This is a genomic window from Peribacillus sp. FSL M8-0224, assembly GCF_038003055.1.
GTDB classification, from domain to species: Bacteria; Bacillota; Bacilli; order Bacillales; family DSM-1321; genus Peribacillus; species Peribacillus frigoritolerans.
Genome location: NZ_JBBOOJ010000001.1, coordinates 5,132,764 through 5,248,106, shown reverse-complemented (window position 1 = coordinate 5,248,106; position 115,343 = coordinate 5,132,764). Strand labels below are relative to the sequence as shown.

Here is a 115,343-nt window from a genome sequence, read left to right as displayed (position 1 = left end):
GGACATTTGTTAATGTATCGAATAAGGATAAACACCACGTCAAGCTGCCGATGAGCATTTTAAATACGCTAGTATACCGTGGATTGCCAGCTGAACGCACGGTCATTGCCCCAAAAATCACAACGTATATAAAGAATATTTATGAAAATGATTCATTCTTGAAAGAACGATGCAAAGTAGTGCTTCCTGGTGAAGTGGCCAGTTTAAATGTTGATCACCCGTATTATTCCAAGCTAGAGAATGTACCGTATCAATATTTGGAGATGCTGGGGGGGATTTGGAGAGAAAGCATTTACAGTTATATGGAAGAAGGAGAAAAGCCCATTACGCTTGCGTCCCTTTTACATGCCGACAGCAAAGGTAAACCATATGTGGAAAGTCTTATTGAAAAATCGGGATTGACTGCAGAAGACTGGACAGCTCAATTATTTGACGTCATCCTATCACCATTACTGCATTTCATCTATCAATATGGATTGGTCTTCTCGCCGCATGGTCAAAATACCATTTTAGTTTTGAAGGATTACAAACCTCACCGTTTGGCCATCAAGGATTTTGTAGATGATGTAAACGTAAGTGATCAGCCGCTTCCTGAATTAAGCAGCCTTCCTGATGATTTAAGGAAAGTACTAAGAAGTGAGACTCCGGAGGGGCTGGTCCAATTCATTTTCACGGGACTATTCATCTGTCATTTCCGATACTTGTCAACACTTCTGATGAAGAGGTCCCTTTTGGATGAGAATGCTTTTTGGGAAGGCGTCGCTCGAACAATCCTTACACATCAGAAAAAATTCCCTATGTTACGGGATCGTTTCGATACGTTCAATTTCTTTGCGCCAAAATTAACAAAGCTCTGCCTGAATAGAAATCGGATGCTTCAATATGGGTATAGCGATGGTGAAGACCGTCCGCATGCATCTGAGTTTGGGCATGTGAATAATGCCCTTTATGAAAAGTTACCTGCAAAAACGCTATAAAGTTAAACTGGCTCAGACTTTTGAGCCAGTTTTCTTATGGTTTTACAATTTGACCGTTGATTTCCGCTTCAGGCACTCGCTTTCCGCGGGCGGTCAGCCCTCGGCTTGCTCCTTATGGGGTCTCCCCTAGACACGCTTTTCCCGCAGGAGTCTCGTACCTTCCACTCCAATCAACTTTGTTATTAAATTTAGATAGAAACCATATCTAAGGAGTTAAAGATGTTAATATGTGATCCGACCACCTTTCCACAGTATTTTTATGGTTTTTACAATTTGACCGTTGATTTCCGCTCCAATCAACTTAGTTTTAACGGTAAGGTAGAACTGATGTTGTCTACAGTCTTTTATGATTTAAATAGATTAAATCTGAGGTAATGTGGGTGTTAAACCTATAAAAGGGAAAATCAAAGAGACGAAATGTACGCATAAAAAACGGATTGTGTTATCCTCTTTGGGTCAAATTCACTAAAAATTATCTTTGAGATAGGGCTTGCCGTTCATTTAAATTGGTGATAAGCTATGTGTAAACGGTTACACAAAAGCGTAGAGGGTGATATTTTGGCAACTATTCGGGATGTGGCAAAGGAAGCTGGAGTTTCTGTGGCAACGGTTTCCAGAGTTATGAATGGCAGTGGTTATGCACATGAGGACACAAAAAAGGTGGTCATGGCAGCTGTTGAAAAATTGAATTATAAACCGAATGAAGTGGCAAGATCCCTCTACAATCGTAAATCCAAATTGGTTGGTTTGATTTTGCCGGACATTACGAATCCCTTCTTCCCAGAAATGGCAAGAGGTGTCGAGGATTATCTGCAGCAGTTTGGTTATCGGTTGATTTTTGGAAATAGTGATGAAAAGCGAGATAAAGAAATAGAATATATTGACACTTTCCTGCAAAACAATGTAGTGGGCATGATTGCTTCAACTAGTGAAGAAGCCAATGAGAATTTCGATAATCTGGATATTCCAGTTGTCCTTCTCGACCGTACAGCAGAGAAATTACCAGCTGTTTATTCCGATCAAAGGACAGGCGGTAAGCTGGCAGCACGCGTATTGCTGGATAGAGGCAGTACGAATATCGTCCTCATTAGGGGGCCAGTGGAAATAAAGCCTGTATATGAACGGTATATGGCAGCATTGGAAGAATTGAAACAAGCAAAAGTGAACGTGCAAGTCATGGATTCATCCCTGACTCTTCAGGGCGGCCAAACATGCGTCAAGCAGCTTTTCGAGCAATATCCGGAAACGGATGGAATCATTGCTTGTAATGATATTGTTGCAGCCGCAGCACTTCAAGAGATTTTAAAACGGGGAATACGGATACCGGAAGACATACAATTGATCGGCTATGATGATATCTCCTTCACAGCGTTATTGCACCCACCGTTATCGACCATTCGGCAGCCAGCCTATGAGATGGGGGCACATGCGGCGGAAATGCTAATTAAAAGGATCAATCAAGAAAAAATGGAAGTAACACATAAAAAGCTCCCTGTTTCTTTTGTGGAGAGACAAACAACGAGAAGGAAGGCGGAGAAGACATGATTAGAATTGCAGTAGTGGGAAGCTCGTCAATGGACTTAGTGGTGACATCAGCTAAACGGCCAATGGCGGGGGAAACGGTTTTAGGAGAGTCCTTTATCACGGTTCCTGGAGGAAAGGGAGCCAATCAGGCTGTTGCAGCGGCACGTCTTGGTGCAGAAGTGTCAATGGTTGGATGTGTGGGAGATGATGTCTATGGAGAGATCATCTTAGAAAATCTGAAAAAGAATCATGTAAACACGCAGTATGTGGAACCGGTTACAGGTTCTGCTTCCGGGACAGCACACATTACCCTTTCGGAAGGTGATAACAGCATTATAGTCGTAAAAGGTGCAAATGATTTCATTACTCCTGAATATGTAGAAAAGGCGAAAAAGGTGATAGAGGAATCGGATATCGTGATGGTTCAGCAGGAAATACCTGAGGAAACTGTGGAGTATCTGGCTGACTTGTGCAACATGCTTCAAAAGAGATTACTATTGAATCCAGCTCCCGCCCGCAAGCTAAGCGAGGCTGTCATTCAACAGGCATCATTCCTTACTCCGAATGAACATGAATTCGAGATACTATTCGATGGGAGAGATAGAACGGAAGTCTTGACTGAGTATCCAAATAAATTATTCATTACCGAAGGAAAAAATGGCGTCCGTTACTTTGATGGACATGAAGAAAAGATTGTTCCAAGCTTTGAAGTGGAAGCGGTGGATACAACAGGTGCAGGGGATACATTCAATGCTGCCTTTGCGGTGGCTGTTGCAGAAGGAAAAAGTTTTGGCGAAAGTTTGTTGTTCGCGAACCGGGCAGCTTCCATTTCCGTAACGAAATTAGGCGCTCAAGGCGGCATGCCGCAAAGGGTAGAGGTCGAGAGGGGCTTTGAAGCATGAAACGTCAAGGAATCATCAATAGTTCAATAGCCAAGGTCCTGGTTGACCTTGGTCATACCGATTATATTGTCGTAGGTGATGCCGGGCTGCCGGTGCCGCCCGGAGTTTGCAAGATAGATTTGGCATTGAGGCCTGGGACGCCATCATTTCAAGATGTCGTCCGGGCGGTTCACGAAGATATGGTTGTTGAAAAAGTTATCGCTGCCACAGAAGTGAAGGTTAAAAACCCGGAACAGCATCAATACATGGAGCACCAATTCGGAGCAGCGATTGAATATGTTTCCCATGAGGATTTTAAAAGGCTGACAAGTAACGCGAAAGCCATTATCCGGACCGGGGAGACGACGCCATATTCAAATTGCATATTGCAGTCTGGAGTATTCTTTTAAAGAAATGAGATGATGAGCATGCAAATCGAAATGCACAATATTTATAAAGCATTTGGTCAAAACAAGGTATTGGAAGGTGTTCATTTTTCTTTAGAGGCTGGGGAAGTGCATGCACTAATGGGGGAAAATGGAGCGGGGAAATCAACCTTGATGAACATTTTGACCGGGCTGCATAAACAAGATCAAGGAACGATCGAGATTAACGGTAAAGAAACCTCCTTCAAGGATTCAAAGGAAGCCGAAGAGGCGGGAATGGCCTTTATCCGTCAGGAATTGAATATTTGGCCCGAAATGACCGTGCTGGAGAATCTATTTATCGGCAGGGAAATGGTGAATGGCTTCGGTGTCCTGAAGACGAAACAAATGAAAGCGCGTGCAAAGGAGATTTTTAAAACACTTAATATTTCCCTTCCTTTTGATAAGGAAGCCGGATCCTGTTCTGTCGGTGAACAGCAAATGATTGAAATTGCCAAGGCGCTCATGACGGATGCCGAAGTCATCATCATGGACGAGCCAACGGCCGCTTTGACTGATAGGGAAATAGAGAAGCTCTTTGAAGTGATGAGGGGGCTTACCAAAAAGGGTGTATCGCTTGTTTATATTTCTCACCGAATGGAAGAAATATTCGCCATTTGTGACAGGATCACCGTAATGCGTGACGGAAAGACAGTCGATACGAAAAGAATTGCAGAAACAAATTTCGATGAAGTCGTTCAAAAAATGGTCGGGCGGGAGCTGGAGGACCGTTTTCCTCATCGTGAAGCGAATCCTGGCGACATAGTCCTTGATGTGAAAGGTTTAACCAGAAAGGGGATTTTTGAAGATATCCATTTCGCGGTTCGGCAAGGTGAGATTGTCGGTGTAGCCGGATTAATGGGAGCAGGCAGAACGGAAATAATGCGCGCCCTTTTTGGTGTCGACCAAATAGACAGCGGTGAAATCACCATTGAAGGCAAGAAAGTTTCCATACGAAAACCAACGGATGCAGTTCGACAAGGCCTGGCTTTCATTACGGAAAATCGTAAAGAAGAGGGATTGATCCTCGACTTTTCTGTAAGGGAAAATATCGGCTTGCCGAATCTCAAGAGTTTTGCTCCTAGCGGTATCGTGAAAACGGAAGATGAGATGAACTTTGCCGAAATGATGATTAAGCGCCTTCACGTGAAGACATCTTCTGTTGAAACGATCATCGGCAACCTATCCGGAGGAAATCAACAGAAGGTGGTAATCGCCAAATGGATCGGCACTTCCCCTAAAGTTTTAATTATGGATGAACCGACCCGGGGCATAGATGTTGGTGCAAAACGTGAAATTTACGAATTGATGAATGAATTGACGGAACGAGGCATCGCCATCATCATGGTTTCCTCGGAACTTCCGGAAATCATTGGAATGAGCGATAGAATCCTTGTGGTTCACGAAGGTGGGATTGCTGGGGAATTGTTAAAGCAGGAAGCGACGCAAGAAAAAATTATGGCATTGGCGACAGGAGGGAACTAGGATGAAACTTGAGGCTACAGGGAAAAGCGGGATTTGGCAAAAATTTGGTCCGTTACTCGCCCTGGTACTTTTATTTATCGTAATAACCGTTTTAAATCCATCATTCATGGAACCGAATAATATTTTGAATTTATTGCGTCAAACCTCCATCAATGCACTTATTGCATTTGGAATGACCTTTATCATATTGACAGGCGGCATTGACTTATCCGTCGGTTCCATTTTAGCTCTATCCAGCGCACTCATGGCTGGTATGATGGTCTCGGGATTAGATCCGATCTTGGCCATATTGGTGGGCATTCTACTAGGTGCAATAATGGGTGTAATCAATGGGATTCTCGTTTCAAAGGGTAAGATGGCCCCTTTCATCGTGACACTGGCCACCATGACGATTTTCCGGGGATTAACGCTTGTGTACACGGATGGAAAGCCGATTACTGGAATTGGCGATTCCGTTATGTTTCAGATGCTTGGGAGAGGTTACTTCCTGGGAGTGCCGGTACCGGCCGTTGTGATGATCATCGCTTTCATGATCCTATGGTTCCTGCTTCATAAAACATCCTTTGGCCGTAAAACATATGCCATCGGCGGAAATGAAAGGGCTTCCCGGATTTCGGGGATTAAAGTTGACCGGGTCAAGGTGGCCATATATGGTCTGGCTGGTACGATGGCGGCAATCGCCGGTGCCATTTTAACATCGCGTCTGAATTCGGCACAGCCGACGGCAGGACAATCCTATGAAATGGATGCCATCGCAGCCGTGGTGCTGGGCGGAACGAGCCTTTCAGGCGGTAAAGGGCGGTTGTTCGGTACGCTGGTGGGTGTCCTGATCATCGGTACCTTGAATAACGGCATGAACTTACTTGGTGTATCCTCCTTCTACCAGCAAGTGGTAAAAGGTGCAGTTATATTAATCGCGGTCTTACTTGACCGTAAAAAATCATAAGAAGAGGTGTAATCAATGAAAAAAATAGTAACGATCATCATGGTTCTTTCTTTAATGGTCTTGGCTGCCTGTTCAATGGATTCTGGTCTAACAGATGATAAAAAGGAAAAGAAAGACTCGATGAAAGACGTGAAAGTCGGGGTCAGCATCTCTACTTTAAACAACCCATTCTTCGTTTCCTTAAAAGATGGTATTGAAAAAGAGGCAAAAGAAAAGGGCATGAAAGTCACAGTTGTTGACGCCCAGGATGATACGGCAAAGCAAATCAGCGGAATTGAAGATTTAACCCTTCAAAAGGTTGATGTCCTTCTTGTGAATCCAACTGACTCTGCGGCAATATCTTCAGCCGTTAAAGATGCAAATGATGCGGGCATTCCCGTCATCACGATTGACCGCTCTTCAGACGAAGGCGACATTGAAACGTTCATCGCTTCCGATAATGTGGCTGGCGGGGAAATGGCTGCAGAATATCTAGTTAAAGAGCTTGGCGAAAAAGCGAAAGTAGTGGAACTTGAAGGGGTATCCGGAGCATCTGCAACTCGTGAACGCGGGAAAGGTTTCCATAATATTGCGGACAAGCAGTTAGAGGTCCTGACAAGTCAAACGGCGGAATTCGACCGGACAAAAGGGCTTAACGTAATGGAAAATATCCTGCAAGGCAATAAAGACATCCAAGCGGTATTCGCCCATAATGATGAAATGGCACTAGGAGCCATTGAAGCAATCAAGGCGGCAGGCAAAGACATCATCGTCGTTGGCTTTGACGGAAATGATGATGCATTGAAAGCAGTTGAAAACGGTGAACTAAAAGCTACAATCGCCCAACAACCGGCACTTATCGGTGAAGAAGCGGTTAATGCGGCTGAAAAGATCTTAAAAGGCGACAAAGTGGATGACACAATATCCGTTCCATTGAAATTGGTCACCAAAGAGTGATTGTCTCCCAAACAAAAAGAGTGCCGGAAATCTTCCGGCACTCTTTTTGTAGTGTTTTGATCTCATTGATGTGATTTTAGTGTGGATATTCAGCTTGAAATGATATCAATAAGAGGGAGATAGAAAAGTGAGTTCATTTTTTTAGGCGGCCCCGTGTCGGAACCGCCCATTACATCTATTGATTGCTAGAGTACACCTTGAGTCAGCATCGCATCCGCCACTTTAAGAAATCCGGCAATATTGGCCCCGACAACTAAATTGCCAGGCGCACCATATGCTTCGGCGGCCTCTATGCTATTTTTATAGATATTTTTCATGATCTCATGCAGCTTGGCATCGACTTCTTCGAAAGTCCAAGGCATCCTGGCACTGTTTTGGGCCATTTCGAGTGCAGACACGGCTACGCCGCCTGCATTGGCTGCCTTTGCTGGTCCAAAAAGGATGCCGTTATTAAGGAATACATCAATGGCCTCAAGGGTTGAAGGCATATTAGCGCCCTCACCGACTGCCTTCACATTATTTTTGACCAGTAATTTTGCTGCTTCTTCATCGATTTCATTTTGTGTGGCACAAGGCAGTGCGATGTCGCATGGTACAGACCAGATGCCGTAGCTTCCTTCATGGTATACAGCCTCCGGGTGCGCATCGACATACTCGCTTAAACGTTTTCGTTCCACTTCTTTTAGACGTCTAACTGTATCAAGATTCAGTCCATTTTCATCATATATGTAGCCATTGGAGTCGCTGCATGCAACAACTTTAGCGCCTAGCTGTGTAGCTTTTTCAATGGCATAAATGGATACATTGCCCGACCCTGAGATAACGACAGTGCTGCCATGGAATTGTAACCCTTTGTCTTTTAGCATTTCTTCGACAAAGTAAACCGTTCCATATCCAGTCGCCTCTGTACGGGCCAAGCTTCCGCCGTAACTTATGCCTTTACCGGTTAAAACACCGGCATGGTAGCTGCCTTGCATCTTTTTATACTGACCGAACAAGTAACCGATCTCCCTTGCACCGACTCCGATATCACCAGCCGGTACGTCTGTATCAGGGCCGATATAACGAGATAGTTCCGACATGAAGCTTTGGCAAAAACGCATGATTTCCGCATCCGATTTTCCTTTTGGATCGAAGTCCGACCCGCCTTTACCCCCACCGATCGGCTGGCCAGTAAGCGAGTTTTTAAAGATTTGCTCGAAACCAAGAAATTTTATGATGCTGGAATTGACAGTGGGGTGGAAACGGAGTCCGCCTTTGAATGGTCCGATTGCACTGTTGAATTGCACACGAAAACCACGGTTGACTTGAACATTACCCAGGTCATCAACCCAAGAGACACGGAAGGTGATCATTCTTTCGGGTTCTACCAGCCTCTCCAATATCCCGCTTTTCATATATTCTGGATGTTTTGCAAAAACCGGGACCAATGAAAGGAATATCTCCTTTACTGCTTGATGGAATTCACTTTCGTGAGGATTACGTTCCTTTACCTGTGCGTATACTTGACTTACGAACTCTCTGGCAACCTGCAATTCCTCATGTTCGACTTCCTGTGAAGTGGTCATTGTTTTCTCTCCTTTAGTTAAAGTCATAAAATATTAAATAGGGTAAGTCTATCGGTTTTTATATGATACTTTCATGATATAATTTAAAAATGAAACGAACAATCTGAATATTAGATAAATAACATGCTGTTTTGATATGAAAGAGGGAGCTTAGATTGGAATTAAGGCAAATTGAATATTTCATTGAAGTGGCAAAGCGTGAACATATGACGGAAGCAGCAGTGGATTTGCATGTTGCCCAGTCTGCTGTCAGTCGCCAAATATACAATTTAGAAGAAGAGCTGGGTGTGCCCTTATTTATCAGGGAAGGCCGAAAGATTAGATTGACGCCTATAGGCCATACATTTTTATCTCATATGGAACAAGCTATGGATATAATCAATCGTGCCAAGCGTGAGATGGCCGAAAGTCTGGATCCGGAAAAAGGGACAATCCGCATTGGCTTTCCCAGCAGTTTGGCTTCTTATGTATTGCCAAGGGTCATTTCCGACTTCAGGGAAAGTTACCCCCAGGCGAAATTCACATTGAAACAAGGTTCCTATCGCTACCTGATAGATTCTGTGATTAAAGGAAACATTAACATGGCCTTGATTGGCCCCCTGCCGGTGAATGAAAAGAAAATCAAAGGGGAAACGCTGTTTATTGAGAACTTAGTTGCCCTTCTGCCAGAAAGCCATCCTTTGGCCCTGAAGAAATCACTATCCTTGAATGAGCTTCAAGGAAATCCGTTCATCTTATCTCCAAAGGGTTATGTTTTAAGGGATCTCGTTATGAAAGCTTGCAAATTGCATGGTTTTGAACCGGAGGTGGCATTTGAAGGGAAAGATACTGATGCCATAAAAGGCCTGGTGGCGGCAGGTCTGGGTATAACTTTGATACCTGAGATTTCCTTGATTGATAGCTTGCCGCGTTTTACGGTTAAACTGCCGCTGGAGAATCCATCTGTAACCAGGGCTGTAGGGGTCATCGTTCCGACTGATAGGGAACTGATGCCAACGGAGAAATTGTTTTACCAATACTTGAAGGACACTTTTGCCAAATTGGAAGGATTTCAAAAATAGGATGATAGCTATTAGAAAAGGCATAAATACAATGAGAGAATCCTTAATCGGGTTCTTTTTTTTGTCGCAAATGTACCTAAGTATTCCATGTAGGCATCCTTAAAAGGGGATAACTTATTTTGAAATAATGAGTTATTGATTTTTATTGAACAGTAATGTGTTAAACCTTTATTTTTGAAAGCGCTTTTATTTTTTTAGAATAAAAATATCACTTACATTATCAGAAAATTCATGTTATTATACGAACAGACATTAACAGACATTCAGGTAGTGGTACGATATACTTAATAGGCTTTTTAAATGAAGACCTTTATTTTTTTTTCGATTTTACTAAATTGAATATTCTGATAATTAACAAGGAGTGGAGATAAAGTGAGCAGGAAAGAATACATCAGCGATCGAATGTACAAGGCATCAACAGGGATAGCCAACGCTGTTTTGGTTACATTAGGGATCGGGTTATTGTTTGAATCCATAGGGGGATATTTAGGTTGGGAGGTCTTTCTGGCAATAGGCGGGGCCGCGAAGGTCTTACTGGCACCAGCTTTAGGAGCAGGAATCGCCTATCAGCTAGGAGGAAATTCATTAATTATCTTTAGCGCCATGGCTTCAAGTGCTGTTGGAGGTGCTGCCATTCACAAAACGGCTGAGGGTGCCTTCACGATTGTTACGGGCCAGCCGCTAAGTGCTATCTTGGCAGCGGTGATTGCAACATATATAGGTAAGCGCATAATCGGCAAAACGAAGTTGGACATCATGGCCATCCCAATGGGTGCCGTTCTTGTCGGTGGAGTTTCGGGATATGGCCTGGCTCTTGTCACCACTCCGCTCCTAACATGGATAAGCAGTCAAACTACCGCTGCGGTCGAGGGTTCCCCATTAATCGGTTCCATGGTCATAGCCTTGGTATGGAGCATTTTATTGATGACACCGGCGTCTTCCGCCGCATTGGCGATCGCCCTGCAATTAGATCCCGTTTCCAGTGCTGCGGCCCTAATCGGATGTACGGTTCAGTTTGTCGGGTTCACTGTCATGTCTTATAAAGATAATGATATGGGCGGGTTCCTGGCACAGATGGTCGTTACGCCAAAAGTTCAATTTCCTAACCTGATCAAAAAACCATTATATGTAGTTCCGCCTTTTGTGGCGGCAATCATCTGTGCGCCTATCGCTACCTTGGCATTCGATTTTCAAGTGCCGTATGAGCTTGGAGGCATGGGGTTAAGTTCAATGATTGCCCCGATTGCGATCATAACCGGTCAGGGGCTATACACGTTCTTGGTTTATGTGGCAGTGGGGATGGTATTGCCAGCTGTGATCACGCTTGCCTTACATCGCGTATTGAAGATGATGGGTAAAGTTAAGCCAGGCGATCTTCATTTGGAAGTTTCATAATCAAAGTTTTCTTGGAAACCAGCCAGGTTAAGGAACCGGGCTGGTTTTTATTTATAAGGGGATTAGGGTAAAATGGGGAGGAAAGCATTTGCAAAGATAGGATGATATAGATGGGAAAAGAAATCGATATAAAAGTGAAAGCTAAGTTCGTGAGTAAAATCAGCAAGGGTTTTCCCTTGATTGTTAGAGAGTCGATAGCCAATCTTAATGACCTTCAGGAAGAGGGATCCTTGGTGCGCTTGGTGGATGAGAACAACCGCTTTCTGGCAAAAGGATATTATGGCATACAGAATAAGGGCTATGGCTGGATATTGACCCGGAGAGAGAATGAAAAGATTGATCAATCCTTCTTTAACGGAAAAATCCAGGCTGCATATGAATTCCGAAAGTCTTTTTTTGAAGATGGGGAGACTACAGCTTTCCGCTTGTTTAATGGGGAAGGTGATGGAATTGGCGGTTTAATCATTGATCATTATGATGGTCACTATGTCATTAGCTGGTATAGCAAAGGAATATATTTCTTTAAGGACTACATCCTTAAGGCTTTGCAGGAAACGGTCGAGGTCAAATCGATTTATCAGAAGAAACGCTTTGATACAAAGGGGCAGTACGTGGAAGAAGACGATTTTGTCATGGGCGAACAGCCGGAATTTCCGCTTCTTGTAAAGGAAAATGGAGTCCATTTTGCTGTTTATCTGAATGATGGGGCAATGGTCGGTGTCTTCCTTGATCAACGCGATGTCAGAAGGAAAATCCGCGATGAATACGCAAAAGGGAAAACGGTGTTGAATATGTTCTCCTATACGGGGGCATTCTCCGTGTTTGCCGCTTTAGGCGGTGCTGTTAAAACAACGAGTGTCGACCTGGCGAATAGAAGTTTACCAAAGACGACCGAGCAGTTCAGTGTGAATGGCATTGATCCTGAAGATCACAATATCGTGGTGATGGATGTTTTCAAGTATTTTAAATATGCGGTGAAGAAAGCCTTGAAATTTGAAATGGTCATCCTTGATCCGCCTAGCTTTGCCAAATCGAAGAAGTTTACTTTCAGTGCCGGAAAAGACTATACGAATCTACTGAAGGATACTATTTCCATTACGGAAGACAATGGGGTCATTATCGCCTCAACTAATTGCAGTACGTTCGACATGAAAAAATTCAAGAACTTCATTGATGTTGCTTTCAAGGAAATGAATGGAAAGTATGAAATCATGGAACAATTCTCATTGCCGGCTGATTTTAAAACAATTCCTGATTATAAGGAAGGGAATTATTTAAAAGTAGTCTTCATTAAGAAAATTAAAGGATAAGAAAAGGCGTCCACAGTTCAAGCAGAACTGTGAATGCCTTTTTTATAATGAAAATGTTTCATGTGGAACGATTGGACATTAGATTCACTGGATAGGCCGTTCACTTTTCAAACCTTTCGATACATGAAAGGAAGGTTTCCTGAGAATGCTGTTAGCCATGCAAAACTGGGCTGCATAGTAGGTAAGCATGATCAGTGGACCTGAAAAGGCAACATCATCGATAAACTTGTTCCAAGATAAAATGGAGTCTGAGATCATGAAGAGGACCCCGCCGATGATTGCGGCGGCATTTCCGGTCATAAATGCCGCCCAGCCCATAAGGGAGATGACCGTTACATAGCAGATCACAGGGATGATGAGGTTATGTTCCCCTTTTTCGATTAATGAATGTACAATTTCACGGCTAATCCAAGTGGAGTAAATGCTAATCGGAAGAATCGTCGCAAATCGGAGCCATGAAAAGTTCCATCGTCCAAAGAATGCCGAAATATAGAAAAGGTGGCCGGTCAAGAAGGCGGAAAGCCCGATGACGAACCAAATCAACAAACCATCTCCAAGCATGCAAAAGAATAAACCAAGAAGGATTAAGGATTGGTAACGACCCCGTCTTCCCACAGTAGTGCGGGCGTAGAGCAGTATCAATAACATGGGGAGTACCTTGAACAGTATTTTGATGATCAAAGGCTCTTCCGGTATAAGAAAAATATAGGATAGTCCCGTGATAAGGATTGCCCCAGGTAAGCATTTCATTAACATTCCATTCCCTCCTTCAATCTTTAATTCTATGCAAGGGGATGGAACCCCTTGTCAATGAAAGAACTGTTTGAAAGAAAGTCGTGAAAATGAAAAAACTGACCCCTGTTTAACCAGGAGCCAGTCAGTCATAAGAATCATACGGCTGAGTTTTCTTTAACGAAAGCTTGTTTTAACCAGTTTTTCCCCTCAACAAGCCTTGTGACAAGCATGGCACAAACCGTGTTTCCTGTTGAGTTAAGCAATGTAGCGGGAGCATCGATGATCGTGGATATAACGGCAATGATAGGCAGGACTTCCACAGGGAAGCCGAATACGCTAAGAATCAACATTTCCCCAATCATGCCGCCCCCAGGAATGGCACCCATAACAGCTCCAACCAAAAAGGCAACAGCAAGTATACTTAAAATGCTTGAAATGCTTGTCATATCCTTTCCAAATAAGCTGAATAGGAAAACGATTTTCAATACACCGCCGAAAACCGAACCATCTTTATGAGTGTTGGCTCCGAGTGGGATGACAGTCTCCGCTATATCCTTAGGCACGCCCATTTTCTTGACTGATTCCAGGTTGACTGGAATGGACGCGGCACTTGAACAAGTCGCGATGGCTGTAATGGAAGGTGTAAGGGCATTTTTCCAAAATAGTTTAACGCCATCTTTCCCGCCTGCGATAAAGGCATACAAAGTGAAGAAGCCGAAATAATAAATCAAGGCCAAGACTAGATAGAGAATGAAAGTACGAGCATATCCTTCTAAAATCTGCGGCCCAAGCTGCCCGATAATCGCCGCAAAATAAGCACCAAGTCCAATTGGCGCATAGTACATGACGATTTTGACGACCTTCATCATGACAGCTGTACCTGCTGTCAAAAACTCAGTAATCGGTCTTGCTTTCTCACCGACCAGTGCAGTGGAAAGTCCGATTAATACGGAGAAAACGATAAGCTGAAGCATATTGCTTCTGGAGAACAGTTCTGGAAAGTCGGAAACGGTTACAGTGCTGACCAGTTGACTGAAGAAGGAAACTTCTTCGATGGTCTCTTCAGGGGAACTGTTTTCCATAAGTTCTTTAATGGCTGTCGTATCTGTACCCTCCAACGGATTGACGATGGTTGTCCCAATAAATCCAATGACGGCAGCTAAAGCAGCCGTTGTCAGGAAAACGAGAACGATACTTCCCATAATTTTTCCGAGACGCTTCATTCCGCTCATATTGGCAATCGCTGAAGCAATGCTGAAAAATACCAATGGCACGATGATCGTGAACATCAGATTTAAGAATAAGTCCCCTAGCGGCTGTATGATCGAGGTTTTCTCCCCGAAAACCACGCCCGCTATCCCACCGATAATGATGGCAGTGAGCAGTATTAAAGAGGATCGATAGTTTTTGATAAAGCTCTTCATTTAAATTCAGTCCTTTCAGGATGAAGATATCAATAAAAATATACTTCATTATCAACTCTAAAATCGGGTTTGACAATATTTTTTTATAGGAAGGAATGTTAAAGGAATAAATGCAATAAATAATAATGGGGAATGGATGGTGAAAATATCGAGAAGGAGGGATAGAATGGCATTTGTTGAGGTGGAAGAAGGCGTTCGGTTGTTTTATGAGGAAAAGGGCCAGGGGAGACCGATTATCTTTATCCATGGTGTGTGGATGAGCAGCCGGTTCTTTAAAAGGCAGCTGCCGTACTTTTCAGAAAAATATAGAACGATATTGCTTGATTTAAGAAGTCATGGCCAGTCAAATCATGTACATTATGGAAATACGGTCTCCGTTTATGCAAAAGATCTTCATGCGTTCATAGGTGAACTGGGATTAAAGGATGTTATACTTGTAGGCTGGTCGATGGGGGCATTTGTCGTTTGGGATTATCTTAAGCAATTCGGTGAGGGAAATATTCATTCAACTGTGATCGTGGATGAATTGGCCTCTGATTTTAAGTGGCCCGATTTTCATATCGGTGCATTTGATATGGAAACGTTGATCGCCTTCATGACAGAAATTCAAACGAATCGTACCCCATTTTTGCAAAAATTCCTTACTTCCATGTTCAACAATGAATTATCTGCAGAGGATGCAGGCTGGATGCTTGGGGAAGTGACCAAAATGCCGGAATCCATTGCTGGCAGCATTCTATTTGACCAATCGATTGTGGACTATCGTTCCTTCTTGCCGGCAATCAATGTACCCACACTTCTCTGTTTTGGAAGACATGAAAAAGTCATTCCTGTAGCAGCTGGGGAACATTTGCATGAAAACATTCCGAATTCCAAACTAGTAATCTTTGAAGATAGTTGCCATTGTCCGTTCTTGGAAGAAAGCGAGTTGTTTAATGAAACCGTGAATGGCTTCATTCAAAAGGGTGTATAGTCGTACAGGATCGGGAAAAGGGATGCAGTGCCTGCATTCCTTTTAATTATGAATATAATTGAATTTTCTTTTAACTAAACGGTTTTGGCAGGAAATAAAGGGAATACTGGTACTAAGAAAGATAGTAGTGAAGGTTAATGGAATTGATAAATTAAATAGGTAATATTTTTATATCCTTTTCACAGGAATTGGGCTATTATGAGGTGGATTTAAATTGGTGTGATCGTTTATCTGTTATTGAGAGAAACTCATGCAGGAAGTGATGGTGAGGATAAAATGGATGATCGTTTACCATACAATGAAATTATAGATGTATGTTTACTCGCGGGAAAAATCATGCTTCAGAACGGAGCGGAAACATCAAGGGTGGAAGATACGATGGTTAGGATCGCTGCAGCGTTTGGGTGCGGTGAATCACACAGTTTTTCGACCCCTACTGGAATTATTTTTTCGCTGGATGGCATGCACCCAGCTTCAAAATTGATCCGGGTTTCCCAACGATCTACAGATTTACATAAGGTGACTCTGGTTAATAGTATATCCCGAAGCATTTCCAGCAAGGAAATGACACCGGAGGAAGCATATTTACGGTTAAAACAAATCGAAAAGGCCGGGATGGGGTATCCCATGTGGGTGCAGGTCTTTGCTGCATTTATAGCGAGCGGCTGCTTTTTAATCATGTTCCAAGGACAGTGGAGTGATTTCATCTGGTCCTGTATAGCTGGAGCAATGGGATTCTCATGCCTGCTTTATTTGCACTGGTTATTGGAAGTCCGTTTTTTTGCTGAATTCATCGCCTCTTTAGTCGTAGGATTAGTAGCTTTGTTCTTTGTCCAGATTGGAGTTGGAAGTCATTTGGACACGATAATCATCGGAGCGGTGATGCCGCTTGTGCCAGGGCTGTTAATTACGAATGCAGCCAGGGATTTAATTGCAGGGCATTTGGTTTCGGGTCTATCCAAGGGTGCGGATGCAGGTTTGACTGCTTTAGCCATAGGGGCAGGAATATCGGCCGCGTTTGTTTTCTTATGATTTTAGGGGAGGAAGAATGATGATTGCACAGCTTATTACAAGTTTCATTGCCTCAGCCGCCTTTGGAGTCATCTTCAATGTACCAAAAAATTCATTGTTTCAATGTGGTTTCGTAGGGATGTTGGGGTGGATTTTATACTTTGCTCTGGTTGAAAATGAGATAAATAGCATCATTGCAACATTAGCGTCTGCATTTATCGTTGCGGTCATCAGCCAGTATTTTGCTAAAAGGTATAAAACGCCGATCACGATTTTCAATGTATCGGGAATCATCCCTCTCGTGCCTGGAGGTTTGTCGTATGATGCGATGAAGCATTTTGTCGGAAATGATTTTTATGTCGCCGTTCAGCTGGCAGCCAAGGTTTTCATGCTGGCTGGTGCCATTGCGATGGGGCTGATCTTTGCCGAAGTCATGAACCAGTTAGTAACTAAGTACAATAGAAGGAAGGTAAGATTGAGAAGTTAGCGGGAATCTTCCTGATGGATATGTTCTGAAAAAAGAGAAAGAAGAGCAGGCCGATGCCTGCTCTCCTTTCTCTTTTTAATATTTTAAAATAATAATGAATCTAGTTTATATAGGATCTTTCATCCCAGTGTTGGCAGTAACCAAAATTTCGTCGAATTTTTTGGCATCTGCTTTCTTGCTTGACAGAAGTGTTCCGGCGATGGCTGCGATAAAACCAATCGGGATGGAGATGATGCCTGGGTTGGCAAGTGGGAATAATGGTTCCCCAACGAATATTGCCGCTCCCTCCACCGGTGACCAGACATTGGGACTTAGGAATACAAGCAATAAAGAACTGACCAGACCAACTAACATGCCCGTGACAGCACCAGTCGTGTTAAAACGCTTCCAGAATACCGTGAAGACAATGATGGGCAGATTGGCACTGGCAGCGACGGCAAAGGCGAGTGAAACAAGGAAGGCGACATTCATGTTTTGGGCAAATAAGGCCAGGATGATGGAAAGGATGGATACTCCGATGGATGCCCAACGGGCAGCAACGACTTGTTCTTTGTCGGTGGCTTGACCTTTCCGGATGATGTGGCCATAGAAGTCATGGGCAAAAGCAGATGCTGCCGATAGAACGAGACCTGCGACAACCGCTAAAATGGTAGCGAAAGCAACTGCAGAGACAAAGGCGAACAGGAAGTCACCCCCAATGGCTTCGGCAAGCAGCGGAGCAGCCATATTGCCGGCCGCATTCGCGGCTATTATTTTGTCGTAACCGACAAAGGCTGCCGCTCCAAAACCGAGGAAAATGGTCATTATATAAAAGATGCCAATGATCCAAGTGGCATATACTACTGACTTTCGGGCTGTGATGGCGTCTTTCACCGTAAAGAAACGGATAAGAATGTGAGGTAGTCCAGCCGTACCGAGTACAAGCGCTAAATTAAGGGATAAAGTATCCAAAGGATCCTTGAATTTGTTACCGGGGTTAAGGAAATCCCCGCCCAAAGGAGTGGCTGTTTTCATCTGCCTGAACATCTCGATCACGCTAAAGTCGAATTTCGCCAACACGACGATGGAGATGATGAATGTTCCTGCCATCAATAAAACGGCTTTAACGATTTGGACCCAACTGGTGGCCGTCATACCGCCGAAAACGACGTATACGGTCATTAAAATACCTACAATGATGACGGAGTAAAGATAATCAATTCCTAGTAAGAGCTTTATAAGGGCACCTGCACCGACTAATTGGGCGATCATATAAAAGGTTGAAATCGAAATGGTGTTAAGGGCAGCAACCCCGCGTACTTTCTTTTCATTGAAACGGGCAGCGATCATATCCGCCAATGTATACTTGCCAAGGTTACGGAGCGGTTCGGCCACAATATAAAGAACGACCAGATACGCAACCAGAAAACCTATGCTATAGAAAAAACCGTCAAATCCAGAGAGTGCGACCATGCCGGCTATTCCCAAAAATGAGGCGGCGGACATATAATCTCCCGCAATGGCCCAGCCATTCTGCCAGCCAGTGAGGCTGCTGTCAGCCGTATAAAAGTCCGCGGTCGTTTTGGTGCGCCGTGAAGCAAAATAGGTAATGACCAATGTTAGTCCGACAATGATAAGAAATAATATAAAAGCAAGAATATTCATTGTGAATTCACCTTTTATCCTTTCGCTTCTTTAACGATTTTTTCTACTAATTTGTCAAATGTCGCCGCTTTTCTGGAATAGAGGATGCATAATGTCCAGGTCATGATAAATTGGGCGAAGGCAAAAATCCAGGCCCAGCTGATTGCCCCGAAAGCATAGGAGTTAAGAACTTTAGAATAGGAAGTTAGTATGGGTAGGGTGAAATAAAAGACCATGAAAAAGATGGATAGCGGGACGATGAAGTTGCGTTTTTTCCTTAAGAGTTCTTGAAAAGATTGTGATTGGACGATCTTGGTGTAGTCCGTGGAAGCGCTTACCTCGGTTTCCTTAGCGATTGAATCGTTTGATGCCAAGTTGGTTCCCCCTTCATCATTATTGATTTGGTTTTCATTACCATTTTCCGATAACAGTATCAGTATATATTTTTCAGAATATATTGTAAATTCAAATGCTGGAATTAAAGTTTTTTTCGTTCGACATAGTTTTTTCTTTTTACGCACAAGCAAAACCATTAAGGAAAAGTTAAGCTTCTTTCACGATACTGGTTTCAACGAAGGAAACCTGAAAGGAGAAAAGTGATGAAAAAGTTGATAACGATAGGTACGGTTTTAGTGCTGGCGATTGGGGGAAGCGTTTGGTTTTTCATGAAGGACAATGCTGAGCCTGTTATTGCGAAATCGGTGACGGCTACAGTAGAAAAGGGAAATCTTGAAGTTCAAATAAGCGGTTCCGGATCGGTCGCCGCAATAAATAGTGAGGATATTACATCTTCCATATCGGGTGAAGTGGACGAAGTTCTGGTAGAGAAGAATGAATTGGTTGAGAAAGGTGATGAACTTATTACCTTCACGGATGGAAGTGACCCGATAACGGCCCCATTCGATGGTACCGTTACAACAATGGATGTTGAAGAAGGGGATCGTGTATCAAGCAGTGAAGTGTTGGCACATGTTACGGATTATAAAAAATTGAAAACCACGATCAGTGTTGATGAATTGGATGTTCCAAGTGTTAAAAAAGGACAAACGGTTGAAATTAAAGCCAGTGCTTTTGAAGATGAAACGTTTACGGGGGAAGTGACCAGTGTAGCAAGGGAAGGTACATATGAGAATGGAGTTTCTTCATTCGATGTCACTATCAAAATTGACAAACCCGGCGATATAAAAATTGGGATGTCGACTGAGGTGAGCATTTTGACGAATAGTGTAAAAGATGCCTTATATGTTCCGATTGAAGCAGTCCAAATCGACGGGGAAGAGAAATATGTGAATATACAACAATCCGGTACAACTGAAGGAGCTGTCAGTACAAAGAAAGTGGTTGAGACTGGAATCAGTAACGATAGATATATTGAAATAACTTCGGGGCTTGAAGAGGGACAGTTTGTTTCCTTGCCTATCACCATCAATGAAAGCTCCACTGGCAGCGGCGGCGAAGGAATGAGGGGAGGCCAAGGAGGCGAGATAAGAATGCAGAGCGGCAGCGGAATGCCAAGCGGCGGGATGCCAAACGGTGGCGGAATGCCGAGTGGAAAGGGAGGTCAGTAAAATGGCGAAACCCATCATAAAAATTAAGAACATGTCCAAGTCTTATGAATTAGGCGGTGAAACGGTCAAGGCACTTCAGGATGTCTGTCTTACAATCGATAAAGGCGATTTCATTTCGATCATCGGTCCTTCTGGGTCAGGGAAATCGACGTTCATGAATATGATTGGCTGCCTTGACAAGCCTGACATAGGTGAATACCTTCTTGATGGTAAAGAAGTGGAGAAGATGAAGGATAATGAGTTAGCTGCCATCCGTAATATTAAAATAGGATTCATCTTTCAAAATTTCAACCTGTTGGCAAAACTGACAGCATTGGAGAACGTCGAACTTCCCCTGGTTTATAGAGGGGCAAGCGTGAGGGAAAGAAGAGAAGTGGCCAATGCGTGCCTTGATATGGTGGGCCTTGGTGACCGGAAGAATCATCTGCCTACCCAACTGTCGGGTGGACAGCAGCAAAGAGTTGCGATTGCAAGGGCACTTGCCGGTAATCCTCCCGTTTTATTGGCGGATGAGCCGACGGGGGCGCTTGATAGTAAAACGAGTAAAGAAGTGCTGCAGATGCTGAAAGAATTGAACGGAAAGGGACAAACAATCATTCTTATAACCCATGACTTGGAAGTGGCTAAAGAAGCGACTCGTGTCGTCCGGATACAGGATGGTCAGCTATTTGAAAACGGAGGTGATTGGATTGAACCTGAGCGAATCAATGAAGATGGCTATACGCAGTATCAAAACCAATAAAGTCAGAGCATTTTTAACCATGCTTGGGATCATAATTGGAGTTGCCTCCGTAATCGTCCTGGTTTCGATTGGGCAGGGTTCCTCACAGTCCGTTCAGGATGAGATCAATAGCCTGGGAACGAACCTGATAACGGTAAGTGTCACGGATACCGACTCCGTGGAGCTGACGGATGATACAATTGAACAGTTTAAAGAGCTGAGCGGGATATCGGAAGTGGCGCCTGTGGTCACTGGACGAGTTTATGCCAAGAACGGAGAAGCTACGGCGCAGGTTTCAATGACCGGTGCAACTTCATCCTACTTATCAGTTAGGGATCTAGAGCTCAGTCAAGGCCGGTTTTTGACGGATATGGAAACGGAATTACGCTCCAAGGTCGTTGTCCTGGGGTCGGATACAGCCACCACGCTTTTTGAAAATCAAAAAGCCGTGGACCAGAACGTGCTTATCGGCGGTGTTTCCTATCGCGTGATCGGTGTCCTGAAATCGGTAGGCACCTCAATGGGATCAAGCGGGGATGATGTCATCATTGCACCTATCACCACTGCCGAAAGGGCTACAGGCAGCACGACAATCGGAACCGTCTATTTAAAAGCGGAGAACGAGAATATCATGGATAGGGCAATGTACCAGGTACAAGGTGCGATGACCACATCATTCCCAGAACAGAGTGGTAACTACTCGGTGTCCAATCAAGAAGATCTGATGGATACAATGAGCTCTGTATCGGACACGTTCACACTCATGCTTGGCGGTATTGCCAGTATTTCGTTACTGGTAGGCGGAATCGGGATCATGAATATCATGTTGGTTTCCGTCTCGGAGAGGACAAAGGAAATCGGGATTAGAAAAGCAATTGGGGCAAATCGGAAATCGATTCTTCTTCAGTTTTTAATTGAAGCGATGGTCCTGAGCTGCTTCGGGGGACTGTTGGGAGTTGGAATTGGCTTGGGAATCACAAAATTGATTTCAGCTTTTTCAAGTTTAACGATTAGTTATTCATGGACGGTGACATTGTTTGCCTTTTTATTCTCCATTTTAATCGGGATAATGTTTGGTGTATTTCCTGCCAATAAGGCATCCAAATTAAATCCAATCCAGGCACTGCGTCACGAATGAACATACCATTTTGAAAGAAAGCAGGCATTAAAAGCCCGCTTTCTTTTGCATATGAAAAAGGATAAAATCAACATATATCACAATTGAGGCGGTTGGGAGGTACCCTGCATGAAGGTTTTGGTGGTAGAAGATAATGTTTCATTATTAGAGTCGATCCGACAGATTTTGACGGATGAATATGAAGTCGATACAGCGGATAATGGGGAAGATGGGCTATTCATGGCTCAACAAAGTATTTACGATATCATCATTTTGGATGTAATGCTTCCGGGAATCGATGGATTTGAAATCGTACGGAAAATCAGGGAAGCAAAAATAGATACAAGTGTCTTGTTTTTGACGGCAAAAGATGCACTTGAGGATCGTGTCAGAGGGTTGGAAATGGGTGGCGATGATTATTTGGTCAAGCCGTTTCAGGCACCGGAACTTAAGGCCAGGATTCGTGCCCTGCTTCGAAGGAGTGGCATTATTTCGCTAGAACAGCATGTGAAATACCGTAATATTGAACTGTTGGAAAAAGAAAAGGATATTTTGGTTGATGGAAAGGTCATTAAAATGACCTTGAAACAGTTTGAATTACTGGAATACCTGATTCAAAATAATGGGAAAATATTGACCCGTGAGCAGATTTTCGACCGCATTTGGGGGTTTGATTCAGATACGACGATTGCCATTGTGGAAGTGTTCATCCATCACCTTAGAAAAAAATTGGAACCTTTCAATTATCATAAAGATATTCAAACCGTTCGGGGTATTGGTTATATGCTAAAACAACCATAAGGGGATCATTATGTTCCAAAAAACAAGGCTTCAACTAACAATATTGAATTCTATCGTCTTTATTGTCTTAATAGCCATATTAAGCAGAACGATTTATTTCTATACGGAAGACCAGATCTATAAGGATGTCAATGATTCACTTATAAAGGATTACCGGGATTTCAATAATGGCGGCATGCCAGGCGGACGTCCGCAAGGTGAGTTTCTCTTAGGACCGGGGCCAAGCGTCATCGTTTGGGGACCGGATGATACGATCATTGAGCCAAGACTGAGTGTAGATAATTTTTTTAAGGTCAATGAACAAAAATTTTTCCCTAAAACTTTTGATGACATTGAAGAAATATCAGTGAATGGATACACGTATCGGGCCCTTTCCACCCAGGTCGATACGGGGTATGGACAGATGGCCGTACAATTCATCAGGAATGTGGATACAGAAAAGGAAATGCTCGATCGCTTGCTGCTCATATTGTTTGTTGGTGGAGGAATTGGAAGTCTCGTGGCGGTGGGCGCTGGCTATCTTCTGGCAGGACGGGCCTTGATCCCGGTCAAGAAATCCTGGGATCAGCAGCAGCAGTTTGTCTCGGATGCTTCGCATGAAATTCGAACGCCGCTTGCTGTCATTCAATCGCGGGCTGATTTGCTATTTCAATCACCTAACGCGACAATCGAGGAAAAAGCCGTTGATATATCCATCATTTCGAAAGAAGTCCGCCGATTGAATAAGCTTGTTAACGGACTTTTAACCTTGACCAGAACCGATTCGAATCAAATGGAGGTTAAGAAATCGAACTTTTTCCTTGATGACCTACTTATGGATATCGTGGAACAGTATACGGATATAGCATCTTTTCAAGAGAAATCAATCATTAGCCATGCTCCCGAACAGGTAGTGTTTCATGGGGATAAAGAGAGAATTCATCAGCTATTGGTGATCTTGGTGGATAATGCCATGAAATTCACCGAGGAAGGCGGGGAAATTTCCCTGTCCTGCATCAAGAATGCTTCATCCATCATTCTTACTGTAGAAGATAATGGAATAGGCATTCCACAGGAAGAACTCCCCTTGATTTTTAACCGTTTTTACCAAGTGGAGCAATCCCGTTCGGCAAATGAAGGCTCTGGCTTAGGACTATCCATAGCCAAATGGATTGTAAACACACATCAAGGGAACATCAAGGTTACAAGTGAGCAGAATGAACGGACCCGTTTTGAAATCACTTTTCCGAGAAATCAAAGGAAAAACTAGCTGCCAGCCAATATGAAAAAGACCCTTACTTTCTTCCTTGCTGCTTAAGGAAAAATTAAGGGTCTTTTTAGATAATCATCTTATAAATACATTTATTTTCGGAGGAGAATCATTGATGAAAAGACTTGGTAGGTTACACTTTTTGGTTGGAATATTGGTTTCGGTCCTCTTAATGGTCCAAGCAGTCATCGGGATCATGATGTATGTGGATGGCAGCGGCAATGAGCCAATGAATCGACAGGCGGTGATGGGTCAGCCTGCCGACCGCAGCAATACAACAGATTCGGATGATACGGAAAAATCGGCTAATAGCAGTACGGCGACAGATGATTCATCGACGGAAACGGCAACTAATGATACGCAGGGCACTCCACAAGGGGGGCCTAATTATGGTTCCGGGACTCCAGGAGAAATGCCAAGCGGCGGCGGTTTCCAAGGCAGAGACTCTTTTGCTGGGAAATTCATCGACTTTTATCAAGGGGCAGGTGGCTTGGCCGCATCCATCATCATCTTTGTAATTGGAGGGGCAGGATTAGCGACAACGGTGATTACAAGAAAAACAGCTGCCTGAATAGTCGATATTATTTGTGGCAAGAGAAGGTTCCTTTCGAAGGGGAGCCTTCTTTTTTTATTCACGAAACCCATTATTGTCACTAATTGTTATTTTAAAAAGGGAAATAATAATTGCACTAAAAAAAATATTAGTTTAATATAGACTTCTGGAGAGGTACGTACATGTATTTTGGATGAAAGAGAAAACGTTTGCATAAATTATTTGAGGGTATCCTACTATTAATGCACGAACATTAAATTCACCCTTAGTGGAGGCAGAATATATGAAATTTCTGATTGCAATTTTAGGACTGCTTATCGTTTTTGGACTAGCTATCTTAGTCAGCAGTGACCGGAAGAAAGTTAAAATTAAACCGATCATCCTCATGGTGGTCATTCAGCTTGTTTTAACTTATTTATTATTAAACACGAAGTTTGGCTTAGTGATCATCAATTCAATTGCCGATGGTTTCGGAAAACTTTTGGAATGGGCAAATGAAGGGATCACCTTTGTATTTGGCGGGATTGTAAACGAAGGAGCATCGCCCTTCTTTTTAAATGTCCTTCTTCCTATCGTATTCATCTCCGCATTAATCGGGATTTTACAGCACTTCAAGATCCTTCCGTTCATCATGAAGTGGATTGGATTCGTTCTAAGTAAGGTGAATGGGATGGGTAAATTGGAATCTTACAATGCGGTTGCATCAGCAATAGTAGGCCAATCCGAGGTTTTCATAACCTTGAAAAAACAACTCGGTGCCATTCCGCCATCTCGGATGTATACGCTTTGTGCATCAGCCATGTCAACTGTATCGATGTCGATTGTCGGTGCTTATATGACGATGATTGAACCAAAGTACGTTGTGACGGCCATTGTTATTAACATGTTTGGTGGATTTATCATCGCATCCATTATCAACCCTTATACAGTAACGGATGCAGAGGATATTCTCCCTGTTGAAGAAGGGGCAGAGAAGCAGTCTTTCTTCGAAATGCTTGGGGAATATATCATGGATGGGTTCAAGGTTGCTATCACTGTAGCGGCGATGTTAATTGGTTTCGTTGCTTTAATCGCCGGGATCAACAGCATATTCGACATGATTTTCGGCATCAGCTTCCAAGACATCATGGGGTATATCTTTGCACCGTTTGCGTTTATCATGGGTATACCGATTTCAGAAACCGTGACTGCTGGCGGAATCATGGCGACGAAACTGGTAACCAATGAATTCGTTGCCATGCTGAGCTTAGGGGAAGCATCAGCTGCCTTGAGCGAAAGGACGATAGGGATCGTTTCGGTTTTCTTGGTTTCATTCGCCAATTTCTCATCAATTGGTATCATTGCCGGTGCAGTCAAAGGACTTCATGAAAAACAGGGAAATGTTGTAGCCCGTTTCGGCTTGAAGCTGCTATACGGTGCGACTCTTGTCAGCATCCTATCAGCGATCATTGTAAGTGTGATACTTTAAATAACGGATCTAACACAAAAGGGCACTTGGGTTCACTCCTAAGTGCCTCTTTTATATTGGTTACGCAAAGGTAGAATCTTTGAATTTGAAGGTGCTTGGCTTGCTGGTATATAATACATAAAATGACAGGCGTGAAAGGGGAGTTTTAGGATGACGATGGATGGAAAAGAAACAGCTATCTTTGCAGGAGGCTGCTTTTGGTGCATGGTTGCTCCCTTTGATGAAATGGATGGTATCATTTCAGTGACATCAGGTTATACAGGCGGTAAATTTGCCGCTCCAAGTTATAAACAAGTGATTACCGGTGCGACTGATCATGTTGAAGCGGTTCAAGTGATGTTCGATCCATCAATCATTTCCTATAAAACGTTATTAGAGATATTCTGGCAGCAAATCGATCCAACAGATGATAATGGACAGTTCTCGGATAGGGGAAAGCAATACAAGGCAGCCATTTTCTATCTTAATGAACGTCAGAAACGGGAGGCAGAACAATCGAGGGAAGATTTAATGATGAGCGGGCGGTTTAAGAAACCTATTGTTACGGGTATTCTACCCTCGGGGGAATTTTACGCCGCTGAGGAATATCATCAAGAATTCTATCGGAAAAACCAATTTCGCTACGCATTGTACCGTAAAGGCTCAGGACGGGATGCTTTCATTAAAGAAAATTGGCCTAAGGATCATGCACACCTTAGAAAGACCTTAACGGAGAGTCAGTTTCATGTCACCCAGGAAAATGGCACGGAGCCGCCTTTCGATAATGCTTATTGGGATCACTTTGAAGAAGGCATTTATGTGGATGTCGTTTCTGGTGAGCCCCTATTCAGTTCGCGGGATAAATATGATAGCGGTTGTGGGTGGCCAAGCTTCACGAAGCCCATCATGTCGGCAAGTGTCAATGAAAAAATGGATCTCAGCCACCGAATGACCCGGACCGAGGTGCGCAGCAGGGATGCCGATTCACACCTTGGACATGTTTTTCCCGATGGTCCAAGTCCTAAAGGCACGAGATATTGTATAAACTCTGCGGCCCTTCGATTCATCCCCAGAAACGAAATGGAGAAAGCGGGATATGGAGATTTATTAATACTATTCAAAATGAAATAACTAGGGAGATAGGGGAACACAAATGGATAAAATAGATGAAAATTTATATCGATATATCCTTGATAACTCGTCGAAGATTACGGAAAACTGGCTGGCTTTAAGGGAAAAGCAAACTGGGTCGATCTATTCAATAGATTCTAATGAGGAAATCGAAAAGCTGCTTAGGGAACAAAACACATGGACCATCAAGACAGTGACAAGTGCTTTACTTGAAGATGAAACTGCTTTTATTGAAACGATGGAGCAGTGGGCCACACTTGTCGCGAAGAGCAGGGTTGAATCGGACACCCCCATTTACGAAGTGTTGGAAGCGCTTAATAAGGTACGTGAAACATATTGGGCATTCATCACTGATTATATGCTCATGGATACGAAGATAACGAAAGAAATAATCATCCGGTGGAGCCGGCTTATTAATCGTGCCTTCGATCAATTGAACCGTGAGTTCACCGAGCAGTATTACCTTTTGACAAAAGAACGTTTGTCAGCTCAACAGGAGCTGATTAATGAACTGGGCGCACCTGTCATTCCCATTGTTGATGCCATTGCTGTATTGCCGTTAATCGGTGAAATCGATACCTATCGGGCAAAGGAAATTTTGAATGGGACTCCTAGCAAATGCATTAGCAAAAATATCACCCACTTATTCATCGATTTATCGGGAGTCTCCCTTTTGGATACGATGGTTGCCCAACAAATCTATCAATTGATAAGTACCCTGAACCTGTTAGGCATTCAATCGACCATTTCCGGGATTCGCCCTGAAGTGGCCCAGACATCGATTCAGTTAGGCCTTGATTTTAGTCAGGTTTCGACACATAGTACTCTTAAACAAGCCCTTTCCAAGCAAGGGATCAAGCTATACGAGAAAAAATGATATAAGGGTGCAGTAAATGAAAAAAACCAGATCCGCTAGGAATCTGGTTCTTTTTCGTGATTCTATAACTTGAATGAACTTTTCAAACCGACGATTTGGTTGAAGACCAAGTGATCGGCCGCAGTAAGTTTTGAATCAACATTATAATAGCCATGCCTGAAGAATTGGAATTTATCCTGAGGTTTAGCATCTTTCATGTTAGGCTCGACAAATCCTTGTAGAATTTCGATAGAATCAGGGTTTACCCGGTCCAGGAATGATTTTTCTTCCTCTTCATCATTTTCCTTATCCAAGATTAACGGCTGAAAGTTGCGGAATTCTGCTGAAACCGCTTGTGAAGCTTCGACCCAGTGCAATGTACCTTTTACTTTACGGCCAGTGAAGCCCGATCCGCTTTTCGTTTCAATATCGTATGTGCAGCGAAGTTCAATGACATTACCGGCGTCGTCCTTTATCACTTCTTCACATTTAATGAAATAAGCATGTTTCAAACGGACTTCATTGCCCGGGAAAAGTCGGAAATACTTTTTCGGCGGGTTTTCCATGAAATCGTCCTGTTCGATATATATTTCACGTGAAAACGGGATTTGGCGTGTACCCATTTCCGGTACTTCCGGATTGACCTCAGCATCCAGCCACTCTATCTCGCCTTCCGGATAGTTGGTGATGACCACTTTAAGCGGGTTCAGGATGGCCATAGTCCGTGGAGCCTTCAGCTTTAAGTCTTCCCGCACGAAATGATCAAGCATTTGAGAGTCTACGATACCGCTTGTTTTGGCGACACCTATCTCTTGGCAGAATGCACGAATCGCTTCGGGTGTATACCCGCGTCTCCGCAAGCCTGAAACGGTAGGCATCCGAGGGTCGTCCCAGCCGTCCACGAAGCCCTCATCGACAAGCTGCTTGAGTTTTCGCTTGCTCATTACTGTATTGGTCAGGTTAAGACGGCCAAATTCATATTGCTTTGGTTTGCTTTCCATTTCACAATTCTCAACGACCCAGTCATAAAGAGGGCGTTGATCTTCGAACTCAAGCGTACAAATGGAGTGTGTGACTCCCTCGATGGCATCTTCAATCGGGTGGGCAAAGGCATACATTGGGTAGATGCACCATTTGTTGCCGGTATTATGGTGTTCAGTATGGGAGATACGGTATATGACGGGATCACGCAAATTAATGTTGGGTGAGCTCATATCGATTTTTGCACGCAATACTTTTGCGCCGTTTTCGAATTCGCCGCTGCGCATCTTTTCAAATAGTTCAAGATTTTCCTCAACGGTTCTATTGCGGTAGGGGCTGTCTTTCCCTGGTTCTGTCAGCGTTCCGCGATATTCACGGATTTGGTCGGCATTAAGGTCGTCCACATATGCCAGTCCTTTGTTGATGAGCAGCACAGCTCTTTTATACATTTCATCAAAATAGTCGGAAGCGAAGAAAAGGTTATCCCAGTCGTAGCCGAGCCATTTTACATCTTCCTTAATGGAGTTTACAAACTCAATATCCTCTTTCAATGGATTCGTATCATCGAAACGAAGGTTGGTTTTCCCATTGAAATCATCAGCCACCCCAAAATTCAAAATGATTGATTTGGCATGCCCGATATGTAAATATCCGTTCGGCTCAGGAGGGAAGCGGGTGATGACATGATCATGTTTTCCGGACTCTAGGTCATCTTTTATAATATTTTTAATAAAATTCGAAGAGTTATTTTCCAACTGAATTCGACCTCTTTCATTTATATACTTCTTTTAATTTTACCTGTATATATACCATAAATACAGATATTTTTCCATGTTCGAGCCGGAATCACGGTTTATCTGAAACAATTCATCAAGTATTTAGTTTGTACAATCCGAGCGGAAATATCCCTGAAACTTTAATCATGTAATTTAGGGAACGACCTAACTGGATATTAAGGAAACCAATAAATCCTTTTTCATTCAAAAAAAGCAATACAGGAATTCACGCCTGTATTGCTTATAATCGCGCTAGCAGACAGGACTTAGAATTAAAATTAAAAGACTGTCGTTTGCAAAAATTCTTTTGTACGTTCTTCTTTTGGATTGGTGAAGAATTCTTTTGGCGGTCCGCTTTCGACGACCCTCCCATTATGCATGAAGACAATCCAATCCCCGACCTCACGTGCAAAGCTCATTTCATGTGTAACGACTACCATTGTCATCCCTTCCAAGGCAAGCTCCTTCATCGTGGCAAGAACTTCACCGACAAGTTCGGGATCCAGAGCCGAGGTGGGCTCATCAAAGAGCAGGATATCAGGTTTCATGGCAAGGGCGCGGGCGATGGCAACACGCTGTTTCTGTCCGCCTGAGAGCTTGCTTGGATAGACATCCGCTTTATCTGATAAACCGACTTTGGCAAGCAATGCCTTTGCTTCTTCAATCGCTTGGGCCTTAGGGACTTTTTTGACGTGTGTCGGTGCTTCGATCACATTTTCCAGTACGGTCATATGAGGAAAGAGGTAGAAATGCTGAAATACCATTCCGACTTTCTCGCGGATTTTATTAATATCATGGGTACCAGGATTGATTTCCGTTCCTTCAATGAGGATTTGGCCGCTGTCTTTCTTCTCTAAATAATTCAAACAGCGGAGGAGGGTGCTTTTTCCGGAACCGCTTGGTCCGATCAGACAGACAACATCGCTATCGAGTACCTTCATATCGATATCTTTAAGTACATGCAGGTTTCCATACGATTTATTTAAATTCCTAATGCGAATCATTTCTTTTTGTTCCATTTCAATTCCCCCTATCGATCACTAATGGACAGTTTCTTTTCGAATAAATTGACGATAATGGTCAGGAAAGCCACTAGAATCAAGTAGTAGACGGCTACAATCAATAAATAAGTCATTTCATCGAAATTATTCGAGCCCAACGTAGTGGCTACATTAAACAGCTCATTCATGGATATGAAGGCCGCCAGTGATGAATCCTTCAGTCCGATGATGAATTGGTTGCCAAGCGGCGGCAATGCGCGGCGGAAGGCTTGAGGCAAGATGATTCTCCTTAAGGTGAGCGAATTGCTCATGCCAAGGGAGCGTCCGGCCTCCATTTGGCCTTTGTCGATGGATTGAATCGTACCACGTAAAATCTCTGAGATATAAGCTCCATTATGGAAAGCCAGGGCAAGTGACGCCGCCCAGAAGTCCGGCAGTAAGAAGAGATTGCTGATACCGAAATAGAGTATGAATATCTGTACGATTAAAGGCGTTCCCCGTACCAGGAATACATATGTATCTGAAATCCATGCAAGAATTTTTATATTGGATATTTTTAAAAGTGCAAATAGCAAACCGATGACGATACCCACCAATATGGAGACTACCGTCAGTTCCAATGTGAGGAGCATGGCCCGGATGAATACGTCCGAGGAGCTAAATAATGTATCAAAAAAATGTGAAAAACTTGGCAATGTAATGACTCCCTTTCTATCAATCTTTATTCAGGCTTAGTTGTGATGTCTTCACCAAAGTACTTTTTGCTGATTTCAGCAAGCGTTCCATCTTCACGGAGGTTTTCAAGAGCTTCGTTGATGCGTGCAAGCAGCTGAGGGTTGTCGTCAGGCAGTACAATGGCCTGCTCGCTTCGTTCGATCAATTGCCTTCCTTCGATGTCGAAACCTTCCTTGGTTGCTTCCTTACCGGTTACGAAGTCGGTGATGACGGCATCATGACGTCCTCCGCTCAATGCCTTCAGGGCGGTGATATCACTGTCATAGGTTTTTACATTGGTTGTATATTTTTCTGCTGTCGTTGCGTACGTAGAGCCTTTAGAAGCCGCAACTTCCTTACCCTTTAAATCTTCAACCGTTTTAATATCACTATCCGGGCGGACGAAAATTTGTGGACCTGAATAGTAATAAGGGGTCGAGAAGGCAACATGTTTACTTCGTTCTTCATTGATTGTATGACTGGCAACCGCAGCATCTGCCCGACCGGTTTTAACACCTTCCACGATACCTTTGAACTTTATCCGTTTAGGCACTGGCTCTAGGTCGAGTTCCTTTGCAATTGCATCGCCAACTTCAATATCGAACCCGGTTACGGTCATGTCATCATTGACATAACTGAATGGCTTGAATTCACCTGAGGCAGCGAAAACAAACTGGTCCTCATTGATCAGCTTACTCCCGTCCTCCAGCTGGTCCTTTTCAGCACAGCCGGACAGAAGACCAAGAACAGCCAGAATGGATACAATGAATGTAACGGATGATTTCATGATAATTTCATTTCCCCCTTTGAAAAAAACTAATAGAATGGTCTATACCCTTATAAGGCAGTGAATAACCTTATTAACTAGGGAAAATAAACCTGAAATAAAAATGGTTGTCCAGATCATGCCGACATTTCATCCAAGAATCCCCCTTCACTATGCATTTCATAAAGGTTCTCGGCGTTTGCCTTCATTTCCTTTAAATCCACCAGTTATTTATTGGAAGAATGATAATCTGCATATTAATAGAGGATGAGAACGAATGGTATCTTTTCAATTCCATATAGATAACTTCTATTTCAATATAAAAAAGTCGACCGTGATCAGGCCGACTTTTCCGTGATTAAAACCTACGAAATATGAATAGAGGATAGCTTTAAAAAAAGGCATTTGATTTTGCAAGTATTACTAAAGTAGAACTAGTGACTCATGAAATAAAAGACCCTCATTCATATCATCACTTTTCTCCTTACCCAAAAATGAAACCCATTGTTCCAAAGTAGGAATGTATAACAAGTTCCTTTTATATACGATTAAATTATTACAATTCGGGCTGAATTAAAAGCTGATGCTTCATTTAAATCCCATGTATCAAGTTCAAAAGAAGGAAGATTAAAGATCAATTTGCAATAAAGTAAATCCATTAACTAGGGGGCGGAGTCTCAAGTTCAGCGACTAATACAATAGCAAATGCTATTTATGGTTTGAACTTATGGCTTGGAACTATGACAAAAACAAAGGGGAAAGTAGAAAATGAAAAAGTATTTCTTGCTTAAATTACTCGGACTTATGGTTTTGTTAGTTCCTATACTTTTAAATCTTTGAATATAATAGAGAGTATAAATGCTACTATAATTGTAATTACTATTTTACTAGGCATAGCGATACTAATTTTAGCGGCTTATCCCAATTTGTCACATTTAAAACTTTGTCTTATCTTTTGAATTTTCTTGCAATTTTAATAAGAAGAAAGCCTATTAAAGTTATTATAACTATTGCTATTAAAGCTCCTATTGGACTAAAGGTTTTCATATTATTTCTCCTTAAAATGCATATAAGTTGAAGGACCCACTAGTTGTTTTAACTTCTACATAAGCATCAGTGTATGTGTATACTACAGCAATTGCACTATATTTTACAGTCTTATCCATTGCCCATGAAGTTTTTTTTGTGGTTGTGCTACTTTGTGCGGAACCACTATAAACTATGCCTACGTAAGTTCCGCTTTTTCCTAGTACGCCATAAGCAACATTTGTTACAGCAGTTTTTATTCCTTTAACTTTTGAACTTCCGGCAGGAATCGTAGCTTTAAGGTTTCCTCGATAACTATGATTTAATACATTTATATTTGTATAAACTTTTCCAGTGAATTTAACAGTGACACCATATTTTGATTTTGATTTACTAAAAGATTGGCTATTTGTATTACCAAATTTCAGTGAAACTGGTTGAATTAAGTTAGTTGGTTGGACGGGAATGTCCTCTGTTTCGTTTGTACTTGAAGCATAAGCTCTTATAAACTCTGTATCTTCCAATGAAAAGGGTTCATTTATATTATATTTTGAATTAATTTCTTCAAATCTATCAATGATTTTTTCGTCTGATAAATTTTTATTAATTTTAAATTTAATTTCCTTAATTTCAATCGGGTCTAATGATGTTGGTTGTCTTTCAACTGGCTTTTCCTCCGTTACAGGTGAGTGACCTTCAGCTGCAAATACATGAGATGGAAGTAGAGCGGCTCCTAAAACTAGAATCAAGGATAAAAATAGTAAAGATTTCATTTTTTGTATCATTGTTATTTCTCCCTCCATTTAGTTTGTGTATTCTATGTTAAATGAAAAGAGAGACGTGCATTTCTCAAAATTGAAATCAAATGTTTTAACACTGAAACAACCAAAAGATTACGTGATTTCGAATCTCTTAGGAATACAGCCATTTAGTTTTTAATTTTAAAGTAGCCATATCTTATTTTCCCCCCTCCATCCTTGTTTTGTTTTAACGTCAAATACAAATCATTTTAAATTGGAAAGAATAATATCGACTGTGCTTCCGGAATAGGTATAGCTCAGAATAAGAGATGTTGTAATAATGCTGCGAGCAAGTGGTTGGATAGTTTTTTATTATTGTCTAAAATCATCCTAAACGTAACATAAGAAATGATTTTTAGAGTTTCAATATATAAATAAATTATTTCATTATTGGAACTTTATTAATTTCTATTATATAAACACCAATTTTTTTACAGGAGAACGATGTTATAGATAGGATATTAAGGTACAAATCCTAGTAAGCAAAAATTTTAAAATGTGTTGTACTTATTTCTACTGTGTAATCTGTGTATATTGGAATAATAGTGGAATGTTTCGGATCGTCGTGGCTACCAACAAAATCCCGAATTGATTGACTGACTTTAATTTTGCCCATGAATTGAAGTATAATATAGCAAAATAGAAGAAGGGCAGTTGGGAAAATGGTGAGCAACTTTGTGCAAGAGCAGTTACAGGAATTTCGCGAAAGAAATCAAGATAGAGGCCGTTTAATTATAAAATGTCCGGACCAGCCGGGAATTGTTTCGACAGTTACGGCTTTTCTTAAAGAATATGATGCAAATATTGTTGAATTGAGTCAGTATTCGATGAATCCTGAGGGCGGTACCTTTTTCACCAGGATCGAGTTCGATTGTCCAGGATTGAATGACAAGGCAGCGGATATGCAACTGGCATTCCAGGAAGTTTCGACAGCATTCTCGATGCAATGGACATTTAATCATGTGAGTGATCTGAAGAGGACGGCAATCTTCGTTTCGAAGGAACCTCATTGCCTTCTGGAATTGCTATGGGAGTGGCAAAGCGGGGATTTATTGGCTGATATTGCGCTGGTCATCAGCAATCATGAAGATACGAGGGAAATTGTCGAATCGATGGGCATCCCGTTTTATTACATTCCTGCCAATAAGGATATACGTAAGGAAGTGGAGACTAAACAGCTTGGACTTCTGGAAGAATTCAAAGTGGACCTTATTGTTTTAGCTAGGTATATGCAGATATTGACGCCGGATTTCGTAGCGGCCCATCCGAACAGGATCATCAATATCCATCATTCCTTTTTACCTGCCTTCATTGGAGCACGGCCTTATGAACGAGCTTATGACAGAGGTGTTAAGCTGATTGGGGCGACTTCCCATTATGTGACGAATGATTTGGATGAAGGTCCAATCATCGAGCAGGATATCGAACGGGTGGACCATCGTGATTCTGCCGGGGATATGAAGAAAATCGGTCGTTCAGCTGAACGCAGGGTGCTGGCACGTGCCGTTAAATGGCATTTGGAGGACCGCGTCATTGTTCATGAAAATAAAACGGTAGTCTTTTAAAATGAAAAACCCCCTTTGGATTGCCAAGGGGGTTCCGTTTGCGACAAAGGGAGGTTCGGATTGCTGCCATCCTAGAACCATGATTTTAGTGGAATACTGAATGATCCTGAATGTTTTTTAACTTGATTATAGAATGATACCCTTACTAGATTGAAGAAATTTGCGAACTGGCTAGCCGAGACCCTGGAGACGCTTGCCGGCGAGGAGGCTTGGCAGACAGTCGGCGGAAAGGGAGCGGATTTCTGAAATCACCTGGAACCTTTTTAAACGAATTGAAAGAAACTAGTTCTTCTCTAATTTGTCCACATTCTGAATCCCCCTTTAGGTTGCCAAGGGGGGTTTTTAGGATGGAATTTAGTGAGTGCTAGTACGTGTATTCCACCCTTACCGAGGCAGTGATGTTCAATTCACCAGGCTGAATCGGGGTAGTCGCCATTTTTGAAAGGGTACTTGTTTGAAAAAGCATTGGAGTTGCCGTTTCAGATAGTTCTTCAACCCTATTAGGGACTGGGTTCAATGAGATTCCTAGCGTTCGGGCCATGGAGAGTGCTTTTTCGTATGCATTTTTTAAAGCTAGAGAAAGTGCCTGGTTATAGTATGCATCTGGATTGGATAAAGAGAAGCGGATGCTGGTGATTGAATTGGCGCCGCTTCTGACGGCCGTATCGATTATGCTGCCTATTTTCTCGATGTCGGTCGTCTGGGCTTGTATGATGTGCTGGACTTTGTAGTTCTTGAACAATTCCTTTCCGTCAATATAATCATATTGTGGATCGATTCTGTAATCACTCGTTTTCAATTGCTCTTCGGGAATGCCTGCGGATTTAAGTGATGCGATGACATTTGCGATTGCTTGGGAATTGGCTTGCTGGGCCTTTTGCGGGTCCTCATCCTCTGTTATGACTCCAAGGGTGATCGTGGCTTGATCCGGAGCAGCAGATAGCGTCTCTGAGCCGGAAACTTTCAATATATGTTCATCGTTGCGGTAATGATCCCTAACGGGGGCATTGTATTCTTGATTCATTTTGACACCAGCCTTTTTATAGAGATATTCTCAACCCTATTGTACGAATTATGAATGGGAAACATGATTGAAATATCCCCCTTTGTCATTAATTCATCGAACAATCACAAAAAAACACTCGGCCTGGACCGAGTGCACATTACTTATGAATGACTTGTACCCTGCCCACCTGGCCATCAGTCAATCTTACTTTAATTCCATGAGGGTGGGTGCTGGAGTTGGTTAAAATATCCTTTACAGTGCCGCTTGTCAGTTTTCCGGTGCGTTGATCTGCTTTAAGTACAATGTCCACAGAGGCACCTGGGGTAATATCTTTCCGGTTTTTACCGTTCATGTTCGATTCATTCCTTTTCAGAGTTATTTGCAGCCATTCAACTATGCAGTAACTTCAGTATAAGGAAAACGGCGGTTCCAGTCGACTATTAGATAAAATCACAAATTGGCAGTCAGCGAATTTTCTTCAATGGTTCGACAGCAGGGCCATTCAACACTTCACCAGCGATGGAGTAGCGGGAGCCGTGGCATGGGCAATCCCAAGTACGGTCGCCGCTATTCCAGGCAACTTCACACCCCATGTGTGTACATGTGGAATCAACAATATGAAGCTGGCCATCATGGTCACGGTAACACCCAGCTTTGTCTCCATCCACCTTCACGATTGCTCCTTCATCAATTCCTATGTCTTCCGGCGTTTTATGATTGACAGCCAATTTGCCTTTGATGAGATGCTTCGCCACATCAGCATTATCTTGGAGAATATTCTTCACGCCTTTTAAACGGGCAGGATCATACAATTCCGCATACCGGTTATCTTTTTGCAAAATCCGGTCAGTTAAGATCCTGGCGGCAATCGATCCATTCGTCATTCCCCATTTCGCATAGCCGGTAGCTATCAGGACGTTTTGTTGGTTCGATGTCACTGGACCGACGAAGGGGATATTATCCGGTGTCACGATATCCTGTGCCGACCAGCGGTAGGGAATGTCTTTTACATCAAAATACTGGGCACTGAAGTCCTTCAGTGCTTCATAATGCTCGATCGTCGAGATTCCCTGGCCTGTTTTATGGCCATCTCCGCCAACAAGTATAAGTTTTTCCCCATTGTCCAATTCCGTATAGCGAAGGGAGCGGCTAGGGCTGTCTGCACTGTAAAACATCCCGCCTGGATACTCCTGTTCAGTCCTGATGCCAAGCACATAGGACCTACTTACATGAACACGGGCAAAGTATAAGCCCTTTTCATCATTGAAAGGGAAGTGGGAGGCCACGATAACCTGATTGCTTTTGATGGAATGTCCCGTATCCGTCAGAACGGTTGGTGGATCGCCGTCTTCAATCTTCATTGCCGTTGTCCGTTCATAGATTGTGCCTCCTGCATCGATAATTGTCGAAATGAGGGACGTTAAATATTTTAATGGGTGAAACTGTGCTTGATCTTTCATTATCACAGCAGCTTTACATGGAATGGAGAAAGGGATATTCTCCGCATAATCCCCCCGAATGCCAAGTTTTTGATAGGCTCTCAGTTCTTTTTGGATTTTGCTTATATATTCGTCCGTATTTGCGTACACATAGGCATCCTGTGCAGTCAAATTACATTCAATGGAATGTTCTTCTACCAAGTCTTTAATCAGCTTCATTCCATCTGTATTGGCTTCATAATAAAGCTTGGCATTCTCTTCGCCATGGTCAGTGATCAACTGGTCGTAAATCAGGCCATGCTGGGCCGTGATTTTTGCTGTAGTGTGTCCCGTCGTTCCAGTAAGGATTTGGCCTGCTTCAATCAGTGTGACTTTAACACCTTGTTTAGCTAGTAGGTAAGCAGATGTGATTCCGGTAATTCCGCCGCCTACTATTAAGACATCAGTGGTTAAATCTGTATCTAATTTAGAAAAAGTAGGGAATGTCAACGCACTGCGCCAATAAGGTTCCGGAAATCGGGGAAGGTCTGTATTTTTTTCAGTCATTTGAATACCTCCATACAGTTCATTAGTGAATCGTCCATTTATTACCATACCCAAATCCGCTATTTATACGCTTATTTTTGTAAGAAGAAAGACTAAAAAAATACATTATTCGGTATGTTTACAATTACGTATACATGTAAACAAAAATAGATAGTTTGTACACAAATAAGTATACATGTTTACAAACACGTACGCATGGCTATATATATGGTGTATACATGCTTGTTCCTAATGTGTACAAAAATGAATACAATTCGACAAATGAAAATAAAGCTACAGCTAATGAAGCGTCGACTAATATAGAAATCTCTTCTATCGAGAGTGCTCCACCTAATTTTTTTCTATGAAAAAGGGGAATGTTTTTAGATGAGTTCTAGAATCGCAGCAGTAGACGGAGGAAATGATGCAATTAAAACTATTTTTGAAAAGCTAGAGCCTATAACATATATACCAAATGTCATTGCAAAAGACATGAAGTTCGGCCAGTCATGGGAATCGAAGAACTCGATGTAAAAAAACCTTGGAAGGGATACATATTAGAGTCCATTCACCAGCCTTGCAAGACAATAATGCCATTTATCGTGTCGGAAATTTAGCGACAAAAAGTGATAACCCAACAGAACTAGATTTGGGGAGCAGTAAATCAGAGGAGGACCAAACATTAGTATTTGCGTATACATAAGCATCTTGTCCATTCAATAGAATGTTTTTTCTATCAATCCTTTGATAGCTCCGTTCCTTCAGTGTTGGCCTCATATAGTATAGTCTGGCCTATTCCTCACTGTGATCAGTAATAAATTGGTTGTAAATCAAGCCGTGCTGGACCGTGATTTTTGCGGTTGTGTGGCCTGTTGTTCCATTAAGGGTCTCATCTGCCTCAATGAATGCGTCTTTCGCACATTGCTTGGCTATTAGATAAGCTGAAGTGATACCCGTAATTCCGCCACCAACAATTAAGACATCAGTTGTTATATCTGTTTCTAGCTTAGAAAACGAAGGAAGGATAAAGTGCTGCGCCAATAAGGCTACGGATATTGAGGAAGTTCTGTATTTTTTTGGTAATTTTAATATCTTCATACGTTTCATTAGTGCTTGTCCAATTTATTGCCATGACCAAATTCTCCTTTTTTACGCTTTCTTTTATATGATGAAGATTATTAAAAATTGGTTTTTTTGTTTGTTTGCAATATTGTATACATGTAAACAAAAATAGTTGGTTTGTACACAAAAAAGTAAACACGTTTACAAATGAGTACACATGGCTATATATAACGTGTGTACATATTTGTTCCTAATGTGTACACAAATGAATACAATTCGACAAATAAAGCTACAACTTATGAAGCATTGACTAATATAGAAACCTTTTCTATGCTTAATAGAGTGCTCCACCTAAATTTTTTTATGAAAAAGGGGATGTTTTTAGATGAGTTCTAGAATCGCAGCAATAGACGTAGGAAATGATGCAATTAAAGCTATTTTTGGAAAGCTAGAGTCTGAACTATATATACCAAATGTCATTGCAAAAGACATTGAAGATCGTCCGGTCATAGGAATCGAAGAACTCGATGAAAAAAACCCATTGGAAGGGTTACATATTAGAGTCCATTCACCAGCCTTGCAAGACAATAATGCCATTTATCGTGTCGGAAATTTAGCGACAAAAAGTGATAACCCAACAGAACTAGATTTGGGGAGCAGTAAATCAGAGGAAGACCAAACATTAGTCATGCTTTTTGCGGCTATTGCATTGGATGCTGCCAAGCAAGGGAATAATGATAAGTTCAAAAAAGTAAATAACGTTGTCGAAGCGAATTATACGCTTGGAACAGGTCTACCTCTTCGGGAAGTTAAGGAAGGGAAAGATGTTGGGTACCGTTCGAAGCTACTGGGATCCGTTCACCAAGTAGAATTTTTAATTACACCTAAATACCAAGGTATTAAGGTTAATATCAAATTTGATGAAGTGAAAGTCTATCCAGAGGGCTTCGCCGCATACATTAATTTAGTCATGGACAATGATTTGAATATCATTAACCGTGAATTAATAGATAGAAGAATTCTCATTCAAGATATTGGCGGACTATCGACAGATATCGCGGTCATTAAAAACCGTAAAGTTGACGATGATAAGGCGCAAGGATTCAATCTAGGAGTAGCTGAGGCCCTAGAATCTATTCGTGAAGAAATCAGAAAAAAACACGGTGTCGAGCTGGATAGCAGACGAGATGTCGTTGAAATCATCACGAAGAAAAACGATCGTAACCATATTATGGTTCGCGGAAGCCGGACAAGCGTCCATGATATCGTTGACCGGATTTTAGGGGAACTTGCGAAAAAGCAATATCGCCATCTGCGCAACGTATGGCAGAAAAATTCGCAAACGGAAATCTGCTATTTTGTTGGCGGAGGTTCGATTGTCTTGAAAGATTACCTGAAAACGCTCAATCAGAATTTTGATGGCTACAATATCGACTTTTTTGAAGATGAACGGGAAAGCGTTTGGATGATGGCCAACGCCTATTATAAATTGATTTCGGATTTTAATCGCCGGAATTCAAAGGAACAGCAGCAATCCCACCAAAAGAAGAAAGAACAAAGATCAGGTGCTGTTAAATAGGTGAGAGAATGAAAAAAACAGCTTCTTCTGAAATCAAAAGAGGACAAGCCATCACTTTTCGTATCCCTTCAGATGTATCAGATTATACGTTAAGGCAGCTGCAGAAATTGAAAGAAACGGAAAGAAGGAATTTTTCCAGTAAAATTGCCGAGTATGTTCTCGATGGAATCGGACAATCGACCCATCAGGAACGGGAAATGATTGCCCTGCCCATGCCGAACAAGCTTAGCAAATCTCAGCGTGACTGGCTCAAGCATTCCCACTCAGAAGCTATGCTTGGAACGATTATGTACCATCTTTTATCCGATCCTTTACGCGCAACAGCATTGCTAGCCTCATTAGACAGCAATGTAATTAATGAGGAGATTTATTTGCAGGATGAGCCCGAAGAACAGGATAATGAAGTGGTGCAGGCAGAAATATCTAAGAAAGATTTGGATGACTTTGATTGGAGTTTGGAAAAAACCACACAACAAGTGGAGGAACCAGAACCTGAAGAGGAAAATCTTGATGATCTCCTGGGTGATTTTCTTGATCAAATGAACCAGTGAGTGAACATATAGGAGGATATCCGGCGACAAGTTGGATATCCTCCTTTTTCTTTGCGGGGGTTATGAGGAATGAAACATAAAAAAGAATATATCAAGCTGCAGCCTTTTCCCGGCAAACATCGGGGAAAGGCTTTTTCTGTCGAATGAAGAGTCCCCCAAGTAACACCGGACACATTCCTCCTTAGAATAAAACACACATCAAACGGCCGTCACTTTTCAATAGTGAAGCTTTCTTCAAACAAAATCCAGTTTATCCCATTTATGATCGATTGAAGTTTTTTTGTGAAAATTGTCGAATGAACTATACGTTTAAGCGACTGTTCCAAGATTAAAACATCTTATGTTGATTTTGAGAAACTCACATCTCAAATCCCTTGTAACATTATAGGCACCACTCTTTTCTAGGTCGACTAGGGTGTCGTGTCTGGTTTCTGCCCTGGAAAATGCAAAACAACTGTAGAAAAAATGAATAAAAGACATGGGAGTATTCAGATGAAACGATTATATGAAATAACAGGAATAGTTACTGTGTTGATCGTGGCGCTCTTCTCCCTTCAATCAACTGCCATCGGGGCAAACGAGATCTGCAGTCCCACAACGGGCACCGCGATTCAGTTATTGGACAATAAAGGGGAGTTAAAACAAACGATGTCACTAGACGCAAACCATTCCGCGACATCGATCCGGACGATCCTTAATAATGCCATTACAAAGGTTTCAGCCTATCCGCAAGATGTATCGAATGGGAAAAGGGGAACGGTCCGTTTGTCAAAAGGCCAGTTTACGGCGAGTGCCTTTATTGCAATGAAAGAAGGGGTCATTTTAGAAGGGACGGTTGAGAACGATCGCCCCGTCACGACAATGTGTACCCAGCCCTCCAGCAATTCTGTCACCATTAAAATCATGGTGAGCCATACTGGTGTCAAAAACCTGATACTAGAAGGAAAAAGAAGGACGGAAGACCCCGAAACTGGGAAACCGAGAAATTATTATGAAGCAAGGAACAGGGGCATTGAGGTCACTGCAATCGATCAATCCAAATCCACGGCGGATTTGGTGTCTGTCTATTCGGCTGTGAATGATTTGCACAGGCTTCAAAATATCCTGATCGAAGATGTTCAAATTACTGGGTATGAGGGATATGGCATTTACTTAGAACATGTGAATGGAGTCATGATTAAAGGGTCTGATTCAAGAAAAAGAAACAAAATGGTCATAAAGGATATTGGATATGCAGGCATCGGCGGTTATTCCGCGAGTAACGTGACTGTAAGGCATGCGACAGTGAGAAATCTTGGGCCCGGGGAGACGGTGGGCAATACCAAACAAAGCTATGGCATCGCCTTTAGTCACCGGAAAGACAGTGCCGGAGATGCAATGACTCAATCAAAGTTCCAGCGAAGTGACACAATCGCAGTCGATGGGAATGTGGTGGCGAACAACCCTGGATGGGAAGGGATTGACACCCATTCAGGCCAAAATGTTTCCTTCACGAATAATGTCATCTTAAACACGCGTTTTCCAATCATTGTCGGCGGAATGGATTATAAGGGAGGAGCTATCTCAGCTTACCCACCCGGCAATATTACGATTGAGGGGAATAGAATCAATTCTTTTAATGATTATGCGTATTACGATATAGGTAAAAATGCAACAGTCAGTGAACGGGGCATTACAGTCAACGGAACGCAATACCATGATCTTACTGAAACAAAGATGGGCTTCCTGCAAAATGTCGTGATTAAAGGCAATTATGTGAATGATGTCCGGGCTAATGTCGAGGAATGGGGAGGCATCAGTATTCATGTGACCAAAAATGCCCTTATTGAAAGCAATATCATTGAAAATGGCCTCAACAATGGGATCGCGATGCTTAGCTCCAATAAGTTCACCAAAATCAAAGGAAACATCATAAACCAAATTTATAAATCCGATGAAAAGTTTATTTCAGCGGGCATTGGTATCAGAGGGTCGCATAATAACGGCAGCCCTACAAATGACTATGCCATCACCTCTTTGAACATGAAAAGCAACGTCATTGAAGGGGATAACAGATTTACCGAAGTTGGGCATGAAATCCATGTACAAGACAAAACGGTTTATAACCGCCTGGATGACTGGATTGCCATTTCAGCATTCCTTGACTGGAACAAACCTAATGCGAAAAACAGCATGGAAGATGGTGAAGCCCATCTTCTAGAGTAAGGGAGGGCTGTACAAGATGCTAGTGGGTTTCAAAGTTAAAACGCCCCATTTTAAAAAAGGGACATTGGCCACCTATATTAAGTGTTACATTTGTTTTCTGGAGTGAAGCAATAGGCAAAGCATTACTCTGTAAGTCAAATTGAATCACAGTGGGTAAAAGAGGAAGTGGAAAAGTGAAGATTCTTTATTTGCATCAATATTTCAATACCGATAAAGGCAGTACCCGATCTTATGAAATAGCTAAATTTTTAGTCTCCAAAAATAATAAAGTCACCATCATCACCGGGAATTCCATAGATTCGCGAGAGGGAATAAAGATAATCTCAACCAAAACTAAATATAAACAAGAATATAGTTACCTGAAAAGATTACTATCGTTTGTTCATTATATGTATAAAAGTTTTTTTATTGGGGTGAAGGAGAAGGAGGTAGACGTTGTTTATGCTTCCTCGACCCCTTTGACAATTGGATTGATAGGTATGCTTCTTGCCAAGGTGAAGCGCAGCGAATTTGTTTTTGAAGTAAGGGATTTATGGCCAGATATACCTATTGAGCTGGGAATCATCAGACATGAATGGTTAAAGAGAATTTTATTGAAGCTAGAAAGCATGATTTATTCTTCAGCTGACAAAATCATCGTGCTTTCGCCTGGAATGAAAGAAGATTTATTGAGAAAAGGAGTTAAACGGGAAAAAATTGCTACGGTTACTAACTTTGCGGATATAAACTATTTTTCTTTAATTCGTTCCGAAGATAAAGAAGAGGCATTGGATAAATTAGGTTTGAAAGCGAAGTTTATCTGTTTATATGCAGGCACATTAGGATTTATCAATAATATCGATTATATTTTACAGCTTGCCGAAAAGACGGATGACCCCGATATTGTCTATCTAATTGTAGGGGATGGAAAGGAAAAAGAGCGCTTAATTCAAGTGAAAGAGAGCAAAAACTTAAACAACGTCATTTTCTTGGATCAGGTATCTAAAAAAGAAGCGTACTTATTAATGGCCGTATCTCATATAGGTCTGTGTTTTGTACGTGATAATGAAATATTGGATAGGAATAGCCAAAATAAACTTTTTGATTTTTGGGCAGCCGGAAAACCAACATTAATAAACTATAAAGGCTGGCAGCATGAGGTCATGACAAAATATGATGCAGGTCACGGTTTTGAATATAGTGAACGATCAAAAATGATAGAGTATGTAAAATCAATGAAAAGTGACAAACGAATGTATCTGAAAATACAAGAAAATATAGAGCGTTTAACCCTGAATTATGAGAAAACCAAATTGATTTCAAAACTGGAGAGAACACTGTCGGAATTGGTTGATAATAATCATTGAACATTCATGAACAATGGGTCATTCAGAATTTGATATATTCGTCTGCATCTGACTTAACGTATATTGAAAGATCTAATTTTGGAAAAAGGGTGGAGTTCCATGGAGACTATCGTAAATACAAAGCCAGTGATAACAGGTTGGGTAAAGCGGGAATACCTTAAGAACATTGAACGCATTTTGGATTCCGGCAGGTTAATTTTAGGTGAATATACTCGGAAATTTGAAGAAAGCGTCAGACAATACAGTGATTCTAAGTATGCTGTCGCACTTTCCAGTGCAACGGCAGCCATTGAAATTATTTTAAAGTACCTGGATGTTGAAGGCAAAGAAGTGATCATGCCAAGCAATACGTTTATTTCTCCAGTATATGCGGTGAAAAATGCGAAAGGAAGGGTCGTTCTTTGTGACATTAATTTAGAGGATTTCAATTTGGATTTAACTAGCCTGAGGAACGCCGTGACACCTAAAACGAAAGTTGTCCTAATTACGTATATTGCTGGAAGGATCCCTGATAACATCTTTGAGATTAAAGAGTTCTGTGATGAAAACGATCTTTATCTAATCGAAGATGCTTCACATGCTTTTGGTGCCACTATAAATGGGTATAAAGCAGGCACAATAGGATTTGCTGGGGTTTTTTCAATGTACCCCACTAAAATTGTTACAAGTGCCACAGGAGGTGTCATTACATCGGATGATATAGATTTAATCAAATACTGTGAGTTGTTAAGGCACCATGGGAATGAAAATGGTGCAGTCAATCAAGTATTATCAGGTGACATGCTTCTTAGTGAATTTAATGCATTGCTTGGTTATCTGCAAGTTCAGGAAGCTTATGAGATGATCCAGGTCAGGCAGGAGATCTTCAGTTTCTATAAAGAAAATTTGAAGGATATTTTCCTTGAACACGGTCTTTACTTCCAAGCTTCATCTGACCACAATATATCTTCATTTTATAAAATTATCGTCATGTCTAAAAGCAAAGAGCAGTGCGAAATATTTAAAAAGCATTTAAAAGAGTCTCATATAAACACCGGGCATTGTTATGGGGTCCCATTGCATTTACAGCCCACATTGCTGGAGGAATATCCCCTTGCATCTCTCCCGAATGCCGATAGATTTCGTGAATCTCATTTCACTTTGCCATGTCACTTGGATTTGTCAGATGATGATCTGAAATACATTGTAGCGAAATGTAAACAGGCAGTGGAACATGGCGATTAAAAATAAGATTGGAGTGGTGGGGTCAGGTCCAATAAGCTGTGCCATGATTGATGCCATTAATGAAAGTTCAAATGGAGAGGTGATGGGAATATGGGGGAGAAGATTTCATTTTGCCAAGGAGCTTGCAAAAGAAAAAGGAGTTTCTAGAGTTTATGGATCCCTGAATGAAGTGTTTGAAGATGATGAGCTGGATACTGTTTATATAGCCACTCCAAATGCTTCCCATTATGATCAAGCGATGGCAGCCATTGAGCATGGAAAGAACGTTATTGTGGAGAAAACGGCATTCATGACAGCCGATCAGGCAAATCGGGTTTTCGATGCTGCAGAAAAACAAAATGTTTTTGTGTTTGAGGCAGTAAGATCCATTTATGAACCCAACTTTCAAATTTTAAAGAATGCTATTGAAAAGTTAGGGAAAATCCATGGGGCAACCCTAAAGTATCAAAACTATTCCAAGCAGTATTCGGCCTTATTAAAAGGGGATAAAGCTCCACTTTTCGATGAAAATCATGGTGGCGGGACATTAAGAACGATTGGGATTTATCCTATTTATGCGGCCATTCAATTATTTGGTGTTCCCGTTAGAAGTTATTATTTTAAACAACTGATCGTAAAAAACATTGATTTAGGCGGTACGTGCATTTTTGAATATGAAGATTTTAAAATAACGATGTTGATTTCAAAAATTAACCTAACGACTGATTCAATATCGGAAATTTACGGAGAGAACGGAACCTTGCGTTTTCACTCGTTATACGATATTCGCACAATAAGTTACCGCAGTATCAGTAATGACATGGAAGAAACGATAAGTGAGCCTATTAGCGATAATAGTTTGCTTTATGAAATCACTGAATTTTCAGAATGGATAATGATGAAAGATGTGACAGCGTACAGGAAACAAAAGAACATTACGCTTAAAGCGATATCTATCATTGAACAAGCTTTAAATGGAGGAACATGATGAAAAAAATATTGCTAGTAACAGCACACCCAGATGATGCGGAAATTAGTATGGGCGGTACCATTCGTAAGCTATTGAACCAAGGGCATTACATTATCAACATCATATTTTCCATCCCTTCAAATATCGAGGTCAGGAAAAAAGAAGCAATAGAGTCATCAGAGAATTTTGGTTATGAGGTGCAGTTTTCCAAGTATTGTGAGGGTAATAACGTTGAAGATATCCCTCTTCATAAATTAATAAAAGAGCTAGACGACATCATCGAAAAGATGGATCCGGACGAAGTCTACACACATTGGATGAATGACAGTCATCAAGATCATCAAAAGTTATCAAAGGTGGTAAGAAGCTGTTTCAGGAAAAAACAATTCACCATATATGAATTCGAACAAATTAACCAAAATAATAACATCGCCGCCAATCAATTTCATCCGAATATTTATAGTGATATTACAGAGTTCATGGAAGATAAAAAACGTATGATTACCATGTTCCAATCACAGCTAACGGGTTATATGGGGCATTATTTAGTGAATGCGGAGCATATTGGCAGTTGGAGGGGTTCCCAAGTGAATTGCAAATACGCGGAGACATTCCTATTAATTTTTTCAAAAGAGGTTTTGTAGGTGGAAAAAAAGAAGATAGTCACAATTCACCAGCCCAATTTCCTGCCCTGGATTGGTTTGATTCATAAGGTTTTTCAATCGGACATTTTTATATATTTGGCCGATGTGAAATACTCTTCAAGCAATTTTCAAAATAAAACATATATTCAAGGGGCTGATGGAAAAGAGTCAAGGCTAACTGTACCGCTCCAAAAAAAGCCTGAAATGCTGGATGAAAAATTAATCAGCTATCATTCCCCAAATCAAAAATGGAAAAGGAATCATTTGAAGCAAATATCGGAAGTTTATAAAAAAACTCGGCACTTCCAAGATTTTTTCCCGCTGTTGGAAGAAGCATATCAAAAAGAACACGCTTTGTTAGTCGATTTAAATATTCATTTATTTGAATTGATTTTAAAGTATTTAAACTATGAAGGAGAAACACATCTTTCCAATGATATTAACACTTCCTTTGGAAAAACGGAGAGATTAGTCAGCTTAGTTAAGCAAACCGGAGGTACATGCTACTTAAGCGGGAAAAGCGGAAAGGATTACTTGGAAGAAGAATTGTTTCATAAAGAAGGAATTGAAGTCGTTTATCAAAAGTTCATCCATCCCGTGTATTATGTGAAAAATGAAAAGGAATGTGTAGAAAGTTTATCGATTCTAGACTGGATCATGCACGTTTCGGCGGATCAAATAAAAGAAACGTTAACGAAAGATATATTAGGCAAATCAAAACAATGTAAATGAGTATATCAAATAGAGATGTGGCGTGGTTGAAAATATGAAAATGAAAAATGAATTTATAAATAAGATCCTTTTATTATTAACAGGGAATTCACTTGCACAGCTTATTCTATTCGCAAGTTCTCCCATACTGACAAGAATATATACACCAGAAGATTTTGGGGTGTTTTCAACCTATACGTCACTTTTGGCCATTCTCATATCATTTTCATCCCTTTGTTTAGAAAAGGCGATCCCCCTAGAAAAAAACCATAGTAATATGGTTCACTTGATGTACATTAGCATGTTTACGATTGCTGTCGTTTGTATCCTGAATATAGGTTTGGGGTTCCTTAATCTATCATTATTTCGATTATACGGTATAGAAGCTTCGATTATGAATGACTTTTTACTTTCAATTGGCCTGTTTTTTGCTGGAATCTATCAAGTGATGAGCTACTGGATGTTAAAAGAAGATAAGTTTAAAGGGCTAACTCATTCTAAACTGCTTCAATCGATTAGCAATGTAACAAGTCAGTTCTCACTCATTTCCATTAATCATGTGACTCCAGGAATTGGTTTAATAGCGGGAGATATGATAGGACGGGGAATAACCCTTGTGTACATTTGGCGATATTTCTTAAAGCGAATGCATTGGCCAAAAGTGAACTATAGGAGAATCGGTTATTTGCTTAAAAAATATGAGAAATTTGCGAAATACTCCACATGGTCAACCCTCTTAAGTTCCTTATCCCTGCAAATCATTTTTTTGTTATTGATGCGTCTATACGGACCTGACGTGACAGGGCATTTTTCCATGGCTTCAAAAACGATAGGTCTGCCCATTACGATGGTGGGAGCGAGCATTTCGACAGTATTCTATGCCGAAGTGGCAAAAAGCATTTCAAATGAACCAGGAAGAGTTTTACATTTGTATAAGAGCATTATGACTAAAACGGCCATGTTAGGTGTGCCGTCAATGGCAATTTTGGCATGGATAGCACCCGGTGTCTTCAGCTTTGTTTTTGGTGAAGAGTGGCGTGTTTCCGGTGAATATGTGACATTGATGTCATTTATGTTTATAAGTCAAGTGATTGTCATGCCAGTTTCCCAAATATTATATTTAGCCAAAAAACAACGGACTCAGCTCTTATGGGATGTTTCAAGGCTGTTACTGTCATCGATTGGAGTACTGGTCATTTTCATTTCAGGGGGCTCAGCTGAAGCAGCCATTTTATACTTTAGCATTTGTATGGGGGCCAGCTACTACTTTTTTGTTCTCCTTGGCTATAGGGCGATACATTCCATAGATCGAGAGGATACCTAAAAAAATGAAGCTGATTCAACTGGGTCTGGTAGGAATATACGTCTGGTTACTGGATATATCCTACGTTTACTTTATTTCCCCAGAATATGCTTATATGGGGTATATATATCGGCAACATCCAAGTGCAATCATGATAGTGATTTCCATGGTTTTCATTATATTGCCAGCCATATTCGTAAAAAAGGAACTGGATAAGCCGTCGGAACTCGTTTTCTGGATTTTATATTTTATTGTCTATATACCGGTAGTATGGGTTCCGAACTATTTATTTACGCTGCAGCCCGATTTTATATATACGAATGTACTTTTGTTTTTTTGTTTACTTATCATTGGGAATGTAAATAGATTGCCAGCCATGAAGTTTACACCTCCTAATGTTAATCCCGGTCTATTAAAAATCATTTTTGTTATAACATTATTGATTTTTTTTCTTTACATTTTCAAAGTTTCGGGGGGAATTAGTCTAAAGCCCCCTATCAATTCTGAGGATATCTATGATAAGCGAATGACCTTTCGAACAAAACTAACCCCTCTTGCAGGCTATATTATACAGTGGCTTGCAAAAGTATGTAATCCATTGGTCGTGACCATTGGCTTATGCAAAAAAAAATATACCTATGTGGTTATCGGACTAGGGCTGCAATATCTTTTGTACACGGTCAATGGCTTGAAATCCACTCTATTATCGACTGGATTATTAATCATTGTATTCATTGCTTTTCGGAAGAAGGGAAGGGATTTTTCCATCCTTTTTTGTATAAGTCTTTGCTCTCTGTTAGGCATCAGCATTTTTCTGGATTTTATCCTTGATCAGGCATATTTTTCTAATTTATTTGCCAGAAGGATGATCATCACACCGGGCTTGCTGACAAGCTATTATATAGACTTCTTTTCAACTCATCCAAAAGCCTTGCTATCGTATAATATTTTAGAAAAATTCATAGATCCTGTTTATGACAAGAGTCCGCCATACATTATCGGTACAGAGTACTTTGGCCGACCAGAAATGGCAGCCAACGCCAATATGTTCGCCGATGCTTTTGCTAATTTCGGTTATATTGGATTCTTGGTTTATACAGTGATCTTAGCAGCGATATTATGGTTTTATGATAGCCTTACGCAAAATGAAAAGTGGCAAGGTGTCGGCATAATCCTGTTTGTTGTACCTGCATGGTGTTTAGCGGATACTGCGCTTACCACAACGTTTGTGACAGGCGGGATGTTTTTTACTTTCGTTATCATGTATTTATTGTTAGGGTCAGATTTACAAAAGGGAGATAACAGATGAAGTTATTTTATAATATTAGTTCGGTGCACCCATGGAATGATACGAGGATTTATTTCCGGCAAGCCTTTTCTTTTGGAGAAAAGGGAATTTACAAGGTGAAGCATATAGCGATTGAAAATAACTTGATCCCTGAAAACATCCCTGCCAATATCGAAGTTGAACTGTTGACTAAGAAATCCAGGAAAGGGCGAATGTTGAATTGGATTGCTCTTTACCGCAAGATCAATAAAGATAAACCTGATGTGATTCAGTTTCATGATCCGGAGCTGCTGATTTTAATGAACATCATAAGAAGGATTCCCAGTTATCATCCAGTCATTGTTTATGACATGCATGAAAATGTACCAAAGGTCCTTATGAGAAAAAAAATCCCCGGAATTGCATTGAGAATGTATCGTCTTTTGGAGAAACGATTGCTAAGGGCATGCAGCGGGGTCGTGTTTGCAGAAATGACGTATAAAGAGGATTATCAGTTCTTAACTTGTCCAACAACAGATGTGTACAATTACCCGAAAATTCCTGAAATGGAAGAAAACAAAGGAAAAGAAGATGTTTTCACTTTTATCTACCTAGGAAGCATCTCTGATATACGTGGCGGGGAAACCATGCTGATTCTTGCAAAAAGATTAGTAGAATTAAAGAAAGTGTTTCATATGAAGATCATTGGAACGGGCAGGGAAGGCTATATCGAAAAATTGAATACATTCATTCTGGACAACGGCTTGGAAGATTATATCAGCCTAGAGGGTGTAATGGCTTTTGATAAAGCATTCGAATCCATCCAGAAAGCACATGCAGGCATGGCATTTTTAGTTCCTGATCCTAATTTCATGGGTGGTAAAACAACAAAGTGTTTTGAATATATGGCCGCGGGCATTCCATTTATGGTTTCTGATTTTCTTATTCAAGATGTACTGGATAAATGGAGCTGTGGAGTGTCGGCCGATGCAGCGAACATGGATGATATGGTTCAAAAAGCGGCTTATTTACTGGAATCCCCAGCCATGGCAGCGAACATGGGGGAACGAGGAAAAGCTGCATATAGACAAGAATATAATTGGGAGAATGAAGAGGAAAAACTACTATCTTTGTTTGATGAATTAAATTCATGCTCCTAGGAGGTTTGCTATGGGATTATTTAAATGGATAAATAAATTGGCATTTATCAGTAACTGGGGGAGACTGGGCGGAATCCACGGATTAATCGTCATGTTCGTTTACCGGATAGGCAATATCATTTACTATAAAGTGAACGTTCCAATCTTAAAACAAGCATTATGGATTGTGTACCGCATGATTGATTTGTTAATTATAAGACTCTTCATGAACTGTGAATTTCCCGCGCAATCTCAAATAGGAAAAAAGTTGCATCTTCCACATGGAGCTAAAGGCATTATAATCAATCCGTTTACTAAAATAGGGGATCACGTTACAATATTGCATCAAGTAACGTTCGGGCAAAGTAAAGAAAGCAGAAAAGCTCCTGAGGTTTGTGATTATGCATATATTGGAGTGGGCGCTAAAGTATTGGGCGGCATCCGAATTGGCAAGAATTCGAAAGTGGGGGCAAATGCAGTTGTTTTGACACCCGTTCCCGATAATTGCACGGCAGTTGGAGTACCAAGTGTGATTAAAGGTAAGCAGAAAGAAAACGTTATAAAATAATTGCACGTAAACAAATAAAGGAGTGTTCAATTAGCCTAATTGAACACTCCTTTTAATTATCCCATGTTGCCCTTCATGAGATGATCGATCAAGCCAGGAAAATCAGTTGATAAAGAAATAGGGCAGCAAACAAGTAGACGAATGGATGGACTTCACGGAATTTGCCTCTTGCCATTTTTAATATGGGATAGGCGATGAACCCGAGTGCTATCCCGTTGGCGATGCTTGATGTTAAAGGCATGGCGACAATGACCAAAAAGGCTGGGAATGATTCATCAAAGTGTGTCCAGTCAATTTCATTAATGCTCTTAATCATCATGCTTCCGACGATGATCAAGCTAGGTGCCGTGATTGCCGCTACATTTGAGACTGCTCCTATCAACGGGCTGAAGAAGGCGGTTATTAGGAAAAGGATGGCCACGACCAACGCGGTTAAACCTGTCTTGCCGCCCGCTCCTACACCAGCTGATGATTCAACCGAGGCAGCGGTCGGGCTTGTGCCGAACATGGCGCCGACAGTAGTGCCGATCGAATCTGCAAAGAAGGCACTGCCGGATTTTTCAAGCTTATTTTCCTTCAGCAATCCAGCTTGACGGACAATGCCCAATAAAGCACCGGTCGTATCGAAAAGCATGACAAGCAAAATGGAGAAGACGACGCCATATAGCCCGTAGTTAATGACATCGGCGATAGATGTGATGGGATTGGCGACTATTATTCCTTCAGGTAAGGAAGGGGTGGAGACCAGGCCGTTAATTTCCAATTGGCCTGTAAAGAAAGCGATTATGGCGGTCACGATCATTCCGATGAATATCGCTCCCTGCACATTGCGAACGATCAGCACGATCGTTATGACCAGACCAACCAATGTAAGTGCCACACTGGGATCCCTGAAGCTTCCAAGGGTAACCAGGTTGGATTCATGCTGTGTGACGACACCAGACAAACGAAGTCCGATGAAGGTGATGAAAAGCCCGATTCCGGCACTGATTGCATGCTTTAAGTTATTAGGGATGGCCTCGATCAATTTTGAACGGAAAGAGGTTAGGGATAAAAGGATAAAGATGATACCGGTAACAAAGACTGCAGAGAAAGCAACTGTGTATGAGATATCATGGGTTCCCAATACCGAGTATGCAAAATAAGCATTCAATCCCATTGCTGGTGCTATGACAATTGGGTAATTGGCTAAAAGGGCCATGCATAGGGTACCGACTATTATTGCGATTATGGTTGCTGTGAATGCCTGGTCGAATGGAACACCGGCATCAGAAAGGATCATGGGGTTTACAACGATGATATAAGCTAGTGTTAAAAAGGTTGTAAGCCCCGCAAGTACTTCCGTTTTAATATTTGAATTCCGTTCTTTTAATTTAAACATGCGGTCACTCCTTTTTTATATACAAAAAATCCTTGCAAAAATCTACAAGGAGGAGATGCTTACCCTTTTTCAAGTAAGTAGCTCGATAGATGGATAATAAATCTTATAAATTATATTAGAAAAATAACTAAAGTACAATAGGATGAAAAATTTTAAGGTACAGGTTTTCTCGAAAATAGATAATGATATACTAACAAATAGCTTAGACTAAGGATAATGACTTGAAGTGAAGGCAGCTGTTACCATTTAAGTGGATTTATCAGTAAATTAAATGAAGAAATTCAGAAAGTAGGCCCATACATGACAGAATTCATCGACCTTGGCGTCAGCCCGGCGATTAACAACATATTAAAGCAAATAGGAATATCCGCCCCTACCCCGATTCAGGAGAAATCGATACCCGATATCCTTGCTGGAAGGGATGTCATCGCAAAGGCGCAGACAGGAACGGGGAAGACTTTGGCCTTTTTGCTGCCAATCCTGGAAAAAGTCGATCCCGCCGCATCCCACATACAATCACTGATCGTCACGCCAACAAGGGAATTGGCTTTGCAAATCACTGCTGAATTGAAAAAATTCGCTGATGAAATCGAAGGGCTTCAAGTGCTTGCAGTTTATGGCGGACAGGATGTCGAGCAGCAAATGAAAAAGCTGACAAGAAACATTTCCGTGGTGGTCGCCACGCCAGGCAGGTTATTAGATCATTTACGAAGAGGCACCATCGATCTCTCACAAACTGGAACGCTTGTGCTAGATGAAGCTGATCAAATGCTTCATATTGGGTTTTTACCAGAAGTGGAAGAAATCATGGAACAGCTTCCAGAGGAGCGCCAAACGCTGCTCTTTTCAGCGACGATGCCTGAACAGGTTCATCAATTGGCTAAACGCTATATGACTAAACCATTAACTGCCGCTGTGAAGGCTGAGCAAGTAACGGTCGAGAAAATCAGGCAGCTTGTCATCGAGACGACCGATCGTGCCAAACAATCTTCATTAATCAACATGATCAAAGAAGAACAGCCATACCTTGCAATCATATTTTGCCGTACAAAACGTCGCGTTTCGGTATTGAATGATGCCCTGAAGGCAGCTGGATTCAATTCTGAAGAGCTTCATGGTGACCTTTCACAGGCAAAGCGGGAACGTGTCATGAAAAACTTCAGAGACGCAAAGCTTCAATATTTAGTGGCGACGGATGTTGCTGCACGAGGGCTTGATGTAGAAGGCGTGACCCATGTGTTTAATTACGATGTTCCCGAGGATGCAGAAAGTTACATCCACCGAATCGGCCGGACGGGCCGCGCGGGTGAGAATGGCTTGGCTGTCACCTTCATAGCAACGAAGGATCTTCAGCTATTAAGCGATATTGAAAAAGGGATCTCCATGAAAATCGAAAGAAGGACGATTGAAGGAGTGAAAATGTTCCAACCCGATGAGGTGAGGCAAAAAAGGAAGCGTCATGATGACTCTTCCGATGAGGGTACTCGCCGCCCGCGTTCGGGAGGAGGAAGGAAACATCGGGAACGGATCGATACGAGAGGACCGAATAGGGGCAGTCACCGTTCTGTAAATCAAGCGGACAATCGTGAAGTCGAGAGGGAGAAACCACGTGGAGGCCGGATGGAAAACAGCCGCGGGCCTATACGTGAGGATTCACGTGGAGTTCGTTCGGAAAACAACCGCGGACCAAGGCGAGAGAATCCGCGGAGTGGCCGCTCGGAAGACGGCCGTGGACAAAAGCGTGACAATCCACGAGGAGGTCAAAGAGACAGCCGTAGATCAACTAGTACACAAGGCGCGAGTAATCGCAGAGGTGGATCTGGCAGCAGCCCCAATAGAGGGAGAAACCGGTAAAAGGGGGAGACGGGAGTGAACAAGCCTTGGTTGGCAGAATATCCAGTTTCTCTGGAGCTGGCAGGGAAATTGATCATGCTGCAGTTTCCGGAAATTGAGTTGAAAGAGATCAAGCAACTTGGGGAGGGTTTCGATAACACGGTCATACAAATCAATGGGCAATTTGTATTCCGTTTTCCCCGCCGCCCTATTGCAGTTACGTTGATTCAAGTGGAAAACCAGCTTTTGCCTTCCATTGCAGGCACTTTTCCGCTTGCTATCCCTGAACCCATTTTTTTAGGGAAACCAAGCACTTTGTATCCTTATCCTTTTACCGGTTATAAAATGGTGAAAGGACACTTGCCTGTAGAAGGAGCAAAAGCAAATAAGGTCGAATCGGCAAAAAGATTTGCCCGCTTTTTGAAGGTTCTTCACAGTTTCCCTGTCGAAAAGGCTATGCGTTTAGGTGTGCAGCCTGATGGGATGATGAGGCTGGATGTACCCTATCGAAAGAAATCACTTATGGAAAATGTCTCGAATCTAATAAAGCTAGGATACTTTGAACAGGCGCATGCAGTTAAGGATTTTGTTGAAACCTTAGGTGAATTGGATGTTCTGCATCCGATTTCGCTCGTTCACGGAGACATCCATATCCGGAATGTTTTACTTGATGACGAAGGCGTTCTCGCAGGTGTCATTGATTGGGGAGATGTCCATATCGGGAATCCAGCCATTGATTTCTCCTTTTTATACAGTTATTTCCCAAAAGAGGTGCGCAGTGCTTTTTTCGAAATCTATGGTGAAATCGAAAAGGAAACAGAGAGCCTAGCCCGGTTCAGAGCCATATATATGCTTGTTACATTACTCGTTTATGGCATAGATCGCCAAGATGAAGAGCTGATTGCCATTACGAGTACCGGTTTGGAATTTGCTATAGAAGAATAATTTTCATGCTCTTTTGATGTTTAGGAGGTACATATGAAGGCAAGTTATTATCAAACAATCACATTAATGGCGAACATATTGGATCAAGCTAATATTCCCTACCAATATACAGGTCGATCTGCTCTTTTCGTACAAGGAGTAGAAATCGATGACTATAAGGAAATCGACATGGATGTACAATGGGATGTCTTTAATGAGGCTTTGGATCTTTTTTCCGAATACGTGCCAACAAAGCCTGAAAGAAGTCCTGAGACTGCATTCTTTCTAATGGATGTCGAGGGGATATCTGTCACTGTTCGCTGCCGGTTTAACACGACCATTAAAACGGATCCTTATCGTTTATCCATAAAGATGGGGGATATGGAGGTTTGGTGCAGGTCGTTATACAGTTATTTATACGAAGAAGAAATGAGAAAGTTCAGTGCCGAGATTCATGCTTACTTATCAGCCGAGCAGAAGGGGTTCACAGCGGAAAATGAACAAGCCTGGAACCAGAATAATTATTTAGCGCTTGTCAATCGTTATGGAGATCCCGTTGAATTGGCATCAAAAATCAAACAAAACCCAAAATGGAGACTGCACCCTTTTTATAAATATATGGGGGAAATATCCGGCAAAAAAATCACTCATTTGATGGGATCGAACGGTGTTAAGGCAGTTGCACTGGCCATATTGGGAGCAGAAGTGAAAGTTGTTGATTTTTCCCAGGAAAACGCAATGTTTGCAAATGAGCTGGCAAGTGGCGCCAAAGTCTCCATCGAGTATATCGTTTCGGATGTCCTTTCGCTATCACCCGAGCATGAATCGGGGAATCAGGATTTGGTTTTAATGGAGCTCGGTGTCCTTCATTACTTAATAGATCTGCAGCCGTTATTTGAAAAAATTAAAAAGATGCTGAAACCCGGAGGCCGATTCGTACTGCATGAATTTCATCCGATTTCAACAAAGCTCATTACTTCAAATGGTAAAAAACATAAAATAACAGGCAACTATTTCGCTCCGGCAATCGAAAACAATGAGGTCGCCTTTTCGAAGCATATGCCGGATGAGGAAAAAGGGAGCCTTTCAAGAGTTGTACAGCGTAAGTGGACAATCGGGGAACTTATAACGTCAATAGGTCAATCAGGACTCGTTATTAAAGTGCTCGAGGAAGAACCGAATCATAAAATCCATGATATTGGGCTTCCGAAAACATATACCTTGGTGGCGGAACGAGTTTAAGCTGCATGATGAGGAAATGAAAGCTGACTGAAGGAGTGTTTTCAGTCAGCTTTTTATTTATTCCACAATAAAGGGGATGCCGCTTCTGCAGCATCCCCGAAAAAATTAATTTTGTGCCGACCATTCCTCTACATCCCATACTTTGGTAACCCAATCTTCATAGAAATCAGGTTCATGGCATACGAGGACAATCGTTCCTTTATACTCTTTCAATGCTCGTTTCAGTTCTTCTTTTGCAACGACATCCAAATGGTTCGTCGGTTCATCGAATAACAGCCAATTGCTTTCGGTAAGCATGAGTTTACATAGGCGCACTTTAGCTTGTTCCCCACCGCTTAAATGGCTCATCGGACGTGTAATGTGCTCGTTTTTCAAACCGACACGGGCAAGAATCGCACGTACCTGCGGTTGGTCCAGATGCGGAAATGCATTCCATACTTCATCGATCGGCGTCGTATCGCCTGCTTTCACTTCTTGTTCAAAATACGAAGAAAAAAGGAAATCGCCAAGTGATCTTTTACCTCCTAGAGGATCGATTTTACCCAAAATCGTTTTTAATAGAGTGGATTTACCAACTCCGTTACAGCCGACCACGGCAATTTTTTCTCCCCGCTCGATGGTCATGGACAACTTCGGAAGCAATGGGCGGTCATATCCGATTTCCAGATCTTCACCTTCAAAGACATAACGGCTGCTCGCACGTGACTCTTTAAAGTCAAAGGTAGGTTTCATTGCAGTTTCCGGACGATCGATGCGTTCCATGCGATTCAATTGCTTTTGACGGCTCTTTGCCCGTCCGGTCGTTGAATAGCGTGCTTTATTCTTTGCAATGAAATCTTCCTGCTTTTTAATGAATTCGCGCTGTTTTTCATAGGCGTTAATATGTTGGTTTTTATTCAATTCAGCCAGCTCAAGGAACTTTTCATAAGTTGCCGTGTAACGGGTCAATTTAGAAAATTCAAGATGGAAGATGACGTCGACGACGCCGTTCATGAACTCGGTATCATGCGAAATCAATAGAAATGCATGTGGATATTCCTTTAAGTAGCTGCTCAGCCAGCGGATATGCTCCACATCCAAGTAGTTCGTCGGTTCATCAAGAAGCAGTACTTCAGGCTGTTCCAAAAGTAGCTTGGCTAGTAAAACCTTTGTCCGTTGTCCGCCGCTAAGGGCAGAGACATCACGGTCCAAACCGATTGCATCCAACCCTAAACCGCGGGCCGCTTCTTCAATTTTAATATCCAGATTGTAAAAACCGCCGGCTTCCAGCTTGTCCTGGATTTCACCCATTTGTTCCAAGAGTTCTTCAAGTTCCTCCGGAGTGGCCGTACCCATTTTCTCTGTAACTTCATTCAGTGCTTTTTCCTGCTCGAATAAAGGCAAGTAGGCATCCCGTAAGACGTCGCGAATCGATTTACCTTTTGAAAGTATCGTATGTTGATCAAGATAGCCATATTCGACACCAGGTGTCCATTCGACCCGGCCATCATCATGGATAAGTTGTCCTGTAATGATATTCATCATCGTTGATTTCCCGACACCATTTGCCCCGACCAGACCAACATGTTCGCCGGCCATCAGGCGGAAGGAAACATCCTTGAATAAGGTACGGTCGCCAAAGCTGTGTGCTAATTTATCTATAGAAAGTAAGCTCATTTATATTGAACCTCCCAATTAATTTGAAAAAATCCCTACGTTTCATCATACTAAAATCTGCACGGGAATGCTATCTAATCTATTAATTTACATATATGTGGGTACGGGGAATCCTTAAAGTGAACCAATAGATCCAATGCCATGGTGCATTATCGCCCTGTCATAAATTATATGAGATAATAGAGGAACCAGTTTAAAAGCGAAAGGATGTTAATATGAGTAAAACAGTCGTACTGGCCGAGAAACCCTCGGTCGGAAGAGATATAGCAAAAGTGCTGAATTGTGGAAAAAAGGGGAATGGCTTTTTTGAAGGCGATCAGTATATCGTCACTTGGGCACTGGGTCATTTGGTTACCCATGCAGATCCGGAATCTTATGATGAAAAATATAAAACGTGGCGCCTTGAGGACCTGCCCATGTTGCCGCCTGCTTTGAAATTGGTCGTGATCAAGCAATCAGGCAAACAGTTTCAATCGGTTAAAACACAATTGAATCGCAATGATGTCAAGGATGTCATCATTGCAACGGATGCAGGCCGTGAAGGGGAACTTGTTGCACGCTGGATTCTCGAAAAAGCGAATGTGAAGAAGCCGGTCAAGCGGCTTTGGATTTCCTCTGTAACGGATAAAGCGATCAAAGATGGATTTAAAAATCTGAAAGATGGCAAGGAGTATGAAAATCTATTTGCCTCTGCTGTAGCAAGGGCGGAAGCGGACTGGATCGTTGGGATGAACGCGACGCGTGCCCTAACGACCAAGCACAATGCCCAGTTATCCTGCGGGAGGGTCCAAACGCCGACACTTGCGATGATTGCAAAAAAAGAAGAGGAAATAAAACAATTCCAGCCTAAGAAATATTATGGCGTTTCGGCAATTGCAGAACCCAATTTGCGCCTCGTCTGGCAAGATGCCCAATCAAAAGATATCCGCACATTTGATAAAAACAAGGCAGAAAAGGTTCTTGCAGCCGTTAAGGGGAAAAGTGCAGAAGTGGTTGAAGTGAACAAGGCACATAAGAAAAGTTTTGCCCCTTCCTTATATGATTTAACAGAACTTCAACGGGATGCCAATAAGAAATTCGGCTATTCGGCGAAGGAGACGTTATCGATCATGCAGCGCTTATATGAAAGCCATAAGGTCTTGACTTATCCAAGGACGGATTCACGCTTTTTATCAACGGATTTGGTTGATACGCTAAAAGAAAGATTACAGGCTGTAAGCATTAAACCATATGCCCAGTATGCATCAAGGATCCTGCGCAGCCCGATTAAAACAAATAAATCGTTCGTGGACGATAGCAAGGTTTCTGATCACCATGCAATCATCCCCACTGAGCAAACGCCGCTACCGGGAAAACTGAGCGACAAAGAATCGAAAATCTATGATTTGGTCGTTAAAAGGTTCCTTGCTGTATTGATGCCGCCTTTTGAATATGAACAAACGACCATCACCGCAAAAATGGGGCAGGAGACGTTCATGGCAAAAGGGAAGGTCATCCTGAAGTCAGGTTGGAAGGAAGTTTATGATCACCAATTCGATGAGGAAGAAGCTAAAGATGGCCTTGCGGAGCAACTGCTTCCGAACGTTCAAAAAGGTGACAGTTTAACCATTTCGACTGTGAAACAAACAGAGGGTGAAACGAAACCGCCGGAACCATTCAATGAGGGGTCGCTTCTTTCGGCAATGGAGAATCCTGCTCGTTTCATGGCAGGGGAAAGCAAAGAGCTCATCAAGACTCTTGGTGAAACTGGCGGGATTGGAACTGTTGCAACACGTGCGGATGTTATTGAAAAACTATTCAATAGCTTCCTGATCGAGAAGAGAGGAAAGGGTCTTCATGTCACCTCAAAAGGAAAACAACTTCTTCAATTGGCACCTGAAGACTTGCGTTCTCCAGCTTTGACAGCTCAATGGGAGCAAAAGTTAACTGCGATAGCAAAAGGAAAGCTGCCAAAACAGGCTTTCATCGGTGATATGCGCGCCTACGCCAAAAATATCGTCCATGAAATCAAAAATAGTGATCAAAAATTCAAGCATGATAACGTGTCAGGAACGAAATGTCCTGATTGCGGCAAGCTGATGCTAGAAGTGAATGGTAAAAAGGGAAAAATGCTTGTCTGTCAAGATCGTGATTGCGGCCACAAAAAAAGTGTTTCACGTGTAACAAATGCCAGATGCCCGCAATGCCATAAAAAGATGGAAATGCGCGGTCAAGGAGAAGCACAGACATTCACCTGTAAATGCGGTTTTCACGAAAAACTATCTTCTTACAATAAACGAAGAGGGCAAAATAAAAATCAAAAAGTATCCAAAAATGAAGTATCCAATTATATGAAAAAGCAAAATAAAGAAGAGCCGATCAATACTGCATTGGCAGATGCCTTGGCGAAACTGAAATTCGATAAATAAAAGTAAAAGGATGGAGCAATCGCTCCATCCTTTTTCGGTATATTCCTGCTTCGACTAAATTTCATTCAGTACGGTGCCATGTAATTCATATTCAAGTGTTTTGTCAGTGTGTGTGTGTTTATCCGAATCTACTCGTATGAGCGTACTGAATGGCTTCTGATCACCCGGACTGAAAATTGCTTCATCATTCTCTGGATTCCATAGGCTGTAAATACTCATGATCGTATCTTCCTCCTTTGGATGAGAAGACTAGTAATTCCCATGTTTGATTATCATCCAACTCTTCAATTGACTCTAACGCTGATCACCGGGACTAAACACCGCTGCGTCATTCTCTTTGTTCCATTGGCTTCTGATTGTACTCATCATGCACTATCATCTCCTTTGGTGAGAATGTCTTACAGTATTTGTATACCCGGATGGGACAGGTTAAAACATATATTTCAAAAAAAAATGATTATATCCCGAAATCAGTATTTGTATTTATCGACGTGATAAATAAGACTTTTTTTACTATCAAACAGTTTGTATTCTTGTTCGCCAATATTTCCAACCTTTATGCATAGTTTTGCAATCAGGTTTTATATCTATATGGCTTGATGAAAAAATTTAGCCTTGAGACCTGTGTTTTCTCCATCAAAAAATCAATTGTTCTTAACCAACAGAAAAAAACCCCTGTTACTCCGCGGAAGGACCGCTTGTAACAGGGGTTTATAATTAGCGTCCCAGATAGGAATCGAACCTACGACCTACAGCTTAGGAGGCTGTCGCTCTATCCTGCTGAGCTACTGGGACATATATTAAAGTCGACGACTTATTTATTATATTTCTTATAGGCAAACTTTTCAAGCTAATAGCACATAGTTATGAAAAAAAATCCTCATAAATGTTTAGCGCATCGCAAAGCTCTCGTTTTTCCTCTTTTTTCATTAAATGGAATACTTTATTGTCCATTGGTTTTCTGGTACTATTATACTATAAAAAAATCAGGAGAATGATAGTGAAAAAATATAGAGTTTTAAGGATGGCGGCATTGCTGGGGGTTTTGATTTTACCTGGATGCACACAAGGGATTTTAGAGGGGATAGGCACAAAGACGGCTGCACCGATTGCGGAAGATGACATTGAAGTGGCCGAAGCGGCTGAGAATGGGAGCGGGCAGGATTCGGAGGGGCAAATCGATACGGGAGACTGGATAAAGGCCGAGTCCCCGGTCCAGCTTCCGATTTTGATGTATCACAGCATTTCCCAAGGTAATGGCCTTCGGGTCCCAAGGGAGGAATTCCGATCACAGATGGCTTGGCTTCGGGAGAATGGTTACTATACATTATCCCCTGAAGAAGCATTCCTCGTTTTAGCCGAGAATCGGATGCCAAGTGAGAAGTGCGTCTGGCTTACTTTTGATGATGGCTATACAGATAACTACACGGAGGCTTTCCCGATATTAAAAGAAAATGATATGAAAGCAACTGTCTTCATGATCGGGAAGTCCATAGATAAAGGTCATCACCTGACTGAAAATCAAATGTTGGAGATGAGCAGGGATGGGATTTCGATTGAAAGCCATACCATCAACCATTTGGAGCTGAACCGCATGACGGCAGAGCAGCAAGAAGCGGAAATGGTTCAGTCGAAGGTGCTGTTCGACCGTATCCTCGACCAGGACACGACAGTGCTTTCCTATCCGGTTGGCCGGTATAACGAAGAGAGTCTCAGGCTGTCAGAAGAAGCTGGATACAAAATGGCAGTCACTACCGAACCTGGGGGAGCTTCAAGCGACCAAGGGATGCATGCTCTGCATAGAGTTCGGATTTCACCGGGGTTATCGATCAATGGGTTTGCGTCGCTGATTGAAAATGCTTCAAAGCATTGAAGGCGGAAGGGTCATTTCGCACTTGTTCAGAAAAATCATATAATAATCGATTCTTACATGGTGTATAATGAAGGCAGTGAAAATTATATACATATGAACGATTTGGTGTCTTAATGACTTAAAAGGGAAGTTGGTGAAATGCCAACGCGGTCCCGCCACTGTATATGGGAGCTGACGGCTGTGTACCACTGTATGAGATATGGGAAGGTGCCGTTGACGAAGACCATGAGCCAGGAGACCTGCCAGAATTCGTACACCTGTAACCTACGCGGATGGGAAGGTGTGTGGCAGACCCTAAGATAGAGTCCGTATTGATATTGTTGCCATGCAAGCATCTTCCGTTTAACGGGAGATGCTTTTTGTTTTGGGGGCATCTTCCAGGATTGGTTTTCTCTGTTAGGTATGAAGAAATTAAATAAAAAGATTGTGGGGAATGAAAATGAAGAAGATTTTTGGTCTGATACTGTTAATGTTACTGACTGCAGGCATGATGGTTGGCTGCGGTGGTGCTGCTGATGAAGGAAAAGAAAAGGAGCAAACGAATCATGCTCAACACGAAGCTTTCCCGATTACGATTAAAGATGCAAGTGGGGAAAAAGTAACGATAGAAAAAGAACCGAAGAAAATCGTTTCGTTGATACCAAGTAATACGGAAGTGGTCTTTGCACTTGGTTTGGGTAAAAAGGTCGTTGGTGTTTCCGACAATGATAATTACCCGGAGGAAACGAAAGAAATTCAAAAAGTTGGCGGAATGGAAATGAACACGGAGCTGATTGTCTCCATGAAGCCTGACCTTGTTCTTGCGCATGCATCAAGTGCCCATAATTCAAATGAGGGTTTACAGCAGCTTAAGGATGCTGGAATAGATGTGCTCGTAGTCAATGATGCCCAAAGCTTTGACCAAGTCTATGAGTCTATTGAAATGATTGGACAGGCAACGGGAGAACATGATAAGGCAAACGAAATCGTTGCGGATATGAAAACGAAGCTCAAGGATATCCAGGAAAAGGCCAAATCCGTAAAGGAAGAGGATAGGAAGACCGTTTTAGTGGAAGTTTCGCCTTCACCGGAAATATACACACCTGGAAAAAATACTTTCATGAATGAGATGCTTCAAACTATTTCAGCGAATAATGCGGCTGCTGAATTGGACGGTTGGGCAAAAATTGATGAAGAGTCGATGATTGCTGCAAATCCTGATGTCATCATTACAACGTATGGTTATTATACGAAAGATGCAGTAAGTGAAGTGAAGGGCCGAAAAGGATGGCAAGACGTAAATGCTGTTAAGAATGGCCAAGTCTTTGATGTCCATTCTGACTTGGTGACCCGTTCCGGTCCACGCTTAATAGAGGGAGTAGAGGAACTTGCCAAATCAGTCTATCCGAACCAATTTGACAACTAAATGGGCGTTTGCTTATTTGATTGCGTTGTTCATTTTGTTATTCGCAATGACGATAGGCATTTCCTTTGGTTCGGTGCCAGTACCGATTCCCGTACTTATACAAATAATCGGCAAGGAGATTTTCCACTTGCCGATTTCTGCCGATCCGGATGTGATGCTAACGAATATCGTGATGAACATCCGCTTGCCGCGGGTGCTGCTCGCTGGTTTGGTTGGGGCATCACTTGCGATTGCGGGTGCGGCTTTTCAGGGACTGCTCCGGAACCCGCTCGCTGATCCTTACACATTAGGTATTTCATCAGGAGCATCGGTCGGAGCCGTTTTGACAATATTCTTGAATATATCACTGCCATTCATCGGTTTATATACCCTTCCGGCATTGAGTATCTTATGTTCAGTGCTCACGATGCTCTGCGTACTGACTTTTGCAAAAAAAATGGATCGATCGATGAAAGTGGAAACGATCATTTTAACGGGAATCATTTTCAGCTCGTTTTTAAGTGCCTTCATTTCATTGATGATTGCGCTGACGGGTGATGAATTAAGACAAATCATCGGCTGGCTGATGGGAAGCGTCTCAATGCGCGGATGGAATTATATCGTAATCATTTTGCCGTTTTTTATCATTGGTTCGTTGACCTTGATCATGAATACAAGTGAATTGAATGCGATGACTTTCGGGGAAGACCGGGCAAAACACTTAGGTGTGAATGTCAAGCGGCGGAAAATGTGGATCTTGATAGCCGGTTCGACATTGACAGGGGCAGCCGTTGCCGTTTCAGGGGCGATTGGTTTTGTAGGATTGGTCATTCCTCATTTTGTCCGAAAGATTTGGGGACCTGACCATAAACATTTGCTTCCGTTGTCATTGTTGATAGGAGGCGGATTCTTGATATTGGCCGATTTTGTAGCACGAACGATCATTGCCCCATCGGAACTGCCGATCGGGGTGATTACCTCACTTATCGGGGCACCTGCATTTGCGCTGATTTTATTAAAGAGACGGAGAGAAGGGTAAAAACGGATGCTTGAAGTAAAAGGGTTAACAGGTGGATATCACAACAAAGCTGTTTTGGACTCTGTCTCTTTTGATGTACATAAAGGGGAATTATTCGGGATTCTTGGTCCTAATGGCAGCGGGAAAACGACGCTTTTAAGTATGCTTAGCGGGGTGCTCGATTATAAAGGCGGAAGCGTAAGGATAAGCGGCAGGGATTTGAAGGATTATTCGTCAAAACAACTTGCACAGGTCATTGCCGTGCTCCCTCAGCATTCCTCATTAGCTTTCTCCTATACAGTAAAAGAGACGGTCTCACTTGGGCGATATGCCCATCAATCAGGTTGGTTCCATAGTTGGTCCGCAGAAGATGAATCGATTGTCCAGCGGGTGATGGAACAAACGGGAGTAGCTGATTTTCAGGATCTTCATTTTGATCGATTATCAGGAGGGGAAAGACAGAGGGTCCTGCTGGCACAGGCCCTTGCCCAAGAGCCGGAAATCCTTTTTTTGGACGAACCTACGAACCATTTGGATCTTTCCTATCAAAAAGATCTTCTTGATCTAATGAGGAAAATGGCAAAAGAGCAGAAGTTGACCGTTATTTCAATTTTTCATGATTTGAATTTGGCTGGATTATATTGTGATCGGCTTATGCTGCTTGAGAAAGGGCAGATTCAGGTTGTTGATGTGCCGAATGAAGTGCTTCAACAGGAACGGATTCAGGATGTATATCATACGACGATCGAAAAACACCCACATCCCGCCCTTCCGAAACCGCAAATGTTCATCGTTCCGGAAAAGCATGGCCAGGATACTATCCCGTTGGAAATTGATGATTCTTATTTGACAGTCGGATTTGAGATGATTCAATTGAAGTCTCCGATCCCGCTTAGAACGATGTCTTCTGGAGTGACTGGTTCGGGGACGGGCTGGCATAAGTATTTTGTGAATAGGCACGTCCATCATGGCTATGATTGCGAGGATCATCATGTTGAAATGGCCGACTATTTAACAACTCATGGTTTTGAGCCTCAGGAAACGGTAGGGATGATGACAGCTGTCTTTCTCGATACGGTCGCAAGCAAGCTATTAAGAGCTGAAGATTTCTCGGTTTTTATCATTGTAACGGCCGGTGTAGGGAATGCCATCGACGCTTCATTAGCTGACCGGCATTCTTGGAGTTCCGCTCCAGGAACGATAAATACATGGATATTTGTAAATGGACATTTGGCAGAAGAGGCATATATCCACAGTATAGTGACTGCGACCGAGGCAAAAGTAAAAGCGCTTCATGATTTGCATGTCATGGATAAGGTGACAAATACTTGTGCAACAGGAACATCGACAGACAGCATGTTGATTGCGGCAACTCAAAGAGGGGCAAAGCTTCAATATGCAGGCACCATCACTCCGTTAGGGAAGCTGATCAGTCGCGGTGTATATGATTGTACAGTGGAAGCCTTAACGAATAATCGGAAACGGATTGAGGAATTATGATTTATCATCATCTTTTTGCGGTTACGCTGGCGTTCTTCCTTGATTTATTAATTGGAGATCCGCCAAGTTGGCCGCATCCAGTCAAATGGATAGGAACGATGATTAGCAAGTTGGATCTGGCATTCAATAAAGGGGCATATAAGAAACGGAAAGGGCTCTTCATGTTGATCATCGTCCTATCGGCGGTGTTATTGATTACAGTTCTTACCGTTTATTTGGCTTATCTAATCCATCCGCTTGCAGGTATCCTTTGGGAAGCTGTTGTCATTTCCACAACGATAGCTCAGAAGGGCTTGAAGCAAGCTGGGATGGATGTTTGCCTTCCGCTTAATGAACGGAATTTCCCTGAGGCGAGGGTAAAGCTTTCCTATATCGTTGGCCGTGATACGGCTGAGCTTGATGAACCAGAAATCGTCAGGGGCACCGTGGAAACCGTAGCGGAAAATACCAGTGATGGGATTACAGCGCCATTATTTTGGGCAGCTATCGGCGGTGCGCCGCTCGCGATGGTGTACAGGGCGATTAATACCTGCGATTCCATGGTAGGGTACAAGAATGATAAATATGGGCAATTCGGCTGGGCTTCAGCTAAGCTCGATGATATCGTCAACTGGATACCCAGCCGCCTCACCGGCTTCCTGATGTTGCTGAGCTCGAAATCCGGCTATCATGGATTCGGCGCCAGGTGGAAGATATTATTCAATGACGCAAAGAAACATCCAAGCCCGAATAGCGGGTGGTGTGAAGCAGGCGTTGCGGCCATTTTGGGAATCCAGCTTGGAGGCCGGAACATGTACAAAGGAATTGTTTCCGACCGTGCGAGGATGGGAGTTCCGCTTGTTCGATTGGAAGCAAAACATATACCACAAACGATTACCATCATGCATCGGTCATCTTTTCTATTTCTGCTGATGCTATGGCTAGGGGGACTTATTCTTGACATTACCTTCTCATGGCTCTAATCCTCATTATCTTTATGAAGCGCTGGAAATCGAAATGCCTGAATCGGTTCTCGACTTCAGTGCTAACATCAACCCATTGGGTCCGCCTTTACGGATAAAGGAACAGTGGTCTGGGTTTTTCGAAGGGATCCTTCAATATCCAGATCCGCATGCCATTGAACTGACAAAATCAATTGCAAAAAAAGAATCACTTCCTGAGCAATCCGTTTTGATGGGGAACGGTGGTGCTGAAATCATCATGCTGGTAGCGAACGGATTAGCCAATCAAAGGGTGCTAATCATACAGCCGGCATTTGCGGAATATGCTGAAGCTTGTTTGGCAGCGGGCTGTAAGGTCGATTTTCACCAGCTTGATGCTCCTGGGTGGCAATTGGACCTGAAACGATTGATTCCGCGATTACCCGAATATGATGCCATTTTCTTATGTACGCCTAATAATCCGACGGGAGTTTCATTTAAGCGGGATACAGTTAGGGAATTGATCATTGAATGCCAAAAAGCGAATTGCCTGGTTGTCCTGGATGAGGCCTTTTATGATTTCACGGAGGATGCCTTTAGTTATGCTTCTTTAATCAATGCATTTCCACATTTACTCATACTAAGATCAATGACTAAAATCTTTGCGATCCCCGGTTTGAGACTAGGCTATTTGCTTGCGTCACCTGACATCATAAAACGGGTAAGAAATTATAAACCGCATTGGAGCGTCAACCATGTGGCACTTGAAGTAGGGAAAATCTGTCTTGCAGAAGATGCCTATATGAGAAAAACAAGAGACTATATTGCATGGCAAAAGCAAAAACTATTCCTGTTTTATGAGGAGCAGGGGTTGGATGTCTCCGATAGCACAGTTAATTTTTATTTGGTGAAAGATGAATCTTTATCCCTTTTCCCCTTTTTGCTGAAAAAAGGAATCGTACCGCGCCATACCTATAATTTTCCGGGTTTGGATGGAAGGTGGCTTCGGTTTGCAGTGAAGAGTGAACATGATAACGAAGCACTGATGGAGGGGGTAAGACAGTGGAGAAAGCAAGGCTCTGTTTTATAACCGGGGGTGTCCGTTCTGGAAAAAGCAGCTTCGCGGAAAGAAAAGCCCTGGAGTATGCACTCCAGATGGATGGGAACTTGCATTACCTCGCCTGTGGCCGAGTCAGTGACGCTGAGATGGGTGAACGCATCCTTAGGCACCGGAAAGATAGGGAAAGCAGCCCGATTACGTGGAAGACCTCCGAATACGCAACGGATATTACAAGAATAGGGGCGGATATTGATCAGGATTCCATAATTCTGCTTGATTGTCTGACAACCCTGCTTGATAACGAACTATTTGGTCCTGGCCTTCCGCTTGAAGAAGAATTCTTAAATAGCGTTTTTTCAAAAATAATAACCGGAATCAATGAGATAAAAAAACAATCCAATTGTTTAATTGTCGTGAGCAATGAATTGGTGCAGGAACCGATTTTCCAGGATGATTTCCTTCATATATACGGAAAAACACTGGGGTTGCTTCATCAAACGATCGTCGGGCTGGCCGATGAAGCCTATCTAGTGGAAGCGGGAATTCCATTGCGGAAGAAAGGGGGCATGCAGGAATGAGCGGAGTGATCGGATTTTTAATTAACCTGCAGTTCTTTACGGTCTTTCCAATAAAGAAGCAGCTTCCGATGGAGAAGAAATATATTCACCGTGCCATTCAAACCTTTCCATTAGTAGGTCTTTTGCTAGGCTTGATATTGGGCGGCGTTTTGTATGCACTTGTGGAATGGACCCCATTGTCATCGCTTTCGATTGCCTTTTTCCTTTGGTTTTTGACCATGGCATTAACGGGAGGCTTGCATCTCGATGGCTGGATCGATGCAAGTGATGCTTTTTTTTCCTATCAGGATAAAGAGCGGCGATTGGAAATCATGAAGGATTCCAGGACAGGTGCATTCGGTGTCATCTCCGTCATAGTCCTATTGGCCGCCCGGTTTCTATTTATCTATGAAATTGTCGAAAGGGTAAATGAATGGACATACTTCTTGATCATCGCTCTTCCGCTCTTAAGTAAATGTGTGATGGGTTATTTACTCATCCGGATGCCGCTCGCTAAAAAAGAGGGGCTAGGTGCTTTTTTTCAAAGTGCAGTGATGAAATGCAGTTTGCCCATTTATTGGCTGTACCTCCTTGTAAGTTTGGCGCTTGCCTGGATCATCGATTTTAAGCTTGTCCCCTTATTTTTCATCATGTGTCTGGCTGCCGTGTTTTTCCTGGTATATATGAAACGTAAAATCCTCAGTTGGTTCGGTGGGATAACGGGGGATGTACTGGGGGCATCCGTGGAAGGGGTTGAGCTTTGGTTATGGCTGATATTGTGGCTATTACACTACTTCGCCATGGGCTGACAGTAGCTAATGAACGAAAGGCCTATTTAGGCTGGACGGATTCTCCATTAAGTACCGAAGGAGAAAAGGAAATACTGGACTTAAGGGGCTCGTACCCACAGTATGAAAAAATTTTCAGCAGTGATTTGTCCCGATGTGTGGAAACTGCACGCCTGTTGTTTCCAGATGCAGTTCCGATCAAAAACCCTTTGTTCCGTGAGATGAACTTCGGCAATTGGGAAGGGCGGACGTATCATGAGTTGAAGACAGATGGAGATTATCTTAATTGGCTGGTACGTCCCATGGAGGCACTGGTGCCTGGGGGTGAAAGTTATCCGGCATTTTCCGAACGTGTGAATAATGGCTGGAAACAATTGATTGCCTGTAAGGAGAACCGATTTGCCCTAATGACGCATGGAGGGGTAATTCGTGATTTATTGGTCCGCTATGCCCCGAAGGAAAAGTCCTTTTTTGATTGGGGAATTTCCCATGGCAGGGGATATGAGCTGATATGGGAAGACCGGAACAGCTTAAGGAGGGGAGAACGCTGCACTTTGTTACAGGAGGCGCCTATAATGGGAAAACTAAGTGGGTAAAGCAATTGTATGGTTTGGAAAATGATGTCCTTTGGTTATCCGGTTATCGACAAGAACAGCCGGAATTGATTGATTTCCAAGGCAGGGCAGTTGTATTGCAAGGTTTGGATGCATGGATTCAACAAGATGCAGAAAAGATGGATTCAGATTCAATTCGAAGAAGATGGAAGGAAATCATGGCTGATTGGCGAATATGGGAGAATGATAGGGATGAACACAGCTGCATTGTAATCGGTTCTGATATTTCCAAGGGAATTGTCCCGATTGAAGCAAGAGACCGCAGATGGCGCGATGCCTGCGGATGGGTCTATCAAGATGTAGCATCCATATCAAAACGCGTTGATATCATCTGGTATGGAATTAACCAGCGAATAAAGTAGAGGAGGTAATTGGGATGAAAATCTATACACGTACAGGGGATAAGGGACAAACCAGCGTAATCGGAGGTCGGCTTGACAAGGATGACATTCGTGTTGAATCTTATGGAACGGTAGATGAAGTGAATAGCTATATCGGTCTTGCGGTGACAGAATTGGATCCTGCGATATTTACGGATGTACTGGCCGATCTAGAGAAAATCCAGCATGAGTTGTTTGACTGCGGCGGTGATTTGGCAACGGTTTCCGATAAGGCCCCGCAAAAGCTGACGGATGAGGCCATTACCTATTTGGAAGAACGGATAGATACCTTCATACTTGAAGCGCCGGAATTGGAAAAGTTTATCCTGCCTGGCGGCTCAAAAGCGGCTGCAACGATTCACATTGCCCGAACCGTGACAAGAAGGGCAGAACGGCTGGTCGTTTCATTGATTAAGTCGGGTGCGGCCGTTTCACCATTATCACTTCAATATTTAAATCGTTTGTCGGATTACTTCTTTGCTGTTGCACGTGTGATCAATTTCCGTCTTGGTGTAAAAGATGTGGAATATATCCGCAGCGCAAATGTGTTCCGAGGAGGGAAAAGAAAGGAAAAAGAGTAAATATGGATGTAAGAAAAATTAGTGCAATTGCTATATTCATCGCCTTATCGGCGGTAGGGGCAATGATTAAAATCCCTTCACCGATCGGAAGCATCGCTTTGGATAGTTTTCCTGCCCTCTTGGCGGCTGTCATACTTGGCCCGGTATCGGGGGCTATAGTTGCTGGGCTTGGCCATATCATTTCAGCGTTCATCGGCGGCATGACACTTGGGCCATTCCACTTTTTGATCATGGTCGAAATGGCTGTCCTGACATGGATGTTTAGCATTTTATATATAAACGGAAAAAAAGTAGGCGCATTTTTCCTCTTCTTTATCAGTAATGCCTTCGTTTTGGCCCTGCCTTTCGCATTTCTGATCAGCCCTGGCTTTTACACGTTATTGGTTCCGGGGTTAACGTTGGCGACGGCGGTAAATGTAGTATTGGCAGTCCTTTTATTGCCGCGCTTGGAACCTGTTTTGAAAAAAATCATTTTTAAAGATGGATTAGCAGAATGAGTGATTCATTGATTTTGCCATTTTCCGAATCAGATTCCTTGATCGTCTCAAGTGACAATAGCGGCGGGATCGGGCAAAAGGAAAAAGATCTTGTCCATGTCCCTTATGAGGTCGTTGGATATTATTCCTTTCGGGTTGCCGTCATGGAATGCCTGGGTGTTGGCGGAAGACCCGTATCCGTCGTACTAAATAATTTCTGCGGTGATGAAGCCTGGGAGGACTTGACCAGGGGTGTCAGGAAGGGGCTGAATGAATTGGGAATGGAGGATCTCCCCATCACTGGCAGCACAGAAAGTAACATGCCGCTTCTTCAGTCAGCACTTGGTCTTATGGTGATTGGTAAACGAGTGAATGAACGTGTTAAAAAGCAACAGCCCTTACGGAAAATCGCTTTGATCGGCAGGCCGCTCGTTGGAGAAGAAGTAATGGAACAGCAAGAGTGGGTCGCACCATTATCATTATATAAAAGCTTATGTGAAATGGAAGGTGTTCAGGCACTTCCAGTCGGCTCAAAAGGGATAGAATATGAATGGGGGCATCTGGATCAAAGTGGTGAAGGTGTTTCTGTGCATATAAGTGATAAAGTCGATATTGAAAAATCATCAGGACCATCCACCTGCTTCCTCATTGCCTATCCTGAGCAACTGGAGGAAGAAATCAAGCAAAGATCCGGTCCTCTTTTTATTGGCGGTTGATCGATCCATGACTGAATCAGGCATCGAGTTTAGTTCATAATGAACGGGTTCCATGCTTTTTTCATTGAGATCTTACCTTGATGGATTCCTTTCCTATTTAGGGTGAATGCTTGAATAAGATGTTTGGTTTATTTGGATAGGTGGGCTTGTTGCCCGGTTTTATCATGCCAAAGTAAAATGAAACCCATTTATTGCATTACTGCTCGCTTCCGCCATTTTATGGATCACCACAGGTATGGATATTCGGGATGTTGCAGATGCTGTTCAGACAGGGGTAGGTAATATTCTTGGTAATGTTGATCGGAGCTTTGGTGAAGATTCAACATGGAATGATGGGTTGATTTCATAGGAAAACCAATCATTGCGCCTCATGGTTTCATTCTTTACATTAGGTTGCGCTAGAGGTTTTAATAAAGGGGAGCAAAACCAATTCATATCCGCTGCCTCCATCATCTTGATTATTGGAGCGGGCGGTGCATTTAAAAATGTATTGAGCTGCCTGCCGATCATATCTGCTGTCCTGGCGTTATAGTAAATTGCCGCCGGTCCTTACTCCATCACATGTGAATGGAGCAGATTTTGGATGGTCGGCAGTCGCACAGACGATAAAGTCTTGAACGGTTATGGAAATGATTATATCAGTCGTTTCACTTATCCTAATCTTACTATTGAATTCAATTGTTTAAGAGAAAGGAGCATGATGTATATATGAAACATTCAGGTTATATGATGGGGATCGATATTGGCACGACGAGTACGAAAGTTGTTCTTTTTTCAAAAGGGGGGGAGGTTGTCCAATCTTGTTCGAGGGGATATCCTCTGCACAGTCCAACTCCTTCCGTGGCGGAACAAGATCCCGAAGAAATTTATAAAGCGGTCATCATTGCTATAGGCGAGGTCATGATTGCAAGCGGAATAGAAAAGCAAGAACTGGGCTTGATATCGTTCAGTTCGGCGATGCATAGCTTGATCGCCATGGGTAAGGACGGCAACCCGCTTACGAATAGCATTACATGGGCGGATAATCGAAGTGTTGGCTATGCGAGGAAACTGAAGGCTTCGGAACAGGGGATGCAATTGTATCACAGGACCGGAACGCCTGTTCACCCGATGTCCCCAATCACGAAAGTAATGTGGTTAAGAAATGAGCACCCCGGGATTTTTAACGAAACGGACAAATTTATAGGAATTAAAGAATACATCATCTATAAATTTTTCAATGAGTATGTAATGGATTATTCACTCGCTTCTGCAACGGGCATGTTCAACATGAATGAACTGAAGTGGGATGAAGAGGCACTCACCATTGCTGGAATTGGGGCTGATAAGCTGCCGATGCTTGTCCCTACAACGCATATCCTCTCAGGCTTAAGTGAGGAATTAGCTGCAAAAATGAACATTCATGCTGGTACACCGTTTGTAATTGGAGCGAGTGATGGCGTGCTTGCCAACTTAGGTCAAAACGCAATCAAGCCAGGAGTTCTGGCAGTGACAATCGGAACGAGCGGTGCGGTAAGAACCGTCAGTGACAGGCCGCTTACCGATCCCAAAGGCCGGACATTCTGCTATGCCCTTACTGAGAATCATTGGGTAATCGGCGGACCGGTCAACAATGGGGGAATCACCTTCCGATGGGCACGCGATCAATTGGGCCGTGTGGAAATCGAAAAAGCGAAGGCTTCGGGACAGGACTCCTATGAGATTCTGACGGATATGGCTTCTAATATTGCACCTGGTTCTGATGGGTTGATATTCCATCCGTATATGGCAGGGGAACGGGCACCATTATGGAGTGCCGATGCAAGGGGCTCCTTCTTTGGACTGGCGCTTCATCACACTCGTGACCATATGGTCCGGGCAGTACTGGAGGGTGTAATGTATAACTTGTACAGTGTCCTTATAGCCGTAAAGGAATTGACTGGTGCTCCCGAGAAGATTCATGCAAGCGGCGGATTTGTCCGTTCGAAGCTCTGGCGCCAAATCATGGCTGATATATTCAATCAAAACGTGACAATTCCAGAAAGCTTTGAGAGTTCGAGCTTAGGTGCCGCCGTTCTTGGATTATATGCTTTAGGCGAAATCGAAAGCCTTGATGAGGTTGAGGGTATGGTTGGTGAAACGAATGAACTTGTCCCGATCGAAGAGAACGTCAAAGTGTATGAAGAATTGATGTCAATTTATTTATCCGTAAGCAGGCAATTGGAAGGCGACTACAAGAGGATAGCGGATTTCCAAAGACGTCATTTAGAATGACTCTTAGGATGAAAAAACACTGTGTGTGTTTCAATTTGTCGAAAAGAGAGCGGACTTCAGAAAACAACTGGAACTTTTTTTAATAAAAACTGAGGAAAACAGGCTTTTCCTCGAATTTGTCTATAGTCTAAAAGCACAGATGCATAAGCACTGTGCTTTTCTTTTTGCCTGGTAATTAAAATGGTAAGATGGAAGAAAACGATAAGGGGAATTTTCTTATGGGAGCCAGTAAAACGAATGCAATGCGAATTCTTGATAACAAACGTATAGAGTATGGCATGATGAGTTATGATGCCCGCGATGGAAAAATTGATGGGATCACTGTTGCGGACAAGATTGGAAAAGCGCCAGAAACCGTTTTTAAAACGCTTGTCACCCATAACGGACCCCATCAGCTTTACGTATTTGTCATTCCTGTAGCCACCGAACTAGACTTGAAAAAAGCAGCGAAGGCCGCAGGTGCAAAAAAAATTGAAATGCTTGCGGTTAAAGATCTGCAAAAATACACAGGGTACATTCGGGGAGGCTGTTCCCCGATCGGAATGAAAAAACAATACCCGACCTTTATCGATGAAAGTGCAGCAAACCTGACTGAAATCATCGTAAGTGGAGGGAAAATCGGTACACAGATCGTTTTAAAACCGTCAGAATTCCTGGAAGTCACACAAGCGGAATCTGCAGCCCTAATAAAATAAATTGTTTACCTTTAGGTATTCACCCATTAGGCACTTTTTTCATACGCTGTCTTGAAGATCACATCTTTATTGTGAGGGAGAGTGTGAAAGTGACAGGAAAAGTGATGAATTATTTTGCTGGAGGCAATACGGCTAAAGGTTTTTATAGTTTATATGATTCAAATTTAAAAGGTCTGGAAAGATTATTCATATTAAAAGGCGGACCTGGTTCCGGTAAATCGACCATTATGAAAAAAATCGGCCAAGAATGGCTGGATAAAGACTATGACATCGAGTATTTACATTGTTCGTCCGATAATGAATCCATTGATGGAGTAATCATACCGGCTTTGAAAATCGGTATCGTGGATGGGACTGCGCCGCATGTGATTGAGCCGAAGGCACCAGGGGCGATTGAGGAATATGTGAATCTTGGGGCTGCCTGGGATTCCCAGCAACTGGCTTCTGAAAGAGCGGCCATCATAAAGTTGACGAATGCGAGAAGCAAGAGTTTCGAGAAAGCATATACCCTATTCGCTGAAGCATTAAAGATACATGATGAATGGGAAGACATTTACAAGTCAAATATTGATTTCGCAAAATTGAATGGGTTGACCAATAAATTGATTGAAAGCTTTTATAGAGATATCGTCCTTAATAAGAAGTCGGATGTTCGTCACCGATTCTTAGGTGCAGCTACACCAACGGGTGCAGTTGATTTCATACCCAATATTACTGAGGGAATACAAAAACGGTACTTTTTAAAGGGGCGTCCAGGTTCAGGGAAATCAACGATGCTGAAGAAGATTGCAAAGGCTGCGGAGCAAAGGGGCTTTGATGTGGAAATATATCATTGTGGTTTCGATCCGCATAGCTTGGACATGATAATCGTCCGGGAGGTGGGAATCGCCATTTTTGACAGCACATCGCCTCATGAATATTTCCCGAGTTGTGGAGGGGACGAAATCATTGATATATATAAAACGGCCATTTTGCCAGGAACAGATGAAATATATGCCGATCAATTAAAGGATGTTTCCACCAGGTATCGGACGAAAATGAATGAAGCGACAGCAAATCTGGCTAAGGCAAAAGAGCTGCATGACGAACTCGAAAAGATTTATGTAAAAGCAATGGATTTTACAGCCATCGATGATATTCAAAAAGACATCAATGAACAGATTACTGAACGGGCACAAGATGCCGATAGAAAAACGATTCTACATTAAGAAAATAAACTGCGCCTACCTTAATAGGCGCAGTTTATTTATATTCATAAAAGGATTTTTTAACCCCTGAAGCCACATCAAGAATATATACGGGTTTGTTAAACGTGTTTATCCACGCCCTTTCGGTTAAAATAGGGATTATATTGAAAAAAGGGGCCGATTGAATTGATAAAGACGATTGCGATTGATATGGACGGAACATTGCTAAACAAAATGCAAAAGGTCAGTGAGGAAAATAAACAAGCAATCCTGAGGGCGCAAAGCGAGGGAGTGGAAGTGATCATTGCTACTGGAAGATCTTATGTGGAAGCAAGGTTCGCTTTAGATGAAGCAGGCATCGTTTGCCCTGTCATCTGTGTAAATGGTGCGGCCCTCTTCACGGAGGAAGGGGAGATTGCCGCTTCCAATCCAATGTCAGCAGCCACTGCTAAAATGGTCGCTGGATTCCTCGAAGAACAAGGGATTTATTTCGAAATATATACGAGTCAGGGGATTTATTCCAAAGACTATGAAAACGCAATATCTGTTTTGGTTGATGTATTCGTTACAGCCAATCCCGACATTGACCCTGAGGGTATGCGAAAATTTGCAGAGCAGCGTTTACAGCTGGGACAGGTAACCTCCATTTCCGATTATTCCGAGTTATTCAGCCGTTCGAATGAGGAATATTATAAAATTCTCAGCTTCTCAAAGGATTTAACTTTATTAAATCAAATTGCTTCGAAATTGGAAGGACAAGGAGTTACAGTCACTTCATCAGGACGTGAAAATGTAGAAATCATGAGTGAAACGGCTCAAAAAGGTACGGCGCTTGAAACATATGTGAATGGAAAATCCGGCTCGATGCAGGAAACCATGGCTATTGGAGATAATTATAATGATGTATCCATGTTTGAACGGGTAGGTTTGTCTGTCGCAATGGGAAATGCCCCGCTCGAAATTAAAAATCTGTGTGATGAAGTAACAGGCAAGAATGATGAATCAGGCGTCGCGGAGGCCATTTTAAAGGTACTTAAACAGTCAGCCTATTAAACTCAAGAATCAAAGGGGGAAAAGACTTTGAAAAAATTGCTCTTATTTTTCCTTATGGCTACATTGTTTTTAACTGGTTGCAACATGAATGATGACAAAAGCAAAAACCAGCCGAATCCTGACAAAGAAGTGACAGGCACTTTAGGGGAAGATCCGGATGTGTTGGTAACGAACCTGCAGGCCCCGTGGTCGATTCAGAAGAATGGGGACACAATGTATGTGTCAGAGCGGACTGGAACCATCGTCGAATGGGACAAGGATAAGATGACACGGCAAAAGGTCAATCTTAAAAAGACATTGTCAGCTAAAGCCGAAGCTGGATTGCTTGGATTTTTGCTAGCTCCCGACTTCTCTAAGAGCGGGCAAGCTTTCGCCTATTATACTTATGAAGAGGGAGGGAACTCCATCAATCGCATCGTCATTTTAGAAAAAAATGATGATATATGGCAGGAGATGGAGACCTTAATCGACGGAATACCAAGCGGGGACTTCCACCATGGCGGCAGGATCAAGATTGGACCGGATGATAAGCTATATGCAACAACAGGTGATGCAAGAAAGTCTGAAATCGCACAGGACATAGAATCTTTAGGCGGAAAAATTCTGCGCTTGAACCTGGATGGCACCATTCCTAAAGATAATCCTTTCGGGAATTCATATGTCTATTCATACGGTCACCGCAATCCACAAGGTCTTGCTTGGGATGAAGCAGGGCAGTTGTATGATAGTGAGCACGGAGATTCGGCCCACGATGAATTAAATAAAATTGACCCCGGTAAGAACTATGGCTGGCCAGAGATACAGGGCGATGAGCAAAAACCGGATATGATAAAACCATTGATTCATTCCGGTGAAAATACATGGGCTCCTTCAGGCATGGCCTATTTTGACGGAAAGCTTTATTTTGCTGCCTTAAGGGGCGAAGCGCTAAAGAGTTACGATGTAAAGAGCGGAAAACTGACCAATATCATCACGGGCTCAGGAAGGATACGTGATGTATTCGTTGAGGAAGAATTCATATATTTCATAAGCAACAATACGGACGGCCGAGGAAATCCTGATGAAAAGGATGATAAGCTATATCGTTTGCCGCTATCTCGGTTAAATATGCCTTGATGTTATCAATGAGCAGAAAAGAAGCATATATTTGGGAAACCTCGCCAATAGCGGGGTTTCCTTTTTGTGTATGGCACAAAATTCACGAGTAAAAGCGTGAAATTGACGAGTAACGCCCAACTCACGAGTAAAAGCATGAAATTCACGAGTAAAAGCGTGAAACTCACGAGTAAAGGTGTGAAACTCACGGGTAAAAGTGTGAAACTCACGAGTAAAAGCGTGAAACTCACGAGTAAAGGTGTGAAACTCACGGGTAACGCCCAAACTCACGAGTAAAAGCGTGAAATTGACGAGTAAAAGCATGAAACTCAGAGTAAAATCGTGAATCTCCTGAAAAGGGGTTTTTTTGTCTCGGAAGTGGTGGAGAAGCTGAGGATACAGTGTCCCTACGATTGTTTTCGTTCTTCCTGAGGGCTAGACATTTTTAATGAATAGGTGTATAGTTACCTAGGTAACTACTTTACAGGAGGAATACCTTTGTCCTTTCAAAATGGTTTTTTTCATCATAACTTACAATTTTCAAGGTCATTTACGAAAAAGTTAAATGAACAATTGGCCAAGGTTGATCTTTATCATTCCCAATGGTCGATTGTATATTATCTGAGTCAGTTCGGCTGTTCTACGCTTGTTGAAATAAGCACTTATTTAGATGTGGAGAAACCGACGGTAACCAGGACGGTAAACCGGCTGGAAGAGCTTGAGTTGGTTGAACAAGTTCCAGGAAAAGATAAACGGGAACGGAGAATACAGTTAACGGAGTCAGGTTTAAGGACTTATCAAGAGGCCAAAAAGGTAGTTGAGGAATTTGAACTTCAATTAATGAGCGGTTTGGCTGAAGAAGACCGGGAGGCAACGTTACGAACGTTGATTTTCCTGAAGGAAAAATTAAAACAATAGTAAGGAAGAAGGATTGAAATGAATCACAAACCGAAATTGTGGACGAAAGACTTTCTGATTGTTTCGTCTGCGAACTTTTTTCTATTTTTAACTTTTTATGTCCTGATGGTGACATTGACCATTTATACGATGGATAATTTTCATGCTTCGCAAGCACAAGCAGGGCTTGCTTCAAGTATTTTTGTTCTTGGGGCTGTGCTTGTCAGGCCGATTGCAGGGAAAAAAATTGACAAGATCGGCCGCAGAAAGATGTTGCTTGGCTCGTTAATTCTATTCCTGATCGCATCCATCGGCTATTTCCTGGTGAATAGTTTATCCCTCTTATTGATCGATCGGCTTATTCACGGTTTTGCTTTTGGACTTGCCACTACGGCAACTGGAACGATTGCTGCAGATATCATTCCGAATGAAAGACGCGGTGAAGGTACAGGTTACTTTGCCATGAGTACAAACTTGGCAATGGCATTCGGACCGTTCATTGGCTTGCTGATTACACAGCATTTCAGTTATTCCATCATTTTCTATGCAGCCTCCTTATTTGCCGCATTTTCTTTAGTTGCATCATTATTCATGAATGTGCCTGAAGGGGATAAGGGCGGAGCTTCGCCACAAAAAGGATTTAAGATCAGCGACTATTTTGAAAAAAGGGCACTGCCCATTTCCATTTTTATCGGGTTTGCCGGATTTACCTATTCGAGCATCTTGTCCTATTTAACGTCTTTTGCAAAGGAAATGGATTTAATGGATGCGGCGAGCTTTTTCTTTGTCGTTTTTGCCGTTTTCCTTTTGGCGTCCCGTCCGTTTACGGGGCGGATGTTTGATGTGAAGGGGGAAAATGCAGTTATTTACCCATCGCTCTTACTATTTGCCGTCGGAATGGTCATTCTGAGCCAATCCCATCATGGTATTACGCTTCTGATTGCCGGCGCCTTTATCGGAGTGGGGTATGGTACGTTCCAATCAAGCAGTCAAGCGATTTCCATCAAGGAAGCCCCATCAAATCGAATGGGATTAGCCACATCCACGTTTTTTACAATGTATGACTTCGGTATTGGTGTGGGCCCATTCCTATTGGGATTCCTTATTCCATTTACAGGGTTCAAAGGGTTATTCATAGGAATGTCAGTTTTTGCATTCGTACTTATTGGCATTTATTACTTGGCACATGGAAAAAAAGCCTCGGCAAGAGTGAAAATGCAGCATGAGGAACGCTTGTCTGCCTAAATTTTTCAATAGGATTGTATAAAAAGAAGAATTTTGGGGATGCTTATATTATGATTGATTTTCCAAAGTATCCCCCTTTTCACCGCCTGTAATCCACAGGCGTTTTTTTTATGCCTAAACAACAAAGAAAACCGCCTTATTGGCGGTTTCCTTAAAATTTATAGGTCCATAATCTTTCTTTGCGGATCCAGTCTAGGAAATCTGCATCCTGATTTTCGAATTTCTCTTTCCAATCGATAACCATTGCTTCCGTTTGCGAACGGTGGGCAGTGAATGTGGCTACCTTTTTTTCTTCGACGGCAGTGATATCATGGACGATGTCGGGCTGCCCCAATTCGTCAATGCAGTTATTCGAGAAGGCGACACAATGAAGTTTAGGTCTCTCTTTCTCTTCCATTCGTTCCACGGCCCGAACTACAGCCCGTGCTGTCGCTTCATGGTCCGGATGGACACTGTATCCTGGGTAAAACGTAATGATCAATGAAGGATTCAATTCATTGATGGCATCGGTAAATAATGAAGTCAGCTTTTCATCATCTTCGAATTCAATTGTCTTATCACGCAATCCAAGCATGCGTAAATCTTGGATGCCAATCGCATTTGCTGCATCGATTAATTCCTTTTTCCGAATTTTGGGAAGCGATTCCCTTGTTGCGAATGGAGGGTTTCCTAAATTACGTCCCATTTCTCCTAAAGTTAAGCATAAATAGGTGACAGGAGTGCCCGCTTCTCTATGAAGGGCAAGCGTTCCGGAGACCGAGAAGGCTTCATCATCTGGATGTGGGAATATAACTAATACATGGCGTTCTTTTTCCAAGGTATATTTCTCCTTCCGTTCTACTTACAGTAAGTATGTTTATCGGTGAATGGGAGTTTTCATCGGAATCATCATATGATATATATCAAGCAAGTTGTCATCATTCAAAGGGAGTGGGACTGAGCTGCATGGAGACAGCAAGCTTTCCGGAAAAATCAAGGCCTGCCAATAGCAATCTCCCCTGTTCATCCATTTCGAAGTGGTTAACGCCTTCTGCATATACCCAGCCAATATTGAGCTTCAAGCCGACGCGATAGGGTCCATCCCCAACTATCTTGCCATGTTCATACTGTATAAATGCGTTACGAATATAAGCACCTGCCGAGAAGAAAGCTTCATCTACATGAGTGGCATAGGCGCCATTTGTCGTTTCAAGGTGAAGATATACATCTTGTCCGGCGAAAGAATCAATGGCATTTTGCACCTCTGTACGGTCTATTGGTTTCATTCGATAATTTCCTCCTTAACTGGGCGGCTAGATAAGCTTTTCCTTCTTTCTATTTTACTAAATAAAAACAAAAAAAGCGAAAAAGGCCGCTCGATGAATTTGAGCAGCCATTAAACTTGATGTTTTATTTTTGTGTTTTTTCCGCCATTCCATATTTATGGTATGCACCATGATTGACAGGTCCGACATAGTCATTCATCTTCCAAGAGTGGCGAACCGCCTCGGTGATGAAGTCTTTAGAAATGAGGATAGCCTCACGCGGGCTTTTCCCTTCAGCCAATTGAGCTGCGATGGCTGCAGAAGATGAACAGCCGGCACCATGTGTATTGGTCGTTTCGATTTTTTCCGATTCAAGGATTTCAAATTCTTGTCCATCATATAAAAGGTCGATGGCTTTATCATGATCCAGCTTATTACCGCCTTTGATCAAGACATATTTTGCACCAAGTGCATGAATCTTTTCAGCTGCAGCCCTCATATCATCAATCGTCTTGATAGGAGCAGTTCCCGCTAACTGAGCGGCCTCGAACAGGTTAGGCGTGACTACAGTTGCACGTGGAACAAGCAGTTCGCGCAGAGCTACAGCCGTTTCAGGGTGCAATACTTCATCTTCACCTTTACATACCATAACTGGATCGATTACGACTTTGTCCAGCTTCAACTCATCTATTTTACGGGCAACAAGTTCAATGATTTCCACTGATCCAAGCATTCCCGTTTTCATGGCATCAATGCCGATTGATAGAATCGTTTCGATTTGGGCTTCCAAGACTTCGACCGGTGTGGGGAATACATTATGGGCCCAGCCATTCTTCGGATCCATCGTCACGATTGTCGTTAAAGCGGACATACCGTAAACGCCGAATTCTTGGAATGTCTTTAAATCTGCTTGAAGACCTGCGCCGCCGCTCGAATCAGATCCGGCAACTGTCATAGCTCTTTTCATAGTCATTATGTGACCTCCTCAGGAGAATTAGATATCGATATTATCAGCATACCAGTTAATATCCTATTTTTAGAATATACCAAAATTTCTTTTATGTAAAACTTAGTTTTCAGCCTACTATGAGTGTCTTGGCGAAGGAAGGGCAATCGCCTCGTATAAGTCATTTTTCGAACCTGTAATTAAGGAAATTGGATGGATGTCAGCATGCACTTTTAGCTTTGGACCCTGCCTCCAACTTTTGATGGACAAAGTAAAGGTTGTGAAAGTGTCATTATTTTCAAATTTGATTTAAAATATTTAAATATAGTGGAGTCACATTTAGTATAGCTTTTCCGTTCGATGCTGGATTAAACCCAAAAAGGGAGGTTGATTTCTATGGAATGGACCATGTTGCTTTTAGCTGGCGGGAAATCAAGCCGTATGGGAGTGAATAAGGCACTTTTGACCGTAGGCGGCGTTGTGAACATTTCAAGAGTGGCATCCGAATTGAAAAAGGTGTCAGAAAACATTATGGTCATTACGAATACGTTTGAAGAATATCATTTTCTGCAACTTCCGCTCATTCCGGATTTACATAAAGATCAAGGACCTCTTGGCGGATTGCATGCAGGGCTGACCTCATCGAAAACGGAGCTTCAGTTCCTTGCAGCGTGCGATATGCCGTTTGTGAGTGCAGATGCCATAAAGGATATCATTACCCATTATGAACCTGGATTCGATGCTGTCATTCCAGAAATAAATGGCAGGCTCCAGCCGCTTTTTGCTGTTTACCATAAAAGGTGTCTTCCTATACTGACGGAGTGTTTATTAAAACATGAATTAAAAATGAGTCTATTCTTGGAAAAAATCTCGGTGAAAATCATGAAAGAAACCGACTTTACGTTATATCGCGAGAATCCTGAACATTTTCACTACCTTTTTTTCAATATGAATACGAGGGAAGATTATCAAGAGGCAGATTATATTGATCAAACAGAATTATATATAAAGGATGGTAGACATGAATTATAATATTTCAAAAGAGCCGATTGTCATCCAGGAAGTGATTGATAAAGTAGTCAGTCGAAATGCAGGTGCCGTCACGACCTTTATTGGTACGGTGAGGGAAATGACGAAAGGAAAAAAGACTCTCTTCTTAGTATACGAAGCGTATGAACCGATGGCCATCAAGAAATTGGAGCAAATCGGATCTGAGATCAAGGAGCGTTGGCCAGATGCAGAAACGGCGATCACCCATCGTGTAGGTAAACTTGAAATCACGGATATCGCAGTGGTTATTGCCGTTAGTACGCCCCACCGAAATGATGCATATGAGGCGAACAGGTATGCGATCGAAAGAATTAAAGAAATCGTCCCGATTTGGAAAAAAGAACACTGGGAAGATGGGGAGACATGGGTAGGAAACCAGTTGGAAACCGTTCCATATCCATCAGGGAAACCGGAAGAGGGGGATATTGATGATTAATGTACTTTTATTTGCCCAATTGAAAGATGAGCTAGGCAAAGAGACTGTTTCAATAGAAGGAAATGGAATGAGTGTTGCCCAGCTAAAAGGAAAGATGAAGGTGGATTTTCAATTGGAAGGTCTTGAAACCGTGATGACAGCGGTCAATGAGGAATTTGCCGATGATGACACGATTTTATCTGATGGAGATACAGTTGCTTTCATTCCGCCAGTAAGTGGAGGGTGAAGCGTCCGGAAGGGAGGGATCACGGTGAAAGAGCGATATTCAAGGCAGACTTTATTCGCCCCCGTTGGTGAAGGGGGCCAATTGAAAATTATGAAGAAGCATGTCTTGCTTCTTGGTGCAGGGGCTTTGGGATCTGCTAATGCCGAGGCCCTTACTCGTGCAGGAGTAGGGAAGCTTACCATTGTCGACAGGGATTATGTCGAGACCAGTAATTTACAGCGCCAACAAATGTATACGGAACGGGATGTCGAGGAGAAACTGCCAAAAGCAGAGGCGGCAAAGCGTCATTTATTGGATATCAACCATGAAGTTGAAGTGAATGCCATCATCATGGACGCAACTGCCCAGAATCTCGAACAGCTGCTTGGTGATGTTGATTTGATATTGGATGCAACCGACAATTTTGAGACACGGATGATTATTAATGATTTATCACAAAAGCTTCATATACCGTGGATTTATGGGGCATGTGTGGGGAGCGTGGGCATGACTTTGACGATCCTTCCCGGGCAGACTCCATGTTTGCACTGTTTGCTTAAAGCGATCCCGATTCAAGGAATGACCTGTGACACAGGAGGGATCATATCACCAGCTGTTACGATGGTCGTGGCACACCAAACTGCCGAGGCTTTGAAAATCCTTGTTGAAGATTGGGAATCGGTGCGGCCTGCACTTGTTTCTTTTGATCTGTGGAGAAATCAATACCAAACCGTTAAATTGACAAAAGCGAAAAAGAAAGATTGTCTCTCGTGCGGAGAGCAGAGGACATACCCATTTTTAACAATGGAAAATGCAACGAAAACGGCTGTTCTTTGCGGGAGGGACACTGTACAGGTAAGACCGCCAAAACCTCTGGAACTGCAACTCGAAAAATTAGCCAAAGATCTGGACGGCAGCGGTTATTTGGTGAAATTCAATCCATTTCTTCTCTCCTGTGAAAAAGCCGGGGAACGTATCGTCATTTTCAAGGATGGCCGGGCGTTGATCCACGGTACGAAGGATATGGTCCATGCAAAGGCCGCGTACCAAAGCATCCTGGGATAATGATCATAAAAAAACGAGGCCCCAAGTTTTGGGGCCTCGTTTTTTATGAATCCATATAGGGTAATGGTATGGTTTATTTTAGTGTGTGACCCCGTCTTTATTATCTTGTTTGGAAGCAACGATGACTACTTTTCCTTCGTCAAGAACTTCCTCGTAACGCTCTGCCTCCATATCACTAAGGCCAAGGTTGCTCATTCGATTACGAAGTTCATCTCCGCGAGATTTAAAGAGATTTCCTACGGTATCAAGGAAACCTTGTTCCTTCATGCCTACACCTTCTGTATTTGTATTCTCGGTAAGGTGTTTAGAACGGGTTTTATCATGGGCAAACAAATATACATCATCTTTCGTATAACCTGATGTAACTAATTCATCGATTTTTTCCTTTGCTTGTAAACCGTTTTCTACTACATGTACTTGATACATATAAACTCCTCCTTGAATTTCATTAAGATTCTCTTGAAAATAGGTAAATGGAATCTTGCTTATTACAGTTGCTGATTGGCTATAGTAATATATAACCTCATTTGGACCCTGTTAAACATTTATCTCAAAGAATATTTAGTAAGTGGTGAAGCGGAATACCTTCTGTATGCGGTAGGTCAAGTATTTGAAGACAGGCAGTTTCTTTTGGTATTCACTGTAATCCACCGTGTATGTTCCGTTTTGATTTGTCCAGAGTCTATGGAAATAGCTGTCGACATCCTTGGAAACGTCCGCATCATTTGGAGCATGGATTTCAACATTCGCTTCAAGGTTATAGTCATCTAGATTTCGTGAAGTATAATTAGCCGATCCTCCAAGAATGACTGTTTCATCAGCCTTTTGGATCATCATCAATTTTGTATGGAACTGTTCTTTATCTGTTTTATACCAGCGTATCGAGATGTTTTCATCCCCCAGTTTTTCGAATTCGGCGGCAACCGGAAGATTGGGCAGCCCGATTTTTTCACTTCCGAATGCGTTTTGATTCGGATCCAATATCATTTCAATCTTCACACCCCGTTTAGCTGCATCCGTTAATGCCTCGACAACCTCGCGATCGGCAATGTAGAACATGGCAAGATGGATCTTGTCACCATTTTCAGCATCCTTAATTGCCTTTAGGACATGTTTATTGATTTTTCCTTCCGTTAGCAGTTGTACCGATATCGGCCCTTTATCTGCTGATTTCTCCTTGAACTCAGGAAATGACTTTGGACCTCCCGAGAATTTCGAAGCGGCTTCTTCGGCTTTAACGAAATCGCCGATGATATTCCCGTCCATCTGGAAGGCAATATTGGAATGGAAGCCACTTGCGTCATGAGGATTGGCAGATGAGATGATGGCCGTTTTTTCAGTCGCGACCACTTTTCTGTGATTGGCTTTGATATTCATCAGTCTAAGATAAGAACGCAAGGTGACCTTTGGTGCGCTTTTAGCCATTGGATTGACAATCCAGCCTTTCCCGCTTTCACCGAACCATTGGAAAAAGGTCCGATACACACCTGAATAGAGAGGATTCGGATCCCGGAGGCGGTCTAAGTTGGTAACAATGACATCAATTCCATTTTTCTTCATCGTTTCCAATGCCTCTAACTGGTAGGCATTATAGGAAGTATTCACTTCATCAGTAATGAATATAATCTGGAGGTCAGGTTTCTTTTTCTTCTGTTCAACCAGATTATCCTTCAGCGTCTCGGTTAACTTCGGGAAGTTTATCTTTTCATCATAAAAAGCATTAAACAAAAACATATCGATTACGATATACGAATCAGCCTCTTCTATGGCTTGATTTATGGTTTGGAAAATTCGCTGCTCATGTTGCAGATTCCCTTGTTCATCGTGATAGGAAAGGTCATAGATGAAATCGATATCCTCGACTTGATGAACCTTCCCTTCATAAGAAATGCCATCGGGAAGTGGCTTGTAGCTGTTATAGGCAATGACGATTGCAATGACGATCAAAATGCTGACAAGCAGATAAAATCGTTTTCTTTTGTACCACTTTTTCATAGGAAAGCCTCCAACATGGTTAAATTGCTTGCTAACTTTCTATTTTCCCCTTTTTGGGGTATATAGAAACATAAATCGTAATCTATGGAAAAAGGCAAGCGATGAAGTTTGATATAATATAGTTTCAAAAAGTGGAGAGGGGCTGTGGCAAATGGAAAAGCAGTTTTTAACAAATGATTGGTGGCCTCTATTGAAAGAGGAATTCAAAAAAGAATATTACCAGGAGCTATGGGAATTTATAAAGCAAGAGTACAGTCAGCAAGTCATTCATCCGGATCAGGACGATATTTTCAACGCGCTTCATTATACTCCTTTTGAAGATGTAAAGGTTGTCATCCTTGGACAGGACCCATACCATGGCCAGGGTCAGGCGCATGGCCTTAGTTTTTCAGTCAAGCCGGAGGTTCGCATCCCGCCCTCTTTAAGAAATATCTTTAAAGAGTTACACACCGATCTTGGCTATGAGGTTCCGGATAATGGTTACCTGGTCGAATGGGCAAAACAGGGAGTGCTTCTATTGAATACCGTCTTGACTGTCCGTGAGGGAGAGGCGCATTCACACCGCGGAAAAGGATGGGAAATCTTTACGAATCAAGTTATTCGCCTATTGAATGAGCGTTCGAAACCGGTTGTATTCATCCTGTGGGGGAAACCCGCTCAAACCAAAATCCCTTTGATTGATGAAGCCCGCCATAAAATCATTAAGTCCGTACATCCAAGTCCGCTGTCGGCGTCCCGTGGTTTCTTTGGCACCAAACCATTTTCCAAAACAAATCAATTGCTGATGGAAATGGGGGAATCTCCAATTGATTGGAAAATCCCAAACCGATGATATCAGCAAGAAAACGAAACGGGTGAATTGTATGGCGTGCCGTCATTTCTATATAACTTGGGATCTCGGTTTTCCAAAAGGCTGCCGTGCTTTTCAATTCAAAACATCAAACCAGCCTTCTCTTGATGTCTTTCATTCTTCAGGGGAGCCATGCTTGAAATTTCAAGCCAAGCCAATTAAAAGGTAGGAAATATGCAAGGTGTTTTCTTCTCTGATTTTTGCTATGCTAGTTATGATAGTTTTGACCTGTATATAGACGAGGTGGTAAAGTTGGAAATTTCATCAAGACAAATGTTAGATAAAATCGAAGAGCTTGTTTTAAAAGCGAAACAGGCAAATTCAGAGGATAAGGTGCAAGGGTATGTAATGGCCATTAAGTCCCTTTGTGAAGTGATGGTTGATGAAAAAGCTTCGAACATCAGCATACAGAAGCCAATCACATTGACTCAGCCCGTCATGTCGGCTACACCGAATGTAGAACCGGTTAAAATGGATGAGGCCAATGGGGAGTCCTTGTTCGATTTTTAAATTAGGGAAGGGGAGCGAAATAATTGAAACTATTCATCATTTTAGGTGCATTGAATGGGTTTATTGCTGTGGCACTTGGTGCATTCGGTGCCCACGGACTGGAAGGGAAAATTCCTGATAAATATTTGGAAACTTGGCAAACCGCTGTTCAATATCAAATGTTCCACGCGGTGGGTTTATTGGTACTCGGTTTATTGGCTGGGAAAATTTCCAGCCCGCTGATCAACTGGTCAGGCTGGCTTATGCTAATAGGGATTATCCTGTTTTCCGGTAGCCTATTCGTTCTAAGCGTTACGCAAATCAAAGTCCTTGGTGCCATCACACCGCTTGGCGGAGTTTCTTTCTTGGTTGCTTGGGTCTTAATGATCATTGCTGCGTATAAATACTTGTAAGTTCAGTTGAGGCTGCAGACAAATTCGAAGAAATCGAGTTTGCCTGCAGTTTTTTTATGGCTTGTACAATTTGGACGTACATTACCGCTGCAGGCACTCGCTTATCCAGAGGCGGTCATGGGCCTCCTCGGCTCGCACCTTTTTCTCCAATCAACTTTGTTCCTACATATTGATAGAAACCATACCTGGTGAGTTGAAGGTGGAATGTTTTCCGAACCTCTAAAGACTGAGCTGATCCTTTTGGGTCAGCTTTTTTTTGGAGAAAAGTCACCCCAATATAAGAAGAGCCTCAAAATCAAATGGATTCTGAGGCTCTTTTCTTTATTGGATTTTTTTACCTTGGCGAATAGGTGGTAAGCCCAGCGCCTCCAAATGGATAGTCATATTCGATTTCTTCATCAAACGTTATATAATCTAAGTATACCATCGGGATTAAGTATCGTTTTCCCGTTTGAGGGTCGCTTATGATTAGATGATCGCGTCCTGCAGCCTCGATAATTCCTTTGAAGATCATGGCATTCCATTCCTGGTTGTTTTCAAACGTGGTATAAACAGTGGCTAACTTCCCTTTATTCAAACGCAAGATGTTCTCGATATACGACGCTTCGACCGGAAGCATACCAGGTATCTGTGGTCCGGAAGGGGGTTGACCCATCGTCACCGGCATTTGTTGTGGCGTGCCTGCCATAGTGGGCTGTTGTGGCTGGTATGATGGCTGTTGGTATCCTTGCTGCGGGTAACCTTGCTGCGGGTTAGGATTCTGCTGCCTTAGTTCAGGCTCGTTATTTTCATAGGGGTAATAAGGGCTTCCTCCGTACGGGTAATTACCATAAGGATTATTTTGTGACATTGCATTCCCTCCTGAATTCAAGGTTTAGTTGATACTGTGGAATTTGGACAATCCGAGAGTGTGGACTGGGAGAAACAGTGCGATTTATAGCGACCGGTAGTATTGTGTATGTTCTGGACAATCCCCGGGTGGCTTAAAAAACCACAATGAATGTTAAGCGATACATAACGGCTGCTGCCGTTCATGATATAAGCCATATCCTCTTGCCGGCTAATGAATAGAAGTAACGTTCCTTCACCTCGCTGGAGACAGGAATTGCCTTGATCAATTTTCCTGAAGCTGAATGGGACTGTGAAAAAATAAATTCATCACTATTGAAAATGTATGGGATGTAGATTGGATTTATTCCTCAGCCGGGGAAAAATAAAAAGGAACGGACATAAAAAAAGCTTCCGGAAACCGGAAGCCATTCGTCTTAAACGTATAGGAATGAAGATACATTTTCTTCAGGCAGGATATTGCCCACAAAGAAAGACCCAAATGCAGCGTAACGTGCACTCACTTCATCAAAACGCATTTCATAGATTAATTTTTTGAATTGAAGGACATCATCTGCGAATAGAGTCACGCCCCATTCATAATCGTCAAATCCGACAGAACCTGAAATGATTTGTTTTACTTTACCGGCATAACTGCGGCCAATCAAGCCATGGGAACGCATTAAGCCTTTGCGCTCTTCCATGGAAAGCATATACCAGTTATCATCGCCATCACGACGCTTGTCCATTGGATAGAAACATACATGTTTCGCTTTTGGCAGTATCGGATAAAGTCTGGAACGAACATGAGGGTTCTGGTATGGGTCCTCACCATCTCCGCCAGCTAAGTAATTGCTTAATTCCACGACGGAAACGTATGAATAAGCGGGAATTGTATATTCGGCAAGCTTCGTTTTATTGAATTCGCTTTCGATTGCATTCAATTCTTCCATGGTTGGGCGGGCAAACATAAGCATGAAGTCCGCTTTCTGACCAACGATGGAATATAGGGCATGGCTGCCTTCATTGTTACTTTGTGTCATATTCCATTTATCCAGTAAACCTTGGAATTCCGAGATGGCCAATTGGCGTTCGTCACTTGATAACGTTTTCCAAGAAGCCCAGTCGATCAGGCGGAAATCATGTAAACAATACCAGCCGTCCAGTGTTTGTGCTGCTTCACTCATTACAATCACTCCTAAGTCTTATTATAACTTTAATATAGCATAGTTTCAGTATAAGGAAATTTATATCAACCCGCAAACACCATCACTGTTTTTCGGTGTTTCTGAAATTTTCAAATTTGCGGATGGCTGGAATTTACCTGGCTGCTGGAGTATTCTTAAAAGAAGACGACAATGGATTTTAACGGATGGTTAAATATAGAAAAAATGGGGGAAACGTATCTAAAAAGGAGGAAGAGCCAATGAGTGATTTATTTGAAATATTGGAATCGAAAATTATGGGACATAATTTAAAGATCGTTTTTCCGGAAGGGTTGGATGAACGGATTTTGGGGGCGGCAGGCAGGCTTGCCCAAGCTAAACTGGTGACACCGGTATTGATCGGGGATATCGGGTTGATTCAAGAGAAGGCAAAAGACTTAAAGATCTCCCTTGATGCAATCGAAATATATGATCCGAAGAATTATATCATGATGGATGAAATGGTTGAAGCGTTCGTGAAGGTCCGTGATGGTAAAGCGACCGATCTGCAAGCACGTGAAATCTTAACGGATGAGAACTATTTTGGAACCATGCTCGTCCATATGAAACTGGCACATGGAATGGTTAGTGGCGCAACGCATTCGACTGCCGATACGGTTCGTCCAGCCTTAAAGATCATTAAAACAAAGCCGGGCGTCCAAAAAACCTCGGGAGTGTTCATCATGGTCCGGGAGGAAGAGAAATATGTATTCGCGGATTGTGCAATCAATATAAACCCCAGTTCCCAGGACCTGGCTGAAATTGCTATAGAAAGTGCGAAGACTGCATTAATGTTCGATATCGAACCGCGTGTGGCGATGCTGAGCTTTTCCACAAAGGGATCGGCAACATCCCCCGAGACCTTAAAAGTGGTTGATGCGGTCGATTTGGCAAAAGAAATGGACCCTGAAGTCATTCTTGATGGGGAATTTCAGTTTGACGCGGCCTTCGTTCCTTCTGTGGCAAGGAAAAAAGCACCGGATTCCCTTATTCAGGGGGATGCGAATGTTTTTATTTTCCCAAGTCTCGAAGCAGGGAACATTAGCTATAAGATGGTACAGCGCTTGGGTGGCTTCGAAGCGGTCGGTCCGATCCTTCAGGGGCTGAATCGTCCGGTGAATGACCTTTCGAGGGGATGCAGTGAAGAGGATGTATATAAACTGGCTGTCATTACAGCGGCACAGGGGTTTGTGGCGCAGTATCAATAGGCAGCTTGAGGATTAAATGTAGAGGGAGATTCGTATGGGTGAGACAGATTCATTATTAATGCAGCAAGAGTGGAGGATTATTGATCAATCTTCCGTTGGACCTCAGTTTCCTGCTCTGGAGTCCTTTGCGATGGATGATACATTTTGCGCTTCCGTTGGGTCAGGTAAATCAGCGGCCGTAGCCAGGGCGTGGGTACACCACCGAACCATCGTCATGGGTATACAGGATACGAAGTTGCCTTTTCTTAAAAAGGGTTTGGATCATTTGGATGAACATGGTTTCCGGGCCATCGTGAGGAATTCGGGAGGGCTGGCAGTCGTCCTGGATGAGGGGGTCCTTAATTTTTCGCTCATTTTTCCTGAAAACGAGCAGAAAATTGAAATCAATCGTGGATATGATGCGATGTGGAAGCTTGTCCAATTGATGTTTTCCGATTTCCCAGTCAAGATGGAGGCGCGGGAAATCGTCGGTTCCTATTGTCCTGGCAGTTATGATTTAAGTATAAATGGGCAAAAGTTTGCGGGTATATCCCAACGCAGGATCCGCAATGGCGTAGCGGTGCAAATCTATTTGTGTGTCAATGGAAGCGGGGCTGAACGTGCCAGTCTCGTGAAGGGTTTTTATAATGCAGCTAAAGGAAATGCAGAAACCAAATTCGCTTATCCTGATATCGTCCCTTCGGTAATGGCGTCCCTAACCGAATTGTTGGGTGTGCAATTGAGTGTTCAAGACGTGATGCTCAGATTCCTTCGAGTATTGAAGGAACATAGCGAAAAGATATTCTCTGACACGCTTTCCGCTGAGGAATGGCCGCTGTATGAGGCGTACTTGACGAGAGTGGTCGAACGCAATGATAAAGTATTCGATGCATTAAAGGATTGATATGAAAGAAGCCGTTCCATTAAGTCAGGAATGGCTTCTTTCATTTAATACGACTTTAGCATTCACTGAAACTGTAAAAGGACTGTATGATAGGCGGAGATAGTATTCCTTCTTTCTTGAAACAATGAAAAAAAGAGCCTTGTTGGCTCCCTTTTTCGGATAAATAGGGGTGAAACGGCCTCTGGCATGTGGTTGATCTATATAACAGAACCCCACATTATCTTATTACTCGGCCATTTTTTCCAAATTGCCATTCCGGTCCATCTTGAACTTAGTTGCCGGACGTTCCTCTTCCTCTAACAAGACCAGCTTTCTTGCTCGATTCATGATATTCATCAAAGTTTCATAATCTTCCTGCATCAACCCGCTGTTTTGTTCTAGGTGGCTGATTTTATTCTCCAAATCTTCGTTTCGCTTTTTCAGCCCTTTAATTTCAAGCTTCAATCTTTCATTTTCGGTTTTTAATACTTCGGCTTGAAGCATGCGGCCGTTCATGGATTCCAAATAGGCGATGACGGCATCAAGGCTCATGGCCGTTTCCAAAGTAACTGGTGTGTGCTGTGCCTTAGGAGCGAGGGCTTCTGCCACAACGAATTCCTCTGCTGCTTCATAATTGGTAGTATCGACTTCGGATTTCAACTCTAGTTCCTCTTCTTGTACATGGGGAACCATTATGTCGGAAATCGTTGGGGACGGCGGTGTATAAAGAAGCCGTTTTTTTCCTCCTTGATCTTTTCCAAGGATCCTTTGCCGCTGCTTACGCTGTTTCTTGGCAAGGGATAGTGCTTTATCATAATTATGGCGGACGACTGCATTCCAGCGGAATCCGCATGCTGCAGAGGTGCGATTCAACTTATCTCCTACCTCTTCAAAAGCATTAAGCTGAGTGCTGCCTTCCCGCACATGGCGCAATACCGTTTCTGCCAAAAGCAAATCATCTTCTTCTGTCCAGGCGTCTTGACGAACCTTCATTTCTACATACTCCCTTTCTGGTAACTTTTAAAATAAATAACTATATAAAATATCGTGTGGCAGTGATTTATGGAGGGTTCTACTAGCATTTTGGACAAAATATGGATTTTTTATACAAAAAGGTTAAAAGGATACTAGTTTTTTGATTAATTACATCATTTTTCACATCATTCAGCCCTCTTGATATTCATAAGTAGAAACGGTAAAATACCCTTTAGTCATATAAATGGATGAAATACAGTTTGTCATGGAAAGGATGGTGACCGGAGGATGTCCAATGAATTCAGAGTGTGCGATGACTGCTTGGCGGTAAACATAAAAACATTGATCCCGCGTCTTGAAAAGCTTGATCCCGACGCGAAAATTGAAGTGGGCTGCCAATCCTACTGCGGTCCTGGCAGAAAGAAGTCTTTTGCCTTTGTCAATAACCGTCCGGTTGCTGCACCGACAGAAGACGAGTTACTAGATAAAATCAATAAAAAACTAAAGTAGGATCCATGATATATAGGTAGAGTGGATTATTTCTTAATGATATATGGAACCAGTAATCATCACCCAGATTCGACACACTGCGGTGATTTTTTATTTCCTTATTTTCGAGACAAAACCAGACTGAAACTTCCGTTTTCTTACAAAATGCCCCCTCTTACTAGCAAGGTGGAAGTTAGGGTTTTTTGTCAAAACACGCTATAATGAGTGCATCGAGATTATGAAAAAGAGGGTAGTTCATGGGATATTCCGGCGAAAAATTACAAGAAGAAAAAGTATTCAAGGATCCGGTGCACCGATATATACATGTTCGTGACCGGGTTATATGGGATTTAATAGGGACGAAGGAATTCCAGCGGCTTCGTAGGATCAAACAGCTGGGAACGACTTATTTAACCTTTCATGGTGCGGAACATAGTCGGCTTAGCCATTCGCTTGGAGTATACGAGATTGTCCGGAGAATCGTGGATGATGTTTTCGAGGGCAGACCGGAATGGAAACCAGAGGAGCGGTTACTATCCTTGTGCGCAGCCCTCCTGCATGATTTGGGTCATGGTCCTTTCTCTCATTCTTTTGAAAAAGTGTTTGATCTGGATCATGAGCAATTCACGCAGCAGATAATCGTCGGCGATACGGAAGTGAATAAGATCCTCCTTAGAGTTGGGCGTGATTTTCCAAAAAAAGTGGCAGAAGTCATCGCGAAAACCTATAAAGGCAAATTAGTAGTCAGCCTGATTTCAAGTCAGATCGATGCTGATAGAATGGACTATTTACAGCGTGATGCTTATTTCACTGGCGTGAGTTATGGACATTTCGATATGGAAAGGCTTTTGCGTGTGATGAGGCCAAGGGAAGAACATGCCGTCATAAAGCAGAGCGGGATGCATGCGGTTGAGGATTATATCATGAGTCGCTACCAAATGTATTGGCAGGTTTATTTCCATCCAGTTACGAGAAGTGCGGAGGTCATACTTACAAAGATCCTACATAGGGCGAAACATTTATATGAATCCGGTTATGAGTTTGCTCAAGAACCGCACCATTTTTATTCATTGTTCAAGGGAGAAGTGACTTTAACGGACTATTTGAAAATGGATGAATCGGTGATGCTCTATTATTTCGAAGCATGGGAAGAGGAAAACGATGCGATTTTAAAAGATTTATGCACTCGCTTCGTTAACCGTACACTATTTAAATATGTGGAATTCCATCCGTCGAACAGTCAAATGAACAGATTGATGGAATTAAGGACGCTATTCAAGAAGGCAGGCATCGATCCGGATTATTATCTTGTCGTCGATTCCTCATCAGATCTGCCGTATGATTTTTACCGGCCAGGTGAGGAAGAGGAGAGACTTCCGATTCACTTGCTTAAAAATAATGGCGAAATTCGTGAATTATCACGTGAATCCGAAATTGTCGATGCAATTTCAGGGAAAAGAAGAACGGATCATAAGTTGTATTATCCAGCGGATTTATTGCGTGATGAATCTACGAAGAAAAATATTAAAAAACAGATCCGCAAGCTTTTGGAGCTATCGGATTAAAGTGGTACATTTTTGGTGAGGAGTGACGAGCCTTGTTTAAGGATCATGCAAACATTATCAATGCAATTTCTACTGCCGGTGAAATCTCGGGTCGGAAAAAATTACAAAAAATCGTTTATATCGCGAAGAAGCTGTCCTTCCCATTTCATGAAAAGTTTCAGTTTCACTTTTATGGACCGTATTCGGAGGAGTTGACCTTACGGATTGAAGAGCTCTGCGAAATGGGCTACTTGAATGAAGTAAGGGAAAAAAAAGCAGGCTATTATCAATATTGTTATTCGATAACGGATGCCGGCCAGGATTTCCTATCCATACAGGAAGTGGAGATGCCGGCACTTGAGGCATGCTTACAGGATATGAACGAGCAGAATGCCAGGTTTTTGGAGCTGGTTTCAACGGTGCTATACTTCGACACGCTTGAAAAAGAGGAAGTCACCGAGAAAATTTTTACGCTGAAAAGCAAACAAAAATATACCCTTGAAGAAATTGATGAGGCATATGAATATATTGAGCAGTTAAAAACAAAAGCTAAGCCGAATTGATGGCTTAGCTTTTCCCCATTATGTAAATCTTATAGATCGCTTTTACGGACACCGGCTACTGCTAAATGATTTTTTGACATTTCTTCAATGAAAATCGTCACGGCTTCAGCTGGTGCTCCAGTTGTTTCCGTCACGGCTGCAGTCACCTTTTCGACTAAAGCCTTTTTTTGTTCGTCTGTACGGCCTTCAAGCATTTTGACTGTTACATATGGCATCTCTTTTCCCCCCCTTCCTCTCTTATCTTGTAGTGTTTCACAATGGAAAAAGAATTGCAAGACACGGAAGTCAGAGTTTTTTCACTTCTTGAGTTTTTGATGTATACTAACGGTAATAAACATTGGGGGAGAAGCTATCGATGGAATTCATTGATCAAATAGAACGGTTTTTGGTTTATCCTTTGGAAAAGCTTCCATATGTCATTGTGTCACTGTTGATCGCATTTACGGTTCATGAATTTTCCCATGCTTATGTGGCCTATAAGTTCGGTGACCCGACTGCCAAGAATGAAGGAAGAGTCACATTGAATCCGATTTCTCATTTGGATCCGATCGGAACTCTGTTGATATTAATAGCCGGATTTGGTTGGGCGAGACCTGTTCCGGTTAATCGTTTTCATTTCAAGAATCCAAAATTGGCAGGAGTGCTCGTCTCTTTTGCCGGTCCGTTCAGTAATTTGCTTGTTGCAATTTTGGGGTACTTGATTTTTTACGGATTGATTGCCGCAGGCGTTGGACCTGATTTACCGTTTTTCGTCGAGCCTTTCTTAAGTATACTCATAAATTTAAATGTCCTTTTATTTGTATTTAATCTGTTACCGCTGCCGCCTCTCGATGGTTATAGGATCGTTCAGGATCTTGTTTCCGCAGACTTGCGGGCAAAAATGACCCAGTATGAACAATATGGCTCACTGATTTTTTTGATTCTGATCATTACACCGCTGAGTCAATATACAATTAGACCGGTTTTGAATACTGGTACCAAGTTTGTGGGAGACACCTTGAGTCAATTTTTTTCACTTTTGTTTTTTTAACCAATAATAAGGAATGACAAAACGATAAAGGGGGATATGAACATGGAAGAACAACCAAAGAAAAAGGTAGGCTTCAATATTATAAAAAACGACCCAACAGAAGGTCATGGCGGATATGGGGCAGGGGTATTAACGCTCGATAATATTTCCCCGGTCATCATCGATGTGGATGCAGGTGAAGCAGAGGTCGATATCGGAGCGATGCATGCAAGAAGTGCAGTGGAAAAAGGGATCAAGTTTTTAAAGACTAAAGAGGAAGTCCCGAATGCCAAACCTTACTGGCTTGTTTGGGTGACCATTGAAGCCACTCAAAATGGTCCGCACTATGCAGGTGTGACAGCATGTGAAATGATGGTCGACAGGTCAATTAGACGCGGTTACAAATCGCTCCCGGAGCATGTTAACCGGATGGATAAATCGCTAAAACGAAAAATCATCGTTGAGGACATGGACGATAAATCAAAACGTGTGCTTGCAGACTTCCTGAAAAATCATGATGCGGGAATGTGGGAGCGTTCTTCAGATCAGCTGAAGGAGTCATTGACGGTTTGAATCTCGTTTGATGGATGAAATGTTAAGTTTAGTGAAAAATGCACTTGTAGGAAAGCGATAAAATCAGTAAACTTAAAGACAGCAGTTTAGTCACTGTGGAACTAGGACAGAAAAACCCCCGAAGCCGCTGCAGGCTTCGGGGGTTTTTCGTTATCCCCAAGGTTTTAAGACTTTCTTGTACCACGGGGCCTTTTTATGTTCTTCTTCTTTTGGGGCATGTTTCGGATTCTCACCCTTAAAGTGCTCGGCACAGTATTCGACAGGCTCGGTTCCTTTAACATAATAAGTCATTCTTGAGACGGGACAATCCTTTGTGGCCAATTTTCCGCTTACGGGATTCACATTTACCCCGATTACGTTTTCGGTTTCCTTAAATGATTTTGCTGGTTTACCTTTTAGCCCCTTTTCCATATAGGAAGCCCAGATTTTCTTTGCATAGCCTTTTTCAGCAGGGATCTCGATCTTTTTGCCTTGGTCATATCCAGTCCATACTCCTGCTACAAGCTCCGGTGTGTAACCGATCATCCAGCTATCCGTCGGGGTGGAGCCTGATTTGCCGGCATATGGGCGGGTCAGCCGGGAACTGATGGTGCTGCCGGTCACTTTCGTATAGCCATTTAACGTTTCATCGAAAACACCTGTAAGCATCTGGGTCATGACAAATGCCTTGTCCTTATCAAGAATCTGTTCCGGTTTCTCCTTTTCATCAAAAATCACTTCACCTTTTTGATTTTCCACCTTTTTGATAAACACGGGTTCAACCTTCTTGCCGCCGTTAGCCAGAATGCTGTATGCGTTCACCATTTCAATCGCCCTAACACCTGACGTACCGAGTGCCAGGGAAGGGACCGCATCCATCTTCGCCGTGATTCCGAATCGACGCGCCGTATCGACCAATGACTGTTCCCCAAGGAACAAATGTGTTTTTACGGCGAAGATATTATCGGAAAGAGCAATGGCCTGAGCCATCGTGATTTCGCCTTCCGCATATTGATGGTTGTAATTATGCGGTGTGTAAGATGAGTGACCATCATCGAAAGAAAATGTAGTTGTCTCGCTTTTCAAGGTGGTGGACGGTGTGAAACCATTCTCCAGCGCTGAATAGTATAGCAATGGCTTCATGGTTGAACCAGGCTGGCGAACGGCCTGTGTGGCCCGATTGAATGGAGACTCGGAATAATCTTTACCGCCGACCAGCGCACGGACCTCCCCGGTATCCGGATCCATTGCCACTATCGAGGCTTGAATGCCAGAAGACTTGGGTATGGTATTGGAAAGGACCTCTTCAGCAGCATCCTGCTGGGTTTCGTCCAGTGTCGTATACACCTTAAGGCCGCCGAGCTCGATCGTCCGGTCATCTAAATGAAGCTGAGATTTTAAAGCCTGCTTGACGGCATCCTGGAAATAAGGAGCGGTCTTCTTGGTGACCGTTCCGTGTTCCCCTTTTAATGTAAGGGATGTTCGCAGCGCTTCCGCGATATCCTTTTCTGAAACGTAGTTTTTGCTTTTCATGGATTGCAGGACAACTTTCTGCCTTGATTTCGCTTTTTCAAAGTTATCCAATGGAGAATAGTTTGACGGCCCTTTTGGTATTCCGGCCAGCATGCTCGCTTCAGGAAGAGTCAAATCCTTGGCATCCTTGCCAAAGTAATATTGACTTGCAGCTTGGGCTCCATATGCACCATGGCCATAGTAAATCGTATTTAAATAGCCTTCTAGAATTTCCTTTTTGGAGTAGTTCATTTCTAAACGTATCGTATAAAAGGCCTCATTAAGTTTGCGCGACCACGTTTTGTCATGCCCAAGAAACAGGTTCCGGGCATACTGCTGGGTAATGGTGCTTGCACCCTGGACCTTGGACATTGCCTTAATATCGGCAAGGATGGCACCGCCGATCCGCTTTATATCAAATCCATAATGAGTGTAAAATTGGCGGTCCTCAACGGCGACAGTCGCTTTGATGAGCTGTGGTGAAATCGACTCCATTCCGGCCCAATAACGCTTCTGGCCATTATCTGTTTCACCGATCACATTTCCATCATCACTGTAATAGAGAGTGGACTGCGGCACGACCAAAGGAGGCGGACCTAATATTTTTGCATAAATCAGTAAAGAGAGAAGCAATACAAAGAGTATTGTCAGCCCGATTGTGGCAAGGATAATGAAGGCCCGTACATATTTAGTTGTCCTTTTAAATCGTTCGCTTGGAATCAATTCCATTGCTTTCACCTCTCTTATCAGGTAAGAATCTAGTATCTATTACTATTATGGAAAAAAAAGAAAATTTTAAACATAAGAACTGCATTTAAGAAATTTATCTTGCAATTCTGCTAGATTCGTCTATAATTTTTCTAGCTAATGACTATACCGATTTTGGGGAACCTATAAGGTGACTGACAATATGAAATGGAAAAGGAGCGTTAATAAATGAGCATTTGGTTTACTGAAAAACAAACAGAGAACTTTGGTATTACGATGAAAGTGAATCGTACTTTACATACGGAGCAAACTGAGTTTCAAAAGCTTGATATGATTGAAACGGAAGAGTGGGGCAATATGCTATTGCTGGATGACATGGTAATGACTTCACAGCGCGATGAATTCGTTTACCATGAAATGGTAGCCCATGTTCCTTTATTTACCCATCCTAATCCAGAAAACGTTTTGGTTGTAGGTGGAGGGGACGGAGGAGTTATCCGTGAAATCCTTAAACACCCAAGCGTAAAAAAAGCTACATTGGTGGATATCGATGGGAAAGTCATCGAATACTCAAAGAAATACCTGCCGGAAATTGCAGGCATGCTTGAAGATCCGCGTGTAGACGTACAAGTTGGGGATGGCTTCATGCACATCGCCAAAAGTGAAAATGAATATGACGTGATCATGGTTGACTCAACTGAACCTGTCGGACCTGCTGTCAATTTATTCACAAAAGGTTTTTATGCCGGGATTTCCAAAGCTTTGAAAGAAGATGGGATTTTTGTGGCACAATCCGACAACCCTTGGTTTAAAGCGGACTTAATTCGCGATGTTCAACGTGATGTGAAAGAGATATTCCCAATCACGAGCCTGTATTTAGCGAATATCCCGACGTATCCAAGCGGCCTTTGGGCGTTCACGATCGGATCGAAAAAATATAATCCATTAGAAGTGACTGAAGATCGTTTCCATGAAATGGAAACTAAATATTATACAAAAGAACTTCATAAAGCAGCATTCGTTCTGCCTAAATTCGTTCAAGATTTAGTGAAATAAGGGAGGCATGGACCATGAAATTCGATGAAGCCTATTCAGGCAATGTATTCATTAAAAGCCACCCTGTTTTTGAGGAATCTGAAGCTGTGCTATACGGCATGCCGATGGACTGGACGGTAAGTTTCCGTCCGGGTTCCCGCTTCGGCCCTACCCGGATTCGTGAAGTTTCGATTGGTTTGGAAGAGTACAGCCCGTATTTAGATCGTGAATTAGAGGAAGTTAAATTCTTTGATGCCGGGGATATTCCATTACCATTCGGCAATCCGCAGCGCAGTATCGATATGATTGAAAACTTTGTCGACAGCTTGTTGGATGCAGGTAAGTTCCCAATGGGGATGGGAGGGGAACATCTTGTCACATGGCCTGTCATCAAAGCCATGTTCAAAAAGTATCCCGATATGGCCATCATCCATATGGATGCCCATACAGATTTACGTGAGGATTATGAGGGAGAGCCGCTTTCCCATGCGTCCATCATCCGTAAATCCGCAGAACTTATCGGCCCGAAAAATGTATACTCTTTCGGCATTCGTTCAGGTTTGAAGGAAGAGTTCCAATGGGCAAAAGAAAATGGCATGCACATCTCTAAATTTGAAGTTCTTGAACCTTTGAAAGAAGTATTGCCGCAGTTAGCTGGCCGTCCTGTATATGTGACGATCGACATCGATGTTCTTGACCCTGCGCACGCGCCGGGTACAGGCACCGTAGATTGTGGAGGCATCACTTCCAAAGAGCTTTTAGCTTCGATTCATGAGATAGCACGGTCTGAAATTAATGTGGTCGGCTGCGATTTAGTAGAAGTGGCACCGATCTATGATCCATCCGAGCAAACTGCGAATACGGCGAGCAAGCTGATTCGCGAAATGATTCTAGGATGGGTTCAAAAAGGTTAATGATGGAAGACTTGACTGTTCCTGTTTTATAGCGGGAATGGTCTTTTTTTATCCATGGATAAGAATTAATGGCTCTTTTTGAATTATTCCGCCCAATGAGTCATTATTGCGTTAAAATCAAATGGATTGCAACAACATGATTTCGACAGTTTATCCTCACACTTTTGGATTAACACTTTATTTTCCGCTCCAAGTTGAAACTTCCTTGAAGAATATTTATACTTATAAAGTTAAGAACGACATGATGAAGGAAGTGTAGCTTTGACTCTTCATGATATAGATAAGCATGCTATTAAAGTGACTTTACAGACAAAAATCAAGCACGGTTCAGAAACGGAAACGTATGAGCTGGTCACATTTGGTACAAAAATGTATAAAGGTGCAGATTTATATTTGCAATATAAAGAGGAAAATGAAACCGGTCAAACACAAACGACCATCAAACACAAACCGGATGAAACGATCCTGCTTAGAAATGGTGCCATTAAAATGAGGCAGCTTTTCCGCCTGCAGGAAGCGACAAATGGGCATTACGAAAGTATATATGGCAGGTTAGGATTACGGACGACCGCGAAGAAGATCCATCATCAATGGGATGAGCAGGCCAAGCAAGGGAAACTTGTCCTTAAATATACGTTACATATGCAGGGAAGCGAACCTGGTCAATATGAGATGACGATTTCCTACAAGGAGGAAGCATAACGCATGAATATAGTAAAAGAGGTACAGGAAAAACTGAAAGAAGAGATTAAAGCGGCAGTCATTAAAGCTGGTTTAGCAACGGAAGAGCAAATTCCAAATGTTGTATTGGAACTGCCAAGAGATAAGACACACGGAGATTATTCCACGAATATGGCCATGCAATTAACGAAGATTGCAAAGAAAGCGCCAAAGATGATAGCAGAGGCAATCATCGAAAACTTTGACAACTCAAAAGCATCCATCGAAAAAATTGAAATAGCAGGACCGGGTTTCATCAACTTCTACATGAATAATGCTTATTTGACGGAATTGGTTCCTGTCATTTTGAAAGTGGATGAAGCATATGGGGAAAGTGACTTTGGTAAAGGCGAAAAAATCCAAGTGGAGTTCGTTTCCGCAAACCCGACCGGTGATCTCCATCTTGGTCATGCCCGTGGTGCAGCAGTAGGTGATACGTTATGTAATATCCTCTCTAAAGCCGGTTACGATGTTTCACGTGAATACTATATCAATGATGCCGGAAATCAAATCAATAATTTGGCCATTTCCATAGAAGCCCGTTATTTCCAGGCGATTGGCCTCGAAAAGGATATGCCTGAGGGCGGTTATCATGGCGAAGATATCATTGGCATCGGTAAGACACTTGCAAGTGAGTATGGGGATAAATATGTAAATGTCGATGAGAAGGAACGTTTTGAATTTTTCCGTGAGTACGGCTTGAAATATGAAATGGAAAAACTGAAAACGGACTTGGGTAATTTCCGTGTCGGATTTGATGTATGGTACTCCGAAACATCCCTTTATCAAGACGGTAAAATTGATGAAGCACTTAAGGTGTTGAGGGAAAGGGGCCATGTTTACGAGGAAGATGGGGCTACATGGTTCCGCTCTACGGAATTAGGCGATGATAAAGACCGGGTGCTTATTAAGCAGGATGGTTCTTACACATATTTGACACCGGATATTGCCTATCACCGTAATAAATTGGAGCGCGGCTTTGAAACGCTGATCAATATCTGGGGTGCAGACCACCACGGGTATATACCGCGCATGAAAGCAGCGATCGAAGCATTAGGGTACAACCGCGAGCAGCTTGAAGTGGAAATCATCCAGCTTGTCCACCTGTACAAGGATGGCGAGAAAATGAAGATGAGTAAACGTACCGGTAAAGCAGTTACGATGCGTGACCTGATTGATGAAGTGGGTCTGGATGCAACACGTTATTTCTTTGCAATGAGAAGTGCGGATACCCATATGGACTTTGATTTGGATCTTGCGGTCTCACAATCCAATGAAAACCCGGTTTATTATGCACAGTATGCCCACGCCCGTATTTCCAGCATTTTGCGCCAAGGTGTGGAACAAGGGATCAGCTATGAAGGAGTCACTGATTTCTCTTCCCTATCTACTGAAAAAGAAGTGGAGCTTTTGAAGAAATTAGGAGAATTCCCGCAGGCAATAGCGGAAGCAGCCGAAAAACGGATGCCTCACCGTATGACGAATTATATATACGACCTGGCTTCTACATTCCACAGTTTCTACAATGCAGATAAGGTTCTGGATGTTGAAGAAATGGAAAGAAGTAAGGCTCGCCTTGGACTGGTCAAATCCGTCCAAATTACGTTAAAGAATGCATTGGCCATCATCGGGGTTTCGGCACCGGAAAAAATGTAATGGAAAAAAGCGGCTGTTTCGAGCGAAACAGCCGCTTTTTTTAGGTTATTTAGCACTCAATGGCTCCTCCGCTCACCCTTTTTACACCTCGAATCTTAGCCATATCTTCAATCAGCTGCAACATTGCCCGATCCTTCATCTTGGCCTCGATCATGAAATCCACGTCCTGTCCAAGATCCTTAAGCACTTTAAAAAGGGGCATGATGAAGTCCAAATCGATATAATCTGCATGCGAGCGAAATTCACCTGCCGATTTTGGGGATGAAATATGGATCTTTGGTACCGCTCCTGCTTGTTTCCAAGTGGTGAACACCTCGGTGAGCAGCTCGTTAAGCGGCTCATCCGAAAGGTTTGCGAGATGATGGTGATAATCGAATACAAGCGGGATGCCCTCCCTTTTACATACGCCGAGGGTTTCAGATGCTGTATAGGTTTTATCATCATTCTCCAAAGTCATTCTTTCCTTGATGTGCATAGGCAGCGATTTAAGGTTGTCATGAACCCTTACAAGGGCGGACTCTTTATCACCATAGGCCCCACCGACATGGATATTGATGAAAGAGGTGTCCGCAATGCCCATTGCATCAAGCATTTTATAATGGAACTCCATATCTTTCACGGCATTTTGTGTGATCTCGGGCTTAGGGCTGGTGAACAGCGTAAACTGATTGGGATGAAAGCTGAGCCGCATCTTGTGTGCAGTGGCCCAATCGCCAAGCTGTTTCCACTCTTTCTTAAAAGGAGTAACGAAATCCCATTCGATTTCGGGATGTGTGGCTAAAGGAACAATGGAACTGGACATCCGGTATACTTCTATTTGGTGTGCCGTGTTATATTGAAGGACCCTTAAGGTATTTTCAATGTTCTGCCTTGTCACATCCAGGAGCTTTTCCATTCCTTTTTCTGCGCTAAGTGTGCTATATCGCTTGAAAGTAAGTGTCTTAGCCGGAGAAGCCTCCCATAAACAGGTGGCATTGGATACGAACCCAAATCTTATTATCATTATATTTTTCTCCTTGAGCAAAGGGTTGTCAAAGAAAAGGAGAAAGGATGGAAGCCAGCGATTCTTTTGCTGAACGGACTACATTCATACTGGAAAGAGCATCCCCGTTTAGCGGCTTGGATTCGGCCAGGTCCACTGCCAATTCCTTTTCTACATCTTTTATAAATGTCCGGTCAAATACGATGCAGTTCATTTCACTATTTAAAAAACAACTGCGTTTATCAAAATTAGCCGTACCGATATCACACATTATATCATCGATCAATATCACTTTAGAATGGTAGAACCCTCTTTGAAATTGCATGATTTCCGCCCCGTCTTTTATTAGTACCCGAAAATAGGGAAAAGAAGCTTCCTTTACAAGGGCGTGGTCTGAAATTTCAGGTACGATGACCGTAACGGAAACATTGCGTGCAAGGGCATCCCTTAATTCCTGAAATAAAGTTTCACTGGGAATGAAGTATGGAGTCCCGATAATGATTTTTTTAGTCGCTTGACGAATCATGTTTGTCAGTGACTGTTCAAGATCACTGCCATTCGTGACGACAAACTGATGGGCCTGCGTCCCGGGAGTCAATGTCGGAAAATAGGCAGGCGTTCCTCTGTAATCCTCGTTTGTATCATAGAACCAATCCGAAAGGAAGACTTCCTGAAGGTCTTTTACACCTTCCCCGGTCATTTTTAAATGGTAATCCCTCCATGGGTTCAGCTTCTCCCCTTGGTTTATATACTCCTTACCGATATTAAAGCCGCCAAGATAGCCGATTTTTCCATCTATCACCGAGATCTTACGGTGATTTCTTTTTTGTATGGTATAGAAAAGGAAGGGGAGTTTCGGTTTAAAGCTGAAAGAAAAATGAACGCCGCTTTCAGTCAGCTCCTGAATGGTTTGGCGGGACATCTTTTTACTCCCTATCCAATCGACTAAAAGCCGCACTTCCACGCCCTCTTCCGCTTTTGACTGCAGTAACTTCAAAAAGTCCTTGCTGAATTTATCATTTTTTACTATATAAAAAAGGATATGGATGGAATCCTGAGCTTGCCTGACTTCCTTGATATAATCTTCAAACAGGATTTTCCCTGATGTGAATACAGTCATTTCGCTATTCCGAGGCGGATATTTAATGTTGGTTGCGTGCTTCAAATAACGCTTATGCCCTACCTTAAGATCAACCCAGCACCAAGAGAAGATCAATAAAAATATAGAGGCAATCGTAGTGATTATCTTCAAAAAAAATCCCCCCTAAATGATTATATTTAGTTTGGCTCTAATTCCCTGTCAGTAACCATTAAAAAGGGGGAAAGGGTCTTCATTTTTTTTGAATGCAGAAGGGTAATGCATGGATTTGTCGAATTATATAATTAAGGGGCAGAAAAATTAAATGGTTTTTAAAAGAAAAAAGTTGACTGAATGCTCATTCATTATATAATGGAATTAATCAAATTTCAGAAAAATGCCAAATTTCCCATAATGGTACCTGGCATTTTGCAATTTACTAAAGAGGGGGAAAGACTGCATGGAAATGAATGGTTTACTGTGGATCAACTTAGTTGCATTCCTGCTTGTAACCGCTTACGCCGCCGGTTTGTTTGTCTATTTGATAAAGACTCGTATTGCTTATATAAAACTTGGCAAAAAAGTGGAATTCGATAACCGTGTGAAAGATCGTCTTGTCAAAATAGGGATTTATGTATTTGGACAGAAGAAACTCTTTAAAGATAAAAAGAGCGGGATCATTCATGCCTTGTTATTTTATGGTTTCATATTAGTGCAATTTGGCGCACTTGATTTTTTCGTTAAAGGCTTAAGGCCGGGGTGGCATTTACCGTTCGGCCCTGTTTATCCGGCCTTTACTTTCTTCCAGGAAATTGTGACGCTTACCGTTCTTGTTGCAATCCTATGGGCGGCATACCGCCGTTATGTCGAAAAGCTCGTTCGCTTGAAAAGGGATTTCAAAGCAGGTTTGGTTGTCATCTTCATTACCGGTATCATGATCACCGTATTACTGGGGAATGGAATGGGGATGATCTGGCATGGACACGATGCAACCTGGTCAGAGCCAGTCGCATCGAGCATCGCATTTCTATTCGGCTGGATGGGGACAACAGCGGCAACCGTCGTTTTTTATGTAGCTTGGTGGCTGCATTTACTGATCATATTATCTTTCCTTGTTTATATCCCGCAATCTAAGCACGCTCATTTGATTGCCGGTCCGATAAATGTATTCCTTAATCGCCTGGACAATCCGGGGAAATTGAAACCGGTTGATTTGGAAGAAGAGATTCTCGACAAAGAAGGCAATCAATATTACGGTGCCAAATATATCGAGGACTTGACGCAATATCAAATGGTGGACCTCTATGCCTGTGTGGAGTGCGGTCGCTGTACGAATATGTGCCCGGCTACAGGTACCGGGAAAATGCTGTCCCCGATGGATATCATAATCAAGATGCGTGACCATTTAACAAATACAGGCGCTGCCGTTACAACGAAGCAGCCATGGGTTCCATCTTTTGTTTTTGGAAATACGAAGGGAAATAAGATCGCTTTGGCTGGTGCCGCGCAGGGGGCGCAGGAATCAGCTGCAGCAACAGAAGCATACAGTCCGAGCCTGATTGGCGAAGTCATTACGGAAGAAGAACTTTGGGCTTGCACCACATGCCGGAACTGTGAAGATCAATGCCCGGTAATGAATGAACATGTCGACAAAATCATTGATATGCGCCGTTATCTAGTTCTTACTGAGGGCAGACTTGATCCCGATGCACAGCGTGCCATGACCAATATCGAGCGTCAAGGGAACCCGTGGGGATTAAATCGTAAAGAGAGAGAAGATTGGAGAAGCCTTCGGGAAGATGTCAGCGTCCCAACCGTGAAGGAATTAAAAAAGGCAGACGAAGAATTCGAGTATTTATTTTGGGTGGGTTCAATGGGGTCGTACGATAACCGAAGCCAGAAGATTGCCCTTTCCTTTGCTAAATTATTGAATGAAGCGGGCGTCACATTTGCAATTCTCGGAAATAAGGAGAAAAACTCAGGGGATACTCCACGTCGATTGGGTAATGAGTTTGTTTTTCAGGAACTTGCCGTGAAAAATATAGAAGAATTCCAGAAGAATGAAATAACGAAAATCGTGACGATCGATCCGCATGCATACAATATCTTTAAGAATGAGTATCCGGATTTTGGCTTGGAAGCGGAAGTGTATCACCATACTGAGCTGTTGGCCAAACTTGTCAGTGAAGGCAGGCTGGTGCCGCAGTATCCGGTGAATGAGACGATTACATTCCACGATTCCTGTTACTTGGGAAGGTACAATGAAGTTTACAGCCCGCCGCGTGAAATCTTACAATCCATTGATGGAGTGAAACTTATTGAGATGGAGCGTAACCGTGAGAAGGGTATGTGCTGCGGAGCTGGAGGCGGTTTGATGTGGATGGAAGAAGAAACTGGAAACCGCATTAATGTGGCCCGTACCGAACAAGCGCTGGCCGTCAGTCCAACAGTGATCAGCTCAGGATGTCCTTATTGCCTGACCATGCTATCTGATGGGACGAAAGCAAAAGAAGTTGAGGAAAATGTTAAAACGTATGATGTAGCTGAACTACTCGAAAAAGCGGTCATTGGTGAAAATAAATCGATTGCCTCTTAATTTTAAATGGAATAGCCTGCTTCCTCTAAATGAGATTCAAATGGGAGTAGGCAATATTTTCAATATTTATAAACTAAATATTTTCATTTTTGAGAAAAATGTGTAATATAATATAATATTAAGCGCTTACAACACTATTTTTTTAACTCCAAATTGAGCGAGCGTTCAATCAATGTTACTTATAGGGGGAAATAATGATGGCGAAAACAGTGATTATTAGCGGTGTGAGAACACCTTTTGGTAAATTCGGCGGTGGCCTTAGCAGTTTGACGGCATCACAACTTGGTGGAATAGCAATCAAAGAGGCACTTGTTCGGGCAGGGATTGAAGGCAGCCAAGTGGACGAGGTCATCATGGGGAATGTGCTTCAAGCAGGCCAAGGCCAAATACCGTCCCGCCAGGCAGCCCGTCATGCTGGATTGCCTTGGGAAGTGAAAACGGAAACCATTAATAAAGTATGCGCATCAGGACTTCGCAGTGTCACATTGGCTGATCAGATCATTCGCTTAGGTGAAGAAGAAATCATTGTTGCCGGGGGAATGGAATCGATGAGCAATGCACCTTATATCCTTCCGAAAGCAAGGTGGGGCCTAAGGATGGGTGATGGGGAACTGAAGGATACGATGATATCGGATGGACTTAGCTGCAGTTTTACGGGCGTCCATATGGGGACTTACGGTAACAGTACAGCCGAGGATCTTGAAATCACCCGTGAGGAACAAGATAACTGGGCTTATGAGAGTCACCAAAAAGCGATAAAAGCAATCGATGGCGGAATTCTTGCAGAAGAAATCATTTCCGTACAGGTGCCGGTCCGAAAAGGCGAACCAATTACCATCGAACATGATGAAGCCCCAAGAAAAGATACATCTGCCGGAAAGTTGGCTAAACTAGGTCCAGCTTTCAATAATGAGGGGACCATTACGGCTGGTAATGCACCAGGTGTCAATGACGGGGCAGGTGCACTCGTATTGATGAGTGAGGAACGTGCTGAAAAAGAAGGGAAAACGCCTTTTGCCTATATTTTAGCTCATGCAGAAGTGGCAGTGGAAGCAAAGGACTTCCCTAAAACGCCAGGTCTGGTAATAAATGAACTTCTGAAGAAGACAGGTAAATCGATAGAGGAGATTGATTTATTTGAAGTGAATGAAGCATTTGCTGCGGTTGCATTGGCCAGCGGGAAAATTGCCAACATCGAGCCGGGAAAAGTGAATGTAAACGGAGGGGCTGTAGCATTAGGTCACCCGATCGGGGCAAGTGGTGCCCGCATCATCATTACGCTGATGCATGAACTGAAACGCCGCGGAGGGGGATTGGGCATCGCAGCGATCTGCAGTGGCGGCGGTCAGGGAGATGCCATTTTAATAGAAGTGCCTAAGCAAGGATAATAGTTTCATAGATAAATGAGGAGGGATATTCCCATGGGCATTCAAAAAGTGATGGTCATTGGTGCGGGACAGATGGGATCTGGCATTGCCCAGGTCTGTGCAATGAGCGGTTATGAAGTTCTTTTACACGATTTAAAAGATGAGTATGTAGAAAAGGGTTTAGGGACTATTGCCAAAAACCTATCGCGGCAGGTTGAAAAAGGGAAAATGGAATCCGAGGAGAAGGATGCAATCCTTTCCCGGCTTACTTCCTCAACGAATTTGAAAAATGCAGCTGCAGTAGATTTGGTGATTGAAGCGGCAGTGGAAAACATGGAAATAAAAACAAGAATATTCGCCGAGTTGGATGAAATCACGCCCCGGCACGTCATTCTTGCATCCAATACTTCTTCGCTACCGATTACCGAGATAGCCGCTGCCACGAAAAGGCCGGAAAAGGTAATTGGCATGCACTTTATGAACCCGGTTCCAGTCATGAAGCTGGTTGAGGTCATCCGCGGCCTTGCTACAGCGGATGAAGTTTATCAAGAGGTTGAAAAGATGGCTGAATCCTTGAATAAGGTACCGGTGGAAGTCAATGATTTTCCAGGTTTTGTAGCGAATCGGATTTTGATGCCGATGATCAATGAGGCCATCTTTACACTTTATGAGGGCGTCGCTACTAAAGAAGCGATCGATGACGTAATGAAACTGGGCATGAACCATCCGATGGGCCCGCTTACGCTAGCTGACTTCATCGGCCTGGATACATGCTTGTATATAATGGAAACCCTTCACCAAGGACTGGGAGACGATAAATACCGACCGTGTCCGCTGTTAAGGAAATATGTAAAGGCTGGGTGGTTAGGCAAGAAATCAGGACGGGGCTTTTATGAATATAACTAATCATGGAAAGATGTGCAGCCAGGGAGGGATGAAGGATGGATTTCAAGTTTACCGAAGAACATGAAATGATGCGGAAAATGGTAAGCTCTTTTGCGGAGAATGAGATCACTCCTCATATCGAGGCAATGGAAACAGGCGTGTTTCCAAAAACGATTCTGCAAAAAATGGGTGAGCTTGGTTTGATGGGAATTCCGATTTCAGAAGAATACGGTGGCGCGGGTATGGACTTCATGTCTTATATCATTGCCATCAATGAGATTTCCAAAGTAAGTCCCACTCTCGGTGTCATACTGTCCGTTCATACATCTGTTGGCACAAATCCAATCGTTTATTTTGGAACGGAAGAGCAGAAGCGAAAGTATGTGCCTAAGTTAGCCGCTGGTAAAAATTTAGGGGCCTTTTGTTTGACTGAGCAAAGCTCAGGTTCCGATGCTGCGAGTTTGAAATCGAAGGCAGTGGCAGTAAGGGAAGGCGGACAATATCGAATAAATGGGTCCAAGGTTTTTATCACCAATGGCGGGGAAGCGGATGTGTTCATTGTTTTTGCTTCAACCGACCCTCAAAAGGGAAGCAAGGGAATCTCTGCTTTTGTCGTAGAAAAAGGGACGCCAGGTTTAATCATCGGAAAAGACGAACGTAAAATGGGCCTTCATGGCTCGAGCACCGTGCAGGTAACATTCGAGGATATGAAAGTCCCTGCAGCCAATCTCCTTGGCAAAGAAGGTGAAGGCTTTAAGATCGCCATGGCCAACTTGGATGCTGGAAGGATCGGGATTGCCGCTCAAGCGCTGGGAATTGCTGAGGGTGCCATGGAACATGCTGTCCGATATGCAAAAAGCAGGGAGCAATTCGGA

The 115,343-nt window shown here is 42.6% G+C and carries 112 protein-coding genes, 1 tRNA gene, 2 pseudogenes and 1 riboswitch (2 of these 116 only partly in view); of the genes and pseudogenes, 85 read left to right on the top strand and 30 right to left on the bottom strand.

The features are described from left to right. The 7 genes from MKX49_RS25530 to rbsB form a co-directional block, all read left to right on the top strand. Positions 1-977, top strand: the 3' portion of a protein-coding gene (locus tag MKX49_RS25530) for an IucA/IucC family protein (RefSeq protein ID WP_340878227.1). It extends 835 nt beyond the left edge of the window; only the last 977 of its 1,812 coding nucleotides appear in the window; the start codon falls outside the window, past its left edge; its stop codon occupies positions 975-977. A 558-nt stretch (positions 978-1,535) separates the two neighbouring features. Then, entirely contained in the window at positions 1,536-2,522 is a 987-nt protein-coding gene (locus MKX49_RS25525) for a LacI family DNA-binding transcriptional regulator (RefSeq protein WP_048685640.1), read from the top strand. Further along, positions 2,519-3,403, top strand: coding sequence for a ribokinase (rbsK, locus tag MKX49_RS25520; RefSeq protein WP_063595563.1), 885 nt, complete (start codon positions 2,519-2,521; stop codon positions 3,401-3,403). The genes MKX49_RS25525 and rbsK overlap by 4 nt, the downstream gene beginning before the upstream one ends. Beyond that, positions 3,400-3,792 carry a D-ribose pyranase gene (rbsD, locus tag MKX49_RS25515; RefSeq protein WP_340878226.1) on the top strand — a complete coding sequence of 131 codons (393 nt, stop codon included), beginning with the start codon at positions 3,400-3,402 and terminating at the stop codon, positions 3,790-3,792. The genes rbsK and rbsD overlap by 4 nt, the downstream gene beginning before the upstream one ends. Positions 3,793-3,810: 18 nt before the next feature. Then, positions 3,811-5,292 (top strand): sugar ABC transporter ATP-binding protein, encoded by a 1,482-nt coding sequence (locus MKX49_RS25510; protein WP_340878225.1) that lies wholly within the window; start codon positions 3,811-3,813, stop codon positions 5,290-5,292. 1 nt (position 5,293) lies between these two features. Beyond that, positions 5,294-6,238 (top strand): ABC transporter permease, encoded by a 945-nt coding sequence (locus MKX49_RS25505; protein WP_034316083.1) that lies wholly within the window; start codon positions 5,294-5,296, stop codon positions 6,236-6,238. 15 nt (positions 6,239-6,253) lie between these two features. Then, positions 6,254-7,174, top strand: a complete 921-nt coding sequence (gene rbsB, locus MKX49_RS25500; protein WP_340878224.1) for a ribose ABC transporter substrate-binding protein RbsB — start codon at positions 6,254-6,256, stop codon at positions 7,172-7,174. Positions 7,175-7,359: 185 nt separating this feature from the next. Here rbsB and gdhA read toward each other — a convergent pair whose 3' ends face one another. After that, a complete protein-coding gene (gene gdhA, locus MKX49_RS25495; protein WP_053536971.1) occupies positions 7,360-8,742 on the bottom strand; it encodes an NADP-specific glutamate dehydrogenase in 1,383 nt (460 codons plus the stop codon). Between the two features lie 155 nt (positions 8,743-8,897). On the opposite strand from gdhA, the gene MKX49_RS25490 reads away from it, so the two are divergent. The 3 genes from MKX49_RS25490 to MKX49_RS25480 all read left to right on the top strand — a co-directional run bounded on the left by MKX49_RS25490 (position 8,898) and on the right by MKX49_RS25480 (position 12,508). After that, on the top strand, positions 8,898-9,803 hold the full coding sequence (locus MKX49_RS25490; RefSeq protein ID WP_048685649.1) for a LysR family transcriptional regulator: 906 nt from the start codon (positions 8,898-8,900) through the stop codon (positions 9,801-9,803). 402 nt (positions 9,804-10,205) lie between these two features. Further along, positions 10,206-11,198, top strand: coding sequence for a PTS transporter subunit IIC (locus MKX49_RS25485; RefSeq protein WP_340878618.1), 993 nt, complete (start codon positions 10,206-10,208; stop codon positions 11,196-11,198). Positions 11,199-11,308: 110 nt separating this feature from the next. Next, positions 11,309-12,508: a class I SAM-dependent rRNA methyltransferase gene (locus MKX49_RS25480; protein WP_340878222.1), complete on the top strand. Its 1,200-nt coding sequence runs from the start codon at positions 11,309-11,311 to the stop codon at positions 12,506-12,508. An 84-nt stretch (positions 12,509-12,592) separates the two neighbouring features. Here MKX49_RS25480 and MKX49_RS25475 read toward each other — a convergent pair whose 3' ends face one another. Further along, positions 12,593-13,264, bottom strand: coding sequence for a lysoplasmalogenase (locus tag MKX49_RS25475; protein WP_340878221.1), 672 nt, complete (start codon positions 13,262-13,264; stop codon positions 12,593-12,595). Between the two features lie 134 nt (positions 13,265-13,398). Then, positions 13,399-14,667, bottom strand: coding sequence for a dicarboxylate/amino acid:cation symporter (locus tag MKX49_RS25470; RefSeq protein WP_289351426.1), 1,269 nt, complete (start codon positions 14,665-14,667; stop codon positions 13,399-13,401). A 166-nt stretch (positions 14,668-14,833) separates the two neighbouring features. Between MKX49_RS25470 and MKX49_RS25465 the strand changes: the two genes are divergently transcribed. From MKX49_RS25465 to MKX49_RS25455, 3 genes are all read left to right on the top strand, one after another. Beyond that, the gene (locus MKX49_RS25465; RefSeq protein WP_340878220.1) at positions 14,834-15,640 is read left to right on the top strand and encodes an alpha/beta fold hydrolase; all 807 of its coding nucleotides are present in this window, start codon (positions 14,834-14,836) and stop codon (positions 15,638-15,640) included. A gap of 276 nt (positions 15,641-15,916) precedes the next feature. Further along, complete coding sequence (locus MKX49_RS25460; protein ID WP_262870361.1) at positions 15,917-16,672, top strand: threonine/serine exporter family protein; 756 nt, start codon at positions 15,917-15,919, stop codon at positions 16,670-16,672. A gap of 16 nt (positions 16,673-16,688) precedes the next feature. Next, the gene (locus tag MKX49_RS25455) at positions 16,689-17,138 is read left to right on the top strand and encodes a threonine/serine exporter family protein (RefSeq protein WP_170956501.1); all 450 of its coding nucleotides are present in this window, start codon (positions 16,689-16,691) and stop codon (positions 17,136-17,138) included. A 105-nt stretch (positions 17,139-17,243) separates the two neighbouring features. Here MKX49_RS25455 and MKX49_RS25450 read toward each other — a convergent pair whose 3' ends face one another. Together MKX49_RS25450 and MKX49_RS25445 are read right to left on the bottom strand one after the other, a co-directional pair. Beyond that, complete coding sequence (locus tag MKX49_RS25450; RefSeq protein ID WP_340878218.1) at positions 17,244-18,782, bottom strand: solute symporter family protein; 1,539 nt, start codon at positions 18,780-18,782, stop codon at positions 17,244-17,246. Positions 18,783-18,796: 14 nt separating this feature from the next. Beyond that, positions 18,797-19,117 carry a DUF485 domain-containing protein gene (locus MKX49_RS25445; RefSeq protein ID WP_373689814.1) on the bottom strand — a complete coding sequence of 107 codons (321 nt, stop codon included), beginning with the start codon at positions 19,115-19,117 and terminating at the stop codon, positions 18,797-18,799. Between the two features lie 243 nt (positions 19,118-19,360). Here MKX49_RS25445 and MKX49_RS25440 point away from each other — a divergent pair, with 243 nt between their 5' ends. From MKX49_RS25440 to MKX49_RS25400, 9 genes are all read left to right on the top strand, one after another. Further along, entirely contained in the window at positions 19,361-20,329 is a 969-nt protein-coding gene (locus MKX49_RS25440; protein ID WP_340878217.1) for an efflux RND transporter periplasmic adaptor subunit, read from the top strand. A 1-nt stretch (position 20,330) separates the two neighbouring features. Then, entirely contained in the window at positions 20,331-21,071 is a 741-nt protein-coding gene (locus tag MKX49_RS25435; RefSeq protein ID WP_194719488.1) for an ATP-binding cassette domain-containing protein, read from the top strand. Further along, positions 20,998-22,188, top strand: coding sequence for an ABC transporter permease (locus MKX49_RS25430; RefSeq protein WP_340878215.1), 1,191 nt, complete (start codon positions 20,998-21,000; stop codon positions 22,186-22,188). The genes MKX49_RS25435 and MKX49_RS25430 overlap by 74 nt, the downstream gene beginning before the upstream one ends. A gap of 108 nt (positions 22,189-22,296) precedes the next feature. Continuing rightward, complete coding sequence (locus MKX49_RS25425; protein ID WP_034316054.1) at positions 22,297-22,968, top strand: response regulator transcription factor; 672 nt, start codon at positions 22,297-22,299, stop codon at positions 22,966-22,968. 10 nt (positions 22,969-22,978) lie between these two features. Further along, the gene (locus MKX49_RS25420; RefSeq protein ID WP_251541712.1) at positions 22,979-24,217 is read left to right on the top strand and encodes a sensor histidine kinase; all 1,239 of its coding nucleotides are present in this window, start codon (positions 22,979-22,981) and stop codon (positions 24,215-24,217) included. Positions 24,218-24,332: 115 nt separating this feature from the next. After that, entirely contained in the window at positions 24,333-24,788 is a 456-nt protein-coding gene (locus MKX49_RS25415; RefSeq protein ID WP_340878213.1) for a hypothetical protein, read from the top strand. Positions 24,789-25,053: 265 nt separating this feature from the next. Beyond that, positions 25,054-26,238, top strand: coding sequence for a NupC/NupG family nucleoside CNT transporter (locus MKX49_RS25410; protein ID WP_048685673.1), 1,185 nt, complete (start codon positions 25,054-25,056; stop codon positions 26,236-26,238). 150 nt (positions 26,239-26,388) lie between these two features. Continuing rightward, positions 26,389-27,348, top strand: a complete 960-nt coding sequence (gene msrB / locus MKX49_RS25405; RefSeq protein ID WP_340878211.1) for a peptide-methionine (R)-S-oxide reductase MsrB — start codon at positions 26,389-26,391, stop codon at positions 27,346-27,348. Positions 27,349-27,370: 22 nt separating this feature from the next. Next, on the top strand, positions 27,371-28,225 hold the full coding sequence (locus tag MKX49_RS25400; RefSeq protein WP_340878210.1) for an STAS domain-containing protein: 855 nt from the start codon (positions 27,371-27,373) through the stop codon (positions 28,223-28,225). A 62-nt stretch (positions 28,226-28,287) separates the two neighbouring features. Here the strand turns inward: MKX49_RS25400 and MKX49_RS25395 are convergent, their stop codons facing one another. From MKX49_RS25395 to MKX49_RS25375, 5 genes are all read right to left on the bottom strand, one after another. Next, positions 28,288-29,940, bottom strand: a complete 1,653-nt coding sequence (locus tag MKX49_RS25395; RefSeq protein WP_340878209.1) for a glutamine--tRNA ligase/YqeY domain fusion protein — start codon at positions 29,938-29,940, stop codon at positions 28,288-28,290. Between the two features lie 299 nt (positions 29,941-30,239). Next, positions 30,240-30,980 carry an amino acid ABC transporter ATP-binding protein gene (locus tag MKX49_RS25390; protein WP_095390614.1) on the bottom strand — a complete coding sequence of 247 codons (741 nt, stop codon included), beginning with the start codon at positions 30,978-30,980 and terminating at the stop codon, positions 30,240-30,242. 11 nt (positions 30,981-30,991) lie between these two features. Further along, positions 30,992-31,657, bottom strand: a complete 666-nt coding sequence (locus tag MKX49_RS25385; RefSeq protein WP_048685680.1) for an amino acid ABC transporter permease — start codon at positions 31,655-31,657, stop codon at positions 30,992-30,994. A 26-nt stretch (positions 31,658-31,683) separates the two neighbouring features. Beyond that, positions 31,684-32,463, bottom strand: coding sequence for a transporter substrate-binding domain-containing protein (locus MKX49_RS25380; protein WP_053536955.1), 780 nt, complete (start codon positions 32,461-32,463; stop codon positions 31,684-31,686). 1,037 nt (positions 32,464-33,500) lie between these two features. Next, the gene (locus tag MKX49_RS25375; RefSeq protein ID WP_340878207.1) at positions 33,501-34,253 is read right to left on the bottom strand and encodes a hypothetical protein; all 753 of its coding nucleotides are present in this window, start codon (positions 34,251-34,253) and stop codon (positions 33,501-33,503) included. A gap of 680 nt (positions 34,254-34,933) precedes the next feature. Here MKX49_RS25375 and purU point away from each other — a divergent pair. Continuing rightward, entirely contained in the window at positions 34,934-35,833 is a 900-nt protein-coding gene (purU, locus tag MKX49_RS25370; protein WP_053537426.1) for a formyltetrahydrofolate deformylase, read from the top strand. Between the two features lie 364 nt (positions 35,834-36,197). Here the strand turns inward: purU and MKX49_RS25365 are convergent, their stop codons facing one another. The 3 genes from MKX49_RS25365 to MKX49_RS25355 form a co-directional block, all read right to left on the bottom strand. Continuing rightward, positions 36,198-36,857, bottom strand: coding sequence for an SIMPL domain-containing protein (locus MKX49_RS25365; RefSeq protein WP_127777596.1), 660 nt, complete (start codon positions 36,855-36,857; stop codon positions 36,198-36,200). A gap of 139 nt (positions 36,858-36,996) precedes the next feature. Further along, entirely contained in the window at positions 36,997-37,191 is a 195-nt protein-coding gene (locus MKX49_RS25360; protein WP_034316239.1) for a YwbE family protein, read from the bottom strand. A gap of 112 nt (positions 37,192-37,303) precedes the next feature. Beyond that, on the bottom strand, positions 37,304-38,824 hold the full coding sequence (locus MKX49_RS25355) for an FAD-dependent oxidoreductase (RefSeq protein ID WP_340878206.1): 1,521 nt from the start codon (positions 38,822-38,824) through the stop codon (positions 37,304-37,306). A 366-nt stretch (positions 38,825-39,190) separates the two neighbouring features. Here MKX49_RS25355 and MKX49_RS25350 point away from each other — a divergent pair. Continuing rightward, a pseudogene (locus MKX49_RS25350) lies at positions 39,191-39,503 on the top strand (ParM/StbA family protein); the annotation flags it as partial. Between the two features lie 92 nt (positions 39,504-39,595). On the opposite strand, the gene MKX49_RS25345 reads toward MKX49_RS25350, so the two are convergent. After that, positions 39,596-39,910, bottom strand: a complete 315-nt coding sequence (locus MKX49_RS25345) for an FAD-dependent oxidoreductase (RefSeq protein ID WP_340878205.1) — start codon at positions 39,908-39,910, stop codon at positions 39,596-39,598. 340 nt (positions 39,911-40,250) lie between these two features. On the opposite strand from MKX49_RS25345, the gene MKX49_RS25340 reads away from it, so the two are divergent. From MKX49_RS25340 to MKX49_RS25285, 12 genes are all read left to right on the top strand, one after another. Further along, complete coding sequence (locus tag MKX49_RS25340) at positions 40,251-41,444, top strand: ParM/StbA family protein (protein ID WP_048680510.1); 1,194 nt, start codon at positions 40,251-40,253, stop codon at positions 41,442-41,444. Between the two features lie 8 nt (positions 41,445-41,452). Further along, positions 41,453-41,995, top strand: a complete 543-nt coding sequence (locus tag MKX49_RS25335) for a hypothetical protein (RefSeq protein ID WP_048680506.1) — start codon at positions 41,453-41,455, stop codon at positions 41,993-41,995. Positions 41,996-42,487: 492 nt separating this feature from the next. Beyond that, a complete protein-coding gene (locus MKX49_RS25330; protein WP_340878203.1) occupies positions 42,488-44,200 on the top strand; it encodes a right-handed parallel beta-helix repeat-containing protein in 1,713 nt (570 codons plus the stop codon). A gap of 173 nt (positions 44,201-44,373) precedes the next feature. Continuing rightward, positions 44,374-45,546 carry a glycosyltransferase family 4 protein gene (locus MKX49_RS25325; RefSeq protein WP_340878202.1) on the top strand — a complete coding sequence of 391 codons (1,173 nt, stop codon included), beginning with the start codon at positions 44,374-44,376 and terminating at the stop codon, positions 45,544-45,546. A gap of 99 nt (positions 45,547-45,645) precedes the next feature. Further along, positions 45,646-46,770, top strand: a complete 1,125-nt coding sequence (locus tag MKX49_RS25320; RefSeq protein WP_340878201.1) for a DegT/DnrJ/EryC1/StrS family aminotransferase — start codon at positions 45,646-45,648, stop codon at positions 46,768-46,770. Then, positions 46,760-47,737, top strand: a complete 978-nt coding sequence (locus tag MKX49_RS25315; RefSeq protein ID WP_340878200.1) for a Gfo/Idh/MocA family protein — start codon at positions 46,760-46,762, stop codon at positions 47,735-47,737. Before MKX49_RS25320 ends, MKX49_RS25315 begins: the two co-directional genes overlap by 11 nt. Continuing rightward, entirely contained in the window at positions 47,737-48,363 is a 627-nt protein-coding gene (locus tag MKX49_RS25310) for a PIG-L deacetylase family protein (RefSeq protein WP_063595589.1), read from the top strand. Before MKX49_RS25315 ends, MKX49_RS25310 begins: the two co-directional genes overlap by 1 nt. Then, positions 48,364-49,095 carry a WbqC family protein gene (locus MKX49_RS25305; protein WP_340878199.1) on the top strand — a complete coding sequence of 244 codons (732 nt, stop codon included), beginning with the start codon at positions 48,364-48,366 and terminating at the stop codon, positions 49,093-49,095. Positions 49,096-49,129: 34 nt separating this feature from the next. Next, positions 49,130-50,398 (top strand): oligosaccharide flippase family protein, encoded by a 1,269-nt coding sequence (locus MKX49_RS25300; protein WP_340878198.1) that lies wholly within the window; start codon positions 49,130-49,132, stop codon positions 50,396-50,398. A gap of 4 nt (positions 50,399-50,402) precedes the next feature. Further along, on the top strand, positions 50,403-51,686 hold the full coding sequence (locus MKX49_RS25295) for a hypothetical protein (protein ID WP_340878197.1): 1,284 nt from the start codon (positions 50,403-50,405) through the stop codon (positions 51,684-51,686). Beyond that, positions 51,683-52,804: a glycosyltransferase family protein gene (locus MKX49_RS25290; RefSeq protein ID WP_340878196.1), complete on the top strand. Its 1,122-nt coding sequence runs from the start codon at positions 51,683-51,685 to the stop codon at positions 52,802-52,804. The genes MKX49_RS25295 and MKX49_RS25290 overlap by 4 nt, the downstream gene beginning before the upstream one ends. 10 nt (positions 52,805-52,814) lie before the next feature. After that, entirely contained in the window at positions 52,815-53,351 is a 537-nt protein-coding gene (locus MKX49_RS25285) for a serine O-acetyltransferase (RefSeq protein ID WP_340878195.1), read from the top strand. Between the two features lie 88 nt (positions 53,352-53,439). On the opposite strand, the gene MKX49_RS25280 is transcribed toward MKX49_RS25285, so the two are convergent. After that, on the bottom strand, positions 53,440-54,732 hold the full coding sequence (locus tag MKX49_RS25280) for an NCS2 family permease (RefSeq protein WP_340878193.1): 1,293 nt from the start codon (positions 54,730-54,732) through the stop codon (positions 53,440-53,442). A gap of 300 nt (positions 54,733-55,032) precedes the next feature. Between MKX49_RS25280 and MKX49_RS25275 the strand changes: the two genes are divergently transcribed. From MKX49_RS25275 to MKX49_RS25265, 3 genes are read left to right on the top strand one after another with little or no spacing between them, the layout of a single operon-like run. Further along, positions 55,033-56,586, top strand: coding sequence for a DEAD/DEAH box helicase (locus MKX49_RS25275; RefSeq protein WP_340878192.1), 1,554 nt, complete (start codon positions 55,033-55,035; stop codon positions 56,584-56,586). 15 nt (positions 56,587-56,601) lie between these two features. Beyond that, complete coding sequence (locus MKX49_RS25270; protein WP_340878191.1) at positions 56,602-57,510, top strand: phosphotransferase; 909 nt, start codon at positions 56,602-56,604, stop codon at positions 57,508-57,510. A gap of 33 nt (positions 57,511-57,543) precedes the next feature. After that, on the top strand, positions 57,544-58,731 hold the full coding sequence (locus MKX49_RS25265; RefSeq protein ID WP_340878190.1) for a class I SAM-dependent methyltransferase: 1,188 nt from the start codon (positions 57,544-57,546) through the stop codon (positions 58,729-58,731). A 105-nt stretch (positions 58,732-58,836) separates the two neighbouring features. On the opposite strand, the gene MKX49_RS25260 is transcribed toward MKX49_RS25265, so the two are convergent. Further along, positions 58,837-60,387 carry an ABC-F family ATP-binding cassette domain-containing protein gene (locus MKX49_RS25260; RefSeq protein WP_202186238.1) on the bottom strand — a complete coding sequence of 517 codons (1,551 nt, stop codon included), beginning with the start codon at positions 60,385-60,387 and terminating at the stop codon, positions 58,837-58,839. A gap of 215 nt (positions 60,388-60,602) precedes the next feature. Between MKX49_RS25260 and MKX49_RS25255 the strand changes: the two genes are divergently transcribed. After that, the gene (locus tag MKX49_RS25255) at positions 60,603-62,795 is read left to right on the top strand and encodes a DNA topoisomerase III (protein WP_340878189.1); all 2,193 of its coding nucleotides are present in this window, start codon (positions 60,603-60,605) and stop codon (positions 62,793-62,795) included. A 54-nt stretch (positions 62,796-62,849) separates the two neighbouring features. On the opposite strand, the gene MKX49_RS25250 is transcribed toward MKX49_RS25255, so the two are convergent. Continuing rightward, a complete protein-coding gene (locus MKX49_RS25250; protein ID WP_156404392.1) occupies positions 62,850-63,014 on the bottom strand; it encodes a hypothetical protein in 165 nt (54 codons plus the stop codon). Positions 63,015-63,516: 502 nt separating this feature from the next. Continuing rightward, a tRNA-Arg gene (locus MKX49_RS25245) sits at positions 63,517-63,590 on the bottom strand. A 229-nt stretch (positions 63,591-63,819) separates the two neighbouring features. Here MKX49_RS25245 and MKX49_RS25240 point away from each other — a divergent pair. The 23 genes and pseudogenes from MKX49_RS25240 to MKX49_RS25135 all read left to right on the top strand — a co-directional run bounded on the left by MKX49_RS25240 (position 63,820) and on the right by MKX49_RS25135 (position 83,087). After that, positions 63,820-64,668: a polysaccharide deacetylase family protein gene (locus MKX49_RS25240; protein ID WP_445670175.1), complete on the top strand. Its 849-nt coding sequence runs from the start codon at positions 63,820-63,822 to the stop codon at positions 64,666-64,668. A gap of 86 nt (positions 64,669-64,754) precedes the next feature. Continuing rightward, positions 64,755-64,929: riboswitch (cobalamin riboswitch) on the top strand. A 178-nt stretch (positions 64,930-65,107) separates the two neighbouring features. Beyond that, positions 65,108-66,073, top strand: a complete 966-nt coding sequence (locus MKX49_RS25235) for an ABC transporter substrate-binding protein (protein ID WP_340878187.1) — start codon at positions 65,108-65,110, stop codon at positions 66,071-66,073. Then, positions 66,036-67,091: a FecCD family ABC transporter permease gene (locus MKX49_RS25230; protein ID WP_252268105.1), complete on the top strand. Its 1,056-nt coding sequence runs from the start codon at positions 66,036-66,038 to the stop codon at positions 67,089-67,091. The genes MKX49_RS25235 and MKX49_RS25230 overlap by 38 nt, the downstream gene beginning before the upstream one ends. A 6-nt stretch (positions 67,092-67,097) precedes the next feature. After that, a pseudogene (locus MKX49_RS28500) lies at positions 67,098-67,847 on the top strand (heme ABC transporter ATP-binding protein); the annotation flags it as partial. Positions 67,848-67,853: 6 nt separating this feature from the next. After that, positions 67,854-68,570: an adenosylcobinamide amidohydrolase gene (locus tag MKX49_RS28495; protein ID WP_422395110.1), complete on the top strand. Its 717-nt coding sequence runs from the start codon at positions 67,854-67,856 to the stop codon at positions 68,568-68,570. Beyond that, the gene (cbiB, locus tag MKX49_RS25220; protein WP_340878186.1) at positions 68,567-69,532 is read left to right on the top strand and encodes an adenosylcobinamide-phosphate synthase CbiB; all 966 of its coding nucleotides are present in this window, start codon (positions 68,567-68,569) and stop codon (positions 69,530-69,532) included. Before MKX49_RS28495 ends, cbiB begins: the two co-directional genes overlap by 4 nt. Next, a complete protein-coding gene (gene cobD / locus MKX49_RS25215) occupies positions 69,507-70,580 on the top strand; it encodes a threonine-phosphate decarboxylase CobD (RefSeq protein WP_340878185.1) in 1,074 nt (357 codons plus the stop codon). Before cbiB ends, cobD begins: the two co-directional genes overlap by 26 nt. After that, on the top strand, positions 70,553-71,128 hold the full coding sequence (locus tag MKX49_RS25210; protein WP_340878184.1) for a bifunctional adenosylcobinamide kinase/adenosylcobinamide-phosphate guanylyltransferase: 576 nt from the start codon (positions 70,553-70,555) through the stop codon (positions 71,126-71,128). Before cobD ends, MKX49_RS25210 begins: the two co-directional genes overlap by 28 nt. Beyond that, positions 71,125-71,916, top strand: coding sequence for an adenosylcobinamide-GDP ribazoletransferase (gene cobS / locus MKX49_RS25205; protein WP_340878183.1), 792 nt, complete (start codon positions 71,125-71,127; stop codon positions 71,914-71,916). The genes MKX49_RS25210 and cobS overlap by 4 nt, the downstream gene beginning before the upstream one ends. Then, the gene (locus MKX49_RS25200) at positions 71,874-72,491 is read left to right on the top strand and encodes a histidine phosphatase family protein (protein ID WP_340878182.1); all 618 of its coding nucleotides are present in this window, start codon (positions 71,874-71,876) and stop codon (positions 72,489-72,491) included. Before cobS ends, MKX49_RS25200 begins: the two co-directional genes overlap by 43 nt. Then, a complete protein-coding gene (locus tag MKX49_RS25195) occupies positions 72,407-72,871 on the top strand; it encodes a bifunctional adenosylcobinamide kinase/adenosylcobinamide-phosphate guanylyltransferase (RefSeq protein WP_340878181.1) in 465 nt (154 codons plus the stop codon). Before MKX49_RS25200 ends, MKX49_RS25195 begins: the two co-directional genes overlap by 85 nt. 14 nt (positions 72,872-72,885) lie before the next feature. After that, entirely contained in the window at positions 72,886-73,470 is a 585-nt protein-coding gene (locus MKX49_RS25190; RefSeq protein WP_340878180.1) for a cob(I)yrinic acid a,c-diamide adenosyltransferase, read from the top strand. Positions 73,471-73,472: 2 nt separating this feature from the next. Next, the gene (locus MKX49_RS25185) at positions 73,473-73,967 is read left to right on the top strand and encodes an ECF transporter S component (protein ID WP_262870332.1); all 495 of its coding nucleotides are present in this window, start codon (positions 73,473-73,475) and stop codon (positions 73,965-73,967) included. After that, on the top strand, positions 73,964-74,662 hold the full coding sequence (locus MKX49_RS25180) for an ATP-binding protein (protein WP_340878179.1): 699 nt from the start codon (positions 73,964-73,966) through the stop codon (positions 74,660-74,662). Before MKX49_RS25185 ends, MKX49_RS25180 begins: the two co-directional genes overlap by 4 nt. Positions 74,663-74,852: 190 nt before the next feature. Continuing rightward, positions 74,853-75,011 carry a GntT/GntP/DsdX family permease gene (locus MKX49_RS25175; protein ID WP_340878617.1) on the top strand — a complete coding sequence of 53 codons (159 nt, stop codon included), beginning with the start codon at positions 74,853-74,855 and terminating at the stop codon, positions 75,009-75,011. A gap of 21 nt (positions 75,012-75,032) precedes the next feature. Next, positions 75,033-75,194, top strand: coding sequence for a GntT/GntP/DsdX family permease (locus tag MKX49_RS25170; RefSeq protein WP_323596457.1), 162 nt, complete (start codon positions 75,033-75,035; stop codon positions 75,192-75,194). A gap of 176 nt (positions 75,195-75,370) precedes the next feature. Continuing rightward, positions 75,371-76,915 (top strand): gluconokinase, encoded by a 1,545-nt coding sequence (gene gntK / locus MKX49_RS25165; RefSeq protein WP_340878178.1) that lies wholly within the window; start codon positions 75,371-75,373, stop codon positions 76,913-76,915. Between the two features lie 218 nt (positions 76,916-77,133). Further along, complete coding sequence (ybaK, locus tag MKX49_RS25160; protein WP_340878177.1) at positions 77,134-77,610, top strand: Cys-tRNA(Pro) deacylase; 477 nt, start codon at positions 77,134-77,136, stop codon at positions 77,608-77,610. Between the two features lie 89 nt (positions 77,611-77,699). Further along, positions 77,700-78,818 (top strand): PRK06851 family protein, encoded by a 1,119-nt coding sequence (locus MKX49_RS25155; RefSeq protein ID WP_340878175.1) that lies wholly within the window; start codon positions 77,700-77,702, stop codon positions 78,816-78,818. A 165-nt stretch (positions 78,819-78,983) separates the two neighbouring features. Further along, complete coding sequence (locus MKX49_RS25150; RefSeq protein WP_340878174.1) at positions 78,984-79,850, top strand: Cof-type HAD-IIB family hydrolase; 867 nt, start codon at positions 78,984-78,986, stop codon at positions 79,848-79,850. A 27-nt stretch (positions 79,851-79,877) separates the two neighbouring features. Next, on the top strand, positions 79,878-80,966 hold the full coding sequence (locus MKX49_RS25145) for a PQQ-dependent sugar dehydrogenase (RefSeq protein WP_340878173.1): 1,089 nt from the start codon (positions 79,878-79,880) through the stop codon (positions 80,964-80,966). Between the two features lie 477 nt (positions 80,967-81,443). Next, on the top strand, positions 81,444-81,863 hold the full coding sequence (locus MKX49_RS25140) for a MarR family winged helix-turn-helix transcriptional regulator (protein WP_318291537.1): 420 nt from the start codon (positions 81,444-81,446) through the stop codon (positions 81,861-81,863). 18 nt (positions 81,864-81,881) lie between these two features. Continuing rightward, on the top strand, positions 81,882-83,087 hold the full coding sequence (locus MKX49_RS25135) for an MFS transporter (RefSeq protein WP_340878172.1): 1,206 nt from the start codon (positions 81,882-81,884) through the stop codon (positions 83,085-83,087). A gap of 151 nt (positions 83,088-83,238) precedes the next feature. Here the strand turns inward: MKX49_RS25135 and bshB2 are convergent, their stop codons facing one another. The 3 genes from bshB2 to pdxK form a co-directional block, all read right to left on the bottom strand. Next, the gene (gene bshB2, locus MKX49_RS25130) at positions 83,239-83,904 is read right to left on the bottom strand and encodes a bacillithiol biosynthesis deacetylase BshB2 (RefSeq protein ID WP_034315960.1); all 666 of its coding nucleotides are present in this window, start codon (positions 83,902-83,904) and stop codon (positions 83,239-83,241) included. A 100-nt stretch (positions 83,905-84,004) separates the two neighbouring features. After that, positions 84,005-84,352, bottom strand: coding sequence for a YojF family protein (locus tag MKX49_RS25125; RefSeq protein ID WP_048683611.1), 348 nt, complete (start codon positions 84,350-84,352; stop codon positions 84,005-84,007). Between the two features lie 124 nt (positions 84,353-84,476). After that, entirely contained in the window at positions 84,477-85,304 is an 828-nt protein-coding gene (gene pdxK, locus MKX49_RS25120) for a pyridoxine/pyridoxal/pyridoxamine kinase (protein WP_252268099.1), read from the bottom strand. A gap of 369 nt (positions 85,305-85,673) precedes the next feature. Between pdxK and mobA the strand changes: the two genes are divergently transcribed. The 4 genes from mobA to MKX49_RS25100 are packed head-to-tail and all read left to right on the top strand — an operon-like array spanning position 85,674 to position 88,033. After that, a complete protein-coding gene (gene mobA, locus MKX49_RS25115; RefSeq protein WP_340878171.1) occupies positions 85,674-86,309 on the top strand; it encodes a molybdenum cofactor guanylyltransferase in 636 nt (211 codons plus the stop codon). Further along, complete coding sequence (locus tag MKX49_RS25110) at positions 86,299-86,763, top strand: molybdenum cofactor biosynthesis protein MoaE (protein WP_048683606.1); 465 nt, start codon at positions 86,299-86,301, stop codon at positions 86,761-86,763. Before mobA ends, MKX49_RS25110 begins: the two co-directional genes overlap by 11 nt. Next, positions 86,756-86,989, top strand: a complete 234-nt coding sequence (moaD, locus tag MKX49_RS25105) for a molybdopterin converting factor subunit 1 (protein ID WP_034315925.1) — start codon at positions 86,756-86,758, stop codon at positions 86,987-86,989. Before MKX49_RS25110 ends, moaD begins: the two co-directional genes overlap by 8 nt. Positions 86,990-87,013: 24 nt before the next feature. Continuing rightward, positions 87,014-88,033: a MoeB/ThiF family adenylyltransferase gene (locus tag MKX49_RS25100; RefSeq protein ID WP_048683603.1), complete on the top strand. Its 1,020-nt coding sequence runs from the start codon at positions 87,014-87,016 to the stop codon at positions 88,031-88,033. Between the two features lie 78 nt (positions 88,034-88,111). Here the strand turns inward: MKX49_RS25100 and MKX49_RS25095 are convergent, their stop codons facing one another. Both MKX49_RS25095 and MKX49_RS25090 read right to left on the bottom strand, forming a co-directional pair. Further along, positions 88,112-88,459 carry a general stress protein gene (locus MKX49_RS25095; protein WP_053536921.1) on the bottom strand — a complete coding sequence of 116 codons (348 nt, stop codon included), beginning with the start codon at positions 88,457-88,459 and terminating at the stop codon, positions 88,112-88,114. 135 nt (positions 88,460-88,594) lie between these two features. Beyond that, a complete protein-coding gene (locus tag MKX49_RS25090; RefSeq protein ID WP_340878170.1) occupies positions 88,595-90,028 on the bottom strand; it encodes a phospholipase D family protein in 1,434 nt (477 codons plus the stop codon). Positions 90,029-90,179: 151 nt separating this feature from the next. On the opposite strand from MKX49_RS25090, the gene MKX49_RS25085 reads away from it, so the two are divergent. The 3 genes from MKX49_RS25085 (at position 90,180) to MKX49_RS25075 (ending at position 91,780) form a co-directional block, all read left to right on the top strand. Beyond that, positions 90,180-90,860, top strand: a complete 681-nt coding sequence (locus tag MKX49_RS25085) for a uracil-DNA glycosylase (RefSeq protein ID WP_063595690.1) — start codon at positions 90,180-90,182, stop codon at positions 90,858-90,860. A gap of 270 nt (positions 90,861-91,130) precedes the next feature. Further along, positions 91,131-91,388 carry a YwdI family protein gene (locus MKX49_RS25080; RefSeq protein ID WP_340878169.1) on the top strand — a complete coding sequence of 86 codons (258 nt, stop codon included), beginning with the start codon at positions 91,131-91,133 and terminating at the stop codon, positions 91,386-91,388. 23 nt (positions 91,389-91,411) lie between these two features. Then, positions 91,412-91,780, top strand: a complete 369-nt coding sequence (locus tag MKX49_RS25075; protein ID WP_054398573.1) for a DUF423 domain-containing protein — start codon at positions 91,412-91,414, stop codon at positions 91,778-91,780. Between the two features lie 334 nt (positions 91,781-92,114). On the opposite strand, the gene gerQ is transcribed toward MKX49_RS25075, so the two are convergent. Beyond that, the gene (gerQ, locus tag MKX49_RS25070) at positions 92,115-92,630 is read right to left on the bottom strand and encodes a spore coat protein GerQ (protein WP_340878168.1); all 516 of its coding nucleotides are present in this window, start codon (positions 92,628-92,630) and stop codon (positions 92,115-92,117) included. 415 nt (positions 92,631-93,045) lie between these two features. Further along, on the bottom strand, positions 93,046-93,795 hold the full coding sequence (hemQ, locus tag MKX49_RS25065) for a hydrogen peroxide-dependent heme synthase (RefSeq protein WP_340878167.1): 750 nt from the start codon (positions 93,793-93,795) through the stop codon (positions 93,046-93,048). Positions 93,796-94,034: 239 nt separating this feature from the next. On the opposite strand from hemQ, the gene pta reads away from it, so the two are divergent. Then, complete coding sequence (pta, locus tag MKX49_RS25060) at positions 94,035-95,021, top strand: phosphate acetyltransferase (RefSeq protein WP_048683577.1); 987 nt, start codon at positions 94,035-94,037, stop codon at positions 95,019-95,021. A 34-nt stretch (positions 95,022-95,055) separates the two neighbouring features. Continuing rightward, positions 95,056-95,904 (top strand): lipoate--protein ligase family protein, encoded by an 849-nt coding sequence (locus MKX49_RS25055; protein ID WP_340878165.1) that lies wholly within the window; start codon positions 95,056-95,058, stop codon positions 95,902-95,904. Between the two features lie 225 nt (positions 95,905-96,129). Here MKX49_RS25055 and MKX49_RS25050 read toward each other — a convergent pair whose 3' ends face one another. Further along, on the bottom strand, positions 96,130-96,876 hold the full coding sequence (locus tag MKX49_RS25050; RefSeq protein ID WP_251541626.1) for an RsfA family transcriptional regulator: 747 nt from the start codon (positions 96,874-96,876) through the stop codon (positions 96,130-96,132). Positions 96,877-97,146: 270 nt separating this feature from the next. Here MKX49_RS25050 and MKX49_RS25045 point away from each other — a divergent pair, with 270 nt between their 5' ends. From MKX49_RS25045 to MKX49_RS25035, 3 genes are all read left to right on the top strand, one after another. Further along, positions 97,147-97,368, top strand: a complete 222-nt coding sequence (locus tag MKX49_RS25045) for a DUF1450 domain-containing protein (protein ID WP_048683566.1) — start codon at positions 97,147-97,149, stop codon at positions 97,366-97,368. Between the two features lie 236 nt (positions 97,369-97,604). Continuing rightward, on the top strand, positions 97,605-98,912 hold the full coding sequence (locus MKX49_RS25040; RefSeq protein WP_340878162.1) for an HD domain-containing protein: 1,308 nt from the start codon (positions 97,605-97,607) through the stop codon (positions 98,910-98,912). Positions 98,913-98,944: 32 nt separating this feature from the next. Beyond that, entirely contained in the window at positions 98,945-99,454 is a 510-nt protein-coding gene (locus MKX49_RS25035; RefSeq protein WP_034315899.1) for a YwgA family protein, read from the top strand. Between the two features lie 29 nt (positions 99,455-99,483). On the opposite strand, the gene MKX49_RS25030 is transcribed toward MKX49_RS25035, so the two are convergent. Further along, a complete protein-coding gene (locus MKX49_RS25030; protein WP_034315897.1) occupies positions 99,484-99,669 on the bottom strand; it encodes a 2-hydroxymuconate tautomerase in 186 nt (61 codons plus the stop codon). Positions 99,670-99,827: 158 nt separating this feature from the next. On the opposite strand from MKX49_RS25030, the gene MKX49_RS25025 reads away from it, so the two are divergent. Continuing rightward, a complete protein-coding gene (locus MKX49_RS25025; protein ID WP_340878616.1) occupies positions 99,828-100,484 on the top strand; it encodes a site-2 protease family protein in 657 nt (218 codons plus the stop codon). Between the two features lie 42 nt (positions 100,485-100,526). Next, positions 100,527-101,036 (top strand): YwhD family protein, encoded by a 510-nt coding sequence (locus MKX49_RS25020; protein WP_063589657.1) that lies wholly within the window; start codon positions 100,527-100,529, stop codon positions 101,034-101,036. 150 nt (positions 101,037-101,186) lie between these two features. On the opposite strand, the gene MKX49_RS25015 is transcribed toward MKX49_RS25020, so the two are convergent. Beyond that, a complete protein-coding gene (locus MKX49_RS25015) occupies positions 101,187-103,256 on the bottom strand; it encodes a transglycosylase domain-containing protein (RefSeq protein WP_072272219.1) in 2,070 nt (689 codons plus the stop codon). 207 nt (positions 103,257-103,463) lie between these two features. Between MKX49_RS25015 and speE the strand changes: the two genes are divergently transcribed. The 4 genes from speE (at position 103,464) to argS (ending at position 107,560) form a co-directional block, all read left to right on the top strand. Further along, the gene (gene speE, locus MKX49_RS25010; protein WP_034315891.1) at positions 103,464-104,291 is read left to right on the top strand and encodes a spermidine synthase; all 828 of its coding nucleotides are present in this window, start codon (positions 103,464-103,466) and stop codon (positions 104,289-104,291) included. A gap of 14 nt (positions 104,292-104,305) precedes the next feature. Next, positions 104,306-105,184 (top strand): agmatinase, encoded by an 879-nt coding sequence (gene speB / locus MKX49_RS25005; RefSeq protein WP_053536907.1) that lies wholly within the window; start codon positions 104,306-104,308, stop codon positions 105,182-105,184. Between the two features lie 261 nt (positions 105,185-105,445). Beyond that, a complete protein-coding gene (locus tag MKX49_RS25000) occupies positions 105,446-105,886 on the top strand; it encodes a DUF1934 domain-containing protein (RefSeq protein ID WP_048683553.1) in 441 nt (146 codons plus the stop codon). Positions 105,887-105,889: 3 nt separating this feature from the next. Next, complete coding sequence (gene argS / locus MKX49_RS24995) at positions 105,890-107,560, top strand: arginine--tRNA ligase (RefSeq protein ID WP_340878161.1); 1,671 nt, start codon at positions 105,890-105,892, stop codon at positions 107,558-107,560. A 49-nt stretch (positions 107,561-107,609) separates the two neighbouring features. Here argS and uvsE read toward each other — a convergent pair whose 3' ends face one another. Continuing rightward, complete coding sequence (gene uvsE / locus MKX49_RS24990; protein WP_340878160.1) at positions 107,610-108,563, bottom strand: UV DNA damage repair endonuclease UvsE; 954 nt, start codon at positions 108,561-108,563, stop codon at positions 107,610-107,612. Positions 108,564-108,591: 28 nt separating this feature from the next. Beyond that, positions 108,592-109,794 carry a cardiolipin synthase gene (gene cls / locus MKX49_RS24985; protein ID WP_340878159.1) on the bottom strand — a complete coding sequence of 401 codons (1,203 nt, stop codon included), beginning with the start codon at positions 109,792-109,794 and terminating at the stop codon, positions 108,592-108,594. 292 nt (positions 109,795-110,086) lie between these two features. On the opposite strand from cls, the gene MKX49_RS24980 reads away from it, so the two are divergent. From MKX49_RS24980 to MKX49_RS24965, 4 genes are all read left to right on the top strand, one after another. Further along, positions 110,087-112,216, top strand: coding sequence for a (Fe-S)-binding protein (locus tag MKX49_RS24980; RefSeq protein WP_340878615.1), 2,130 nt, complete (start codon positions 110,087-110,089; stop codon positions 112,214-112,216). Positions 112,217-112,413: 197 nt separating this feature from the next. After that, positions 112,414-113,604, top strand: coding sequence for an acetyl-CoA C-acetyltransferase (locus MKX49_RS24975; protein WP_063574642.1), 1,191 nt, complete (start codon positions 112,414-112,416; stop codon positions 113,602-113,604). Positions 113,605-113,637: 33 nt separating this feature from the next. Continuing rightward, the gene (locus MKX49_RS24970) at positions 113,638-114,489 is read left to right on the top strand and encodes a 3-hydroxybutyryl-CoA dehydrogenase (RefSeq protein ID WP_283866836.1); all 852 of its coding nucleotides are present in this window, start codon (positions 113,638-113,640) and stop codon (positions 114,487-114,489) included. Between the two features lie 35 nt (positions 114,490-114,524). Next, on the top strand, positions 114,525-115,343 hold the 5' portion of the coding sequence (locus MKX49_RS24965; protein WP_340878157.1) for an acyl-CoA dehydrogenase. 318 nt of this gene lie beyond the right edge of the window; 819 of the gene's 1,137 nt are visible here — the first part of the coding sequence; it begins with the start codon at positions 114,525-114,527; the stop codon falls past the right edge of the window.

Excerpts from the sequence above, each read along its gene's own strand:
- rbsK (WP_063595563.1), top strand. The coding sequence starts at position 2,519 with ATGATTAGAATTGCAGTAGTGGGAAGCTCGTCAATGGACTTAGTGGTG.
- rbsD (WP_340878226.1), top strand. The coding sequence starts at position 3,400 with ATGAAACGTCAAGGAATCATCAATAGTTCAATAGCCAAGGTCCTGGTT.
- MKX49_RS25510 (WP_340878225.1), top strand. The coding sequence starts at position 3,811 with ATGCAAATCGAAATGCACAATATTTATAAAGCATTTGGTCAAAACAAG.
- MKX49_RS25505 (WP_034316083.1), top strand. The coding sequence starts at position 5,294 with ATGAAACTTGAGGCTACAGGGAAAAGCGGGATTTGGCAAAAATTTGGT.
- rbsB (WP_340878224.1), top strand. The coding sequence starts at position 6,254 with ATGAAAAAAATAGTAACGATCATCATGGTTCTTTCTTTAATGGTCTTG.
- gdhA (WP_053536971.1), bottom strand. The coding sequence starts at position 8,742 with ATGACCACTTCACAGGAAGTCGAACATGAGGAATTGCAGGTTGCCAGA.
- MKX49_RS25485 (WP_340878618.1), top strand. The coding sequence starts at position 10,206 with ATGTACAAGGCATCAACAGGGATAGCCAACGCTGTTTTGGTTACATTA.
- MKX49_RS25480 (WP_340878222.1), top strand. The coding sequence starts at position 11,309 with ATGGGAAAAGAAATCGATATAAAAGTGAAAGCTAAGTTCGTGAGTAAA.
- MKX49_RS25475 (WP_340878221.1), bottom strand. The coding sequence starts at position 13,264 with ATGTTAATGAAATGCTTACCTGGGGCAATCCTTATCACGGGACTATCC.
- MKX49_RS25470 (WP_289351426.1), bottom strand. The coding sequence starts at position 14,667 with ATGAAGAGCTTTATCAAAAACTATCGATCCTCTTTAATACTGCTCACT.
- MKX49_RS25465 (WP_340878220.1), top strand. The coding sequence starts at position 14,834 with ATGGCATTTGTTGAGGTGGAAGAAGGCGTTCGGTTGTTTTATGAGGAA.
- MKX49_RS25460 (WP_262870361.1), top strand. The coding sequence starts at position 15,917 with ATGGATGATCGTTTACCATACAATGAAATTATAGATGTATGTTTACTC.
- MKX49_RS25455 (WP_170956501.1), top strand. The coding sequence starts at position 16,689 with ATGATGATTGCACAGCTTATTACAAGTTTCATTGCCTCAGCCGCCTTT.
- MKX49_RS25450 (WP_340878218.1), bottom strand. The coding sequence starts at position 18,782 with ATGAATATTCTTGCTTTTATATTATTTCTTATCATTGTCGGACTAACA.
- MKX49_RS25440 (WP_340878217.1), top strand. The coding sequence starts at position 19,361 with ATGAAAAAGTTGATAACGATAGGTACGGTTTTAGTGCTGGCGATTGGG.
- MKX49_RS25435 (WP_194719488.1), top strand. The coding sequence starts at position 20,331 with ATGGCGAAACCCATCATAAAAATTAAGAACATGTCCAAGTCTTATGAA.
- MKX49_RS25425 (WP_034316054.1), top strand. The coding sequence starts at position 22,297 with ATGAAGGTTTTGGTGGTAGAAGATAATGTTTCATTATTAGAGTCGATC.
- MKX49_RS25420 (WP_251541712.1), top strand. The coding sequence starts at position 22,979 with ATGTTCCAAAAAACAAGGCTTCAACTAACAATATTGAATTCTATCGTC.
- MKX49_RS25415 (WP_340878213.1), top strand. The coding sequence starts at position 24,333 with ATGAAAAGACTTGGTAGGTTACACTTTTTGGTTGGAATATTGGTTTCG.
- MKX49_RS25410 (WP_048685673.1), top strand. The coding sequence starts at position 25,054 with ATGAAATTTCTGATTGCAATTTTAGGACTGCTTATCGTTTTTGGACTA.
- msrB (WP_340878211.1), top strand. The coding sequence starts at position 26,389 with ATGACGATGGATGGAAAAGAAACAGCTATCTTTGCAGGAGGCTGCTTT.
- MKX49_RS25400 (WP_340878210.1), top strand. The coding sequence starts at position 27,371 with ATGGATAAAATAGATGAAAATTTATATCGATATATCCTTGATAACTCG.
- MKX49_RS25390 (WP_095390614.1), bottom strand. The coding sequence starts at position 30,980 with ATGGAACAAAAAGAAATGATTCGCATTAGGAATTTAAATAAATCGTAT.
- MKX49_RS25380 (WP_053536955.1), bottom strand. The coding sequence starts at position 32,463 with ATGAAATCATCCGTTACATTCATTGTATCCATTCTGGCTGTTCTTGGT.
- MKX49_RS25375 (WP_340878207.1), bottom strand. The coding sequence starts at position 34,253 with ATGATACAAAAAATGAAATCTTTACTATTTTTATCCTTGATTCTAGTT.
- MKX49_RS25365 (WP_127777596.1), bottom strand. The coding sequence starts at position 36,857 with ATGAATCAAGAATACAATGCCCCCGTTAGGGATCATTACCGCAACGAT.
- MKX49_RS25360 (WP_034316239.1), bottom strand. The coding sequence starts at position 37,191 with ATGAACGGTAAAAACCGGAAAGATATTACCCCAGGTGCCTCTGTGGAC.
- MKX49_RS25355 (WP_340878206.1), bottom strand. The coding sequence starts at position 38,824 with ATGACTGAAAAAAATACAGACCTTCCCCGATTTCCGGAACCTTATTGG.
- MKX49_RS25345 (WP_340878205.1), bottom strand. The coding sequence starts at position 39,910 with ATGAAACGTATGAAGATATTAAAATTACCAAAAAAATACAGAACTTCC.
- MKX49_RS25340 (WP_048680510.1), top strand. The coding sequence starts at position 40,251 with ATGAGTTCTAGAATCGCAGCAATAGACGTAGGAAATGATGCAATTAAA.
- MKX49_RS25335 (WP_048680506.1), top strand. The coding sequence starts at position 41,453 with ATGAAAAAAACAGCTTCTTCTGAAATCAAAAGAGGACAAGCCATCACT.
- MKX49_RS25330 (WP_340878203.1), top strand. The coding sequence starts at position 42,488 with ATGAAACGATTATATGAAATAACAGGAATAGTTACTGTGTTGATCGTG.
- MKX49_RS25320 (WP_340878201.1), top strand. The coding sequence starts at position 45,646 with ATGGAGACTATCGTAAATACAAAGCCAGTGATAACAGGTTGGGTAAAG.
- MKX49_RS25315 (WP_340878200.1), top strand. The coding sequence starts at position 46,760 with ATGGCGATTAAAAATAAGATTGGAGTGGTGGGGTCAGGTCCAATAAGC.
- MKX49_RS25310 (WP_063595589.1), top strand. The coding sequence starts at position 47,737 with ATGAAAAAAATATTGCTAGTAACAGCACACCCAGATGATGCGGAAATT.
- MKX49_RS25300 (WP_340878198.1), top strand. The coding sequence starts at position 49,130 with ATGAAAATGAAAAATGAATTTATAAATAAGATCCTTTTATTATTAACA.
- MKX49_RS25295 (WP_340878197.1), top strand. The coding sequence starts at position 50,403 with ATGAAGCTGATTCAACTGGGTCTGGTAGGAATATACGTCTGGTTACTG.
- MKX49_RS25290 (WP_340878196.1), top strand. The coding sequence starts at position 51,683 with ATGAAGTTATTTTATAATATTAGTTCGGTGCACCCATGGAATGATACG.
- MKX49_RS25285 (WP_340878195.1), top strand. The coding sequence starts at position 52,815 with ATGGGATTATTTAAATGGATAAATAAATTGGCATTTATCAGTAACTGG.
- MKX49_RS25280 (WP_340878193.1), bottom strand. The coding sequence starts at position 54,732 with ATGTTTAAATTAAAAGAACGGAATTCAAATATTAAAACGGAAGTACTT.
- MKX49_RS25275 (WP_340878192.1), top strand. The coding sequence starts at position 55,033 with ATGACAGAATTCATCGACCTTGGCGTCAGCCCGGCGATTAACAACATA.
- MKX49_RS25265 (WP_340878190.1), top strand. The coding sequence starts at position 57,544 with ATGAAGGCAAGTTATTATCAAACAATCACATTAATGGCGAACATATTG.
- MKX49_RS25260 (WP_202186238.1), bottom strand. The coding sequence starts at position 60,387 with ATGAGCTTACTTTCTATAGATAAATTAGCACACAGCTTTGGCGACCGT.
- MKX49_RS25255 (WP_340878189.1), top strand. The coding sequence starts at position 60,603 with ATGAGTAAAACAGTCGTACTGGCCGAGAAACCCTCGGTCGGAAGAGAT.
- MKX49_RS25250 (WP_156404392.1), bottom strand. The coding sequence starts at position 63,014 with ATGAGTATTTACAGCCTATGGAATCCAGAGAATGATGAAGCAATTTTC.
- MKX49_RS25240 (WP_445670175.1), top strand. The coding sequence starts at position 63,820 with ATGGCGGCATTGCTGGGGGTTTTGATTTTACCTGGATGCACACAAGGG.
- MKX49_RS25235 (WP_340878187.1), top strand. The coding sequence starts at position 65,108 with ATGAAGAAGATTTTTGGTCTGATACTGTTAATGTTACTGACTGCAGGC.
- MKX49_RS28495 (WP_422395110.1), top strand. The coding sequence starts at position 67,854 with ATGTTCATCGTTCCGGAAAAGCATGGCCAGGATACTATCCCGTTGGAA.
- cbiB (WP_340878186.1), top strand. The coding sequence starts at position 68,567 with ATGATTTATCATCATCTTTTTGCGGTTACGCTGGCGTTCTTCCTTGAT.
- cobS (WP_340878183.1), top strand. The coding sequence starts at position 71,125 with ATGAGCGGAGTGATCGGATTTTTAATTAACCTGCAGTTCTTTACGGTC.
- MKX49_RS25200 (WP_340878182.1), top strand. The coding sequence starts at position 71,874 with ATGGCTGATATTGTGGCTATTACACTACTTCGCCATGGGCTGACAGTA.
- MKX49_RS25195 (WP_340878181.1), top strand. The coding sequence starts at position 72,407 with ATGGGAAGACCGGAACAGCTTAAGGAGGGGAGAACGCTGCACTTTGTT.
- MKX49_RS25190 (WP_340878180.1), top strand. The coding sequence starts at position 72,886 with ATGAAAATCTATACACGTACAGGGGATAAGGGACAAACCAGCGTAATC.
- MKX49_RS25185 (WP_262870332.1), top strand. The coding sequence starts at position 73,473 with ATGGATGTAAGAAAAATTAGTGCAATTGCTATATTCATCGCCTTATCG.
- MKX49_RS25180 (WP_340878179.1), top strand. The coding sequence starts at position 73,964 with ATGAGTGATTCATTGATTTTGCCATTTTCCGAATCAGATTCCTTGATC.
- MKX49_RS25170 (WP_323596457.1), top strand. The coding sequence starts at position 75,033 with ATGGTTTCATTCTTTACATTAGGTTGCGCTAGAGGTTTTAATAAAGGG.
- gntK (WP_340878178.1), top strand. The coding sequence starts at position 75,371 with ATGAAACATTCAGGTTATATGATGGGGATCGATATTGGCACGACGAGT.
- ybaK (WP_340878177.1), top strand. The coding sequence starts at position 77,134 with ATGGGAGCCAGTAAAACGAATGCAATGCGAATTCTTGATAACAAACGT.
- MKX49_RS25135 (WP_340878172.1), top strand. The coding sequence starts at position 81,882 with ATGAATCACAAACCGAAATTGTGGACGAAAGACTTTCTGATTGTTTCG.
- MKX49_RS25125 (WP_048683611.1), bottom strand. The coding sequence starts at position 84,352 with ATGAAACCAATAGACCGTACAGAGGTGCAAAATGCCATTGATTCTTTC.
- pdxK (WP_252268099.1), bottom strand. The coding sequence starts at position 85,304 with ATGACTATGAAAAGAGCTATGACAGTTGCCGGATCTGATTCGAGCGGC.
- mobA (WP_340878171.1), top strand. The coding sequence starts at position 85,674 with ATGGAATGGACCATGTTGCTTTTAGCTGGCGGGAAATCAAGCCGTATG.
- MKX49_RS25110 (WP_048683606.1), top strand. The coding sequence starts at position 86,299 with ATGAATTATAATATTTCAAAAGAGCCGATTGTCATCCAGGAAGTGATT.
- moaD (WP_034315925.1), top strand. The coding sequence starts at position 86,756 with ATGATTAATGTACTTTTATTTGCCCAATTGAAAGATGAGCTAGGCAAA.
- MKX49_RS25095 (WP_053536921.1), bottom strand. The coding sequence starts at position 88,459 with ATGTATCAAGTACATGTAGTAGAAAACGGTTTACAAGCAAAGGAAAAA.
- MKX49_RS25090 (WP_340878170.1), bottom strand. The coding sequence starts at position 90,028 with ATGAAAAAGTGGTACAAAAGAAAACGATTTTATCTGCTTGTCAGCATT.
- MKX49_RS25085 (WP_063595690.1), top strand. The coding sequence starts at position 90,180 with ATGGAAAAGCAGTTTTTAACAAATGATTGGTGGCCTCTATTGAAAGAG.
- gerQ (WP_340878168.1), bottom strand. The coding sequence starts at position 92,630 with ATGTCACAAAATAATCCTTATGGTAATTACCCGTACGGAGGAAGCCCT.
- hemQ (WP_340878167.1), bottom strand. The coding sequence starts at position 93,795 with ATGAGTGAAGCAGCACAAACACTGGACGGCTGGTATTGTTTACATGAT.
- pta (WP_048683577.1), top strand. The coding sequence starts at position 94,035 with ATGAGTGATTTATTTGAAATATTGGAATCGAAAATTATGGGACATAAT.
- MKX49_RS25055 (WP_340878165.1), top strand. The coding sequence starts at position 95,056 with ATGGGTGAGACAGATTCATTATTAATGCAGCAAGAGTGGAGGATTATT.
- MKX49_RS25050 (WP_251541626.1), bottom strand. The coding sequence starts at position 96,876 with ATGAAGGTTCGTCAAGACGCCTGGACAGAAGAAGATGATTTGCTTTTG.
- MKX49_RS25045 (WP_048683566.1), top strand. The coding sequence starts at position 97,147 with ATGTCCAATGAATTCAGAGTGTGCGATGACTGCTTGGCGGTAAACATA.
- MKX49_RS25040 (WP_340878162.1), top strand. The coding sequence starts at position 97,605 with ATGGGATATTCCGGCGAAAAATTACAAGAAGAAAAAGTATTCAAGGAT.
- MKX49_RS25030 (WP_034315897.1), bottom strand. The coding sequence starts at position 99,669 with ATGCCATATGTAACAGTCAAAATGCTTGAAGGCCGTACAGACGAACAA.
- MKX49_RS25020 (WP_063589657.1), top strand. The coding sequence starts at position 100,527 with ATGGAAGAACAACCAAAGAAAAAGGTAGGCTTCAATATTATAAAAAAC.
- MKX49_RS25015 (WP_072272219.1), bottom strand. The coding sequence starts at position 103,256 with ATGGAATTGATTCCAAGCGAACGATTTAAAAGGACAACTAAATATGTA.
- speE (WP_034315891.1), top strand. The coding sequence starts at position 103,464 with ATGAGCATTTGGTTTACTGAAAAACAAACAGAGAACTTTGGTATTACG.
- speB (WP_053536907.1), top strand. The coding sequence starts at position 104,306 with ATGAAATTCGATGAAGCCTATTCAGGCAATGTATTCATTAAAAGCCAC.
- argS (WP_340878161.1), top strand. The coding sequence starts at position 105,890 with ATGAATATAGTAAAAGAGGTACAGGAAAAACTGAAAGAAGAGATTAAA.
- uvsE (WP_340878160.1), bottom strand. The coding sequence starts at position 108,563 with ATGATAATAAGATTTGGGTTCGTATCCAATGCCACCTGTTTATGGGAG.
- MKX49_RS24980 (WP_340878615.1), top strand. The coding sequence starts at position 110,087 with ATGAATGGTTTACTGTGGATCAACTTAGTTGCATTCCTGCTTGTAACC.
- MKX49_RS24975 (WP_063574642.1), top strand. The coding sequence starts at position 112,414 with ATGGCGAAAACAGTGATTATTAGCGGTGTGAGAACACCTTTTGGTAAA.
- MKX49_RS24970 (WP_283866836.1), top strand. The coding sequence starts at position 113,638 with ATGGGCATTCAAAAAGTGATGGTCATTGGTGCGGGACAGATGGGATCT.